This window comes from Mucilaginibacter sp. FW306-07-L, from assembly GCF_058782065.1.
The window spans coordinates 402409-517112 of record NZ_JBYSXI010000001.1 but is presented as its reverse complement, the minus strand read 5'-3'; the positions used below and the strand labels follow the sequence as shown (position 1 = coordinate 517112).

Below are 114704 nucleotides of genomic sequence, written 5' to 3'. Positions count from 1 at the left end.
TAAAAAAATAACAGATACGGTTTATAAACAACAGTACAGCTATATTGAGGCACGGGTAATTAACAACTCGGTAAATAAACGCATGAATTATATCACCCTTAACAAAGGCAGCCTTAACGGTATCGCCAAAGGCATGGGTGTAATTGCCGATGGCGGTGTTGTAGGCATTGTTATGCAGGCTTCGCCCCATTTTTCGGTAGTGCGTTCGCTGTTGCATAAGGATACACGCATAAGCGCCATGCTAGCAAAATCAAAAGAGGGCGGCTCGTTTATGTGGGCCGAGGATATGGACCCGCACAAAGGCTTGCTATATGATGTAGCCAACAGCGCGCAACCTCACCTTGGCGATACCGTGGTTACCGATCAGCATTCGCTTTTCCCTATCGGGGTACAGTTGGGCCGGGTAAGTAACCTTAAACCAAAAGCAGGCGGGTTCTTTCTTAATATGGAAGTTAAGCTATCAGTTGATTTTAGTAAGCTGGAATACGTTTACGTGATCAACAATAAATTCGCGCAGGAGCAGCAGGGACTGGAGGCCCTACAGAAATCAGATGAGTAGGGTAATATTTGCAAACTTCATTCGCTTTGTGGTGCTGGTATTTATCCAGGCATTTCTGTTAAAAAATGTCACGGTTTATGACCTATCTACGCCCTACCCGTACATCCTGTTCGTGATGCTGCTACCGTTTGAAATTCCTAACATCCTGCTTTTTCCATTAGCTTTTTTAATGGGTTTAAGCATTGATGCTTTTTATGATACACCCGGATTACACGCCGCCGCTACGGTATTACTTGCCCTGGTACGGGTGTTGTTCATCAGCATAACGGTACAAAAAGATGGCTTTGATAACGAGCCTGAACCTACATTGAGCAATATGGGTTTCAGATGGTTTTTTACCTATTCGGTGATCCTTACATTTGTACATCATTTCCTGTTATTCAATCTCGAAGTTTTCAGGTTATCGGAGTTGGAGTACACACTAAGCCGCTTTTTATTGAGTTCTGTATTTACCGTATTTTTGATGTTAATTACAGGTTTATTATTTTTTAGGAAGAAAAGGGCGTAAATGAATAATTTTTTTGAGCGCAGGTATGTAGTAGCGGCCATATTTATAACCTTTATGGTTATACTGCTCGGCCGTTTATTTTATATACAGATTGTTGATGACCGCTACCTGTATTTCGCTAATAAAAACGTATTGCGCCGTAAGGTGCTTTTCCCTGCCCGCGGGCCTATACTTGACCGTAATGGCCATATCTTAGTACAAAACGAACCGGTGTATGATTTGATGGTGGTGCCTAAACAGGTTCAACCTTTTGATACCGTTGAGTTTTGCAAACTGCTGGGGATAGATATGGCAGGTTTCCGTAAAAGATTCGATAAAGCCAAAAGCTACTCATTATACCTGGCCTCGCCGTTTGAAAAGCAAATGTCGGTTGCCCTGTACCGCTCGCTACAGGAGCGCCTTTCTGATTTTCCGGGTTTTTATGGCCTGCCACGTTCGGTACGCCGTTATCCCGATTCAGTTGCCGCGCAATTTTTAGGCTACACGGGTGAGGTACGCGATAAGGATATTGAAAAATCAGCAGGCTATTACCGCCTTGGCGACTATATTGGCGTAACCGGTGTTGAAAAAGCTTATGAGGATGTGTTGCGTGGCCAGCGCGGCGTAATTAATGAACTGGTTGATTCGCGCAATGTACCTAAAGGCAGTTATGCCAATGGCGCTTATGACACCGCCGCTGTCGCGGGCGAAAGGCTCATATCATCATTAGATATAGATATTCAGAAACTCGGCGAAAAGCTGATGCGCAATAAGGTGGGCAGCATTGTGGCCATTGAGCCATCAACCGGCGAGATACTGGCTTTTGTGAGCAGCCCTACTTACGACCCTAACATGATGGTAGGCCGTGAGCGTGGCAATAATATGGCACGCATGTACCAGGATCCGTACAATCCGTTGCTGATACGCCCGATACAGGCCTACTATCCCCCTGGCTCATCATTTAAACCTCTGGATGGTTTGATTGCCTTGCAGGAAGGCATTATCAATCCCCAAACCACCTTTTTTTGCCCGCACTATTATATGGCCGGCAACCACCGTGTGGGTTGCGAACACTTTGACGGCGTTACCGATTTGCGCAAGGCGATAGCCATGTCATGCAATACTTATTTTTGTAACGTGTTCGACAGGCTGATCAGCCGGAACGGTGCCAAGCGTACCCGCCAGACATTTATAGACTGGAAAGCCAAGGTGAACAAGTTTGGTTTTGGTGTAAGGCTGGATGTTGACCTACCCAACGAAAAGAAAGGCAACGTACCCGCCCCAGAGCGTTACGACAAGATATTCGGTGAAAACCGCTGGCGTTCAAGCTCTATTATATCATTGGCTATTGGCCAGGGTGAGTTGTTAGCCACGCCCTTGCAATTGGCAAACATTGAGTGCACTATTGCCAACCGCGGCTATTATTATCGCCCGCATCTGATTAAGGCAATTGGTGATAAGGATATCACTAAAAAAGAATACACTGAACGCAATTACGTTGGCGTTGACGAGCAATATTTTGAACCGGTGATAGACGGCATGCAACAGGTGGTTGAGCATGGCACGGCCGCGGCCGCGCGTATACCGGGTATTGTGATGTGCGGTAAAACAGGTACAGTGCAAAATCCGCATGGTAAAAACCACTCTATCTTTGTGGCTTTCGCGCCAAGGGATACACCCAAGATAGCTATTGCCGTGGTTGTAGAAAATGCCGGTTTCGGTTCATCATGGGCGGCACCTATTGCCAGCTACATGGTTGAACAATATTTGCGCGATACCATCACTAAGCCAAAGGCTCAGGTTGAATATATTGTGAACGCTAACCTTTTGCCCCCGCCAAAAGGCAGCAAGGTAAAGGATGCCAAACCCACTAAAGCAGACAGCCTGAAAAAAGGTAAACCTGATACAGCCGGCAAACCACAGCCTGTTTTAAAGGCGGCCAAGCGCAAAGCCAAAAAGCAGACACCGGCGGTTTATTATGCCAACCAACCCATAGCAAGGAGGAATGATGAGCAGTAATGAACGCGGCTTTTTTCAGAATATTGACTGGATAACCATACTGCTTTACCTGTGCCTGTGTACCATAGGCTGGTTTAATATACACGCCGCTGTTTATGATGAAGACCACCGCAGCATGGTTGACCTAAGCACCAACTATGGCAAGCAATTCATCTTCATCATGGTGTCGCTGGTAATGGCCATGATCATTTTACTGCTTGATTACCGCTTTTTCAGCGCGCTGGCACCGCCTATTTATATTGTTACGGTGCTCCTTCTCATATTGGTACTGGTTATCGGCCGTAACGTGGGTGGCAACCAGGCCTGGATACCGCTTGGCGGCGGCTTCCGGCTACAGCCGTCGGAGTTTGCTAAACTGGCTACCGTATTGGTACTGGCCAAATACCTGAGCGGCACTAATATTAAAATTACCGATACCGAATCATTTTTTATATCGGCAGGGATCATCCTGTTACCAATGGCACTGATTATGCTGCAGCCCGATACCGGATCGACTCTGGTATTTTGCTCGTTGATTTTTGTATTATACCGCGAAGGTTTATCGCCTTATTTTCTTATTCTGATCGGGCTAACCATTACGCTCTTTATCCTTTCGCTGCTGGTAAACCAATGGCTGATGGTGGCCGGCATAGCGGTAGTAGGCGCTTTACTGGTGTTTTTTAACCTGCGTAACCGCAAGTTCATATTTGGATTGCTGGTTTGGATAATAGGCTCGCTGGGCTTTGTGTTAGCGGTAAAACCACTTTACAGCAACGTACTGCAAGATCACCAACGCGCCCGTATTGACGAACTGTTGGGCATAACCTTTGACCCGCGCGGGGCTGGCTACAACGTAAATCAATCAAAAATAGCTATCGGATCGGGGCAGTTATGGGGTAAGGGCTATTTGCAGGGTACGCAAACCAAATACTCCTTTGTGCCTGAACAAAGTACCGACTTTATTTTTTGTACCGTTGGCGAGGAATGGGGGTTTGTGGGCTCATTAGTAGTGATCGGGCTGTACCTGTTCCTGCTGCTGCGCATCATCCATATAGCTGAGCGGCAGCACATGGCCTTTTCGCGCATATATGGTTATGGGGTGGCTTCTATTATCTTCTTCCACGTGGTGATCAATATCGCCATGACCATCGGTATAATGCCCGTTATCGGTATACCGCTGCCATTTATCAGTTACGGCGGTTCATCCTTAATAAGCTTTACTGCGCTGCTGTTTATTTTGCTGAAGCTGGATTCAAACAGAACAGGGTATACTTATTAAATCAGCCTATTTATTAAAACCAGCTTTTGAGTTTACCGGTCATTTTATCCTCAACTTCAGGTTCAGGTTCATCTGCTTTGCCTGATGTTAGCTTGTCAATCCCGTTTGCAATATTTGTTGCAACATTAGCGTGCCGTAAATAACTAATAACCCAGTTAGCACCGCACAACCATAAAAACGCTATAATACCAAACCACCAGGGCCCATCATTAAAAAACATAAAGCCGGCAATGAATAATGACATTAATGATGAGACAATAAAAAGTTGCCTCAAGTTGATCTGGTAATGGAGATACCAGGCATTGTACTTGTAAATCAAGCTGAACTTGCCACTGTCAACACTGCCATACAGCGATCCTCTCCAGTTAGATGTTGACCCATTGTAACTAACCGTGATATCATCTACAGCTATGTTATCGGCTTTATCTTCAAGTATGCTCTTCTTAATGTAACCTAATACACTCTCCGTGTTATTGTCGGTAATTACTGACTTTAAACGCCGATCATAAATTACATCAAAAGGGAAGGGCATGCAAAACTTACTTCAAGCTATAAATATCCTCGCTTTTAATATAATCCTTACGGCTTATGGAGTATAGAATATTACCGTTTTCGGCCATAATCAGCCCAATACTTTCATCACTTGCAACCGGAAAATGAATTTGATAGCCCCGTCCATCGTCTAACTTTATGCCATACGTTTCAACCCCGTTTTTCGTGCTCACGGAATTTTGCGTATAGTTATATGTTTTAGGTTTATTGGTGCTATCAGTAACTGTAAACTTTTTAGGCTCAAAGGTGATCTGTACTTTATCACCGACAGGACTCATACCTTTCCACTTACCCCGGTAAGTGTCTGATCCGCTGCAGCCGATCAGTACAATGGTGATAATTCCGAATAAAAACAGGGCGATGTTTTTCATTATTTTGTTATGGGTTTGGGAATATTTATGCGATACTATTTTACGAAAAAAGGCATTTGAAAACTACTTAATTTCTGCTTTTTTAAAAATGCCGTTGTTGGAAAGTCTATTCGCATATATGCGTTTCTTGGGATGCAAAAAGTAAGATACGTTTCCTATTATAGGCCGATTATGAACAATCTCGAACGGCGACTTAGGATAGTAAACATCTCCTCTTTTAATAACAAACTCCTTGATCGAAATATACTCAATTGATTTATCATCCCGCTCAACAACCTTGATATTACCCTTTAAAAAAGCTTGCCTACCGGGTTTTACCTTTACACCATCATCTTCTATATCTGTAAATATTAAACTATCGGCGGTTTCCGAAACGTCAACAAAGTTATAGTCTCGTCCGTGAAGCTCAAGTGGCGCTCCGAATGTTTTGCGATAGGTTGTTATTTTTAATTGAATATCACCAATCTTCTTAATGTCTGTACTTAGAGGCGTTAATAATAAACTGTCCTTATCAGATAAATCATTGTTAGATAAATCTACCATCTCAATATTAGATGAGGTAGGCCGCTTTATAAATGTTCCTAAAGAAAAAGAATTCTCTAAATCTATTGTTTCGTTTGAATCAGCAATTATCAAAGACTCCTGAATACCTGCGGGGGGTATTCCGCCAAAGTCATAACTTATAATGGATATAACTATGTTGCTGTTAGGTATGGTCTGCGTATACTTTTCAATGATCTCTTGTTGATCGCATGATTGTATAACAAATACCAACATGATTAGAAAAGCATTCCTTATGACGCTGTACGTTTTAAATTTCATTGCAGTTTAGGTTATCTTAAAACACCCTAAACTACAATAAAAAACTTTACACATAACGCCTTTTCAGCAGCGCGTAAAACTTGTCAGCAGTGGCGGGTTTATTTTGCCAGTTGTTTTTAGTAACGTAGTTGGTTGTTAAAAAGCGTTCGGCTTCGGCAAAGCTGGTAAAGCGGTTCAATATATCAATTGCTTCGCTATAGGCCAGGCTGTAACCGTTAAACAGATCCTGCACGTAAAGCAGCTTATCATTCAGCGTAATGGCGGCTTTCAGGTCGCTCACAGGGGCGGCAACCGGCGTGCCCTTATCAGCCATTTGCACCGATATCCGTTGATTAATGGTAAACACCTGGTCATCCTTTTTATCATCAACCGCTACTACCGTTTGGGTAATAACAACAGGCGGCGTTTCTATAGTTACGGGTTTTGCGGCCTCTAATTCTACCGTTACCGGTTTTGCGGGTGGCTCAGGTATAAACACCGGTGTTTCAGGCTCGGGCTCAATGGCAGCAACCTCAATCACCTCATTTTGCTCCAACAGTTCCGGTTCCTCTTCAACCGGCTGTTCTTCTTCATCCCAAGCATCATCCGTATCATCAATTACCAGTTCGTGGCGTATGGTGCCATCGGCATCAATGGTAGTATGTTCGTCAGGGCGGGTTGGCTCTTCCTCTTCTTCCGTATATTCAACAGGCTTCGGCGTATCTTTCAGTTCGTTGGTAACCACGGGCCTTAACTGCTGCACTACCGGCTCAAAAAACTTTTGCTCGTGCACCTCTGCTTGCTTAGTCGCAACCGGTGTTTCAAATTCAGGCTCAACGTGTTCGGATTCATTTTCCCATTCTATAGCAGGCTCCGGCTCACCAACTACAGGTTCTGTAATTCCAGGTTCTTCTACTGGCGCGGGTGTATCAGGCAAATACTCATAAGCCTTGGGCTGCTCAACCTTTTCAAAAGCGGGCACACTGGCTTCCGGGGTTATGTCAGTAGGCAGGGTAAAAACCGGGGGTTCTGGCACTTCAACCTGGTGCTCTATGTTTACCTTAAACGTTTCGGGTTGTGGCAAAGCCGGTTTTGAGGCAACGGCCTGGGCGTTTATTTTACGTAGAATATCGGCATGGTCCATCAAAAAATGGGCGTTAGCCACAAACAGCTCCAGTTCAAGCTCATTAAGTTGTGAAGGGTCTTTTTTCAGGTAATCGTATTGTTCAGTAAGTTCATTTAATATGGCGCCTATCTTGTTAAATACATCCTGTTGCTTCATAGCTTGTTATAATATTATCTATCAAAAATAACATTAAATACTGATATTAGTTTCCAAATTAACTGTCAAAAAGCGTGTTTAACGAGGAAATATTCAAACGTAAGAACGAAACCGGGGGTAGTATTGAGGTGATCTGCGGGTCAATGTTTTCGGGTAAAACCGAGGAATTGATGCGCCGGCTTAACCGCGCACGCATTGCCAAACTCAGCGTACAAATATTTAAACCCAAAACAGATACCCGGTATGATGACAACGCCGTAGTATCGCATAACATGCAAAGTTTCCCTTGTGTAGCTATTGATAACTCGGCCTCCATTTTGCTTTTTTATAATAACGAACAGGTGGTGGCTATTGATGAGGCACAGTTTTTTGATGCTGACCTGGTTGAGGTGTGCAACACACTGGCTAACCGTGGCGTACGTGTAATTATAGCCGGTTTGGATATGGATTTTAAGGGCCGCCCTTTTGGCCCTATCCCCGCGCTGATAGCCGTGGCCGAATCAGTTACCAAGCTGCATGCGGTTTGTGTAAAATGCGGTAACCCCGCCCTGTACTCCTATCGTCTGGCATCAAACGAAGAAAAAATACTGCTTGGCGAAACTGACCATTACGAGCCGCGCTGCCGCAATTGCTATTTTAAGTAAGCCGATAGTTTTGTAAGTGATTATTAAAACAAAAAGCCCCCTATTAATTGTTATAAGTTTTTACGTAAACATTGTTGAGTAATGTTTAACGTGTATTAACATTAATTGAGGTATTACAGCTTTGAACCATGGCTAAAAAGGTATTTGTGATTGAGGACGACCGCGACATACGCGAAACTATTGTTTATGTACTTGAAGAAGAGGGCTTTGAAGTGCTTGCTTCGGCAAGTTCAAAACTTTTGAAATCAGTTGATACCGAAAAACCCGATATTATATTGCTTGATAACTGGCTTACCGAGTGGAAAAGCGATGCCAGCGGCCAGCAATTAAGTAAGGATATTAAAAGCAACCCGGCTACAAGCCATATACCGGTAATTATCATATCAGCAGTAAGCAATGTAAAGGAAATTGCCGAAGCAGGCATGGCTGATGGTTTTTTGATGAAACCCTTTGATGTGAGCGAGCTGGTAAGTATGGTAAATAAATTTATTGCCTGATAGCGCTTTAGGTTAATTCGGGCCGATACATCAGCGTAGCTGGTGTAAAATGTATATATTTAACCGTACCATTACTATTGACCGATGAACAGCGAACAACTGCTGGAAATACTCTCATTATCTGACAACGCTACTGCAATTTATACTTCTGAGGATATTATAATTGAGTTTGCCAACAACGCCATGATCAAGGCTTGGGGTAAAGACAGTTCTGTAATAGGCAAACCCATGATCGAGGCTATACCCGAACTGCGCGGGCAGCCTTTTTTAGATATCTTACGCAATGTCTGGCTATCCGGAACTACCTATACCGATACGGATGCCTATGCTGAGTTAGAGATAGATGGTTCGCTGAAAGGTAGTTATTTTGATTTTGAATATCGTGCTGTTAAACATCCATCTGGAGAGATGCGCTGCATATTGCATACGGCTTTTGATGTTACCCAAAGGGTGCTTGGCCAGCAAGAGATACAAAAAGGCAAACTGCGCGAAAAAGACCTGAACGAAGAGCTTGCCGCCATAAACGAAGAACTCTCCTCCTCAAATGAGGAGTTGATGGCTACAAATGAAGAACTAAAAGAATCGTATGATAACCTGCGGGTTTTAAACCAGTCGCTAAGCGAAAGCGAGGCCTGGTTCAGGGAAATGGTAAACCAGGCGCCGGTTGCCATAGCCGTGCTTGATAAACGCGAACTTATTATAGATACCGCCAATTCATTCATCCTTGAAGTATGGGGCAAAGGGCCAGAAATAATTGGTGAGCCGCTGCACATTGCCTTGCCCGAACTTCAGGGGCAGCCATTTTTACAGATACTGGATGATGTTTATACCAGCGGCGAGGCATTTGTTGGCAGCGAGGTAAAAGCATCCCTGGTGCGTAACGGTATTCTTGAAGATTCATACTTTAATTTTGTTTACCAACCACTTAAAGATGCCCATGGCAATACCGTAAGCATTATTGTGGTAGCTACTGAGGTTACCGACCAGATAAACGCGCGCCGTCGCGTTGAGCACAGCGAGCACCGCCTCAACCGCATGGTAATGACCTCCCCTATCGGCATGACCATTTTGAAGGGGCGGCAGTTAATTATCGAGATCGCTAATGAAAATATGCTCACCATCTGGAACCGGGGTACCGATGAGGTGCTCGGTAAACGCCTGCTCGAGATCTTTCCGGAACTTACCGGGCAGCCTTTTCCGGATATGCTGCAAAATGTGTTTGATACAGGGCAGTCCTTTGGCATGGATGAAACCACGGCTGATGTGGCCATGCCCGATGGATCAATAGTACAATATCATCTTGATTTTAGTTACGATCCTTTATTTGATGCCAATGGCAAAGTAGAAGCTATACTGGCTACGGTAAACAATATTACCGACAGGGTTGAGGCACGCAAGCAAATGCTGCACGAGCAGGAACGTAACCGGATGGCTGTTGAGGCCGCGCTACTGGGTACCTTTGATATGGATGTAATTAAAGACACGCTTAACTGGGACGAACGCTGCCGTACGCTGTTCGGCGTATCGCATAATAACCCGGTAACCTACGAGTATGATTTTTTGCTGGGTTTACACCCGGATGACCGTGCGCGGGTAACGGAAGTTATTAACCACTCCTTTAACAAGGCGGCAAGCAACGGCAATTATGATATTGAGTACCGCACCATCGGCTTTGAAGATAAAAAACTGCGTTGGGTAAGTGCCAAGGGCAAGGTATTTTTTAATGACCACGATGTACCGGTACGCTTTGTTGGTATTGTGCTGGATATCACTGATAAAAAGGAAGACGAGCAACGTAAGAATGATTTTATAGCCATGGTTAGCCATGAACTTAAAACGCCGCTCACCTCATTAAAAGCATACATACAGGTATTACAGGCCAAGGCCACGAAATCCGAAGATAACTTCACCGGCGGCGCACTTGATAAATCACTGTTGCAGGTAAATAAAATGAATACCCTTATCAAGGGCTTTTTGGATGTAGCGCGGCTTGAATCGGGCAGAATACACCTGGACATTGAACCGTTTAGCCTGAACACTTTGATTAAAGAGGCGGTTGAAGAAGCCACCATCACCATGGACTCGCACCAAGTTACTTTTGATGAGCAAAGCCTTATCGAAATAAATGCCGACCGCGAAAAAATTGGCCAGGTGCTTAATAACCTGATCAGCAATGCTACCAAATACTCGCCCCGCGGCAGCACCATTGAAATTACATGCAGCAAAACCCTCGATCATGTAAAGGTATCTGTTAAGGATGAGGGCATCGGCATAAAAGCTGCTGATATTGACAGGCTCTTTGATCGTTTTTACCGGGTAAATACCGCGCATACAAAAACCATATCAGGTTTTGGCATCGGGCTTTACCTGTGTGCCGAAATTGTAAGATACCACAAGGGCCGCATTTGGGTTGATAGCGAAGCCGGGCAGGGTGCTACCTTTAGTTTTGAGCTGCCGTTAAATTAAGCGGAGCCTGCAAATTCCGCTTTTTAAAATAGAGCAGCACATTACGCAGGCTGTCCAGCTTTTCGGGCTCCATATTTTTTACGGGAATAGCCAATACGGATGCCATGCTGTCAACATCGCCGCCCTTACAGTCGTTATAGGTTTGCACGATGATATCATCATTATCCGTGCGCAGTTTAATCGTTCCGTTGGTTACCGTACCCAGGTAGTCCATATCATTAAGGCGCTGTAACTGGAATGAAAAATATTCCTGCTTACCGTTTTGATAAGTGCGCCTCATGCGGATAAAGGCATCAGCGGTAAGTACCACTTCCCACTTTTTTAACTTGCCCAATGCGTCGCTGTCAAAACATTGGGTTAAGCAACGGTTGCTCCAGCCCAGCATTTTAAGTTCGGATGCATCAGCCTTAAAACCATAATTTACATGGCTTGCCAGCATAAGCAGCACGGTAAATATATACTTTACAGGGCGGGTTAGATGTGGTTTTAACATGACAACAAAATCCCTTATCTAATTTAACAATTAATAACTTTGCACATGCAGTTTTTAGAAAATTTAAGAGTGTGGATATACCAGTCGAACAGACAATTATCTGCACTTGAAACGATTGACATACAAAAAAGTTTAAATGAATTTACTAACATTTGGACAGCCCATAATAACCAGCTAAAAGCCACGGCCGAAGTGCGTTATAACCGTTTCTTGATATTGATAGTGGATGAAGAACAAGCCGGTGCCAGCGGGTGCTCAATTGATAAATCGGTGCGTTTTATGCAACAGTTGGAGCAACAATACAATATTAACCTCTTCGACCGCTTTAATATGGCTTACCGCAGCGGCGACGACATATTATCAGCCAACCGTACTGAATTTGAGGATCTGATACAAAAAGGCATTGTTACACCTGATACCATCGTGTTTAACAACTTGGCCAAAAACCTTGACGAGCTAAACACCAAGTGGGAAGTACCATTTAAAGAAAGCTGGCATGCAAGGGTGTTTGCGTGATTGGAGTGGTCATTAGAGCTTAGTCATTAGTTAGAGGTTGTGTTACTATTATTATGCTTTAACTATCTATTTATTACTTTTATATAGTGAATAAAAATGACCAACACCTAATGACGATTGACCAATGAGTAATTACGATCCTCGCACTGATACCTATATTGATAAAGCTGCCGATTTTGCCAAACCCATATTGCTGCACTTGCGCGACCTGATCCATCGCACAGAGCCCGGTATTAATGAAACCACTAAATGGGGAATGCCCTTTTTTGAATTTAATGGCCCGGTTTGTTACATAGCCGCGTTTAAAAACCACTGCGCTTTTGGTTTCTGGAAAAGCAGCCGTTTAAGCGATCCGCACGAAGTGCTACAGGAAGAGGAAGGCAGCGGCGCGGGTAGCTTTGGCAAAATAACCAGCCTGGCCGATCTTCCGGCTGATGAAATACTGGTTGAATATATCGCCGAAATGATCACCATTAACGCGCATGAGGTAAAGAAACCGGCAGCCAAAAAAGCTGTATTAGCCAAAGCCCCCACCCCAGTTGAAACACCATCCTATTTTATAGAATTGCTTATTAAAAATCCGCAGGCTATGTCCGTGTTCGACAAGTTTAGCGCGTCGGCCAAGAAAGAATATATCACCTGGTTTACCGAAGCCAAAACTGAAGCTACCCTGCAAAAACGTTTAGAGCAAGCTATGGAATGGATAAGCGAGGGCAAGCAACGTAACTGGAAGTATAAATAATAGCCATCACATTACGGTGGATCACAGAACAGACAGATTGACAAGCGGCCATACCACTTGCTTAATAAACGCCTGGTGAAAAAGCAGTGGCATAGGTGCAACTAAACCAATAAACAGCCACACTTTGCACACTATGGTATTCTTAGATAGATTAAAGCCGTTACTGGTCAATACCTTTTCGATGGAGATTAATATGGCCTGGATAAAAAAGTAAAGCATGGGCAAGCCGTAACCACCTTTTACGGGGAGGCTCAAAGCAAGTTCATGCAGTAAGCCGGAGAATGCAAAGGCTAAAATTAAGGCTGTATTGGCCCCTACTTTTGTCTTTAAGGGCCTGAATATGGTAATGGCGGTCATCTCACTAAAGGCTAAATTCCAACGTTTGCTCCAAAATTCTGTCAGGCTTTTTGCTGCTGCCGGTTGCCTGAATAAGGCATAAGTGTTAGCGCCTTGCAACCGCCACATACCGGCACTGATATTCAATAAACCAAAATGCAATATCAAGCTAAGCCCAACAAGCAGCAATGCGTTGGTGAGCACGTATACCCACGGCAAATTCAGGCCAAGCTTCGCTAACTGATGGGCGAAAAAAATAGCGGCTCCCCCGAATAAGATCCGGCTCGATCCAAACCTGATGAATGGCCGGGCGTTGGGTAACGCTGCCTGCCCAAGGGTTTCAAATGGCTGTGGCCGCATGCCTGCCCAACCCACGACGAATAACACCCACTGGTAAAAAGTTAGCCCCAATGGCTTGTCTCTATAAGTTTCGGTAACAGTAATAACCTTCATACCGGTAAAGGTGGTTGCTATTAAACCCAGCATACGCATGAGCGGATGTTCGGCATCAAAAATAAAATTGATCAATACTACACTCAGCACGGATAATAACCATGCCGGCCAAACCAATTTATTTTTGATAATTAAATAGCCTGATATAATGATACCCAGGTTCAGCAATATAAAATACAGTATATGCTGATAGGTTAATTCCCTTATCATAGCTGGGTGTAATTATGGTAAAATGCCCAGCCATAAGTTATACTTAAAAATATAAACAAGGTAACCAACAGCGTTTCACCCGCTGTATGCCACTTACTTACCGGAAAATGCTCCCGCTTAAAATAAAAAAACTGGATAGACACCCTTGATACCCAATACACGCATATAAAACCCGTAACCAACAGGGCCAACTTTGAGCCGTTCACCAAATCATTAGCGGCAAATACCGATAAAAGGCCAAAAGATAGATTCATGGTTAAAATATACACAGCGTAGACCCAGAATATCTGTGCTATTAAGGGCTGAACTTTTAACAACTCCTGCCGCCATTTAAGTATAAAGGGTATAGTAACGCTACCTATTGCAATGCCTATCTGCGCCATACCGGCTACAAATACTACGTTTTGAATGTTTATATACATGGCTTATGGTTTAAAATTATATACAAATATAACAAAATATCAGAACTTTCAATTTATATTGAAAATATAATATAAATCAACTTACTTAAACTAAGTCGTAAATAAACCTGGTGGCATTTATCAAACATTACAAAAAACTGTACTTTCGCACATGGCATTCGGACGAAATACTTTTCACTTTACCTCTGATCTATCCATAGCCGATGTAAAGAAAAGGCTTGCGGCAAATACGGTTGAAAAGAAGAACCGTACGCATGAAAAAGCTGGAAAGACTTTTACCGGAACAATAGAAGATAAAGGGTTTAATATAACATCGTCAGCAACCCTTGGCTTTGCCTGTATTTTGCAGGGGCAGTTAGCCAGGGGCAATGGCAAAAACAATACACATATTGATATTGAAACACGCACGCAACGGATATTTATTTGGCTGCTGGTGATATGGATGGTAGTGGTTACTCCGGCAGCCATTCTGCCGGAATTCTTTAAATCGGCCTATGTATTTTCACCCTTTCCCTTTTTGCTGCTGATATTTGGTGCCGTAGCCTTCCGGCTGTTTATACATGGCTTGTATATTATAGCTCGCAACAAGGCCATCAATCAATTTAAACAGGTGCTTACTGCTTAAAAACTCAACGGCCCCAGCCTGCGCATGTTTTTACGGATCAGAAACTGGCGGTGCCTCACATACCTGCTCGGCTTGGTGGCTGACCATTTCAGCGGACTTGGAAATATGGAGGCTATAGCCGCTGCCTGCCTTTGGGTGAGTTTTGATGCCGGTTTGTTAAAGTAAGCCTGCGCGGCAGCTTCGGCACCGTAAATGCCATCGCCCATTTCAATTACGTTGAGGTAAACCTCCATTATGCGCTCCTTACTCCAAAAGGCTTCTATTAATATAGTAAACCAGGCTTCGAGCCCTTTGCGTAATAACGAACGGCCTTGCCATAAAAACACATTTTTGGCGGTTTGCTGGGTAATGGTACTACCGCCCATCAGCTTTTTGCTGTGCATGTTTTTATTGATGGCATTTTCAATGGCATGAAAATCAAAGCCATGATGCTCTAAAAACAACTGATCTTCGGCAGCCACGGCGGCACGCTTCATATTGTCGGAGATCTCGTCAAAGTCCTTCCAGTCCTTATCCATCTTCCATTCCTTGCCGGCGGCTTTACGTTCAAAGCCACGCTCGATCATCAGCCAGGTAAATGGCGGATTGATGAATTTGAACAGCAGCACACCAAACAGGCTTGCCCCCACAAAAAATATCAGTGCCAGCTTAACTACCCGCAACAGTAGCCGTACAATACTATTTTTAACTATCCGTTTACGCTTCATAAAAAAGCAAATTACAAAACAAAGGGTGCCCGGTAAAATACCAAACACCCTTTATGTATCAATTTATTAAGTATCCCTTTAAAAGCCCTCTCCTTTAGGGGAGGGTTGGGTGGGGTACTTATTCAGCTACTACTTCAAAAGGAACTTTAACTTTAACCTCTTTGTGCAGGTTAACATTGGCTATGTATTCGCCAATCACTTTAGGCTCCTGATCGAAAGTGATACGACGACGGTCAACTTCAAAACCTTCTTTTTTCAATGCATCAGCAATTTGGATAGTGTTGATGGCACCGAAAATTTTACCGGTTTCGCCTGCTTTAGCACCGATGGTAAGTTTTACACTTTCCAACCTTGCAGCAATCGCGTCAGCATCTTTGCGTATTTTTTCTTGTTTAAACTGTGCCTGTTTCAGGTTTTCAGCTAAAACCTTACGTGCAGATACAGTTGCTAATATAGCATAACCCTTTGGGATAAGGTAGTTACGGCCATAACCCGGCTTAACGCTTACTACGTCGTCTTTATCGCCAAGGTTTTTTACATCTTGTTTTAAAATAAGTTCCATTACTCTACCTCCTGATTATTTTAATGAATCTGTAACGTACGGTAACAAACCGATGTGGCGCGCACGCTTAACAGCCTGGGCAACTTTACGCTGAAACTTTAATGAAGTACCTGTTAAACGGCGAGGTAATACTTTACCCTGATCGTTAATAAACTTTAAAAGGAAGTTAGCATCCTTGTAATCAATATACTTGATACCGTTCTTTTTAAAGCGGCAGTATTTTTTACGGTTATCCTCCACCTTTGGAGCGGTAACGTATTTAATCTGATCGTTTGCCATTAGCCTGCTGCCTCCTCTGTTTTAGTTTTCTTTTGGTTGAAAGCACCGCTACGTTTCTTCTCGTTGTAAGCAATGGCATGTTTGTCCAATGCAATGGTTAGAAAACGCATAATGCGCTCATCACGCCTGAATTCAATTTCCAATTTATTGATTAAATCACCCGGAGCCTTGTATTCAGTTAAGTGATAATACCCTGTTGTTTTCTTTTGAATAGGGTACGCTAATTTTTTCAAACCCCAATTATCCTCCTGGACAATTTCGGCTCCGCCGTCAGTTAAGATCTTCGTGAATTTGGCAATCGCCTCTTTCGCTACTTCTTCTGACAGCAACGGGGTAAGAATTACTACGGTTTCGTACTGTTGCATTTGTTTGTTATTTTGTTATTTACCCGCTATTAACGGGGCTGCAAAAGTAATAAGTTTTTTTTAATTGGTCAAATATTCAATATGTTAATAATCAGTTATCATACTAAAGATTATATTTGCCGTATTAGTAAGTAATATTACAACCTGAACTAAAATCATAATGAAAAGAATTTTACCCCTGTTACTGTTAATAATAACAGCCTTCGCCTTTACGGCATCTGCACAAACCACACCCCCAAGCGAAACCCAACGCATACTTACTGATAGTATCTGCAACAGCGTTGCAAGGCTTGATATGAGTAAGATAAATACCAAGCAACAAGCCGTACAAGAATATACCGGCTGCATTGGGCAGCATTTACAATTACTCCAAAAAGTAGCCGAAGAGAAGGGCTATGAGATGAACAATCTCGAACAGATGAAATCACTTGGTGTTGAAATAGCACAGAACCTGATGAAGCAAAAATGTGAAGGCTTTATAAAACTATCTGCTTTACTTGCCGATAAGGTAGCTAAAGACCAAATATCAGGTGGAATAACAACCGGTGTATTTAAACGCTTTGACGTGAAGGGCTTTTATTATGTTGTATTAAGTGAAAACGGAAGTGAAAAATCATTTATCTGGTACAAACAGTTCCCCGGGTCAGAAGAGTTAATGAAGCCTGCATCAGCACTTGTGGGTAAAAAAATATCCTTGAATTGGATTGATGTGGAAGTTTACCTGCCGGCCGCAAAAGGATATTATAAAGTAAAAGAGATAACAGGCATTTCAATCAAATAAAAATACAATTGTGAGATACTTATTATTACTACCCTTATTTGCATTGCTAATAACAGCCGGTAATGCCAGGGCTCAAAAAAAGATCGGGCCAAAACAACAAAACATGCTTGACTCCTTGTGCAATTGCCTTACTAAACTTGATTACTCCAAAATAACAAACAGCCAGCAAGCCAATAAAGCTTTTATGGATTGCTTTACGAGCCATGCCGATCAGTTAATTGACGTTGCAGAAGAGGAAGGTGTTGAATTTACCAACACCGAGGCCAGTAATGCTTTAGGTGAGATGATCGGCAAGAACCTGATGTTGCAAAAATGCGGCTCTTTTATGAAGCTCGCTGTGCTAATGGCTGATGATGACCATGAAGTTCCGCAACAAAAAACTACCGGCATATTTAAACGTATAGATAATAAAGGCTTCAATTATATTGTGATAACAGAGAAAGGTGGCGAAAAATCATTTATCTGGCTTGAGCAATTCCCTGATTCTGAAAAATTTATGAATCCGGGCTCCTTGCCAACAGGCAAAAAACTATCAATAACCTGGCAGGAGAAGGAAGTTTACCTGCCCGCGGCAAAAGGTTATTATAAAGTAAAAGAAATAAAAGGTATTGAAGTACTTTAAAATATTAGATAGCAATTTTGCATGTTTGTAGTACAGACAAAAAACATGCGAATACAGCCATATAACAACGAAAATACACTGCCGCTTACCGGCATCATTATTAACACCCTGTTATTTACTCCCGGCGAAGATGATGACCTGGAAGGCGATTGGGATGATGAAGAAGATGAGGACTTTGATGACGTAATGGCCACAGAAACCGACCTAAGCCGTATACGCCAGGAGAACGACTGGGATGAAATTGATGAGGACGACGATGACCACCTGCCGGATGATGACCTGCAATAGAACAGCATTGCGCCACGATGTAATAAATTAGCAACAGGCATAAAGTAATGACATAACCGCAGGCAGATCAGGGTCGATAACCAGCAAATACCGACGGGAGAATTTCATGAGTACCAATAGGTAACCAAACTTAACCCCCTCTCCTCCGGAGAGGGCCGGGGTGAGGTATTAAGGTTAATTAACGGCTACTAACAGCTAATTTAAGCAACAAAACTGCCTGCCTCATTAACTACATTGGTCGGTTTAAACTTAGCTTGATTTATATATGCCGCGTAGCGCCTGCCTGTTGCTGATACTGATGTTATTTGGTTATCCATTATTCGCGCAGCCTAATGCCGCGCAGCGGCCAGGTAACGGCAACCCGATCATCCCCGGCTACTTTGCCGACCCGACCGTTAAAAAATTTGGCGACACCTATTACATTTACGCCACTACCGATGGCAATGGCGGCGGCCATGGCCCGTCGCAGGTATGGACATCAAAGGATTTTGTGAACTGGACCATGCACGACATGAACTGGCCCTCCACCAAATTCATTTGGGCGCCCGATGTTACTTTGGGTAATGATGGTAAATATTACATGTACTACTGCCAGCCGGTTGAAATTTTTGGAGCATGGAGTAATACCCCTGTTGGCCCCTGGACACCATTGAACGCGGACAATAAATCCATCGTATCAAACTTAATGGTACCCAATGTAATCACGCTGGACGGGCAAACCTTCAGGGATGACGACGGGCAGTTTTACATGCACTGGGGTACCTGGGGCATATACCCCAACAGTGGTGCGGGCGTTGGCAGACTTAATGCCGATATGAAAACCTTTTCGGTACTGGACAAGGTACCGAACACCATCGCTAAAGATTTTTTTGAAGCGCCGTTCATGTTCAAACGCAAGGGCATTTATTACCTCACCTATTCTTCCGGTTATTGCGAAAACGAAACTTACCGGGTGCAATATGTAACCAGTAAAAAAGGGCCGATGGGGCCTTTCTCTTTTGGTAAAAACAACCCGATATTGAGCACCAATGCCGATGGTACGGTGCACGGGCCGGGCCATCAATCTGTTATTGAGGTTAATGGCGAGTATTATATGGTTTACCACCGGCATAACAACCCGCATTCGGGCGGCGGCTTTCACCGGCAGGTATGTGCGGATAAACTGGTGTTTGATAAGGACGGCAATATTGAAAAGGTAATTCCGACACATATTGGCATCGGCTTTTTGGCTAAAAATACCATCACGGCTACTGACCTGGCCTGCCAAAAACCGGTTACTGCCTCTTCATTTTACAGTGATGATTTTAAGCCGGAATTTGCCCTCGATAACAACAACGGCACCCTATGGAAATCAGGCGATAATCAATCTCCCGCCTGGTTACAGATTGATCTGGGTAAAACCCAAACGGTGAAAACCGTACTCACCCAGTTTGAATATCCTACCTGGTATTATCAATATTTAATTGAATACTCTGCCGATGGCAAACAATGGCAAACCTTTGCCGATAGAACTAATAACCTGCAACATGGCAGCCCCATGGTTGATAAAGCGAATGTTAAAGCCCGATACATCCGGATCACCATTAATAACACCGAATACCCCGGCCTGTACAAATCGATATGGAATGTAAAGATTTATGGCACCGATCTCGCGCTGCCTGAAAGCGACATCTTAGCCTCAGCCAAACAACCAGATGTGCAGCATCAAGGTTTATTAGTAGATGTGAATGCTGATAAACTGATGCCGGGCGAAGCGGTTAAACAGTGGGCAAACCAGGGCAAACAGGGTGGCAGCTTTACCACGGGAAGCAACGCCCCGGTAGCAGACATGGTAGCCGGTCGCAAAGCGCTGGTATTTACCGGGAGTGAACGACTGGCATCTGATTTTAAGGTACCCTTATCATTAACCGGCAACAGCAGCTATACCGCATCTGCCTGGATCTGTAACCCGGCCATCCAGCCGGAAGAACCTTATCTTACCTGGACCAATGGTGATTATGATCTGCGCAACGCCATATTCGGTTACGGCAGCAGTAAGGATTTTGGCGCGGTGCAGCACTGGGGCTGGGGCGATATCGCTTATACAAATATGCCCGAAGCAGCTAAATGGCACCACATAGCCGTTACCTTTAATGGCAGCATCGAAAAAATATTTATTGATGGCAAGCCGGATAACAGCGAAAGCAAGATGCTTTTTTTACGCCCGGCCAAAAACATGCTAATCGGTGGGTTGGATGATAGCCGTACCGGGTTTAGCGGGGCGATATCAGCTTTGCAGGTGTATGACCATGCCCTTATGGATTCGGCGGTAACAGCCTTGGCATCTGCTGTTACTAAAGAGCCTATCGGCTACTACTTCGACGCGTCTAAACTAAATTATGGCCAACTCAACCAATGGGTAAATGAAGGTGCCGCGGGCGGGCAATTCTCCGGGAATGCTGACCTTGAAGTTAAAGATGTAGCCGGACGGATGGCTGTTGCAAACATTAAAAGCATCCACCTAAAAACCGGGCAACTTTTGCCAAACTACACGTTGGGTATGGCAATTTACGGAGAAATAAAGGGCGTTGAAGGATGGCATTACCTCACCACTGCGGTAAATGTCAGCAATGCTAAATCATTTCTGGATGGTAAAGAGGTTGCCGCTGGTTCTCCCCTTACTAAAAATAATGATGGATATACCCTTTCATCCGATATAGATATAAATGGCAAGCGTGTCCCTGTTAATAGCATTGCCGAACTAATTATATTCAACGAAACACTTAGTGATAACGAACTGCAATCGCTTAGCACAGCATGGCAAAATAAATTAAAGGCACTATCCAAAGCGCCATTGATGGCTCAAATCGCGACAGCGCTAAGTCCGGACATGATTGCCATGCAGGCCGATACCACCGGCAACAGCGGCAGGCAATATTACTTTACCGAAACATCAGGCCATGCCGGTGGGCGCTCAAGCGGGTGGACGGACGAACCCTATTTTGTGAACGATGGCCTGCAGCCCAACACCAGTTACAGCTACACCTTAAAAACGCGCGATGCAGCGGGCAATATATCCGCAAGTACCAAAGCGTTCAAGGTAACTACATCGGCCAAAAACTTTATCACGCTGCGCGATGATTTTAACAAGCCGCACAACTATTTAACCACCGGCACAAAAGGCACGGTTTGGGCGGATTTCATCGGCAAAGGCAGCCAGCAAACGGCTGATCAAATAGCCGTTGATACCGGCGGCTTACAGTTATCATCAACCGACTCGAAATGGGATGGCAACAAACCTTATGGCCCGTTCGTCTACAAAGCCATAACCGGCGATTTTGTTGCCGAAACGCAGGTTACTGATGTAAGCGGCTTGCGTGAGAAAAAAGTATCAGGATCAAACGAAGCGGGTATTATGGTTAGGCTGGCGACAGATAGCTCAGGCAAAACCGAGGAATTAGTACAGAACGGCATTTTTACCGCATGGAGTGTGGGCAACCTGGTTACCAACCTGCAAAATGGTAACCGGATGCAAAGCAATAACCAATCGGGATTTGATTTTTACCCGCACTTGCAGATCCAGCGCAGCGGCAACCTGTTTTACCTGCGCGGCAGTAAAGATGGTAAGCGTTGGAATAACCTGCCCAGCAGCCCGGTACTGCGCCCTGACCTGGATGGCAAACCGCTACAGATCGGTTTGTACCAGGCCATTTACGGTGGGCGCTGTGCTTATGGCAGGTTTAAATACTTTAAACTGGTACAGCCTAAAACAACAACTGCCAGGTAAAACCCGGCAGTTGTTGTTTTATTAAATCCCTTCGCTACCCCTAACCGGCGGTTCGGTTTTGAGCAGGTGTTTGATAAAGAAATTCTTTTTACTGCGCCTGCCGTATACACCGCCATCGCTATGGCCCATGCCCGGTATAACCAGCAACTCAAAATCCTTATTAGCCTTTATCAACTCATCCGCGAAACGCAGGGTTGATTCAGGTGGAACATTCTCATCGGCCTCCCCTACTATCAGCATTAAGTTGCCTTGCAGTTTGGCCGCATTGGTGATGTTTGATTGCGCGCCATAATGCGGGCCAACCGGGTAACCCATCCACTGCTCGTTCCACCATTGCTTATCAATACGGTTATCATGGCAGCCACAGGCGGCTACGCCCACCTTATAAAATTCAGGGTGAAACAGCAGGCCGCCCGCGGCATTTTGTCCGCCGGCTGAGGTACCATATAAACCTACCCTGCTTACATCAACCTGCGGATATTTAGCGGCAAGCGCTTTCATCCACAAAATACGATCATCAAAACCGGCATCGGCCAGGTTTTTCCAGCATACATCATGAAATGCCTTTGAGCGGTTTGCCGTACCCATGCCATCTATCTGTACCACAATAAAACCCAGTTGGGCAATGCTCTGCATCTCGTTAACAGCCGCGAAATTCTTGGGTACAAATGAGTCCTGCGGGCCGGCATAGATGTTTTCAATAACCGGGTAGGCCTTATTAGCATCCATATTGGCCGGGCGATAAACCACACCCCAGATATCCGTTTTACCATCACGCGCCTTAGCCACAAAAACCTCGGGCAGTTTAAGGCCGGTAGCCAATAATTTCGACAGATCACCCGTTTCTAAATCGGCTATCTTTTTACCTGTGGCGGTATTGCGCAAAGCCACTACCGGTGCTACATTAACCTGCGAGTAAGCATCTATCATGTACTTTCTATCCGGCGAATAAGTTACCTGGTGGTTGCCTTTTTCGGGGGTAAGGTCAATCAATCCCTTGCCGTTAAAACCGATGCGGTAGTAATGTATAAAGTAAGGGTCCTCACCGGCGTTCATGCCGCTGCCTTTAAACCATAATTGCCTTTTTTGTACGTCAACACTATCAATATCGCGCAGCACCCAGTTGCCTTTGGTTATAAGTTGTTGCTTGCCGGTAAGTGTATTTACCAGGTAAGCGTGCCTCCAGCCATCTTGCTCGGTTACCCATACCGCTTCGTTGGTTTTGGGCAAATAATAGGTAAATATCCGCTGCTCATAAATAAACATTTTTGTACGTTCATCAATAACATTACGTGTTTTGCCGGTTTGGCAATCCACCTCTATCAGCCTGAAACGCTGGTGCCCGCGGTCAACCTTTTCAAACGTAAAGTAGCGGCTGTTACCTTCACGAAAGTGCAATTCGGGCGCGCCAAAAAAGTCTATCTTATCGGCCTCAACCTTTAGTTGTTTCTTTGTTTTTACGTTGAAGATAAAAGGCTCATAACTGGTAAAATCATCTCCGGGCTGGGCGTATTCGCGTGTACGCAACTGGCCGCGGGTGGTACCCGGTACCGAACTCAGCACATAGTAAACATCCTTTGTTTTTTTATAGTTGATTTTATAACCCACGATATATTGCCCATCCGGCGACCAGGCGAACTCGCCATACGGCACATCCGATGTGCCATCAGTGCTTAAAATGGTTTCGGCGCCGGTTTTCGTATTTTTTATAACCAGGTTACCTTTCTTTTGCATAGCCGCCCATTGCTTATCCGGCGATACCGAATCGGTATTAAAGCCACCCCAGCGGTAACGGCGGCGCTGCAGCGGTCGGTTAGGGTTATAAGCTTGCTGCTCAGGTTTGGTTGCTTTTTCGGCTTTATAATTTTTGAGGTCGCATTTTAACCAGTCGTTACCTGTTTTAAAGGTTATGCTGCTTTTATCATCGCTATAAAACAGCTCATTGATCCATAGTTTTTGCGCATCGGCCTTTTTATCCGTTACTTTAGCAATGGCTTTGGCCAGGCGTTCATGATCAAAAGCCAACTGTTTTTTGCCGGTGGCGGCATCTACCAGATAATACACGGCCTCGCGGTTATCAAGCGCCTTGCGGTACCAAAAGCTGTTACCATCAGGTTGCCAGTTAGGGTTTATGCCGGTAACTACGGCTATGCTTTTAAGGGCGGTATCTAACTCATTTGCTTTTTTGAATGATTGGAGCACCTCCTGCTGCGTGGGTAAATAAGGCGTAACTTTTGGTTGCTGGGCAAATGCGCCCTGTATAAAAAGGGAGGCTGCCGCTATGCAGGGTATAACTAAGCGTATGTTCATGATGTTTAAATCCAATTAACGGGGATATTTGACGGTAAAATACAACACCTGGTAGTAAAAACACAGCCCGCAGGCATATCGGTTAAAATCTGAAGATCATCAGGTAATATTGTATGTGGCCAGGTTATATTGCTGTTACAAAGCATGGCAAAGCGGCTATATAATTCAACATTATTGCCTTATTTTAGCCGGATGGACAATGCAGATTTCAGGCCGGAGCTGCGTACCGTAAATGTTACCCGTTACGTTACACCGCTGCGCGAGGGAGGCTCGCTACCGGCCATTGCCGAGGCCGATGATAATTTTTTATATGTGCTCAAATTTCGGGGTGCCGGGCAGGGTGTTAAGGCATTGATTGCCGAGCTGATAGGCTGCGAAATGGCCCGCCTGCTGGGTTTCAGGGTGCCCGAGCTGGTATTCGCCAACCTGGATACCGCCTTTGGCCGCTCAGAACCCGATGAGGAGATACAGGATTTGCTGAAAGCAAGTGTTGGCCTTAACCTGGCCTTGCATTACCTGTCTGGCGCTATCACGTTCGACCCGGTGGTTACCCGGCTGGATGAGCAACTAGCTTCACGCATTGTATGGCTGGATGCTCTACTGACCAACGTTGACCGAACCCCGCGCAACACCAATATGCTGGTTTGGCATAAGGAGCTGTGGCTGATAGATCATGGCGCATCGTTATACTTCCACCACTCGTGGGATAACTGGCAGGAGATGGCACTGCGCCCCTTCACGCAGATCAAAGATCATGTGCTGCTGCCATTGGCTACGCAAATTGAGCAGGCCGATGTCGATTTTAAGGCCATCCTGACCAATGAGCGCATCCGCAGCATAGTTAACCTGATACCGCTTAGCTGGCTTGGCGATGAAGAGCCTAAAGCACGCAGGGATGTTTATTATGAATTTTTGATCCGCCGCATTGCCGCGTCGGAAGTTTTTGTAAAGGAGGTACAGCATGCCCGAGCCGCAACTGTTTGAGTATGCCGTAGTGCGCGTTGTACCCAGGGTAGAGCGCGAGGAATTTATAAACGTAGGAGTTATTCTGTACTGCCCGAAGCAAAAGTACCTTGGCTTTGAGTACAAGCTGGATGCCGACCGGCTGAAAGCCCTGTACAGTGAACTGGATATTGAGGAGTTGAAACATCACTTTGCCGCCTTTGAGCAGATCAGCCTGGGCAGTAAAGCCGGGGGGCCGATTGGTACGCTGGATGTAGCCTCTCGTTTCAGGTGGTTAACGGCTACCCGCAGCACGGTGGTACAATCATCAAAAACCCATCCCGGTTTATGCGATGGCGACCCGGCGCAAAAGTTAAAGCTATTGTTTGAGAAATTGGTTTTGTAAATAATTATAACATGCACACCACTAACTATTACGATACCTTTATCCAGGTAGCTGAGGATTGCCCGGTTAAAGTAGCCGAAGTTCCGCCGGTAAAGGGTGATCATAAAACCATCGCCAATATTCAGTTTGATATGATGGCGCACCACCCTTATGAGTTTACTTCGGATGATGTGGTATTTGAGGCTTACGCGTTGAAGAATAACATAAGCGGAGCGGAAAAGAAGGCTGCCTGCGAGCAATATTTTTCAAAAGGACAAGCCTGCCTGCGCTCATCAACCCTGGCAAAGCGTTACGGCTGGGGTATACACAGCAATGCCGATGGCAATGTAGCTATTTATGGTTTAGGCAGCGAGGAGTATGAGCAATACAGCCATGATAAGCAGCTTAAACAGTTAAAGGCCATGCGCTCGAAAAAAGCCTAAGGCATATCATCCCATGAAACAAATTATAGAATGCGTACCCAACTTTAGCGAGGGCATTAATACTGAAACCATTGCCGCTATCGCCAAGGCCATCAGTAGTGTTGAGGGTGTACATCTGCTTAATGTTGACCCGGGGCATGATGCCAACCGCACCGTGATCACCTTTGTTGGCGAGCCGCAGGCCGTGGTTGATGCCGCCTTCGCCGCCATTAAAACCGCCGGTGAACTGATCGACATGCGTACGCAAAAAGGCGAGCACCCCCGCATGGGTGCCACCGATGTTTGTCCGCTGGTGCCGGTAAGGGGCATTAGCATGGATGAAGTGGTTGAGTATGCCGGTCAGTTAGCTCGCCGTGTTGGCGAGGAGTTGCAGATACCGGTTTACCTTTACGAAAATTCACAGCCCGATAAGCGCCGCAGCAACCTCTCCATTATCCGCTCCGGTGAGTACGAAGGATTTTTTAATAAGATACACCAACCCGGCTGGCAGCCCGACTACGGCCCTACCGAAATGGATGCCAAACGCGGGGCAACGGTAATCGGCGCGCGTAATTACCTGGTGGCTTATAATATTACGCTTGATACTACATCTGTAGAAACCGCCAAAAAAATCGCTTATGCCGTGCGCGAAAGCGGTTATAAAGGCATGCCCGGCAGCCTTAAATTTTTAAAAGCCATTGGCTGGTATATGGATGAGTACCATGCCGCCCAGGTATCCATGAACCTCACCAATATGGAGCGCACACCGGTACACATTGTGTTTGAAGAGGTAAAACGGCAGGCACAAAAACTTGGCGCGGAAGTTACCGGCAGTGAATTGATCGGTCTGATACCGCTTACCTGTTTGATTGAAGCGGGTAAATATTTTTCAGCCCGCCACGGTATCGATCAGCAGGAAAATGAAGATGATCTGGTACAAACAGCCGTTAGTGAATTAAAACTTGATGCCCTGACCGGTTTCAACGTTAAAAAAAGAGTGATTGAATACCTTTTAGATATTAATTAAAACCTTATTTTTTTCCTCATTCGTAAACAGTACTTGAATATTATTTTGAATTAATAATTGTTTGTTTTACATTCGGTTTAATATCTCCTAATTATTAATGAGGCTGAAAACAATACAAATAGCGCGATTTATTTTGCCATCCGTATTATTTGTTATTGTCATAACAGCCACAGCCCAGGTAAAACCTAAAAAACAGCCGTCAAAACTTAAAACCACTACACAATACGCTGTTTTTGACAGCATCGTAACCCGTGCGAATGTAACTTTTAAAACCCCCGAGGGTTTTAAAGAACTTACGGCACTTAACAATGAGGATTTTACTTTTGATTATGCCATGGCTATACCCGGCCGCGAGTTTGAGGTATGGTACCAGGTACGCTCACAAAAGGAGAACTGGGCCAGTTACGAGCGAGTTAAAGCTAACGAGCAATTAAAACTGGCCAATCCCGACTCCGTCTACAAGGAGATCGCCCAGGCCCACGCTATCGCTTTTACGGGGCAGCGCAATTCGTTTGTACGTGTGTTACCCGCAACGGCGCTTAAACGCTACAATGCCGATGCAGGCCGGTCGTACATGCTCTCGTTAGAGGACATGCCCGAAACCAAGCATTACCAGTACGCGCTGCTTATCGCCCTGCAAAAATTTCATACCGGCACAATATTGATGGTTTGCTTTACCAACCAGAAAGATCCCGAATTTTATAAGAATGTTGAACGTGCCGGCAGCAGCCTCAAATTCAAACCAATAGCTCAAAATGTTAGTAAGTTAGCAGATTAAGGGCTGACTAACGCTGCTAAAAACTTTATTTTTGCTTTAACCGGGTGTATTTTTGCACCCAACAAACAACGTTTGCATATATGGCTGAACCAAATTATAGTGAAGATAGCATCCGCTCGCTCGATTGGAAAGAGCACATACGCCTTCGCCCCGGCATGTACATTGGTAAACTGGGTGACGGCTCGGCGTATGATGATGGCATTTATGTGTTGCTGAAAGAGATCGTAGATAACTCGATAGATGAGTTTGTGATGGGTAGTGGCCGCACCATTGAGGTGAACATGAGCGATCATAAAGTAAGCGTACGCGATTATGGCCGTGGCATTCCGCTGGGCAAGGTGATCGACTGTGTTTCCAAAATAAATACCGGCGGTAAATATGATAGTAAAGCCTTCCAGAAATCGGTAGGTTTAAATGGTGTGGGTACCAAGGCAGTAAACGCTTTGTCTACCGCGTTCACCGTACAATCCTACCGTGACGGGCGCACCAAGATAGCGGAGTTTGCCAAAGGCGAGATCATCAGGGATGAGCCGGAGAAGGAAACCAGCCAGCGCAATGGTACCGCCATTAACTTTATGCCTGATGATACCATTTTCAGGCATTACCGCTTTATACCGGAGTTTGTGGAGAACATGATATGGAATTATGTTTACCTTAACTCAGGGCTTACCATCAACTTTAACGGGCAAAAATATTTTTCGGAGCGTGGCCTGCATGATCTGCTTAGCCGCCATACCAATCCGGACACCATACGCTACCCAATCATTCACCTGAAGGGTGAGGACATAGAAATAGCCATGACGCATGGGCAGCAATACGGTGAGGAATATTATTCGTTTGTTAACGGACAGCATACCACGCAGGGCGGCACACACCAGGCAGCTTTCCGTGAGGCGGTGGTTAAAACCATCCGCGAATACTATAAAAAAGAGTTTGACGCGGCTGATGTGCGTGCATCCATTGTGGCGGCAATAGCCATTAAGGTGCAGGAGCCGGTGTTTGAATCGCAAACTAAAACCAAACTGGGCTCGCAAAACATCGCGCCGGATGGACCTACCGTGCGCGGCTTTATTAATGATTTTGTTAAAAAGGAGCTCGACAACTACCTACATAAAAACCAGGCAGTTGCTGATGAGTTGCAAAAACGCATCCTGCAATCAGAGCGTGAGCGTAAGGATATTGCCGGCATTAAAAAACTGGCTAACGAGCGTGCCAAAAAAGCATCGCTGCATAACCGTAAGCTGCGCGATTGCAAACTGCATTTTGATGATAACCACGAACGCAAACAGGAAACTACGCTATTCATCACCGAAGGTGACTCAGCCAGCGGATCGATCACCAAATCGCGCGATGTAATGACCCAGGCCGTATTCAGCCTGAAAGGTAAGCCGCTTAACTGTTTCGGTTTGACCAAAAAGGTAGTTTATGAAAATGAAGAGTTTAACCTGTTACAACACGCCCTTAATATTGAGGACGGTATTGATAACCTGCGTTACAACAATATTGTGATAGCTACTGATGCCGATGTGGATGGCATGCACATCCGCCTGTTGTTAATGACGTTCTTTTTGCAGTTCTTCCCTGACTTGGTTAAGGCCGGGCACGTATCTATATTGCAAACCCCGCTTTTCAGGGTGCGTAATAAAAAGGAAACCATTTATTGCTATAGCGATGAAGAGCGCCGAAACGCCATTGCCAAACTGGGTAACAAACCCGAAATAACCCGCTTTAAGGGCTTAGGTGAGATATCGCCCGATGAATTTGGCTTGTTTATAGGCAAGGACATACGCCTTGACCCGGTATTTTTAAAGGATGCCAACATTAAAGGTTTGTTAGAGTACTTTATGGGCAAAAATACCCCTGCCCGCCAACAGCACATTGTACAAAACCTGCGTGTTGAAAAGGATGACGAAACCATTAACCCACTGGTAGCTGCAGCAGAACTGGCTGTAGCTATTTAATACCAACAACAATAAACAACAAAGCCTGCTTAAATTTAAGCAGGCTTTGTTGTTTATACTAATCGTCGCACTTTGGTTTCAGGCGTTATCTTCAAATTATCAAGCCCCGTTATCAGGTTTAGTCCGGGTGCTTTGCCCGGCATCAGCGACCCATATTTATTATCGATCTCTAAAAACTCAGCGCCGTTAATGGTGGCCCAATTTAGCAGCTTTTCAATACCTATTTGCGGAAAATGCTCCTGAATAGTAGCCATTTCGCCTAATATGCTTAGTCCGCTATTGGAGGCCAGGCTGTCTGTACCCAGGGTAATGTTAAAACCCTGATCAATAAACAGGTTAATTTTAGGCAAACGCTTCTCAATATATAAGTTGGCATTGGGGCAAAAGCACCAGTTAACCCGCTTATCAAAGCGCCGTACAAAATAAATATCCTTTAAATTAGTGCAGGTGTTATGCACCAGCAGTATTTCCTGGTTATTGCTTAGCAATGGCACAATGGACTGTATGGAATTACGTGCCTGCGGTTTAAAATAATTAATGTCTATCTCTAAAAACTTATACAAATCGTTAAACTCACCGAGCTTATAGCGGTAAAACTTATTTTCGTCCTCACACTCCTGGTTATGTATGCTGATGAGGTTTTTGCCGTTATCGCTGTATTTTTTTATCAGCCTGAATAATTCCTTTGATACTGAGTAAGGTGCATGCGGGGTAAGGGAAACAGACAGCGGTTTAAAGCTTTGCAGTGTTTCGAGCGCGCTGTCAAAAACAGCCTGCGCACGTTCGGGCACAAAGCTCATGGCCTCAACAAACGTATGGTAATAAATTTTACTTTCTTTTTTTACCGGGGCGGTAACATCCGTATTTGATATATCACCAACGGCCACAATACCATTATCATACATCAGTTGGTCGGCGGCTTTGGCGGCCTGTTCAACTTCCTGCTCATTGGCAACAACCGTACGGCGCATGGTAATCACATCTTTAACAAAATTAACCAAACCGTTACCGGCGGCTATTTTATCTTTCATGTGCGAAAGCTCTAAATGGCAGTGGGTGTTTACAAAGCCGGGGCAAATAATGCCGCTTAATTGCTCTATGGGGCCGGTTATGGTGTCGGGGTCGTCTGTAACTGCTATGATCTTACCGTCATCATCAACGGTAACGATACCATTCTTTATCGGATCGGCATAAATTGGAAAAACGTAATCGGCTCTAAAATTTTTCATCGGTATCTGTTAGCATCTTCTCAAACTTCCTTCCCAAATATGCCCATAATTAATACAATTAACTTATAGTTGTTGTTTTTTAATCAAATAAAAAGAAATGATTTTACAAAAACACATAAACTTTTAAATTTAAGTACTTTTGTACCGTGAACACTGCAACTGTTAAAACAGACATCCGAAGCTTAACCCTCAACGCTTTACAGGATCAATTTACCCAAATGGGCGAAAAGGGCTTCAGAGCTAAACAAGTATACGAGTGGCTTTGGAAAAAATCCTGCTTTTCATTTGACGAAATGAGCAATATTTCGAAAGAACTACGTACAAAGCTCGAGCAGAATTTCACTATAAATAATGTTAAAATTCATACCTCACAGCTAAGTGGTGATAAAACTATAAAAAATTCTTTTATTTTACACGACAACCATTTAATTGAGGGTGTATTGATACCTACACCCGAGCGAATTACCGCCTGCGTATCATCACAAGTGGGCTGCAGCCTTACCTGCAAATTTTGTGCTACCGGCTATATGGAGCGTAAACGCAACCTTAACCCTGATGAGATTTACGACCAGGTGGTACTGATTGATAAACAAGCCCGCGAAAATTATAACCAGCCGCTTACCAATATTGTATACATGGGTATGGGTGAGCCCTTGCTTAACTATGCCAACGTAATGAAATCCATCGAAAAGATCACCTCTGAAGATGGGTTAAATATGGCGGCCAAACGCATTACGGTGTCAACCGCGGGGATTGCCAAAATGATCAAAAAACTGGGCGATGATCAGGTTAAGTTTAACCTGGCGCTATCGCTCCATGCCGCTAATGACGAGAAGCGCAATACCATTATGCCTATTAACGAGCAAAACTCGCTTAAAGCATTAGCCGACGCATTAAAGTACTACTACGCCAAAACCAAAAACCCGGTAACCTACGAGTATATTATTTTTGACGGCGTTAATGATAATATACAGGATGCTATTGAGCTTGCCCGCTTTTGCAAGCACCTGCCCTGCAAGGTTAATATTATTGAGTACAACCCTATTGCTTTTGCAAGCTACATAAATGCCGGCGAGGATAAGGTTGAGGCCTTTGCCGCTTACCTGCGCAAACAAGGCATTATCACCAACCTGCGCCGCAGCCGTGGTAAAGATATTGATGCCGCCTGCGGACAGCTTGCCATTAAAGAAAAGGAAAAAGCCGTTTAATTACATGTGGCTGCGCAATACTTACCTAGTCGACTTTATTGCGCTCATTTTTCCTGACCTTTGCGCCGCCTGTAACAAGCAACTTATAAAAGGTGAACAGGTTATTTGTACCGACTGCCGGTTTGATTTACCCTATACCAACTTCCACCAGCAAAAAGACAATATTGTTGCACGCCAGTTTTGGGGTAAATTAAAAGTGGAGCAGGCTTATGCCCTGCTGTATTTTACCAAGGGCGGCAAAGTGCAAAACCTTATTCACCGTTTTAAGTATGATGGCGAGAAACAGATAGGCATTATGTTAGGCCAAATGGCAGGCGAAAAATTGCAAGCCATAAATCAACCGGCTCCATTTGATTTTATTATACCCGTGCCGCTGCACAAAAGTAAGCTGCGCAAGCGTGGTTATAACCAAAGCCAGTTATTTGCCGAGGGCTTGTCGCAAAAACTGAATGTAAGTATTGAATTAAATAATTTGATACGCACTGTGGCTACCGAAACACAAACCCGTAAATCGCGCTTTGCCAGGTTTGAAAATATGCAGCAGGTTTTTGCCGTAGCAGATGAGGGCAGACTGGCTAACAAGCATATTTTGCTTGTTGATGATATTGTAACCACAGGCTCCACACTGGAAGCCTGCGGTATAGAATTGCTTAAAGTACCCGGCCTGAAGCTAAGCATCGCTACTATTGCTTACGCCGAGTAGGTATTGCTGTTAATCCTCGTCAGGGTCGGTATCGTCGCCAAAATCAAGCACGTATGAACTTTCAGAAGCATCATAAGCTTGCTGCGCATTGCTGGTTTCATCAATTTCGCCAATATCCTCAACGGTATCATCAAAACCGTTTGAATGCAGATCCTGCTGGCTGGCTTGTTCGTCATTTTGGCTTAACTGGTCGTCTTGCTGTAACTGATCGTCTTCTGGCTCTATCATAATTATAAAATTAGTGTTTATGTATAACCCTGTTATTACTTTGATGTTTTAAAAATACATAAAGCAGGATAAACCTTGTTATAAAGCCATCCGTTTATTTATCACAACAGATCCTCATCCGCAAAGCTCAGGTAACCTTTGTCGGTAATAATTAAATGATCGAGCACATTAATATCCAGCATTTTACCGGCGTTCACTACCTTTTTGGTCAGGTCAATATCCAACTGGCTTGGTTTAAGGTTGCCTGATGGATGATTGTGGATCAATACGATGGCACTGGCCTGCTGCTGCAGGGCCATATAAAATATGATCTTCGGATCGGCTACCGTGCCTGATATACCGCCCCGGCTCACCAATTCCTTTGATAATACTTTTGACGACCGGCTGAGCAGCACGATCCAAAACTCCTCGTGGTTCAGATCCATCAGGTGGCGGCGCATCAGCTTAAAAACATCATTGCTGCCTTTTACCTCTTCGGGCGGCTTGCTCTCCGTTTCGTTACGGCGGCGGCCAACCTCAAGCGCGGCTATAATAGAGATCGCCTTGGCCTCACCTACGCCCTTAAACCGGCATAATTCACTGATGGATGCCTTGCCCAATTTGTTCAGGTCATTCTCATAATGGTGCAAAATGCGCTTGCTCAACTCAACGGCTGATTCATCACGGCTACCCGAACCAATGAGTATGGCTATCAGTTCGGCATCGGTAAGTGAACGGCGGCCCTGTCCGCTCAACTTTTCGCGCGGGCGGTCTTCCTCGGCCCAGGCCTTTATGCTGATATGGTTTTGGTAATTGCTCATCAGTACCCGAATGTATGGAATTTTGTGTGAACCTGAATTTCGTCTGAACCTGAATTTTTCAGAATTTTAGGATGAACAAAATTTAGTTTAATTAATTCTGAAAATCACAGTTCAAACATCCTGCTCATTCTATAATACTGAAAATCCTGATCGAGAATATTAACCAACCAAAAAAGGGATAATGCAATGCACTATCCCTTCAATATGATTTAATAAATAAAGCTTATGCTAAACCGTTAACGAATTTAGTAAGTTTTGATTTATTGTTTGACGCTTTGTTTTTATGAATAACGTTCTTTTTAGCTAAACGATCAAGCATTGATATTACTTTACCTAATAACTCTGACCCTTCAGCCTTAGTTGTTGAACCCCTTAACTTTTTGATAGCATTACGGGTTGTTTTAGCCTGATACCTGTTACGCAGACGCTTCGCAGCGTTTGATCTGATTCTCTTTAATGATGATTTATGATTTGCCATCTTATAGCTTGTTATCCTTTTATTTCTTGAATTTTAAGAGTGCAAATATAGATTGATTTTTTTAATTATACAAAGCCTTTTTAAAATTCGTTTTATTTTGGATGTTAAAGTTAATCAGCATATTTGAATATGAAAATAACGGCGCGCAGCGCGGTTGCCATCCTGAGCCTGTTCATACTGTCGTCATGGGGTTATTTCGCCCATCAGCGCATCAACCGGATGGCTGTATATGCCCTGCCTAAAGGCATGGCACCTTTTTATAAGGCTAATATTAATTTTATCACCGAGCACGCCATCACTGCCGATAAACGCCGGTATGTTGACTCGGCCGAGATACCCCGCCACTTTTTTAATGCCGACCGCTATGGCAAAACGCCATTCAGAACCATCCCACGAAAGTGGAAGGATTTTGAGAAACGCTACACGCACGATACTCTACTCAAACACGGCATCCTGCCCTGGACCATTCAACAACGCTATTACTGGCTGGTGAAGGCTTTTAAAGAGCACGACACCACTTCTATCCTGCGTAACTCGGCCGACCTGGCACATTACGTAGCCGATGCCCATGTGCCCCTGCATTTGGTACTGAACCATGACGGGCAGCTAAGCGGACAGGATGGCATACACGCCCTGTGGGAAAGCCGCCTGCCGGAATTATTTGCCAGCAAGTACCGTTACCCTATCAACAAAGCCAAATACATTGACAACCCGCTAACAGAGGCTTTTTTGATCTGCCAGCGATCATTCGGCAAAGCGGATAGTGTGCTGCGGTTGGAGCGGCTGCTTAATAAACGCTTTCCGGCTGATAAGAAATACACCATGGAGAAGCGTGGACAGCGCAAGGTAAAAGTATACGCGCCCGAATATTGCAAGGCCTATCATACCCTACTCAAAGGCATGGTTGAACGCCAAATGCGCTCGTCCATGTATGAGGCTGCGAGTTATTGGTTTTCGGCCTGGGTTGATGCCGGGCAGCCTGATTTGAATAAACTAATCGCCAAGCCCGCTGCTATCCCGAAAAATTAAATAGTTTTTTTACGAGAACGGCTTTTAACCGCGGCCCATATCGGTGGCACTATAGAGAACAGTATGATGGCGAATACTACCAGCGTAAAGTTCTCTTTTACTACTGGGATGTTACCAAAAAAGAACCCCAGGAATAAAAAGCTGATCACCCAGGCAAAGCCTCCGGTGATGTTATACAAGCTATACCTGCCAAAAGGCATACTGCCCACACCGGCCACAAATGGCGCAATGGTACGTATAATAGGTAAAAACCGGCTGAATATTACCGCCTTACCCCCATGCTTATCAAAAAAAGCCTTGGTTTGCAGGTAATAATCAAGCTTGAGTATTTTGTTATCTTCTTTAAAAACTTTAGGGCCGAGGTAATTGCCTAACAGGTAATTAACGGTATTACCAACAAAGGCAGCAACCACCAGCAACAGAGCCAGCAGGTAAATGTTCAACCCGGTTTGATCGCCGGCTATTAACGCGCCTGCGGCAAACAGTAATGAATCGCCGGGAAGAAATGGGGTTACTACAAAGCCGGTTTCAGCAAAAATGATCAAAAAGAGTATCAGGTAAGTCCAACCCTGGTAATCGTGCGATATTTGGGCAAGGTGCTTATCAATATGCAGTATAAAATCAATGATGCTCTTTATTACTTCCACAGCGGTAAATTTTGCCGTAAAAATATAAATAAAATCGACTATCTGTTAGTTATAATACCGGCACCAAAAGCGGTTGAATCGGTAAATGAGGCGCGGCCATAGGCATATATGGTATACAACCGGCCATCCTGAATGGTGGTACTCGGTATTTCTTCCAGCGTTTGCGTGGGCGAGCCATAGGGCTTTATCTTAAAATCATATACACCTGCGGGTAGCTCGATATATTCGCTTGCCGAATTAAATTGCTGCTGTTTAAAGGCCTCTGTATCATTCGCAGTGAGCACAAGGCCATTATTAGCCCCGGTTACCCGTGGCGCGGCGTTCACAAAACGTATTTTACCACGGCCTACGCGTGGAATTGTACTGGTATCAACCAAAAAAATGTAATCTAACGTATTTTGAGCACGTGAGCCGGTAATAAACAACGAATACTTAGTTTCACGGGACAATTTGGTATCACTACTATCAATTTTGAGTAGGTTAACCACACTGCCTGTAGCGGCCGAACGTATTTGAAAAGGCGTATCAATAGTGGTTAACCCAAAATAACCCGATGGCGTAGGGTACCTGAACACGCTGGTATTTTGCCGCAACAACTTAACATATAAATTAAGTGGCAAGGCATCATAGCTCAGGTTAATTACCTGGTACTCAATTTTGGCTTCGGTTGGGTTTATGTTACCGTTTTTGGTACATGATGATATAAGCGGGAAAAACATAACGCCCGCAACAAGCAAGGTAAGCGTTAACAGCAAGTTACTTTTATGGTTGTTCATCGTTTAAGCCTTGTTAATTTTGAATGATGCCCGCGCTAAATCCGCCGTCGCCGGTTATGGCCGGGTCGCCTTTACTATATATGGTATACGCATTACCGCGGGTAAAGGTAACACTATCGCTAACTGTTATACCTCCTCCGGTAACAGCAAGCTTTTTAAGGCCCGGCGTAATCCGGATGAGCGCAGACACCGAGCGGTAAGCCGCGCCGGTTACCTTTGCCGTATCATTAAGTGAAAGCGTGGCCGGGTTTACCTTGGGCGAGGCATTCACAAAACGCACTATAGCCACATTACCTGTATCAACATCCAGATCATCATTAACCAATATGTAATTGACCGTGTCAAGCGCGGCGGCAAACAAGGTGTAGCTTTTGGCGGAATCAAGCGAGAGCGGCAAGCTAAGCGCCACATCTGCCGAACCGTCATTTTTAAACTGATAGTTTTGCTGCCCTGAGTAAACCTCCAGGTAGCCGGAAACGCCATCCGGATAAATGGTTGATGTATTGTTAAGCCTGTTGCCGTTCATAAAAAAGTTAAAACTGCGCGCGCTTACATTAACCACATTTATGGCAGCAGACGGCGGTACGGCAGGCGGTGTGTCCTCCTTTTGGCACGCGGCCAGTACGGCAGCAACAGCTAAAACAATTGCAAAAACCTTCAATTTCATGGCACTAATATATAACTGATGTTTGTGATGTTTGTTATATGTGATGGCAAAAAGTTAAACTTATTACGCATCGTTACTCTGCGAAATCAACCTTCTGCCCCTTATAAACAGAAACACTGCCAATACCAAGAGCACACCAAATAACAGCAAACCATTTAAATCCAAAGCAAATCCCAGTGTTTCGCCGGAGCCCGATTCGCCGGTGAATTTTTGATAGGAAATCCTATCTGCGATAGCGAATACTATTATTATACAGCTTAATATGATCAAAATAACTCCCGATGTTTTGCGCATAGCCTGGTATTAAAAAAAGCCGGTCACAAGTGCCCGGCTTTTGGTTGGATTTATAATTTAAGTTTACAACTTATGCATAACTGTTAAGCATTACCGGCATTACCAGCATCAGCACATCTTCGTTCTCATCTCCGCCTTGTGGCAATAATAATCCGGCACGATTAGGGGTCGACATTTCCAATACCACCTCTTCGCTGCCCAGGTTTTTCAGCATCTCTATCAAAAAGCGCGCGTTAAAACCTATTTCAATATCCTCGCCCTCGTACTGGCAGCTTAAACGTTCGTGTGCTTCGTTAGCAAAGTCAATATCTTCTGATGAGATGTGCAGCTCACTGCCATTGATCTTCAGCCTTACCTGATGCGTGGTTTTGTTGGCATAAATAGCCACACGGTTAAGTGAGCCCAGGAATGCCAAACGGTCAATATTCAGTTTGTTCGGATTGTTTAACGGTATAACCGCTTCGTAATCCGGGTAGCGCTCATCAATTAAACGGCATACCAGGTTAATGCTGCCAAATTTAAAAAAGGCGCTGGTGTTGTTATATTCTACCGATACGTTAACATCATCAGCCGGTAAGGCCGCCTTTAATAAGGTCAGTGCTTTTTTAGGCAGGATGAATGATGTAGTGCCGGCTGCTTTGGCATCTTTACGGCGGTAGCGAACAAGCTTATGCGCATCGGTAGCTACAAAGGTAAGGTGCTGTGCCGATAGCTGGCAGAATACCCCCGTCATGGCCGGGCGCAGTTCGTCATTACTTACCGCGAATATAGTTTTGTTGATGGCCTCGGCCAATACTGATGCAGGCAGGTTAACTGATGATGCGTTTTCAACCACCGGAATTTTCGGGAAGTCTTCACCGTTTTCACCGCTTAGTTTGTATTTACCGTCGCCCGCGCTTATTTCAATAGCAAAGGTAGTATCATCAACCGAAAAGGCTACAGGTTGCTCCGGTAATGATTTCAGGGTATCAAGCAATATGCGCGAAGGTATAGCAATACGGCCATTCTCCTTTGCCTCTACCGCCAGCGAGGTGGTCATGCTGGTTTGCAGGTCGGTTGCCGATATGGTTAAATTGCCGTCTTTTATCTCGAACAAAAAGTTCTCCAGGATAGGCAAAACCGTGCTGTTGCTCAAGGCACCGCTAACAGCCTGTAACTGTTTAAGCAATGTTGATGTAGAAACGATAAATCGCATATATTTTTCTTAATAATAGTCAACCAAAAGTATAAAATTTAGCGGGTATACTTTAGCCTGCGTACATAATGTTGAAAAATAGCAAATATTAACACTATTGCCAATGGCAGCCCCATATTAATTATTTGCCAGTACAATTTATCGCCCCTAACCAGCGCCCTGTCAAGCAGGCGCAACTGTATCTCCTTGCCGCGTAATTCAATAAGGCCGGAGTCATCTGTCAGGTAATCGGCAATATTGAGCAGCAGATTTTTGTTGCCGTAGGTTTGGCGGCTGTAACGGTCGTAACCCAAAGGGTAAGGTGAACCGTCCGCAGCCACCTGGTTTTTAAACAGGTCGCCATCACTGAATATGATCATCTTGGTGGGCTTGCTTTCGGGCAATACCGTAAAGTGCTCCACCCCTTCGGGCACCGGCCGGTTACGAAAGCCGGATGTAAAACTACCTTCAAGCAAAACGCCTGTAGTTTTTGGTTCGCTGTAAAACTCCTTAGGGTCGGGCTCCTGCTCCAGGGCCTGTAAGGTTAGCATATAGGGCACGGTCAGCTTTTTGGCGTAGGGCGAAGTGCTGAGCAGTATGGTTTTGTTTATGTTTTTTACGGCGATGGTATCAATGGTACTGGCAAACTGGCTGCTGATACCATCTATATTTTTCACTACCGGATGTTTAGATTGCGGGATAAAAACCGAGTAAAACAGCCAGGGCGCAAGCTGGATCTGCGCCTGCCCGCCTACGTTGCCGGCCGCTACAGGTATTTGCGAGCAGCTCATGTCGGCCACCAAATCCGCATTGATGCGGATGCCATAACGAAATAACTGATCGTCCAGATTCAGCTTTTTGGGGAACGCCAGTTGCTCGCCGCCTTTGCCGCGCAGGCTATCCAGTTCGGCGCTTACCTGGTCAATAGCCCACAGCACACGGCCGCCATACATAATATATTGATCGAGCTTGAACTTTTCGGCTTCGGTAAACGGCTCGTCGGGCTTGGGTATAACCAGCAAGCTTAATTTTTTAAGGCTATCAAACGGGATGCTTTTCAGGTCAACCCTGCCAACCAAAAACCCATCAGATAACGACCGCAGCGCATCATTCAATTGCAGGTTGTTTAACTCGTTATGCCCTTCGGTAAAGCCAACGCGCGGTTTGCCGCCGCCAGTTGCTTTTTTTATGGCCGAGGTAAAAGCATACTCCAAATTCTGAATAGAATTATTCAGCACCTCATCCGGCGAGAGGCCGATGCGGGTTTGCAGCAGCTTAACGGGTATCTCCTTTCCACCGGCAGACACCATTGCCGCCGGGAATATCATTTTTTGCGACAGGCCATCATCCGTTTTTACGCTCAAGTTGGTTGGCTCAATACCCCTGTCCTGAAAAGCGGTGATTGCCGTATTTTGTTCTTCGGTATTTAAGCCTTTTAAAGGATCAACAAAATCAAACTCCAGTTTGCCGTGGCTGTAGGATTGCAGATCGCTCAGCATATCCTTAGTGGCACGCTGCAAACGCTTAAAGCCGCCCGGAAAATTATCGCCCTCTAAAAAAACGGTGACCTTTACCGGCGATGCCAGGCTATCCATCAAATTTTCGCTTACCGGCGACAGGGTGAAGCGCTTCTCTTTCGTAAAATCAAAACGGGTAAAGGCGATGCCTGATAGGATGCCGATAGCAAATAACACACCCAGCACACTTATCATTATGGTACCGCGCACGCATTTTTGCTGTTGCCTGATGAGCATAAAAATGGTGAGCCAGATAAACAGCGCTGCAAGCAGCACAAAATAAGCGAGGTCGCGGGTATCAAGCACGCCGCGGCTTACCGACTCGTAATGATCCATAATGCCCAGGCGCTGTACATCCGTATTTTGCAGAGACAACAAACGGCTGAGTGAATCAAATCCACTAAAAAAAAAGTAACAGAGAAATACCGAAATGGTAAAAGCGATGATCTGATTTTTGCTGATGGAAGAGGCGAACATGCCGATAGCCACAAAAACGCCGCCTAACAAAAACAAACCGATGTAGGAGCCTATAACCGCCCCGGTATCAATATTACCTTCGGGCGCGCCGAGTGTATAAACTGAATAGTAATAAACCAATGTTGGCACCAGCGCGAACAGCACCAGCGACAGGCAGGCCAGGTATTTGCCCGCTACTATTTGCAGGTGGGTTAACGGTCGGGTAAGCAGCAATTCGAACGTTCCCTCACGGCGCTCCTCGGCCAGCGAACGCATGGTGATGGCCGGTATTAAAAACATGAACAAAAATGGCGCGGTGTTGAAAAAGTTCTCCAAACTCGCGTAACCATATTCCAGGATGCTCGAATCAGGGAATACCCATAAAAACAAGCCCATCACCAGCAAAAAAACGCCGATGGTGATGTAGGCTACCAATGAACTTAAATAGGCGGAAATTTCTTTTTTAAAAACCGGGTACACGCTGTAATTGCTTAATGGCCGAAATTACAATATTAAAGTACCAAAGCAAAGCAGGCAACGGTTTATAACAAGAATGCCCGACTATGCCGGGCATTGAGCAAGCGTTTTAAAATAACATGCTAAAATTTGTAAGCAACGCGAAGCGCCAATTGATGTATAGTGCCATTTTTAGACCAAGCCTCGTATCTAAAACTTGTTTCAAACTTTTTGCTGAATGAATAACCTACACCTGGAGAGTAAGCAAAGAAACTGGTTACTCCATCCCTCACATCAAGAGCGACACCTATTTGCGCCTCAGCAAATAAGCCTGAACATATATAATATTTTGCACCTGCTTTGATTGGTACAAAATCCATTCCCGATTTATCTAAATTTTGCTGAAATATATCCCGGTAAAATAAACGTGTGAAACCAGCCGATGCAGTAACAAATAGCTTTTTTGCAACCGGATATTCATACTTGAGGGAGCCGCCGAGGCCATACTGACTTAAGTGGCGAACACCTCCAATAGGCAACACTGCTTCGACACCAATGTTGAAATGCCCTTTGTCAGGTTCTGTTTGTGCCAAAGCACTTACAGAAATACTTAAAAGGATCAAAAAGAGAATGTTTTTTTTCATATTAAAATTTGTTTAATAATTACCAATTGTCATTAGTTCAGCCTTAAACGATGCATGGCATAAAACATTATCAATCAGTTAAATATTTCTAATTAATTAACAACTTTTAACACAATAGCTATTTAATAATTCTAAACAATAAAGCTCCGCAGAGGCCATCTGCGAAGCTTTTTTATTATTAAGTATTGTTTTTTTAGAAAGCGTAACCAACAGATATGGTGAAAGCACGGGTTTTTAATGAACCGTTACCATCAGTATTAGCAATGTTGGTTAAACCTAAATCGTAACCAACATTTAGTAAGAAACCGTCTTCCAGTTTGTAGCCTGCTAAAGCGCCAACGCCAACGTTAACTCTTTTAAGGCCATTGTCGCCAAAATCAATATCTGCACTTCCATTAGCCTCACCTGCACCGCTTACTTTGTATTTAGCTGACAGGCCATAACCTAAAAATGGACCAGCACCTATGAAAAATTTACCGGTACCTGTAGGAGCACTGTAGATAGCGTTTACGGGTAATTGTAAATAATTAATAGTGGTTTTAGCTGAAGCATCACCTTCGGATTCTTTTGAACCTAATTGAGTGAATAACAAAGCTGGCTGAACCGAAAACGTTTCTGATACGGCAACATCAGCAAATAAACCTGCATGGAAAGAGGTTAATGTACCGGTTGACATGGATTCACCACCACCTGAAGCAGTAAGTTTTGACAGGTTTAAACCGCCTTTAATACCAAAAGAAACCGGTTTGCTTGTTTGTGCGAATGAGCTGAATGCAGCTCCTGTTAGTACTACTAACGCGAGTAATGTTTTTTTCATTGTAGTTGAATGTTTTAAAATTTAAGTTGTTTCTCGGAGTCAAAAGTAGGATTATTTTTAAATATCAAATCTGCCTGTTTCTTTATAAGCAACCCGGGCCGGCAAATTGATACTTTATGATAACCTTTATTTTTAACTCAGGAACATAGACATCGCTCAAGGCAAAAGGTTACATCCAACTACATAATAAAAATCCAACTCGTTAAAAATCAGCTACAAAATTTGAATTAGTTAGCTTGATAAATACATCTTCGAGTGAGGCTTGGCTGTTTTTCTCTTTCAGACTTTGTAAATTATCATTAGCTACAATTTTGCCTTTATTGATAATAATCACCTTATCGCACACGGCCTCAACCTCCTGCATAATATGCGTGGACAGAATAATGGTTTTGCTTTTACCCAAATCAGTGATCAATTGCCTGATGCCGATAAGTTGAAGAGGATCAAGGCCCGAGGTTGGCTCGTCCAAAATCAGGACTTTAGGGTTGTGCAATATAGCCTGCGCCAAGCCCACACGCTGGCGGTAACCTTTGGATAGTTGGCTGATCTTTTTATGCTGCTCAATACCTAACCCCGTTTGCTCAATTACCTCATTAATCCGTTTTTGCGGTGACGCTATTTTATGGATGCCGGCAATAAAACCCAGCGACTCCTTTATATACATATCCAGGTATAGCGGGTTATTTTCGGGCAGGTAGCCGATGTGCCGCCTAACTTCAAGCGATTGTTTGGCCACATCAAACCCGCAAACCTCGGCCGTGCCTGATGTTTGCGGTATAAACCCGGTAAGTATCTTCATGGTGGTTGATTTACCCGCGCCATTAGGCCCCAAAAAACCCAGCACGCCCCTACCAGCCGAAAACGAAATGCCATCAACCGCCTTCTGGCTGCCATAAACTTTGCTAAGTGCTGATACCCGTATACTCATGATGGCGGTAAAGATACGAGTTAAGGGGAAAGGAGAAAGGCTAAAGCTGAAAGAGGCATAATAGGTTAAAGGGGAAAGGTTAAAGCTAAAAGGTTAAAGGGGAAACTCACTCAATTCTTTTCTAAAGCAGAGGGATTAAAAAAGCACAAACCGCCAATAACCTGAATTTTCGGCATCAGTAATGCCCGGGGCAGCAGAAGCCTTGCCCAAGCACAACCTTTCACCGGGCAGGACGTAGCCGGCGATTTTTGTTTCTTTTGATCGCTCAAAAGAAATTGATGATAGGTAATGAAGATGCTTTTATGAACTATATTACGATGATCAAGGTTTCTGTTTTGTGGTAACGTCAGCCTGCTCTTGGGCGCAGGGCCCAGTCACTTTGTCTTAGACACAAAGTAACCAAAAGTCAAGGCAGAAAAAACCTTCAGCCGCACATGGCCATACTCCCGACCCGGTTTTCTGCCAGGCCAGCGTTCTTTAACTCGCCCGATTTATTCACGAAAAGAAAATATTGTTTTTAAGTACAATACGATCATAAACTAATCCTCCGGCCATTTAATTTTCGGATAGCAGGTGGATGCACTACCTTTCACAGAAAATTAAACAGCCGGCGACTTTTGCTTCTTTTGTTCGCACAAAAGAAGTTTAGGACAGCAAGTAAACTATTGAAACCATACCTTTTGCCTTTCACCTTAAATTGTATCTTTGCCGTGTTATGAGTAAAGCAACCGACGAACTTTTTAAGAACGTAATATCACATGCTAAGGAGTACGGTTTCGTATTCCAGTCGAGCGAAATATATGATGGCCTAAGCGCTGTTTATGACTATGGGCAAAATGGCTCGGAGTTAAAAAACAACATTAAAACTTACTGGTGGAAAGCCATGGTGCAAATGCACGAAAATATTGTAGGCATTGATGCCGCCATATTTATGCACCCCACCACCTGGAAAGCCAGCGGACACGTTGACGGTTTTAGCGACCCGATGATCGATAACAAGGATTCAAAGAAACGCTACCGTGCCGATCAGTTGCTGGAAGACCGTATTGCCAAATACGAAAATGAAGGCAAAACCGACAAGGCCGCTGCTTTACAAACCGCGATGGACGATGCCTTAAAAGCTGAAGATCTGCCCCGCCTTAAAGAGCTGATTATTGAGCAGGAAATTGCCTGCCCGGTAAGCGGCACCCGTAACTGGACGGACGTACGCCAATTCAACCTGATGTTCAGCACGCAAGTTGGCGCTATTGCTGATGAGTCGGACACGATATATTTACGCCCCGAAACCGCGCAGGGTATTTTTGTGAACTACCTTAACGTGCAGAAATCAGGCCGGATGAAGATACCTTTCGGTATCGCGCAAATTGGGAAGGCTTTCCGTAACGAGGTGATTGCGCGCCAGTTCATTATCCGGATGCGTGAGTTTGAGCAAATGGAGATGCAGTTTTTTGTTCGCCCCGGCACACAAAAAGAGTGGTTTAACCAATGGAAAGAGGCCCGCCTTAAATGGCACCTTGCCCTGGGTACGCCCGCCGAAAAATACCGTTACCATGAGCATACCAAATTAGCGCATTATGCTGATGCTGCTTATGATATTGAATACAATTTTCCGTTCGGTTTTAAAGAAGTGGAAGGCATACACAGCCGTACCGACTTTGACCTGAGCCAGCACCAAAAGTTCTCCGGCAAAAAAATGCAGTATTTTGACCCGGAGGTTGACCCTGAAACAGGCAAGCCTTTTGGTAACTATATCCCTTACGTTATTGAAACCTCAATAGGTTTGGACAGGATGTTCCTGCTTACGCTGATCAACGCCTACGAGGAAGAAGACCTGAGTACCGACGAGAAACAGGATAGCCGCACCGTATTGCGCCTGCCGCCTGTACTGGCACCGGTTAAGGCAGCTATTTTCCCGCTTACCAAAAAAGACGGCCTGCCTGAAAAAGCCCGTGAAATTATGGATACGCTGAAGTTGGATTTCAATGTTCAGTATGAAGAAAAAGACGCGATCGGCAAACGCTACCGCCGTCAGGATGCTATTGGTACACCATTCTGTATCACGGTTGACCACCAGACACTGGAAGACAACACTGTAACCATTCGCTACCGCGATACCATGCAACAGGAACGCGTAGCCGCCGATCAGTTAGAAAAGATCATCGGCGATATGGTGAGCTGGAAAACGGTACTGAAGTAGTTAACCCTCCTAAATCCTCCCCCAAGGGGAGGACTTTAATACTAAAGCGTCATTGCGAGGTACGAAGCAATCTCTTTAGACTTTCTGATGTGATTGGCTTGAAGAGATTGCTTCGTACCTCGCAATGACGGATACACTAAAACAGAGAAACGCCGGACAGTAAATTACTATCCGGCGTTTCTGTTTATAAAATGTTAGTATTTAAAACCCTAAACCTAAGCTAAATGCTTTATAGTTACCTGTAAGCGTTGCGCCTGCTGTTGCAGCGCCGGTAGTAAGGTTAATGCCGTAAACTTTGGTGTTGCCGCCAACATTTAATAATGCATAAGCGGTACCGCTGGTGCTGCCAATATCAAAGCCGTTGGTAGCAGTTGCGGTTACACCCAATGTTCCAACGCTAACCAACGTACCATTGTTCGGTGGATCTTGTTTATATAAAGTATTGTTTTGTGTGTCGATATCAAAAAGCACGGTTGACGTTGCACCTGCAAAGTTATTGGTATAAGCCGCGGCTGTAACTGACGGAGTGCCCGGAGATAACTGACCATCAACAAAAGCAACAGCGCCTGTTTCCGGGTGCAAACGCAGGTTTTGGCCGGTGTTACTCACCACGCGTATTCTGTCAACCGTAGGATTAAAATCAAACCCGAACTGTGTACCTGAAAGTAAGGTAGTAAACGGTGCAGTGCCCACCACTGTCGCTGCTCCAGATGATAAATTGATTGTATACAATCTGTTTGAACTTCCCAAAGCGTACAACTGTCCATTTACCGGACGAAAATCAATACCCAGAATATTCTCGCCACCTGCTATGCCTGAAATGGCTTTAGCAACCGGGCTCGGGTTCATCGGGTTAAATATTACCAGTTCGTTGGCTTCATTCACCGCGTAAGCAACCGGTTCGGTAGGTATGGCCAGGCCGGTAACCGCTCCCGCAAAATCATTTTGTATTTTGGTTGCTTTGCCTGTAGTTACATTAATACTATATAAACTTGTTTTACCACCCACGGTTAGTGCGGCCAAAGCGGCTTTACCATCCGGGCTGATATCAAAACCACCGGCTTGTTCAACGTTAATACCTAAGCTGCCTATTTCATTCAGCTTACCTTCATTTGGCGGGTCTTGCTTGTATAGCTTATCGTTAGCTACATCTATTACAAAAAGTTCTGTATTAGTTGCGCCCGCTTTATTTTGTGTATAGGCTGCGGCGGTTACATTTACATTGGCTGCACCATTAAGCACACCATCAGTAAAAGCGACGGCGCCAGTTTCAGGGTGCAGGCGCAGATTTTGCCCGCTTGAAGTAACCAGGCGAATCCTGTCAACCGTCGGGTTAAAATCAAACCCTACAGCGGCACCGTTTATACCTGGTGTAAACGCTGCTGCACCTATGGCACGCGCGGCACCGCTTTGCGTATTGATCACATAAATGCGGCTGGTACTACCCACGCCATAAAGTTCGCCGGTAGCAGGCCTGAAATCGATACCTAAAATAGTTTCGTTGTTTTGCAAACCGGTTATATTGGTTGTTTTGGTGGCTGATGATGCATTTTTAGCGTTAAAACTTATTAAGGTATTGTTTGATGTTAAGGCATATACTGCCATATCGGGGCCCGTTATTGAGCCCTCTACAGAATTATCAATATCGTTATCTTTTGAGCACGACGAAGTGATCAGTAAAATTGCGGCAGCACATACCGTGGCCACCCTTTGTAAAGAAAGGTTAAATGTTTTCATTTTTTTTGAAAGATAGATTATAAAAAATAGATGCAGTGCGGCACCTTGCCGCGGTTAAGAAGTTTAGCCGTTTATGCTGATGCCATCCGGAGGCGGTATGGCTATTTTTTGGTAATGCGTAGCTTTGTAATTGCCTTTATAAATAGTACAATGTTCAATGGACTTATCAAAAAGCATACTATTTACGGTATGATATAAGGGGCGGATGAATTCCTTTTCAGGTGAGGCGTTGCTTTCAGATTTTTTATCGCTATCGTCATCGGCATTTGAGGCAAGCTCTTTATCAGCCGAAGCAGATGCTATAAATGCGGGCGCTATCATCTTAAATCCTATTAAAAGGATGAAAAGTATGCCTGCGGCTATACGCAAATATGTTTTGCTATGGATTAATGCTGCTCTCACGTTAATGTTAACAACCGGTAGATCGTTACTTCAATTACGTGCAGTGTACAGCATCAGTTTTTAAGAAAATTCGATTAGAGCAGATGAGAGTAAGGATTTTTTAAAAACATAAATTTTTACCCTTACTTATTAGAAAGTCATTAGAAATGAGGCTGTTTTGGGTAACAGCCTCATTTTATTAAATTACTTCAGGCTCCTGCTGGCTCAGGCAATGGAAGCTGCCTAAACCCCAGATAATGTCAGTTGAATCGACACCCACTACTTTTCGATCCGGGAAGCATTGGGTCAATATATCCAATGCCTTATCGTCATTGGCGCAACGGTAGGTTGGCACTACTACGGCGGCATTGCCTATATAAAAATTAGCGTACGATGCCGGTAAACGCTGGTCGTCATAAATCACCGGGTCAGGCATGGGCAGTTCAACAATGTTTAACTGTTTGCCGTTGATGAGGCGCATGGTTTTAAGTGCTTGCAGGTTTTCCTGCAAAATATGATAGTTCTCGTCATTCTTATTCTCTTCAACAGCGGTAACTACGGTATCTTCGTTCACAAAACGGGTAATATCATCAATATGTCCGTCTGTATCATCACCAATAATACCATCGCCCAGCCAAAGCACCTGCTCAACGCCGTAATAGTTTTGCAGATAGCCCTCAATTTGCTGTTGGTTTAAATGCGGGTTACGGTTTTTATTAAGTAAACAAGCTGTGGTAGTAAGCACAGTGCCCTTACCATTAAAATCAACCGAGCCACCTTCCATTATAATACCCGGATGGTATACAGGAAGATCATAGTATTCGGCAATGCGGGTAGGTATAACATCATCCAGATCGTACGGAGGATACTTATCGCCCCAGGCATTGTAACCCCAGTCAACCACCACCTTTTGTTTGGTTTCAGGATTGATCAAAAACGCCGGACCATGATCTCGGCACCAGGCATCATTAGTAGGAAATTCAAAGAATTCGATCTTGCTCAAATCAGCATCCACCAAAGTAAGCTGCTGCTGCGCAAAGGCTTCCATCTCCTTATTTGCTACGTTGATGCGCACTATCTCCCCTACCGCTATCTCCTTAATGAATTCGCAGTAGCGGCGGTATATCATCTGTATCTTACCCGGCCATGAGGCCTCCTTGTGCGGCCAGCTAAGCCAGGTAGCCACATGCGGTGCCCATTCAGCGGGGAAGGAAAAGCCGGAGGCTTTTAAGTCGATAGTCGATAGTCGATAGTCCATAGTGTTATAATGTTTTTCTTAATGAAGATATCATTTTACAGAGTGATTGATATTCGTCATACAATCTGTCAAAATCATCCTTTGATATTAAATCTCTTTTCTTAGCAATAAACAAGCACGATACAACCTCAATAGCTGAGCGTAGCGCGTAACTTAAAAAGTTTTTAAACACGGCATTAGTCTGGCCTGTGCATCCTTCAGCAATATTGAGTACCACAGAATCAGCCGCCCGTTTAATTTGTGAGGTTAATATAAAAAGTTCTTCTTTAGGAAACCGTTTAGTTAAACTATCAATTTCCACAGTAAGGTCAAGCGCTCTTTGCCAAACCTGTAAACTCTCAAACTTAAACGGCATACTATGGTCTATTGACTATGGTCCATGGACTAATTAATCTTCGTCAATAAGCCTTTTCGTTATCGGCTGATAGGTTTCAATTCTCCTATCGCGCAGGAAAGGCCAGTGGCTGCGATAGTAGTCTGATTGATCAAGGTCGAGTTCATGCACCGTTACCTCTTCATCATGGTGTGATGCCTGATATATCAGTGCCCCAAACGGATTTGATACAAATGAGCCACCCCAAAACTTTAAGCCAGCTTCTTCTCCTACCCTGTTAACGCTAACTACGTGTACACCGTTGGCTACCGAGTGCGAACGCTGAATAGTTTGCCAGGCATTATATTGATCGGTATTGGTAGCTTCGTCCTGTGTGGATGCCCAGCCGATGGCAGTTGGATAGAACAATATTTCGGCACCCATTAACGCGGTGATACGGGCTGCTTCCGGGTACCACTGATCCCAGCAGATCAGCACACCTATTTTGGCATATTTTGTATTGAATACCTTGTAACCCAGGTCACCCGGCGTAAAGTAGAATTTTTCGTAAAAACCTGGGTCATCCGGAATATGCATTTTGCGATATTTACCCAAATAAGCGCCATCGGCATCAATAACTGCGGTAGTATTATGGTAAACACCTTGTGCACGTTTCTCGAAGAGTGAAGCAATAACCACCACGTTCAGTTCGGCGGCAACGGCCGAAATAGCCTCAGTTGATGGGCCGGGAATAGCCTCGGCCAGTTTAAAATTGTCGTAATCCTCTACATCACAAAAATACAGTGATGTAAAAAGCTCCTGTAAACAAACTATCTGGGCACCTTTGGCTGCTGCCTCACGCACTTTTAAAATAGCCTTATCCAGGTTCTGCTGCTTATCGGCAACACAACTCATTTGTACAATACCAACTTTAACTTTGCTCATCCCTTTAAATTTTCCGCAAAAATACTGTTTTAATATTAACCTGCACGTCAAAATTATAAGCCTGCTGCGTACCACTATCTGGAATACCGCAAACAAAATGTACTGATTTTATTAGCTTTGCAGTAATGACAAATACACCCGATGCCCCGGAGCCTAAAACCGGTAAACAAAAATTATGGGATGCCGTAAAGCTGATCTTAAAAATAGCCGTTACCTCCGCGCTGCTGTATTACGTTTTTAGCAAGGTACCTGTTGAAAAGGTAAAGTACCGCCTGCTGCACGCCAACTACTGGTGGATGGCCGTGGCTTTATTAACCTTTTTCGCGTCGATGGTGGTTTCGGCTTGGCGCTTGCTGAGCTTTTTTAAGTCGATAAACCTGCGGTTAGATCCGCGTTTTAATATGCGGTTATACATGCTCGGACTGTTTTATAATTTTTTGCTGCCCGGCGGCATAGGTGGCGATGGCTATAAAATATGGCTGCTGAATAAGCGCTACAAGCTACCGGCAAAAAAAATGTTCTGGGCTATATTGTTCGACAGGTTGAGCGGCCTGTGGGCTATCGGCTTTATTATTTGTACGCTTATCATCTTTATACCGCAGATAGATGTACACCTGGCCATACCGGGCGGTATATTTTTAGCTGGAACGGCTATTTATTATTTTGTGGCCTACAAGTTTTTCCGCGAATACACACGGTATTTTTTCCAGGCACATGGTAAAGCCGTATTGGTGCAGGGGTTACAGGTACTCTGTATTATATTTGTACTTTTAGGGCAAGATTTTGACGGCAAATTCGCGCCATACCTGCTATCATTCCTGGTATCAGCCCTGGCGGCGGTTGTACCTATCACCATAGGCGGTGCAGGCGCACGCGAAACCATTTTTACCCAACTATCAGGTATCTTTAATATGGATGTAGGCCTGGCTGTATTTTTAAGTATATCATTCTATATAATATCCCTATTGGTGGCGCTTACGGGCGTTTACTATGTAATACGCACCAGTCGTTTAGAAGAGGGCTTGCCCAGTATTGAAGAACACGACGAAGCAGAAGAAGCCAAACCAGCAACAAACTAACACCTCATCTACCATGAATATTGTTATAACCGGGGCCAGCAGCGGCGTAGGCTTTGAAGCTGTAATTGAACTCATTACATCAGGCAAGCACAAAGTGATGGCTATTGCCCGCTCGCAGGATAAACTACAGCGTTTGTTCGAGATATCGCGCAGCATAAACCCTGACTGTGTTTTGTACCCGATAGTATTTGACCTGGTTAGTGATGACCCTGCCGCGCTGTTGCAATTCATCGGCACACATATGGATAATAAGATTGATGCCTTGATCAACAATGCCGGGGTACTGATCAATAAACCTTTCAAGGAGCTGGAAGAAATTGATTTTGTAGATATGCTGCAAAGTAATTACCTGAGCCATGTGCGTATTACCCAAGCCTTATTAGGTGTGATGCCTACCGGAAGCCATATTGTAAATATAGGCAGTATGGGCGGTTACCAGGGCAGCGCCAAATTTGCCGGCCTTTCGGCTTATTCAGCAAGCAAGGCCGCATTGCATGTGTTTACTGAATGCCTGGCGCAGGAGCTTGCCGAACAGCAGATCAGCGTTAACTGCCTGGCCCTGGGCTCGGCACAAACCGAGATGCTGGAAAAGGCTTTTCCGGGCTATCAATCGCCGGTTATGGCTTTTGAAATGGGCAAGTACATCGCTGATTTCGCATTGACCGGCCATAAGTTTTTTAACGGGAAGATTTTACCGGTAGCGCTCACTACGCCGTGATTACAGGTTATTAAACTCCTGCCCTTCAGGGATTTTATACTTACGGCTGCCTAACAGCCCAAGGCTCATAATTACACTTGTTGACAGGATAACGATGAACAACAAGCCTGTATCAATTTGCGGTAGCTGGAGTTTTTGCGGCAGGTTATAAAATAGCAGCACGCTGATCAATCCGCGGGGAATTAAAACCAGTTCGGGCATCATATCGGTTTTTGAAACCAGCTTGATATAAAGAAAACGGATCAGGTATATCGAGATAATCACCAGCAAACCTAAAATCAACAAGCCTACATCATTAAGCTGATTAATGTTCATAGTGAAACCAAACAGCACAAAAAAGAAGGTGCGCATTAAAAAGGCACTCTCTGCTGATAGTTGCAGCAATTGCTTCAATTCATGGCCTAAGGTCGGGTACAAAAAATTTCGCCTGAACCATGGAAATTTGATCTGCCCGGCATTATTCAAAAATAATCCAAAGGCCAGCACTACGATCAATGCCGATAAATGGTAGGATTGCCCTACCGCGTACACCAGTATGATGATGGATATGATGAGGAAGAACTTAACGTGATGCTTGATGTTTTTAATGAGGTATAACAGCAGCAGGCACGATACTACCGCGAATACCAGGATCAGCAGCAACTCGCCCCCTAAACTTGTGAATGCCGTAAAGTTGAAATACTTGTTGCCCAGCATAAAGTTAAAAAACACGATGGTCAGGATATCCGAGAATGACGACTCATAGATGATAAACTCCTTTTTATCCTTAGGCAAGCCTGATGCTGAGGGTATGGCAATTGCCGAACTCACTACGCAAAAAGGTATCGCGTTAATAATGCAACGGTAAATACTTGCCCCGGTTATATAATGAAATATGGTGGTAATAATGGCGGTGGTACCCAGCAAAATGCACAATGCCGACAGGAAAGACCGTTTGATAACCTTATTTTTCTCCGGCGCGTACTTGAGTTCGAGCGCGCCTTCAAATACGATCAAAATTAAACCCAGTGTACCCAGGGCAGGCAGTATCTTGTTAAAATCGGGGGTTATCCAATTAAAATATATAACCACCTGCCTGATGCCCATCCCCAAAAAAAGCAGCAGCAGTACTGATGGCAGCTTGGTTTTTCCGGCTATCAGATCGAACAGGTACGAAAATATCACCAGTCCGCATAAAATTATCAAGGTAGTATATGTACTCAAAAGCCTGAATTTTATTAAATGTAAACAAACCAAACCGCATTGGGCACAAAATGTTCGGTGCGCTGAGGCATGGCAATGTAAGTTTTGTAACGATAACGCAAAAATTACCCCGCTAAACTACTGATGTTTTTAAAACTTTGTATGTTTGGCATTCCATCACCCTTATATATTATATATATCCAATGAAGCGTTTTTACCTGCTGACAGCCGCCCTGTTCATCGCAGCCGTTTTTACTGCTGCTACTAATGAGGATTTTTTATTAGCCGAAAACTTTTTTTTAAAAAAGGGCGATAAGCTGAGCGTGCGAATGTTTAAGGCCGACGTATCAACAACCGACGATGATTATGAAAGCCCCGAGGCAAAGGATGCCAAATTCGCTTTGTACGAGGGATCGAAAAAAATACCGCTAACCACCGTAGCTAATGATACGGTAGTTACCATAAAAGATTATGAAGTAGCCAATAGCGGCCTTGCCCTGTTGCAATTAAGCCAGGCTGCCACGCAGGAAATTGACCGCGAAACATTTTTAAAACACCTGGAAGCCGACGGCAACGAGGAATCTGTTAAGCAGGCCAAGAGCTTTCATACCATGAATGTGCGCGAAAAATACAACCGCTCCATGAAAACACTGGTTATGGTTGATAAGCCATCAGGCGGCGCGTATGAAAAATTGGTGGGCGATGAGTTTGAGATCGTACTGAAAACAAACCCTTACAAATTGAATTATGGCGATGATATAACCGCTGTGATCTATTTTCAAAATAAGCCGCTGGAATCAGCACCGTTAAAGTTGTATGTAAAAACACCGAAGGGCACCATCTACCCGGAAAACCTGTCATCAGATGCTAAAGGGCAGGTATTTTTTAAACTGAGCCGGGAAGGTATTTATATGCTGCGCGCAACACGTACCAATGTGGCGGCAACGGGCAAAGATGCCGATTTTGAAACCTGGTGGACATCATACACCTTTGCCTTTAGCAGCGCGAACGAACTGCCGAACACCTACAAGGAGTTTGGCTTCGGCAATAAGCACTAAGCTTTACTCCGGCAGCATATCCATATCAAACCTGGGTTTGATGAAATAGGTTAACTGTACCAAGCCGGTGTCGTAAGCCGCGCTGTCCAGTAGGTTTAGTTCCAGCCTTTCCGTAAGATCCTTAAATAAAGGCGTGCCCGAACCCAGTACCACCGGGTGTATAGATAAAACCAGTTCATTAACATAATTTATGCTGATGAGTTGCGAAAGCAGGTTGGCACCGCCAAACAGCCAGATATCTTTCCCTTCTGCATGGCGAATAGCATCAATCCGGTCAATATATCCCTGTGAACGGATGATCTCGGCATTGCCTTCGGCACTTGTTAGGGTATCTGAAAATATATACAGCATTTTATCCGGCCATGGGTTACCGTACTCCTGCAAAACCTCGTAACTTTTTCGGCCGATAAATACCGCATCTGTTTGGGCGGTAAATGCCTCCATGCTATAATCCTGATCGGTAAAGCACCAATCATATTCGCCGTTAGGCCCTTCAATAAAACCGTCCAGACTAACAGCTACGTTTAAAATAATTTTGCGCATGGGTGTATATTAGTTGAGGTCGCTCTTGTCCCGCTCCTGCCATTGCTTGCTGAATGATTTTTCGGCTACATGCGGCATATCGCGGTAGTGCCCCCAGCTTTTTTTGAACAGCAGTTTTATGAAACGGTTTTTTATACCGCCACCAAAAAAATCAACCAATTTACGGCTGAGGATACCTTTCTTCCAAAGCATCCACCCCCACTTTTCTATTTTGGTTACCTTTTCATCCCTAACCGCGTCGCGCCGGTTTAACAACAGCATTTTATGGATATCTATTTTAACCGGGCATACCTCGGTACACTTGCCGCAAAGGCTTGAGGCATAGCTCAGGTGCTTAAAATCCTCCATCCCCTTAGTATGCGGCGTAATTACCGAACCTATAGGGCCGCTGTAAGTGGTTTGATAGCTATGGCCGCCAATGTTTTTATATACCGGGCAGGCGTTTAAGCAAGCCCCGCAGCGTATACAATACAGGCCTTGCCGCTGATCCTTTTGCGCGAGCAGGTTGGTGCGGCCGTTGTCCAGCAATACAACATACATTTCCTCTGGGCCGTCCGTTTCATCGGGTTGGCGGGGGCCGCTTAGTATGGTGTTATATACGGTAAGATTTTGGCCGGTGCCGTGGGTAGCCAGCATAGGCCAAAACAGGTCAAGATCAACCAGCGACGGAATGATCTTCTCGATACCCACAACCGCTATATGTATTTTGGGGAATGAGGTGCTTAACCGGGCATTACCCTCGTTTTCGCTAAGGGCGATGCTCCCGCTATCGGCAATCAAAAAGTTACCGCCTGTTATGCCGGCATCGGCCTGTAAATATTTATCGCGCAGCAACTCGCGCGCCTTTTGGGTAAGCTGTTCGGGAGTGGCGTCAACGGGGGTACCAAAGTGCTTATTAAATAGCTGAGCAATATCCTCTTTGGAGAGGTGCATAGCCGGGGTAACAATATGATAAGGCGGCTGGCCAAGCAGTTGAACAATATATTCGCCCAGATCAGTCTCTAGGCTCTCGATCTGATTTTGCTCCAGAAACTCGTTCAGGTGGATCTCCTCCGTAACCATTGATTTTGATTTTACAATGGTTTTGGCACCTGCCTTTTGCAGTATGTTCAGTATCTCACGGTTGGCTTCTTCGGCATCATTAGCCCATATTACCTTGCCGCCCCTGCGCTGAAAGTTGGCCTCAAACTCCGGCAAGAGTTTATCAAGCGTTTCCATGGCCTTCCATTTTATTAAATGGCCCTTCTTTTTCGCTACATCTAGGTTAGCCAAGCGCGACAAGCCACGATCTACCGCGGCATCATACTTACCAATATTATAGTTTATTATATTACGATGGGCTGCATCAAACGCCTTATCCTCAGCAGCAATCAAAAATTCATCGGCAGTGTTACCCATAAAAGCTAAAGTAGTGTTTTTTATAAAAACGAAAAGGGATGAGTTTTAATCATCCCTTTTCAATTTATTAACAATGGCTGATAGCCCTATTAACTATTTTACACCCTGTTCTGTTTTAACATCAACTACAGGACGCTCGGCACGGTTGGCCAATTCCCAGGCAGTGTAGTAAACCAGGTGGCTGCGTTTTACCAGCAGCGGGAAGTTGATCTTGCTCACCTCGTCGCCCGGTTGGTGATAATCGGCATGTACGCCATTAAAGTAAAATATGATCGGCACGTTATAACGCGCGAAGTTATAATGATCTGAACGGTAGTAAAAACGGTTCGGATCATTCGGATCATCATACTTGTAATCCAGTTTCATTTGGGTATAAGTGTTGTTTGCTTCCTCGCCAATTTTATGCAGCGTGGTGCTTAACATGTTCGAACCAATTGAATAAACGTAGTTAGCTGAATCAGCTTTACCGGCATACTCTTCACCTACACGGCCTATCATATCAATATTCAGGTCGGCAATGGTGTTAGCCAGCGGGAATACAGGATGATCAGTATAATATTCAGAACCTAACAAACCTTTCTCTTCGCCCACATTTCCCAGGAACAGGATGCTGCGTTTAGGGCCTTTACCTGCTTTTTTAGCCATGCTGAACGCACGTGCCAATTCAAGCATACCGGTAGTACCTGAACCATCATCATCTGCACCGTTGTTTATTTTATCGGTTTTGGTGCTGCCTTCCGGCTCTATACCAATATGGTCATAGTGGGCAGAGATCACTAATACTTCATTTTTTAATTTAGCGTCTGATCCCGGCAGGTAGCCTAATACATCAACCGCTTTTACTGGTTTTTCTTCGGTGCTGTAGCTTACTTCAACAGGTGTTTTAACAACCTGTGTTTTTGCCGCGCCGGTAGAGTCGATCTCCGCTTTTAACTGCGTGTACGTTTTGCCTGTGCTTTTAAGTAGCTGGTTAGCTACGTCAGCCGTGATGTTAATTATCACCGGGCCATTAACCGCAGCTTGTGCAGCACCCTCTTTTTTGATAGTCATACGGGGCTCAAGGATGCTTGTACCGTAACGTTGCAGGTTTGTGGCAACCAGCGGACTAACTGAAAAAATCAGAGCCGGCTTTTTAGCTTGTAATGCAGTTAAACGTTTACCACGGCTAACACTCCACTGTGAGCGTGTAGCAGTACCGGTAATTAACGATACACCGTTTTTCATCGGCTCGCCATCGTTTACTACCAATATTACTTTACCGGCTATGTCCGTACCTTTGAGATCGTCATACTTTTCGTCGGTTATACCGTAACCTACAAATAAAATTTCGCTGGCTTTAACTGTGTTGGCCGGGGCCGGAGTTAGTGAATAAAAGTTTTTACCGTTGGTGAAGGTGGTACCTCCTATAACTATCGGGTTTACCTTGAATGAATTTTCGGTAAGGGGCACATCTAAAAAGTATGAACCTTTTACCGGCGCTTGCAGGCCTAACTTTTTAAACTCGTTGGCAATGTAATTCGCGGCTTTGTCGGCACCGGCTTTACCGGTTTCGCGGCCCTCATACTCGTCAGACGCGAGTATGGATAGGTGTTTGGTGGCATCCTCAACGGTAATGTATTTGGCAAACTTTACCGCGTTGGGGTCTTTTTGCGCATAGCTGCATGATGCTGCCGCCAAAGCTAAGAATAATAAGGGTACTCTTTTCATTAAAAATGGTCAGTTAAAAAAATTCGTAGTATAAAAAAATCCCGGCCTAACGCCAGGACTTATCATGAGGTTATCTATTAGCAGGAGATCTTATCCACACGGGTAGCGTGGCGGCCGCCTTCAAACTCAACAGTGAAAAATACGTTTACAATTTCGCGTGCTTCCTCAACGGTTACATGCCTTGCTGGTATACATAATACATTAGCGTTGTTATGGCTGCGGGCAGGCTCGGCTACTTCGGGTTTCCAGCACAATGCTGCGCGGATGCCTTGATGCTTGTTTGCCGTCATGGCTACGCCGTTGGCTGATCCGCAGATCAGGATGCCGTAATCGGCCTCACCTTTTTCAACCGCCGATGCCACCAGGTGGGCAAAGTCAGGATAATCAACAGATCCGGGGGCGTAAGTACCAAAGTCTTTCACTTCGATGCCTTCAATACCATCCAATAAAACTTCCTTTAATTCAAAGCCGGCATGATCTGCGCCTATAGCTATTTTAAGCCCTTGTTTCATGGGTTCTAAAATATCAATAATATTTTAAATGAGAAGTAACGTTGTTATGCTTTTACAGCTTCGTCGCGCTCGCGTTTAAGCCTGCGCCTTTCAACTGTACCGGCTACCAAAATACCAACCTCATATAACAGGAACAGCGGTATGGTAACCACCATCATGGTCAATATATCAGGTGTTGGGGTAATAACAGCCGCTACTATCAATATACCTACTATAGCATATCGCCGGCCCTGCTGCATATTTTTAGCAGAAAGTATACCTATGTTTGATAATACATAAACCAGTATAGGCAACTCAAATACAATACCCGTAGCCAGCGTGAGCGTTGATACCGACGACAGATAGGAATCAATAGTGAACGTATTTTCAATAACCTTACTTACCTGGTAACCCGCTAAAAAGGAGATAGACTCCGGAGTAACTACGTAGTAACCGAACAAAATACCCAGGATAAACAGCATGGAAGCGTAAAACACAAAGCCGCTGGCTGCCTTGCGCTCATTCTCGTGCAGAGCTGGCTTAACAAAGCGCCATATTTCAAACAAAAGGTACGGAAAGCCCAGGGTAATGCCGATAAGTAATGCCGAATTGATCTGCAAGGTAAACTGCCCTGCCATTTCGGTATTGATGATCTTACCGGGTATCTTATCTATACAAAAACCGGGGCGGTTAAGGTAATCACCCAGTTTACATAACATGCGATAGGTAAAAAATTGCGGGTCCATTGGCCCCATAATTACCGTATCAAAAACAAAATCGTAAAAAACAAAGGCCAGTATGGTAAACAAAACTATGGCTATTGACGCGCGGATCAAATGCCAGCGCAATGCCTCCAAATGGTCAAAGAATGACATTTCGGCTTCAATATTTTTGCCTTTATCCTTTATCGCCTTTATAAGTTTGTTATCGCTCATCTATGTAAATAAAATACCCCTGCTGTTACTAACAAGGGTATTTACGTTTTATTTTATCAGGATAGTTTTAATTATCGTTTATTTCGAAAGTTTCCATAAACTTGGTGGTAAAGTTACCGGCCCGGAAGTTAGGGTCTTTCAGTAATTTAAGATGGAATGGTATGGTTGTTTTGATACCTTCTATCACAAATTCGCTTAATGCACGCTCCATGGTGCTCAGGGCTTCATCGCGGGTTTGAGCCACGCAAATTACCTTGGCTATCATTGAATCGTAATTCGGCGGAATAGAATAGCCTGAATACACATGCGTATCAACCCGTACACCATGGCCACCTGGTGAGTGGAAATTAGTGATCTTTCCTGGTGATGGCCTGAAATTGTTATATGGGTCTTCGGCGTTAATACGGCACTCAATGGCGTGCATGGTTGGCTCGTAGTTTTTACCAGAGATAGGTATACCGGCCGCAACCTTGATCTGCTCTTTGATCAGATCAAAATTGATAACCTCTTCGGTAACCGGGTGCTCAACCTGGATACGGGTGTTCATCTCCATAAAGTAGAAGTTGCGGTTTTTGTCAACCAGAAACTCTATGGTGCCGGCACCTTCGTATCTAACGGCCTTTGCGCCTTTAACAGCGGCATCGCCCATTTTTTTACGCAGCTTTTCGGTCATGAACGGAGACGGAGATTCTTCAACCAGTTTCTGGTGACGGCGCTGTATAGAACAGTCACGTTCAGAAAGGTGAGAAACCTTACCGTATTGGTCGCCTACGATCTGTATCTCAATGTGGCGCGGATCTTCAACAAATTTTTCGAGGTAGATACCATCGTTACCGAAGGCAGCACCTGATTCGGCACGGGCTGAATCCCAGGCCGGTTCAAACTCTTCGTCGTTCCAAACCACACGCATACCACGGCCACCGCCACCGGCAGTTGCCTTTAATATTACGGGATAGCCTATTTTACGGGCAATAGCAATACCTTCTTTTACATTAGCTACCAAACCATCCGATCCCGGAATGGTAGGTACGCCTGCTTTTTTCATGGTTTCTTTAGCCGAAGCCTTATCGCCCATCGCGTTGATCTGGTCAGCAGTAGCACCAATAAATTTGATACCGTACTCGGCACAGATGGCTGAGAATTTAGCATTCTCTGACAAAAAGCCATAACCAGGGTGTATAGCATCGGCATTGGTTAATTCGGCAGCCGAAATGATGTTGGGTATATTTAAGTAGGAATCTCTGCTTGGGGGGGGGCCGATACATACGGCCTCATCAGCAAAACGTACGTGAAGGCTTTCGCGATCAGCAGTTGAATATACAGCTACCGTTTTTATGCCCATCTCCTTACAAGTACGGATAATGCGCAGGGCTATTTCGCCACGGTTTGCTATTAGTATTTTTTTAAACATAATTTTTATTTTAGGATGACACCGATCTATAAGGGCATGATCACACTGATTAATATTTGATGCCGGTTAGTCGCTTAAAATAAAACGGCCAAACATCGGTGAAATCACACCATAATCTGTGAAATCAAAAATCACTAAATAGGTTCAACCAAAAACAAAGGCTGATCGTACTCTACCGGTGATGAATTATCAACCAGTACTTTAACAATACGGCCTGAAACTTCAGACTCGATCTCGTTAAACAATTTCATAGCCTCGATGATACATACTACTGTACCGGCTTTTATTTCATCGCCAACGTTAGCAAACAACGGCTTATCAGGCCCTGCCGAACGGTAAAAAGTACCGATCATTGGTGATTTTATGGTAATATAGTTTGATGTGTCGGCAGCGGCGGTAACTGCTGCGGCCGCGGCGGCAACAGGCTCGGCAACGCTGGCAGCAGCAACCGGTATTGGTGCAGCCGCAACAGCCGGTTGGGCGGTTGGTATGGTTGCGTTAACTATGGTTGGCGCCTGGTTAGTTTTAATTGTAATCTTGAAATTCTCCTGCTCAATTGAAACTTCGTTTACGCCTGCTTTTGAAACAAAGCGGATCAGATCCTGTATTTGTTTAATATCCATATCGGGGTGTTAATAGGTTTTCTTTTGGATAAATTTATATTATCAAAATTATTTACGCCGTTGCGTAAATGCAAATATGCAGATATGCAGGCATTAATGCTTAACAAATCAGATAAAATAATGTTCGGCACTATTAACAGCCTTTGCGGACATTAACGGTACTTTTTACTTTTAGCCGATCAATAAGCCCATCTTAAATACGCCGAGCCCCAGGTAAAGCCACCGCCAAAGGCTGCCAAAATAATATTGTCGCCTTTTTTGAATTTGCTTTCCCACTCCCACAAACACAGCGGGATGGTAGCGTTGGTTGTATTTCCGTAACGGTCAATGTTAATCACTACTTTGTCCGCCGGTACACCGGTACGGCTTGCAGTGGCATCAATTATGCGTTTGTTGGCCTGGTGTGGTACCAGCCATGCAATATCATCAGCGGTAAGATTGTTGCGCTCCATTACTTCGGCAGCAACGTTGGCCATATTGGTAACCGCGAATTTAAACACTGCCTGCCCTTCCTGGTAAGCGTAGTGCTGGCGGGCATCAATGGTAGCATGTGTGGCAGGGCGTAATGAGCCGCCTGCTTTTTGGTGCAGGTAAGGTATACCCGCGCCATCACTTTTAAGTATAGAGTCGATCACGCCGTAGCCTTCATAATCCGGCTCAAGCAGGGCAGCGCCGCAGCCATCACCAAATAATATACAGGTAGCACGATCAGTATAATCAACCATAGCCGACATTTTATCGGCACCTACTACCAGTACTTTTTTATGCTTGCCCGATTCAATAAACTGGGCACCGGTGGTTAAACCGAACACAAAGCCGGAGCAGGCAGCCTGCAAATCCCAACCCCAGGCGTTTTTAGCGCCTATTTTATCAGCAAAAAGATTGGCTGTTGCCGGGAAAGGATAATCGGGCGTGGTGGTACAAAAAATGATCAGGTCAATTTCATCAGCGCCGATGCCGCGTTTTTCAAGCAGTTGCTTTACAGCCGGCACGGCGAGGTCTGATGTGGCTAAACCTTCACCTTTTAATATTCTGCGCTCTTTGATACCTGTACGTGAGGTTATCCACTCATCATTGGTATCAACCATGGTTTCAAGCTCCTTGTTGGTTAATACATAATCGGGTACATATCCGCCAACCGCTGTTATCGCAGCATGAATCTTGCTCATTTTATGTAAATAAATTTAATGAAATGCTTGCTTAATTTTTTCGATCAGGTTGCTTTCAACCATATTTTTTGAGAGGAGTATCATATTTTTTATGGCTACAGGGCTTGAGATACCGTGCCCTACAACAACCGGCGCGTTCAATCCTAAAATAGGGCTGCCACCAATCTGTTCGTAGTTAAACCGGTCAAAAAACTCGTCTTTAAACCCTTTTTTGAGCGTAATTACGTAGAAAGACTCGGCCAGTTTAAGGATAACATTACCGGTAAAACCATCGCAAACGGCAACATCAAATTTGTCTCCAAAAAGGTCGCGCCCCTCAATATTACCCGCAAAGTTAAACATGTTGGTATCCTTCATCACGGGGTAGGTTGCCTGGTAAAGCATGTTACCCTTCTCTTCCTCTTCACCAATATTCATCAGCGCCACACGCGGATTTTCAATGCCGTAAACACTTTCGGCAAGCAAACTTCCAAGTACGCCAAACTGCAACAGATTATCAGGCTTGCAATCGGCGTTGGCACCTACATCCAACAAAATACCCAAACCGCCTTTCAGTTTGGGTACAATGGATGTCATGGCCGGGCGTACAACACCCGGAATAGTTTTTACGCTAAACATGCCTCCTACCAGCATAGCACCTGTATTGCCTGCTGATGAGAAAGCCGCTATTTGTCCTTCCTTTAGCATTTTAAAACCAAGGCTAATGCTCGCGTTCGGCTTTTGCACAATGGCTTTAGTAGGATGCTCACCCATACCGATCACGTCGGTAGTGTGTACAAACTCAAAAAGGTCGGCACTGACGTTGTTTTGCTGCAAAATCTCCTTCGCCACATTTTCATCGCCGATAAGTACCAGCGTTTGTTCGGGCGATAGGGATTTACGGGCTTCAATAGCTCCTAAAACAGTTGCTTTAGGGGCGTAATCACCGCCCATAATATCTAAGCCAATCTTCATCAGATGTGAAAATTAAGCTTAAGCTACTGCTGTTTTCTCGATCAGTAATTTACCGTTGTAGTAAACGTTACCATCAACAGTGTAAGCTCTGTGTGGCAGGTGAACAGCGCCTGTAGTTTGGCAAGTTGTTAATGTTGGCGCTTCGGCTTTGTAATGCGTTCTGCGTTTATCTCTTCTTGATTTCGAGAGTTTTCTTTTTGGATTTGGCATAACTTCCTAAATAATTATTACTTAATGTTTTTGAGTGCGTCCCAACGTGGGTCAGGCGCCTCGTTCTTATCATCATCACTACCTGATAGCGCGTTAAGCTTATCAAGCATTTCTTTATTACATTTATCAGCGCTTCCGTCACCACTGCACGATGCTATAAAAGGCACGGCAACAGTAACATATTCATAGATCAAACCTGAAACATCGATCTCATGATCGTTTTTTCCCAGTGTCAGTATCTCATCATCCCCGCCTATCTCTTCCTCACTAAACTTGGCTATCTGCTGTTCGCGGACATGCAAAGGGTGCTGGTATTCGGTCAAACACCTGTCGCAGGTAAGCCCTATCCAACCATCAATCTCAAAGTTCAGGATCAACATGGTCTCCTGCTTATCAAGTTCAACATTGCATACAAGCTTCGCCTTTTTAACCAGTGAATATTCAAATTCCTCAAAAAAGGAATCCTCAACATCAAAGTCAAAACGATGCTTGCCCAGCTTTAAGCCGGAAAATGGTATCGAATATTTTTTGAGCGGTTTCAACGAGCAACAATTAGCCCGCAAATGTAGGGATTTTTCCCAAATCTGGAAAGTGTTTTTTTATTTATAGGCAGGCTATAAATCAGTGGTTAGTTAAATAGAGATTAATAGCCGCTATTTTAAGCTTATTCAGCTTAAATGCCATCTTCAAAACGGATCACTAATCACCATTCACCAATTAATCCCTATCCCTCGTCAGCTTATGATGCGTTAGCGGGTTTTCAGTAAGCTCAGCATTTTCGCGGCGGTTGCGGATGATGTGCAGCGCGGCAAACAACGCCTCACGGAACGAGCGCTCCGATGCCTGATTTTTTCCGGCAATATCATACGCCGTTCCATGGTCTGGCGAGGTACGTACAAAGTTAAGGCCGGCCGTAAAATTAACCCCGTCCTCAAAAGCGATCTGCTTAAAGGGGATCAAACCCTGATCGTGATACATGGCCAGTACGGCATCAAACTGCTTATAAGCACCGCTGGCAAAAAAACCATCGGCCGCGTAAGGACCAAATGCTAATATGCCGTTATCGCGCGCTTCCTGAATAGCAGGGGTAATTATCTGTTGCTCTTCATCCCCTATCAGTCCGTTATCGCTGGCATGCGGATTTAGGCCAAGCACAGCTATTTTGGGTTTACGCACCCAAAAATCGTTACGCAGGCTGGCATCCATCAGCTTTACTTTATTCAATATTTTTTGGGAGGTAAGGCTTGGCGATACCTGTGAAATAGGTATATGCCCAGTTACCACCCCTACCCTGATGTTATCACTTATTAAAAACATCAGCGAATCGGCCGCGTTATCACGCTGCTGCAAATACTCGGTATGCCCCGGAAAATGGAAGGTTTCGCTCTGAATGTTCTCTTTATTGATCGGCGCGGTAACTAACACGTCTATGTGGCCGGCCAGCAGATCATTGGTAGCACGCTCTAACGATATAAGCGCGTATTTACCGCCGGTGGCATTAATAACACCCGGCTCCAGCTTTACATCCTCCTCCCAGCAATTGATCATATTGGGTTTACGGTGCTGCGCCTGGGAGGCATCATTAATTACATTAAAAACAAACTCGCTGGCATTGCTTAAACGACGGTAAAACGAAGCCACTTTGGTATGGCCATACACTATAGGGGTACAATAATCATACACCTTACTTTCGGACAGGGTTTTGATAATTACCTCTAAACCAATACCATTAACATCTCCTATGCTGATACCTACTTTTATTTTACCGCTCATTATTATCTATGATTTTTAGCCGATGATAATTGCTGATCTCATCGATTTTTAATTGCTTGCTGAGCCGAAAACCTGTAAAACAAGCCATCGTAACATAAAGCAATAATCACGCAAATTAAATATTTTTAGGATTACACTGCCTGATAAAAGCACAAATATGCCTTAATTTGCCAAATAATTGTTCACTATGTCATTAGTAAGGGCTAAAAAGCACCTCGGCCAACACTTTCTTACCGATAAAAATATCGCCTTAAAAATTGTTGACGCACTGCGCCCGCAACAAGGTTACCAACAGGTGCTGGAGGTTGGCCCGGGTATGGGTATCCTGTCTGACTTTTTGTTGCAGAAAACGGATTACGAAACCTACCTGATTGATATTGACACGGAATCGTACGAGTTTTTGCAAAAAAAATACCCGCAACTGGGCAGCAGGCTGATAAATGCCGATTTTTTGGAGTTGGATTTCGCGACTAATTTTAACGGCCCACTGGCTGTGATCGGTAACTTTCCATACAATATATCATCGCAGATACTATTTAAGATATTGGATAACCGCCAGCAAGTGCCCGAAGTGGTAGGCATGTTCCAGAAAGAAGTTGCTGAGCGATGCAATGCCAAAGCCGGTAGCAAGGAGTATGGTATACTGAGTGTTTTTTTACAGGCCTATTATAAAGTAGAATACTTGTTTACAGTAAAAGCCGGGGTATTCAATCCGCCGCCAAAAGTGTTATCGGCCGTTATACGGATGACGCGTAATGAGGTAGAGCAACTTGGCTGCGACGAAAAACTGTTTTGGCAGGTAGTTAAAGCCGGGTTTAACCAACGTAGAAAAACTTTGCGTAATGCTCTGTCTTCACTCATTAATAAAGAAAAGCTAACTGACGAGCCCATGTTAGAACTGCGCGCCGAAAGATTAACAGTTAGTGATTTTATCGCGCTGACGAATAGGATAACAGAAACGAGGTAATTAAATCTTAATCACCTCGTTCTTACCCTGCAATTCCTTTACCGATTCGGCCATTTTTTTGATAAACAGATAATTGGCTGTACCGCCGATTACCGCACCTACAACCGGCACTAAGCGCTGGGCGGCGCGTGCGCCAAGTTTAAGTATCAGTTTTTCGGCTACCGCTTCCAATACATTTTTGGTGAGGGCTATGCTGGCCTCTACTTTTAACGATGCCGCAACAATCTTCATAAATTCATCAAAGCTGATTTTATAGCTACCCTTTTTGTAGTAATTTATAGCCATAGTAATGCGGAATTGCTGCGTAATGAGGTTTACCACATCAAACGGAATACCCAGGGCCATGGTAACTACACCACCCGTACCCGACAGCACACCGCTACCGGCTGCCAAATAAGCGCATTGATTAATAAAGCCTTCGAGGCCGAGTTTATCAACCCCTTTTTTGATGTTGAACTGGTCTATACGGTCAAATATCTGCCTGAAGCCGCGTTGTGCCAATGTGTCAGCCTGACGTTTCAGGCCGGTCTTAATTTCTTTGAATGATCTCATCAGGTATTATTAGCAAGCAGGCTTTAAATAACCCTGCTCACCAATGGTATACGTACCAAAAGCAGTGCCAAAGCAAAACTGCCCACGACACCCAGCGGAGCTACCAGCAACGCTTTTACAGCCGGATCAATGCCCAAAGGCCTGAATAACATAGATAACACGATAAGCACCAGCGGATGAAAAATGTACGTAGCAAATGCCGCCCGCGACAAAGCACCAAGCATAGCCGACCTACCATCCCAACGATATTTGGCTATACCTGTTATTGCCACGCATATAGCAAAACCGGTAAGCTGCTCCCAAACGGAATACAGTAACGAGATATAATTAAAACCACCGCTAAACCACTCGATCGGTACATTAAATATAACTTTAATGGCATAGATGGCTAACAAGCCTAAGCCGCCGATGCTGATGGCTATACGCCGCATACGGCGTGCCTGCTCAAGGCTGATCTGCTCAAGCCAGTTATTGTTAGATGCTATTATACCCAGCGTAAATAAAGCTATGTATTGCGTAAAATGCCCCAACTGAAAGCCCAGCGGTTTAAGCACCCAGCCTACAGGAAAAATCATCCGTACAGCAAAGCTTATTACCCCTACTCCTGTTGCAAAAAGCAGGATGCGTTTGTTAGATGGCAGATTGATCCTGGTAGTTATGGTGCTTTTTGATACAAGCCTGATAACCGCGTAGCATACAGTAAACAACAGCAAGGCAACCACAAACCACATTACGCCAAAGCTCACCCAATCATCATACCCGCTTAAATACTGGCCGAAGGAGATATGATGTTCACCGGCATAGTAATAAACCAGGTAATTCATAAACGGTGATAATATGAACGAGTAAAATAACAACGGAATACCCAGGCGCAGCAACCTATCGGTAATAAAACGGCCGGCACCTTTTTTATCATAGGATGATGGCACAAACAGCGCCGACAGAAAGAAAAAATAACCCATAAAAAACGACTGGTTGATGGAAACTACAATAGTCATGGGGATGATAGCGCCTGCAAGGCTCGTTTTTTCGGAATAATACCAGCCGCCCGGCGCGCCGTAAGTAACCAGCACGTGGTGTATAATAACGAGGGCGGTAAGCAGTACTTTTACATTATTGATATAACTAAGCTTGCTTTTAGGGGCATCAGTGGCGGGCACTGGTTGATTGATTGTCATAACTGTAACCGGTGCGGATTTATGAGCGATAATAATTTGTAATTTGGCGGCCGAATATAACAGTTTGGCTTTGAAAAATAATATTTTAATAGTTGACGACCTGCATCCGTCGTACATGGAAATAGCCCAATCAAAGGGCTACACCTGCGATTATCATCCTGATTTTAAACTGGCCGATGCGCTTGCCGTTATCTCCAATTACGAGGGCTTGGCCATCCGCTCAAAATTTGAGGTTGATAAGGCCTTTATGGATGCCGCCCCTAACCTGCGTTTTATTACCCGTGCCGGTGCCGGTATTGATAATATTGATGGTGATTACGCCGCCCAAAAAGGCATCGACATATATAATGCCCCCGAGGGAAACTCCGATGCCGTAGGCGAACATGCCGTAGGTATGCTGTTAGCTTTAATGAACAAGTTTAACATTGGCAACCTGGAGGTACGTGATGGCAAATGGCTGCGCGAAGAAAACCGTGGTTACGAATTGAAAGGCCGCACCGTGGGCATTATTGGTTACGGCCACATGGGCCAGAGCTTCGCCCGCAAGCTATCCGGCTTTGAGGTTAACGTGATTGCTTATGATAAGTATAAAACCGGCTTTAGCGACCGCTATACCCGCGAGGTAAGCATGGAAGAAATTGTTAAGCACAGCGATATACTCAGCCTGCACGTTCCGCTTACTGCCGAAACGCAATACCTGGCTAATGATGAATATTTTTTCCACTTTAAAAAGCCGATATTTTTCATCAATACATCGCGCGGTAAAACGGCAAAGGTACGTTCGGTACTGAACGCCATTGAGCAGGGCAAAATAATAGGTGCCGCGCTGGATGTGCTTGAGGTTGAAAAATTCCCGGCCCTGGGCGAGCAGGAATGGTATGCCGATCTGTGCAAAACCAACAAGGTGATCCTCACCCCGCACGTAGCCGGCTGGACATTTGAATCGTACCGGAAAATAAGTGAGGTGCTGGCGGGGAAGTTGCCTTTGGTGGTCGATAGTCAATAGACCATAGTCCATGGTTTGAGAAGTATTAATACTATAGACTATCGACCATGGTCTATGGACTATCAAGTTTCTACTTGATAAAAAATTTGGAGATTAAAATTTAAATCCTTTATCTTCGTTTTATATCAAAGCAAGACTATGCGGGCCGAAGGGTTTACATAGTCTTGTTTGTTTTTTAAAAGAGTCGCGTCCTTCTTTTGTGATGAAAAGGAAGGGCGGTTTTTTTTTGACATTAACCGAAAACATTAACAGTTTAAATTTAATTAGTGCGTTATGGCAGAGGTATCATACTATACCAAAGAAGGTTTAGAGAAATTAAAAGAAGAATTACAGTATTTAAAAACTACAGGCCGTGCTAACATAGCCAAAGCTATTGCCGAAGCACGCGATAAAGGCGACCTTTCAGAAAACGCTGAATATGATGCCGCTAAAGAAGCACAAGGACTACATGAAGGTAAGATAGCCAAACTTGAAGGGGTGCTATCCAGCGCACGCTTGCTTGATGAATCAAAACTGGATAATTCAAAAGTATTAGCGCTTTCTATCGTAAAGATCAAGAATCTGAAAAATGGTGCTACCATGAGCTATCAGTTGGTATCAGAAACAGAGGCTGATCTCAAGGCGGGTAAAATATCGGTAAGCTCACCTATTGCCCAGGGCTTATTAGGTAAATCAGTAGGCGAAAAAATTGAGATAACCGTACCGGCCGGTAAAATTGAATTTGAGGTGCTTGAGATAAGCAGGTAAAAATTATTTATTGATTTATCGAATTACTGAAGGATTGAATTAAATACAAGTATGGTTAATTGAATTAGTGAATTATTGAGTTTTAAAAAACAATTCACTAATTCAATCCTTCAATAATTCGATAATTAAAAGATAAATAATCAATAATTCAATCCCTCAATAAATCAATAATTACATCGATGTCAAGTATATTTTCAAAAATAGTAGCGGGCGAAATACCGGCCCATGTAGTTGCCGAAAGCAATGATTTTTTAGCCTTTTTAGATATATCTCCCCTGGCTGAAGGCCATGTGCTGGTTATCCCTAAACAAGAGATTGACTATATTTTTGACCTTGACGACGAAACTTATACCGGCCTGCATATTTTTGCTAAAATAATAGCCAAAGGTATTGAAAAGGCTATCCCCTGCCAGCGTATTGGCGTAGCCGTTATAGGCCTTGAAGTGCCACATGTGCATATCCACCTTATTCCGGTTAACCATGTGGACGATATCAACTTTTCGCGCCCCAAACTAAGCTTTACCGATGAGCAGTTGGAAGCTACCAAAGACAAAATAAAAGAGGCCCTGCGCCAAAACTCCGAAGATATTTAATCTGCCAGCGGCACAAACTTCATTGATACTGAATTTACGCAATGGCGTGTGTTTTTGGCGGTAAAACCCTCGCCCAAAAACACGTGCCCTAAGTGTGCCCCGCAATTGGCGCAGAGGATTTCGGTGCGGCTGCCATCGGCATCGGTTTCGCGGCGTACAGCGCCCGGTATTTCATCATCAAAGCTCGGCCAGCCGCAAAAGCTCTCAAACTTAGCGTCAGACTGGTACAGCGGCGCATCGCAACGCTTGCACACGTACACACCCTGGGCTTTGTTGTTTAACAGCGTGCCTGTAAACGGACGCTCAGTGCCTTTGTATAATATTACCCTTTCTTCTTCGGGTGTCAATTCGTTATATTTCATAGTAATAGGATTACACATTAGGTTATGATTTCACCGATCATTTCGGTGATTTACCTGATGTATAAATATACTTAATTATGGGCAGAATGGTTTTAACCGGCACGTTGTTTACATGGCGCTGACATCAGCCTGAAAACAAAAAAATCCCGGTCTTTCAACCAGGATTTCTCATATTATAATAGCTTTTGGCTTTCGCCTTTATGCTTTCAGCCTTACGCTAATTTAGCCAGTTCCTCAGCCATAGCAGCACCAATTTCAGCAGGTGACTCTACCACGCGGATACCACACTCAGCCATGATCTTCATTTTGGCTGCAGCAGTATCGTCGGCACCGCCAACAATAGCACCGGCGTGGCCCATACGGCGGCCCGGAGGCGCTGTTTGGCCGGCAATAAAGCCTACTACCGGTTTAGTGCCATGCTCTTTGATCCAGCGGGCAGCTTCAGCTTCCATTCCACCGCCAATTTCACCGATCATGATGATGCCATGCGTTTCAGGATCGTTCATTAACAGTTCAACCGCTTCTTTGGTTGGTGTACCGATAATCGGGTCGCCACCAATGCCGATAGCGGTAGTGATACCTAAACCTGCTTTAACTACCTGGTCAACCGCCTCATAAGTTAAGGTACCTGATTTTGAAACCACACCTACGTTACCTTTTTTGAAGATAAAGCCCGGCATAATACCGATTTTAGCCTCATCAGCAGTGATGATACCCGGACAGTTAGGACCGATTAAACGGGTATTCTTATCAGTTAAATATTCTTTCACCTGGATCATATCCTTTGTAGGGATACCCTCAGTAATACAAACAATAACTTTAATGCCTGCCTCAGCAGCTTCCATAATAGCATCAGCCGCGAAAGCCGGGGGTACAAATATGATAGAAACATCAGCACCAGTAGTATCAACAGCATCTTTAACGGTGTTGAAAACCGGACGATCTAGATGGGTTTGGCCGCCTTTGCCGGGGGTTACACCACCTACAAGCTGCGTGCCGTACTCAATCATTTGCGAGGCATGATAAGTGCCCTCGTTACCGGTAAAACCCTGAACTATTACTTTGGAATCTTTATTTACAAGAACACTCATTGGCTTTTTTTTTATTCAATGCAAAGCTAAAATTATTTTATTAACTAAGATACCTTAACACCTTAAAGGCTGTGTTTTTTTACAATCTAACATTTAAATGATGCTCTTCGCACCATCACTCCGGTTATGTATGTTATAAAAAAGTTTTTGTTGTGGCTACAGGATGCTATTGATATCTTTCGGAACTATAAAAAACACACCTTTACCATGAAAAAATTAATTTTTGCAATAATTACCTGCATTGCCATTACACAACCCGGCTATGCACAGTTAGGCGGATTGCTAAAAAAAGGCACTGATATGCTGAGCGGCACTGGCCTGAGCCTTAATAAGATCATTAAACAACCGGCCGCTATTACCACTAATTTTAAGGATGATGCCATAACCAAGGGCGCACAACCACCAACTTTTCAGGAAGGTATCGCGGCTCAACCTCTGTACCTGCTGCCCAAAGCTACCGGCGGTGGCTACATTTTATGTGCCGGACTATACGAAATGACCAATAAAAGCTATTGCCTGCACGCCGGCACCCGCGGCCCAAGCACGGGCGATGGCTATATGCTTGCACCGGTTGAAGGACCTAAGAAAAACGTAGTGATCAACATTTTAAAGAGTGCCGAAAAGCATCCGGAGGTTAAACAACGCAACATACAGGTGTTGCTTTGGGCCATTATTGCCCGTACCAAACTGGCCGATTTTAGTACCGAGATAAAAGCGACCGCGGCTGTGCTGCTTACGCCGGAACAACTCTTAACCCTGGAAGGCGGCGCACTGGGTATTTTACCCAACAACGTGATGGAAAGCGCCAAAAGCAAATTACCTGCGCCGGTACAAGCCGTGTTTGAAGCCGAGAACAACATCAGGCGGTTAGCCGCATCAGGCAGCGCGAGTTATGAGGAAATGGAAAAATACGCGATACTGGCCGGTATTGCGCCTAATAATAACAGCGAATACCCATCAGGCACATGGTCATTACATCCGGACGGGTACTACATCCGCTATATTCCGCAAGGCTATTCTATAACCAAAGTACAAATTTTTGTGCCGAAAGAATTGATTGATAAGGCTGGTAAAGACCCTATAATTTACGATGCACCTTACGGCATAGCCTGCCCCGCAAACGTAGGTGCCCAACGCCTGGCCCAAACCAACGAGCCGCTTGAACCCGACTATACCAAAAAGCTCACTACCATTTGCGATCCGAAAAAATAAACAGAACGGGCGTTACAAATTGATGTAACGCCCGTTTTGTTTAGCCCGATTTTCCTTTAGGTACCTTAGTAAGCCACTGTAAAACGTTGGCGTATGTGTTTCGGGTTTTCCAACTCGTCAACAATAGCGGTAGCCATATCCTCTACTGAAATAATGCTGCGGTGGTTCTCATCAAATACAGGCTCATCCAGTCCTACACGGTAGGTACCTTTAATAATGCCGGCGGTGCCCTGGTGCATTTCAATAGCCGGACTCAGGAATGTCCAGTCGAGCTCAGTTTCGTTTTTGATGTAATTCAAATAATCACGGGCGGCGGTAGCACCTTCCTTGTATTCGGCGGGGAAGGTTGGCGTATCAACCAATTGCACGCCGGGGGCAACATATAAGCTGCCGCCACCACCAACTGTAAAAAATCTTTTAACGCCTGCTTTTTTAGTACCTGCCTGGATAGCTTTTGAGCCGCGCAAAAAATCGTCATAAATATTGGGGTTAGTCCAGCCGGCGTTAAAGGTATTTACAACGGCATCAGCGCCTTTAACGGCAGCAACAACTTCATCCTCGTTATAAACATCAGCCTTAACCGGGGTGATCTGTTCACCGGCTTTCAGTTTATCAATGCTACGGGCAATGGCTATTACTTCATGGCCACGTTTCCCCAGTTCGTTTAATACCGCTGTGCCTACAAAGCCTGTGGCACCAATTAATGCTACTTTCATGTTTTTGCTTTTATTTAAGTTGTTATTGACATAACTGTAATTTATTTAGTTACAGTATTGATTAAAAAAATTATTTTATCGGTTTACAAAAAGCCTCAAGCGTAACTGCGGCCAACCGGCTCACCATCACTTCTTCGGCCTTGTTATACAAAATTTCCAGTTCGGTATTGATCTGCCTGCCAACTGGACAAGCCGGGTTAGGTACATTTTTTTTTCCTAACGGGGATGCTTGCCTTACGGCATTATATACCTCGGACAGGCGAATCTCCTTAGCCGGTTTGGCAAGCATAGTGCCTCCCCCCTTGCCCTCCTTAGTGGTAATTAACCCATATTTACGCAGGTTACTGGTTTCTTTACGTACAATGGCGGCATTCACGTTCATGCTGCCTGCTACAAAGTCCGAAGTAAGCATTTCATCCTTCATGTAATAATGAAGGGTTAAAATATGAAGCGCTGTTGAAAACCGTACGTTATTCATTAACTGTAATGTTTTTTATTACAGTACAAATGTAAGGTAATTGCTGGCTGTGTCAATACCCAACCCATTGTAATTACAAAACAATGACTTTAGGATTATTTACAGCTTTGAATAAGCTCACTAACAAATACAGTGTCCGTATATAGCTGATCATACAGCTTTTCGTCAAGCACTTTTTTGCTGATGAGTTTGCTGCCCATACCTACAGCGCATACCCCTGCCCTAAACCAGGCTAATATACTCTCTTTGGTAGTATCAACCCCACCGGTAGGGATAAACAACTGCCCCGGGAATAGCTCTTTTATAGCGCTTAAAAAATCCGGCTTTAAAGTTCCGGCCGGGAAAAGCTTGATCAGGCCTGCATCGTGCTGCTGTGCGGTGTAGATCTCGGTCGGTGTCATACATCCGGGTACCCACAATAATTTATGCTTTTGGGCAACTCGGGCAACCTCGGGGTTAATTATGGGCGATACGATAAAATCGGCCCCGGCGCTGATAAATATCTCAGCCTCTTCAACAGATTTAATAGTGCCTATTCCGAGGTGCAGATCGGGCCATTCTATTTGTTGTATCTTTTTTAATTCACGGTAATTATCCAAGGCCTGCGGGCCGCGGTTGGTATATTCAAACACCCGCACCCCTGCCCTGTATAACGTACGGGTAACCTCAATACTTACCTGCGCGTCATCATAATAAAACAGCGGCAGCATACCCTGCGTTACAATGCTGTCAAATACCTGTTCCTTTTTATTCATTACTTATAGCGTTTTGTATTTCGTTAACGGTTTTGTTGGTGGTATCGCTCTCCACAAATAATTTGGTAAAGGCGGCAGCCGTGGCATATTCCAGCACCTGCGCTGCTGCCCAATTATTATACAAGCCGTAAATAAGCCCGGCCATAAAGCAATCACCACTGCCCACCTTATCAACAATTTGGTTTGATGAGTACTCTTTTGAGCTGATGAATTGCCCGTCGGTATATAAGGCGGTGTAATAATTGATCTCATTGTTGTTACCAAACCTGAAGGTGTTGGCTACCGTTTTACACTTAGGGAAACGTTTAACAATCTCTTCGGATGTATTAAGCGCTTCTTTAAGGTAGATACTTTTTTGGCCGCTCTCGTGAATATCAGGTACAACCGCGATGCCGAGCATCGCTTCGGCGGCCCATACGTTACCCATCACCACATCACAATAAGACAGTAATTGTTCCATTATTTCAATGGGTGATTTGCCATACTTCCATAACTTGGCACGGTAATTCAGATCGACCGATACCGTAATACCTTTGGCCGAAGCCGCCTTAACCGCCTCCAGGCAAACATCAGCCGCGCTTTGGCTTACCGCCGGCGATATGGCACTGAAATGAAACCAGCTCACATCAGCCAGCACCTCATCCCAATTGATCATGCCCGGCTTTAGTTCAGCAAAGGATGAATGCGCACGGTCATATATCAGTGCATCGTGCTTTACATCCTGCCCTTTGGTTAGGTAATACAATCCGATACGATCTCCACTAAACTGCACCTTATCAGTATTAATACCTTTTTGCTGTAAGTGGCTAAGTAGTTGTTTAGAGAGGTAATTACCGGGCAAAGCCGTGCAATATTGTACCGGCAGTTGCCATAAAGCAAGTGCGGTAGCTACATTTAGCTCAGCCCCACCTATAAAAAATGGGAGGTTGTTTTTAGCCAGCCATTCTCCTGATGCGTCCGGCGTAATACGCAACAGTAATTCACCAAAGCAAAGAATATATTTCATATACAATAAAAATAACAGACACGAGCAGATGAAGCTTTAAATCCAAATAACGCTTTTTTTAAGTCAATAAGCAAGTTTTAAGCATTTGCCTTTTTGATGTTACGAGTATTCGAGAATACTTAAAGAGGCACCTATTATGGAGCTAATAATAAACTATTGGTTCTGTTAAAAGCCTTATTTAATAGCTGAAACAAGGCTTCCTGAAAAAAATTAAAAAAATAATATTACCGTAACCTATAGACTACTAAATAATTACATTACAAAGGATATAAATTAGATCTGTCAACCTTAGATTTTTTAAAAAACCTCTTGCAGAATAGAAAATCGTGCCTATATTTGCATCACCAAAAACGGAGTGGTAGTTCAGCTGGTTAGAATACATGCCTGTCACGCATGGGGTCGCGGGTTCGAGTCCCGTCCATTCCGCTTAGAGAGTTTCAAAACTTACCGAAACCGCTTAATTCAACGAATTAAGCGGTTTTTTTATGTCAAAACCACTCGTTTCAAATCATCTAAAATGCCATCCTCGGTTAACAGTTCGGTTAACAAGGAAGGTCTGCTATATTTGTTAACCGAATAAGCTTTTAATTAATTGATTTATAGAGTTTTAGAGCGAATAAAATCAATCTAAAACGAACCAAAAGGCATCAATTAATTCAATTACAAAAGGCTTAAAAGGAGCAACAAATGAAGAATGCAGGCAATTTATCAGTTTTAGTATGGGCTAACAGGGCAAGAAAGTCACCGGATAATTTGGTTCCCCTCTACGTCAGACTTACTTATTTAGGAAAACGGGCTGAAATCTCAACAAATCTAAGAGTGGAGTTGAATAACTGGAGTGCGAGTTATGGTTTGATGATGGATGGAAGCGCTTCGTCAAAGAAGATCAACACCGAAATTGGCGTTATTAAAAAAGAGATCGAACGGACTTTTGATCGACTTATTAATGCGGACGTAAATGTTTCGGCAGAACTTATTAAAATAAAATATCTTGGTAAAGACAAGCAAGTAGATGCGCGACGGAAATTGCTCGAGGTGTCGAAGAGCATAACTCAAAGATGTACGAATTGATCGGCAAGGGGGTGGTCAAGGCGACGCATACGAAATATGAGACCATCAAGGTCAAAGTCGCTGAATTCCTGAAATACCAATACAAAGTCCCGGACATGTACCTTGATGCGTTGAAGTATTCGTTTATAACTGATTTTGAACATTATTTAAAAGCACATGATAATATCAGTCACAACGTAACGATGAGTTACATCAAACGGGTAAAGCGGATCGTCAATATCACTTGCCAAAATAAATGGATCACCCACAATCCATTTGAAGCATTCGTCTGCACTATCCATAAGGTTGCCCGTACCGAGCTTGAGGCGGAAGAGTTACAAATTCTTGAATCCAAAAACTTCACTACTGACCGTCTGAAAGAAGTTGCTGATTGTTATTTATTCTCTTGCTACACAGGATATGCCTTTGTCGGTGCCTGTAAACTGACGCCCCAGCACGTCGTTCGTAAAACAGACGGTGAACTTTGGATCATTACAGAACGCACCAAGTCAAAAATTGAAGCAAACGTACCATTGCTGCCCAAAGCTATTGCGATCATCGATAAATACCAAGATCACCCTAAATGTGTCACAAGAAACAAATTGTTGCCCATGCGAAGCAATCAGAAAATGAATGAGTACTTACAGGAAATAGCGGAATTATGTGGCATCAATAAAAAGCTAACTACCCACACTGCCAGGCATACCTTTGCTACAACAGTAACTTTAGAAAATGGGATACCAATGGAAACAGTTAGCAAGATGCTGAGGCATACCAAGATCACCACGACGCAAATTTACTCTAGGGTTAAAGACAAAAAAGTGAGTAATGATATGAAAGCACTGCCATATGCCTTAGATGCAAAACCTAGCCATGTCTTACGATCAGGGCAGGTTGATATGGCGAACGCGCCTTTCAATGTAACCGAAGTGCGAAATAACGCATATGAAGATACCATAGCTTTTATTGCACCTATTCTCCGGGAGTTGGATGATTTAAAAGGCTTGAAGGTTTCAATCAGCTGGGTTTCCTACCGCGAATATCTAAAATACCGGCAGAACAATTTGCTCACATGGGATAGCCAACTAGATAGCGAACCTGCCTTTGCGCTAATAATTAACTATTTCGGCCCGTCTGAAAAACTTGGTAATGCTGAACAAACACTTAATTCATCCTTTTACTTTTTAGAAAGGAATTTAAAAGCAAAACTGGTTTTAAATCCGACAGACGATGTTTTGCATCGATGGGTTTTAATTTGATGCTTACCTATGTGGTCATATTAGTGCATTTATAAAATTTCATAAAGTAAATCTTTCTAAGGGCATTGATGTGGTCATTATTAGGACTCAAAGACAATACTAAGATTCTATTCGCCTTTAACATATCGTGACCGACATAGTAATGAAATGATAACCATTCAAACCTTTGCACTTTAACCCAATTGAATTTTATCTAAATAATATGTACATTTAAATTAGTAACTTATACTATGTTAGACTAACATTAGACCTAAACTTATATGAAATCTACCGAACCTCATTTTGCTTCTAGGATCGTGGTGTTGATACCTTGTTTCAATGAAGAAAAAAACATTCCTTCGCTTGCACGAGAATTGTCTAATCTCCTTAGCGGTTATACCTTTAAAATAATTTTCATTGATGACGGAAGTACAGATAATTCGCTTACGGTACTAAAAGTCTTAAGCGCTACAAATACTAATATATTTTTTTTAAGTCTGTCAAGGAATTTTGGCCATCAAATCGCTTTAAAGGCTGGATACGACTCGGTAGTAGAAGCTGATTGCGTTATATGCATAGATGCAGATTTTCAGCAACCCCCTATATCGATACTTGATCTTATTAGGAAATGGAATGAGGGGTATGATATTGTTAACGCTGTCAGAAGAACAAATTCGTCTATTCCATTTTTGAAAAGAATATTTTCTAGTCTTTTTTACTATACGATTAACTCTTTTTCAAAGGACAAAATATTGACAAATGGACCGGATTTTAGATTGATCGATAAAAAAGTATTGGAAGTCGTAAAATCGATCAAAGAGCAAAATATCTTTTTTAGAGAATTAATATCATGGGTCGGATTTAAACAGACTACGATTGAATTTGAAGTAGCGAAACGTCTGTGGGGTCAGCCGAAATATACATGGCGAAAAATGTTCGCACTATGTAAAGTTGGAATGTTTGCATATGGTATAAGTCCATTGCGATTGTCTATTAGCATTGGCCTAATGTTTTCTTTCCTATCTTTTATTTATGGTTTTTATGCAGTTTATAGTTATCTGACGAATTCAGGAACAGTACCAGGTTGGACTTCCATCATTGCTAGTTTCTTATTTATTTCCGGATTTCAATATGTACTTATGGGAATAATTGGAAAATATATAGGCAAAACCTACTTGGAATCGCGTAATCGCCCAGTTTATGTTGTTAGTGATTCAAATATTCAAAAAGAGACGTTTAAGCTTCCTTCTATTACAAAGCAAATATGAAAAGTGTTATAATAATTGGCGCGGGGCCTGCTGGATTAACAGCGGCCTACGAATTTCTAACCAAAACAACGATAAAGCCGATTATTCTTGAGACAGAGTCTCAGGTTGGGGGGTTATCAAAAACTGTTGATTATAACGGCAATCTAATTGACATCGGGGGCCATCGCTTCTTTTCAAAAAGTGACAAGATTATAGAATGGTGGTTAAAGTTTATGCCATTAGAACAAGTTGAAATGGATGGAGATGAAGCTAAATATCAAGATCATACATCCAAACAAAATAGTTGTGACGTTGACGACAGGACCCCCAAAATGCTTCTCCGGCAGCGAAAATCCCGAATTTACTTTGACAAAAAATTTTATGATTATCCCTTAAAATTCAACCTTAAGACATTAAAAAATATAGGAATAGTTGAAATCGGTAAGATTATAGCCTCATACGGTTGGGCGAAGGTTAACCCAATTACACCGGAAAATAGTTTAGCCGACTTTTTTATCAACCGCTTCGGTAATGTTCTTTATAAAAGATTTTTCGCCGATTATACAAAGAAAGTCTGGGGTAGGTCATGTGACGAGATCCCTGCCAGTTGGGGACATCAACGTATAAAAGATCTGAATTTTTTCAAAACAATTACAGATTCAATACGATCAATATGGATAAAAGACAGGTCGCTTTCGCAAACGACAAAAGAAACGAGCCTTATTGAGCAGTTCATGTATCCTCAGCTAGGACCGGGGCAACTTTGGGAAGAAGTCGCCCAAAAAATAATAGAATTAGGCGGAGAAATTAGACTGAATAGTTCGGTGACCCAGCTTCTTTTCAATGCAGAAAACTCACTACGATCATGTTTCGTTAAAGACAAATTAAAAGAATATGAATACGAATTACCAGCCGATCTATTCGTTTCGACAATGCCCTTAAAAGATCTTATTTATAAAAGCAAAAATTTAAATATTCCTGCAAACATCAGGAGCATTGCAGAAGGTCTATTATATCGTGACTTTATTATTGTTGGTATATTGTTGACCGGTTTTGCTAATTCAGAAATACAAAAGGAACTTGTTGATAATTGGATATATATTCAAGACAAAGGTGTTACAGCGGGAAGAATGCAAATATTTAATAATTGGAGTCCCTTTATGAGCAAATATAAAGAAAATACATGGATAGGAATCGAATATTTTACCAACGAATCTGAGTATTTATGGAACTGCAGTGATCAGGAGATAACTGCTTTTTCGATTAACGAAATCGTGAATATAGGCTTAATCACCAATAACGCTGTATTAGATACCACTGTTATTAGAGTCAAAAAAGCTTATCCTTCTTATAATGGTACATATAGCGGCTTTCCAGAGCTTCAAGAATTTTTAGATACCCTTCCAAACCTCTATGTCATCGGGCGTAATGGGATGCACAGGTATAACAATAGCGATCATAGCATGTTGACCGCGATGGAAATGGTTGCAAACATAAAAGAGCACCGCTCAGATAGATCCAATATCTGGTCGGTTAATACAGAAAAACAATATCATGAAGAAAAATAGCTGATTAAGACAAGATGGTCGAAACATTTTTTACCCAGGCTATAAATAATAAGCAACTTTTCAAACGCTTCCATATTTACACACTGATAATTATAGGCATAATTTCATACTTGCCTATTTTAAACCATCACTATTTCACCGGTGCGGAGGATGATCGTTGGGTACTCTTCGAAAACGTGCAAGTTACGAGCCTCAACTTGGATCATATGAAGGATTACTTTGGAAGTTTCTACGAAGGGCAATACTCGCCACTTAATACATTAGTATATTCTATAATATATTATTTTGTACAAGATGACCCCCTTTACTATCACTTGCTGTGCTTGTCAACACATATTATGAATTCCTGTTTAGTATATTACGTAATTAAACGTTTGGTCAAAAACGTTGGAAATTTACCACACAAAGGTGCTACCGATCGAATTGATTCAATTGCATTCATAACGGCGCTTATTTTCTTGATTAATCCGATGCAGGTACAATCAGTAGCGTGGATAGCTGCATCAAAAATCCTATTGTATTCCCTCTTTTCGCTGCTATCAATACTGTGTTATATATATTATTATGAGTACAGATATTGGCATTTTTATTTTAGTTCAATAGTTTTTTTCGTTCTTTCATTTGGTTTTAAAGAGCAGACAATCGTTTTGCCGTTATCACTACTTTCAATTGATTTTGTGCTTAATAGAAACCAAGAAGTTATAAAGTGCATTGTTGAAAAATTACCATTTTTTACCTTGTCTTTATTGTTTGCGATTATAAGTATAAAAGCTCAAGAAAGCGTATTTAAGGATAGATTAATTAACGACTATTATCCCCTAAGCCAGCGCATTGTACTGGGGTTGCAGGCCTTAAACGTGTATATATTCAGAACCGTCCTGCCGCATCGGCTTGGTTTCTACACAGATTTCCCTATTAAGCCAGGTGAGACATTACCAATCACCTTTTATGCTCTTGCATTTATTCCAATCATTCTTGGAATATTTGGACTTCTCCGTTTTAATTTAAAAAAACACTTTATCGGAATATGGTGTGCTTTGTTTTTTTTTATCAACATTTGTTTAACTCTTCATATAATTCCGATGTCCAGGTATTATATATCAGATCGCTATGTTTATATGAGCATGATTGGAAGCTCCTTGGCTATTGCACTGTGGATCAACAAAATGATTACCAACAAGTTAACTTTTTTTAAAGCTTTATTTATTCAAGGAGCCTTCATAGTTTATATTGGCTATTTTATTGTCTATACTTATTTGTATAGTTCCACATATTGATTTTTTTAATTAGGACATCATGCATATATGAAAGTAGTAACAATGCTCAGCAACCTTTGCAGTAAATAGTAGTTTTAACTTTATACAATCAACCCATCCAATGACTTTGATGTCTTAGTTATTTATTTTTTCCACCGGTAATAATAATATATCTTCAAAATATCTATCGGCAACAACAATATCTCTAATAATTTGATTCGACTATCGCCAGGGTCTCGCCAAATCAACAATGGTTTCTCACAAATACACTCACTAAGTTTCCTATTCAAAGGCCCATGAATTTTCTTTAGCCGGGCGAATATCTCTACATCAAATAACCACTTTGTTTGGAATCTTTCGAAAAAAACTAACTGTGCAAGATCAGCTTTGAAGATTTTGAGTCCACACTGGGTATCATATATTATTTCATCGAGAATTATACTTATTATTGTTGCAATCATCCTTCCAGAGTAATGCCGAAAAGCAGATCTTTTAATTGACATACCTAATAAGGCTACTCGAGAACCAAAAATGCCATCTATACTGTTACTGTTGCTTACCAGATTATCGAGCATTATTTCTAACTCCGTTAAAGGTGCGGCCAAATCGGCGTCAATAAAGCCAACGTATTCACAGTTGAAATTTGCTAGCATATAAAGAGATCCCTGTCTTACGGCTTCAGCTTTTCCAACATTCTCTACAAGGTTGATCACAATGACATCATTACACAGCTGCGATATGTAAGTCAGAATTTCTTGTGTCCGATCAGTACTTCCGTCATTAACAAAACAGAATTTTATGTCTTTCCTAAATTCTATAAAATCCTTGAAAATTTGAACATCTAGCCTAGTTGATTCGTTATAGCAAGGCACTATAACGCTTAAAGTGATTTGTTTCTTCATAAATAATGTAATTCACCAAAATAGATGATTTCAGTTATTTGCAATAGCAGTTTCGAAGTTATTGTAACGACGAAATTCATGAGGTTCACACGTCAGGAGGCGACGCTATTCTTTTGGTTAGTTTGATAACATTCATGTTATATTTTGAATTTAAACAACATTTTAGACCGTAAAAATAAATCTCTGATCGTGATAGCAATGACAACATATCCGATCAGCATAAATGGCATGTACCAGACTATAAAATCTATATGTGTATGTATGTATGCATGACCTTTAAAGATTACAAACCAGGATAAGGGACTTGACAGAGAGAACCATAACATTGCAATAAGTGACCGATCTAAGAGACGCTCTGAAATTGAACGGCTTTTTGTTTCAAAAAACATTCTATATGAACTGATTGCAACGAGTAAGATTATTAATGAGTAAAATGTACAGAGATCGTTTAACACCTGTAAGAATGTGTTTTGGCAGTTAGGCAGAAAATGGCCCTCTAAGTAAGTGTTGATAACGTCGAACGAATTACTATGAACGCTATCTAAATAAGGCAAATCCATTTTATTGCTCTCTATAAATGTTCTTTTACTAAAAGAGTAAATTATATAGCTAAAAGCATAGCTTACATTTTTAAATTGATGTGTTAATTGCCCCAAAAGAAGCACAAGTGAGATTGTAGTTCCAAACATCATCCCTCGTAAGGCTATAGATACCTTTTCAAATGTCACTTTTAAAACTTCTTTATTTAAAACATGATAAAAAACAAGGGGACACAATCCTGATATAATTGTTGTTGTTATAAATTCGAAACCGGTAAATAGGAATTTGATAAATATCAAAAGAAAAAAAAACCAAAATGTCGATTTATTTATGTTTTTTTTATTATTTACAATGAGTGGAAAAATAACAAGACTTAAAATGAAAGGTGCAAAAAAGAAGAACGGAACCCAATATATCGTGTGCGAAAATATGACTAACCAAGGCGAAAAAAAAATAAACAAATAGGTCAAAATCATAGTTGTGCCGCCCCATTTCTTTTCCACCCAATTGCAGAATAGTAATAAGACTCCGGCTGTAGCTAAGGAGTTGAGCAGCTGACAGATACGAAATACATCCCATGTTGACATTGGTAGGGTTTCGGCAATACAACTATACAACAACGATTGAAAACCCGGTTGGGAATAGTACGGCTCATAGCCGTCATCACCTTTGGCATTTTCTTTATTATAATAGGCGTTAAAGTCTCGCAAATCGGGATCATACAACAACAATCTTCCTTGAAAACATGAATATGAAGTTAAACCATCTTTCTTGCTCTTGACAATTCGCCCAACAGCCAATGCTTCGCTATCAAATTGAAATGTCGAAAATTGATCTTTGTTTACAACGGGGATAAAATCGGTAAAGAACTGGATAGTTAAGAGAATCAATAATCCAAGGTACGCGATCTTTTTAAATGGTCTCCTACACATTCAAATGATTTAAATATTTCCTTTAAAGTAATTCTTACAAAATGGTTAAAATCGAATTGCTAGCTTAACGAAACTGTACACCTTAACTTAAACGCTTTGTATGGGTAATCCATATCAGAAATGTTCTGTTAAATTATAATACATCAGTAATTAAGTTATTACACAGCCAAATCGGAAATGAATTAATATTATTAGCAAGCTAATCGAATAAACCCTTCTAGTATGCCAGTATTTATTGGCAACGTCATTTTCTTATGAAAAGCGAATTTAAGAAATGATAACCCAAAATTGTCCAGGTAATAATTGATCGGATATGGTAACATCACTGGCCTTACCGTGCTAAAGCCTTCGAGCTTTTCTTGTTGCATTAATCTATGAATTAATGCCTGGAGCCCACGGGTTGAAGGAATAGATAAATGCTCACCCCATATTAGGTAGGGCCAGAATTTATTTAGATATCTTGCAGCGACGCTACCCATATCTGGACAAGTCACGTACATTGTGCCTCCAGTTTTATTTGTTATATCTATTAGGTTCTTTATGAATGCCTCTGGAAACAGCACATGCTCAAGCACTGTAATTGACAGCACCAGATCAAATGTCGTAGACTTAAAATGTTTTGAAAATTCCTCATTCAAATCTATCTTTATCCAATCAATATTTTTATGTGTAATTTTTGCTGGCCTATCATGAAAATCAACCGCAACACCTTTTGACGCGGGGAATCGCTCGGCTAAAAGAGCTGAAATTTCCCCATTCCCGGCTCCGACATCTATCCAGCTAAAGCTGGCCTTATCTTCAAAATTACATTCCGATACCAGTATCGCATTGTCAACACACTGATTATACCATTTGACTAAAGGGTTATTTTCCCTAACATTTCTCGTGAAGCTATTCATACCCCCGTCAAAAGAATTGTATAGATCTCGTAACTGGTCCGGTGAAGGTAGTGGGTATGTCTGACCTGATCTGCAAACATCACATATCCCAAAATTAAATGGACCGTGCTCCTTCTTATATTTGTGATATTTATTAATGTATCTGACTCTTACTTTGGTTGCCTTGCAATAACTGCATTTATTTTCATCCATAATAAATAATAAGGTTTATAGTTCCAAGGATAGCAAATAAATAGCAGTTAACCAATCCACAGATTATTTAAAAAAGCAGAAAAGAGTCTAACTTGAAAAGAGATATTTATTAAAATCATTAATATAATCAAATACTGATATTTACTATCTTTCTTAATTAACCATGGGGATAAAATTGTAAACATTACTAAAATCGCTTGAAGTGGAATTTTATATATATCAGTAATAAAGAATGGCAGACTTATTAGTATAAGCAGGACGATGTTATCTGAAGTTCGTATGAATCTTCTTTTATATAACCAAAAACAAAAATTTAAAGCAAAAGGGGAACAGAGGATGTGTCGGTTGATGCTCCAAATATTTCCGGAACCTCTCAAATTATGTGTGAAGAAAACATCGAGGATTGTCATCCCCGATAAGCAAAAAATGGAAAATAATACTGAAGCGTTCAAGCTTAATACGCTCAATGGAGACCCACCCTTGAAAATTATTACAACTACCTTGCAAGAGAAGAAGATCGCTACTAGGCCTAAAACAAGTGCTAATACGTCAGGAGCAAGTGCGTAATCTATATTCAGTGTGGTCATTGGGATGCCTGGTATTAACCATGATCTTCTCCAATACCTTTGAACAGATAAAAAGTAGAAAATTTTATCGGTCTGAATATATTGAATTAATGCAGTTATGAGTATGCCCAAAATAGCCGCACCCCAGTATACTATTTTCTTAGTAACAGATCCTGTTTTATTTGAAAATGGGTATATGCCGAATATAGCCAAAACAATTAAGGCTGGTAGAAATAATATTGATGTAGAGCGAATTAATGAGCATGTTATCAATCCTATGTAAAATAGCATTTCATTCTTCTTGTCCAACCCATACAACATCGCAAAACCGGCAGCAAAAAAAAAAGCCTCTGAATAGGGAACGGCAAAGAAGAAGAAACTGGGTGTAGATAATGTTAGTAACGCCAGCAATATTCCTGGGTTTGATTTACTAAACACGAAGATGAAGGTTATAGCAAAAACAACGGCGTTAAAAATGCTAATGCCAACTGCTGACAATCCCAATAAACGCCACGTATATGGGAACAAAGGAAAAAATGCTAAATTACATATTTGTTCTGGTAGAAACTGGTATCCGTTATCCCTAATTGTTGCAAACCATTGGGCGTCCCATGAAACCAAAGTTGATTCAACAACAATACAGTCTATCAAGCCATACTTCCTAGCGATTTCAAAAAAGGTTACCGAAATCAAGAAAAATGACAAAACTGCGACGACATATCTAAAGTCAAAATAAGGTGATAGGGGATTATACTTCATTTACAGAGGTTGAGATATGCTAATTTAATAATTGATTTCACAGAAACATTTTCTTAATTACTATTTTTAGTTCGCACTCTAATAAGCACAGATTTTTCATTAGCTTGACGTTAAAGTGAATTCTATATATTACATTTAAGGTTTTGATTTAGCCGAAATGTATGATGGGATTTATACTTTTATAACAGTTCATATAGAAGCATCATATTTACAAATAAATATGTATGATTTTAAACAATTCTCGCATAACGAGCTTCGTCCTATTTGTAGGTTTTAACTGTAGGTTCGTACTCTAAATCAATTTTATCGAACGCTTCCGTAATTCCATCAATTTACTATAATTGATCAACCAAACTTTCACAACCATAATGACGGTTTGTTTTGACATACTACTTAACTACTAAATTTTGTTATAACAAATAAAGCTCAACTAAGTGAATCGGATAAAACGCTTGTAGTTATAAATAAAAAAAATTACATTAGCTTAATAGTACTATTCTAATTAAAACCTAAACGTTATTATGTCATCGGAATAACCAAGATTACCAATAGACGAATATCATGTGTAGTAATAAACGTCTAAATTCAATACATTTTTTAACTAGTCGTTTCTTGTCGCTATCAAGCGTTAATATCTAAGATAAATATTAATAAATAATCAGCCCTTACATCTTTTATGTATTCATTAATTATTAAATCATTAATTTTCGGTGGTATCTATGTCATATCGGTCTTCTTACTATTACCTAAAATGGCAAAGGCTCAAAAGCAAGAACCCAAGATTGCAAAAGTAGAAAAGTTATATATAAACCCCAATTACGCAAGAGGAAGCGTTGACAGCCAAATTTTTAAAAGCGTAGTCTTTATCCCTCTTGAAACGACGGAAAAAAGCATTTTTGGAAAAATTAAAAAGATGGAAGTTACGGGTAGTTACTTCATTGTTTCTGACCTTAGTACAAATTCAATCCTACTATTCAAAAGGGATGGCAAATTTTATAACAAGATCGACAAGAATGATGCTCAGGGCGGAGTAATAAATGAAAACTTTACAGTCGATCGGAAAAATAACGAAATCATTACAAGTGTTCAAAAAGATGGTAGGAAGCATCTAACATGGTTTAATTTTCAAGGTAAAATAGTTAAACAAATCCCACTCACAGAGTTTTATGCATCTATCGAATATTATAATGATCAGATATTATACAGTCCGCTCCCTTTATTAAGCAATAAGGTAAGTACAGATAGCATAAATTATTTTATAAAATACTTTGGAAACAATGGCGTGAATAAAAAATTGCTACCTTTTAAATCATCGGAATTCGGGTTTCCTGCTCATTTTTCGATTTCTGACATTCCTAAACCGTTTCAACTTTATTATTCCGGTGAAAATGAAAACTTATTATATGTAAGCAATTACACTTTTAATGTTTATGCACTCAACAATGAGGGTATTCAATTGATATATAATATCATTCTGCCTCAAGATCTTTCATTATCATCAGATTCGTTGTCACATCTTCAAACCGTTTTGGAGAAAGAAAAATATGTAAGGGCAAATAAAAACAGGATTTATTCCTTTAGAGATGTGTATCAGGTTAAAGATAATTTATTTTTTGAAACTGTAACTGGTAGCCATGCAAATCCCAACAGATACTTAGCCTACAACTTGAAAAAGCGGGTTCTTATCTCACTTGAAAAAATTTCAAGCAATAAGATGTCGTATTTTCTACCAATGTTATCTTATTATGGAAGCATTATTGGTTGTGACGGCGAGGCTATATATTCTTCGGTGTCATCGCTTGAAATGTTCGAGGCAAAAGATGCTACAGCTGACAAACAACGGGAACTTCCGCAGTACCTCGAGTCATATTTTAAAAAAGAGAACCGTAAAAGTAACCCGGTAATTGTAGTTCTTCAAATGAAGTAAGATTTATCAGGATGAGAATAGCCCTAAAATTATTTGCTATTTTGCATATGATAGTGGTCTGCAATTATTCTTTTGCGCAAGAAAAGCCTTCGCCTCTCAGAGGCAGTGTGCACGGTATAGCCCAAGACTCTGATTATAATATTAAATTACAATCCGCTACGGTTGCCATTTACAAAACTAAAGACAGCTCGTTAGTGAGTTATCAATTAACTGATGATTTAGGCGAATTTTCTTTTAAAAACATTCCAGTTGATAGCGCATTACAGATCGTAATAAGCTATGTCGGTTATAAGACCACAGGTAGGAAGTTTGTCATACCTTCAACTAGTGGCCGGATAGAACTCGGTGAATTAAATCTGCGGCGAAATGATGATAATAGATTAGAAGAGGTAGTTATTAAAGCTACCCCGCCTGTCCAAATGAATGGAGATACGCTCGAGTTTAATGCTGATGCTTTTACACTTGATAAAAACGCTGTAGCAGAGGATTTGATACGAAAGTTACCCGGGATTACCGTATGGAGTGACGGTTCGATCACTTATAATGGAAGACAAATAAATCAAGTATTAGTTGGTGGGAAACCATTTTTTGGTGGCGATCCGCGTATCGCTACTCAGAACTTGCCGAAGGAGTCCATTGATAAAATTCAATTATATCGTAAAGAGATAGATGTTAATAATTCTTTCGACTCTGTTATGAATTTGAATATCAAGCTGAAGAAAGATAGGAATTTTGGTTATTTCGGTAAACTTGGTAGCGGTGCCGGGTCAGAAAGACATTATGAAGTAGACGGTAATATTAATTTTTTTAACAACCGGACACAAGCAGGCATTGCAGTAGCCGCAAATGATGTAAATAAATTAGCGCTAGATGTCTATACACTTATGAGGAATAGTACATTCAAAGGTAACAGTGCATCTATAGACTATCAATCTGATTTCAGAATGCAAGGGCTTAACCAAACGAAAGCAGGAGGAATTAATTTGCAACATGACTTTTCTCCAGCTTCAGAGAACGACGAAATTGATCAACTTACCGCTAATTACTTTGTCAGCAGAAACAAAATTGATTTTTCTCAAGAATTGGAATCTTTAAACAAGCTTATAGGTGACACCACTTTATTACAGCTTGAAAATAAATCAAAACGTTCATCGGTAGTTCGACAAACATTTGATATCAGATACGATAAAAAAAAACGTTTTTATAATTTTTATGCTTCGGGTGACGGTGGATTAAGTACAGAAAGTAATGACATAGCTTATCATTCTACCACAAATGTTGCCTCTAGCCCACGCAGCCTTAACAAAATAGCCAACACAAATTCGCGGCAAAGTAAGCACATGAATATTGGTTTGGGATTTCGCCGGTTCGGATCATCTGATGGAATGACAGGCCCTTTCAATCAGTTTGATATTAACTATGCACTAAATACTAACGGTAACAACGATGACAAATCATTATTAACCGAATTTATATCATTTGATGATTCCATACAAAATAAATCATTTAACCGCAAATACTTTAATGAATTAAATAGGATTAACCAACACTTAGATTTTAATTTTAATAACTTATTAAACGGGCGTGTTCGAGGATTTAGTTTAGGTATTGGAAATACAATTGATCTATCGGCAAATAGTGAACATAATGAGACTTGGGATAAGGATTCCAACTCACAGATATATTTACCTAACATGAACCTTACTAATAGAATGAGGACCACAATCCTCAACGAACGGCCTCATCTAACTTTAGAAAAATCATTTAGCAAGTCGTTAGCTAATCGTTATCTAAAATCAACTCAGATTAAGCTAACTGCGGAGGAACAATTCTTTAAGCAAGTAAATCATTCGACTCTACCCTTTCAAGAACTAAACAAATTTTACAAATACTTCATCCCGAAAGCAGGTATCATATATAGAAACAACCAATTTGGAGAGTACGACGACAACTTTGCATTAAACTTTTCTAAAAGCGTAAATTACCCTACCATTCAACAATTACGCCCACTTGTAGATAGTTCCAATCAATATGTTATTATACAAGGTAATCCATTTTTGCGAGCTGAGAAAAACAATTCATTGTCGTTTAGTTTCAAGCACTCAAGCCTAAAAGCAAAAAACACTTTCAGTTATGACTTAAACATCACAGGTACTAAAACAAATAGCGCATTTGCCGATAGTGTAATAACCGACACTCTTGGAAGAAGTACATATTATGTCACAAATGCAAGTAACAGGGAAAGCCTTGATATCACCGCTAATATATCTAAGGGTATAAAATTCAATCAAAACCAATTACAATTGAAACTTACCAGCAACCTTAATTGGTCAAAACTGCCTAGTTACATAAATGATACATTTCTTCACTCCAATAACTTCTATTGCAGCTATTTGGCTGATGTACATTATAGTTATAAAGCTTGGCTAACAATTAATATTGTACAGGGGTATACGTATTTTAGATCTGACCAACAAGGTGAAAAAAGTATTACATCATTTACCAATAGTTATATTCCAACATCTATTAGTTCAAGCATTAACATCAGTAAGAGATTAACTTTAAATAGTAATATAAGTCATAACCGTACTATTTCTACAGGTACAGTTCCTATCAACTTTACGATATGGAATGTATCGGGGACTTTTAGATTTTTAGAGGGTAACAATTTAGAACTGAAGTTTGCTGCTTTAGATCTTTTGCGACAAAACAACAGCGTGGTCAACAATGTTCGCAACAACATCCTTACACGAGAAACTACTAATGTACTACGGCAATATGGAATGATCACCATCTCTTATTTTCCAAGAAAGATTGGAAAATCAAATAAAAACTGACCAAGACATTTAAGGTATTAGACCTAAAAGTTGTCGACATATTATGGTAATTTATTAAAAATAACATTTTTTAAGAAGTCACATGAGTATTGAAACTGTCCTTGCTAAATATCAACGTTCAATTCTGATTTTCTTTTCCGGGATAATATTTTGTATTTATTCACCAATGTTATCCATTGGCTTTGCAAAAGTTGATGACCAATGGATGCTACTTGGCGAATCACTAGTAAGTTCGCCGGTCTTTGACTTATCAGTCCTTAAAAATATTTTCTTACATGTTAACAGCTTGCAATACTCGCCTTTAAACACCTTGTACTATTATGCTATTTATCAAATCAACGGTTTTGATCCATATTATTATCATATAGTTTCCCTTTTATTGCATATTGTCAACTTCACATTGATTTATACTATCAGTAAGATTCTTTTAACCAGATTTAAATTGCCAAATGTCGTAACTATAAGTTTATTTTCCGTAACTATCTGGGCAGTCTTGCCGTTTAATGTGGAATCTGTTGTTTGGATTTCCGCTTCGAAGACTTTACTTTATACCTTTTTGGGTAATATCTCATTCTTATGTTTCATTCAATCTTATTTTCGGTCGAGCAAAGCACTATATCTGCTAAGCATTATTTTTTTCATTCTTTCTTTTTTAGCGAAAGAACAAGCGGTATTATATGCATTTATGATGTTAATATTTGTATACACATATCAAATGCGGCATTTGAAGAAAAACACTAATTTGCTCCTCCGATTTAGTTTCCCTTTTTTAGTTCTTGCGTTAACTTTAGGCTTAGTAACAACTTACATCGGCATCTATGGCGATGGTATTCATGAAGTAGATCGCTATCCGTTTAACCAGCGTTTCATTTTGTCGTTTTATTGTATCTTCTTTTATTTTACAAATTGTTTCGCGCCAAGCCATCTTCACTATCATTATCCCTTCCCAATGAGGTTAGGTGAATCGCTGCCAACCATTTATTATGTAATTGCGATTATGCTTTGCGTAATGAGTTATTATGTTTATAAAATATTGAAACAGAGTAAAAACAAGGCTTTTTACCTGTTTTGCTTTGGCGTCTTTTTCTCGCACCTCTTGTTAACGATTCAAATAGTGCCTTTAGCAAGAGCGGCTATGCTTGCTGATCGATATATGTACATACCGTCCTGGGGTTTATTAATGGGTGCTTTCACTGCACTTAGTGAACGGTCGAACTACTTTATTAACTTACGTAAAAACAAGGAGATCATTGTAATTGGCTCCTTTATGATATATCTCCTTCTATTATGCACATACAGTTGTATGCTGGTTACAAACTGGAAAGGAATGGAACTTTAACCACGATGTGGACGTTTTTTAATTATTGTTCCGCGATGATCGAATTCTTTTAGAAGATTCTGTACACACTTTTAATAAATTTGCAAAAAACATTCTAATCTATTACATTGGCTATGATCGGCATGTTTACTTATTTTTTGACAATTGCTTTAAATGTTAGTGTATGGGGAACAGTATCCCCGTTAGTATAAACAGTAATTACTTGCATTATAGGCCCCGGAATTTGTGGGCGAAATATTACGCTAATCGCTGAAGAATCGCCATGCAAAACAGGCTGTTTATTCCAGTTGACGAATGAACATTTGCAATCTGCCTCAACATTATCTATAACTAGTTGTTTTTTTCCCCTATTATAGTATTTGAATGATATTTTCTTGGATGTATGTAAACGGACTTGTCCGACATTTTGACTTTCATCGCAAAAATATATATCAGGAGCATCCTGTTTTTTATTCTTTTCATTAATGTCGAATGAACATGATAATGTGGAATTGAGCAATAATAAGCCACAGAACGTTTGCTTTACAGTTTTTAACATCATTTAATATTAAATGTAATTAAAATAGGATTGTCGGAAATTCGAATTTCATGAATTAGCTTCGCAAGATTTGGATAGTGCTTCAATGAATTAATGCTAAAGTCCTTGTCTTTATTCATAATCAGAACTTCCGGAGAGATTGCGCTAATCAATTCATTATTATCCTTTAATCCGACTATTTCTGAAGACGGATACTCAAGCTCAAATTGCAATTTTGTTTTTGAATCTGAAAACATGGTCCGTATAACATTCTTGTCTTGAATTTCAAATATAAAACCCTTGTTTAATTCCAAAAAATGCTTTCTAAGAAACGTATACTTACTTAATCCAGGACGAACCCCTTTGTTATAAGAATTTAACGATTTTGGAATACTAGTTTTACCAAAATCAAAGATATATTTAGGGTACATCTTTTCCGGTGTGATTTGATAGACGGTATCATTAAATGTGTCATTAAATAGTGTTCCTAATTTATTTCTGTTCAGAAACCCCGAAAAATCTATTGCGATATCATCTGCATTGGGAAATGAAAAATACTGCCCGTTTATCTTTCCGGCTAAATCAGTGGTGACAAGATTATATTGACCCGTGGACGCATTGACGTTCTTATTTATGAAAAGGTAATATCCATTTTTTTCAATTTCAAGATCCATCGCCCAAAACCCTAATCTAATATCTTTGACGAAAGTACCGTTAAGGTTGTATTCTAATATTTTCTGTGAATTGTTACTTAACAGGTAGACAGAACTTGTATCACGACCGAATTCGATATCGTCAACACTCTGGTATTGGCCTTTGCTGTAACCTATGCTGCCGATATTATTTAAATAACGTCCATTCTCGTCGAATATGTAAACAGCTTTAAATTTATCATCAAAAACATAATACTTCCCTTTAGCATATAAAACTTTTGCAATTTTAGCAATTGCACAGTGGTCATTCGTCTCCAATTTGATTATCCGTGGATTCTCTATCTTTTGTTGAGCTTGAAGAGACACCTTATCATCCTTTAATTTTACATAAATGATTTCTTTTTTTAGAAAGCGTCGAGGCAGAGAAACTTTTTGTTTGCTGGACCAATTACAACCTGTTAAAAAAACAAGAATTAATAGCGTCTTAAATAAGCTAAGTAGTGTGACAGGTTTTAGTTTGATGTACGAAATCATTATTAACCAAGTGTGAGGTAAATGTTTAGGAAATAGCCAGCACCGAGAATTGATTTCGATGCCAGCTATGTAAATTGTAATTAAACCATTCGTTAAAGGCCACAATCAGGAACGTCCACCTCGCAAACCACACCACCCTCTTTGCAATCATTGCCCTCATCGGTTATAACCACATGACCGCTACTGTAGTCAAAGCACTGAATTAGTACAAATAACTTTTTCGGTTTGACTGTGCCTGTACCTGTACCAGTACCCGTACCCGTACCTGTACCTGTGCCTGTGCCTGTGCCTGTGCCTGTGCCTGCATAGAATCCTAAACTATGCTTTCCGAAACTTGAATACTGGAATCCGAAATTAATAAGTAACGCAAGTAAGATAAGTATTCCTACTTTCTTTTCTGTTTTTATAGATTTCATTTTTATAATTTTTAGTTAACGAAGTTAGTTGCTGATAACAATATCATTAAGCCAAGTCTATAGTGTCCCTTTCGGGACTACCAAAACTGTAGTTTAGATAGTTGATTGGGTTTTGACTTATAAGCAACCGTTGGTTGTAGACTTTGAATAAGAACCCGGTATTTATTACAGAAATGCAAGTTCTGAACGAACATAAGGCTAATTTAGGTTTTCAAGACCTACTAAGTTATGATAATACATAACATATAGTAGGTCTAAGTTTACAAATGTAAACTTAAAGATAAAAGATAGTTTTGAAATTTTAAAACTATTTTTTGCTGGCATGTGTGGCATTAATAAAAAATTAATCCCCCACACACACAGCCAGACATACGTTTGCGACAACCGTAACGTTAGAGAACGACATACCATAGAGTCTGTCATCAAGATGCTAGGACATACTAAGATCATCATCACACAAATTTATTCCAGAGTTAAAGACAAGAAAGTTAGTAATGATATGAAAGCATTGAGGTCGGTATTGTAAATAATGCCCAGCCAGATTGAGCGAACAAGCCAGACTGATATGGCGAATGCGCCATTCAATGTAATTGATGCACGGAAAAAAGCATTTGAAGATACCATAGAATTTATTGCACCGATTCTTCGGGAGTTGGACGATTTTAAAGGCTTGAAGGTTTCAATCAGCTGGGTTTCCTACCGCGAGTATTTGAAATACCGGCAGGAGAATTTGATCGCATGGGATAGCCAACTAGATAGCGGATCCCCTTTTGCGCTAATAATTAACTATCTCGGTCCGTCGGAGAAACTTGGGTATGCCGCGCAAACATTGGATTCATCCTTTTACTTTTTAGAGAGAAATCTGAAAGCAAAATTGATGTTAAATCCGACAGACGATGATTTGCATAGATGGGTCTTAATTTGATATGTACTGACATAGCCAACCGCTTTTTCAAATTCTCACCATTGAAAAACTAGCGCCCACGCCCTCTTCGTGGAGGGTCAATCGCAGCGGCTATATCCTCTTTAATAAAAACCCACTCATTATTAGTCAAAGCGACAGGGTCAAAGTCATTATCCGCCAATGAAAAGTCAATGAAATTTCGTTTTATCAACTCGCTGTTATGCGTCCATTCGTAGCGCTGTTGATGCAAACTTATCATTTGGTCAATCGTATAAATCCGCATGGCCTGATGTAAATCCCAAAAGTCCTTTTTTCCTTCCCCCTCGTTGAACAACATCAACTTTCATCGCAATTATCTCCTCCACTGTTGCCATTCGTACCCCTTCCACCATATTGGATGGCCATAAAAAAGGATCCATAGAATAGTAAACATCCAACTTGATCAGCTCATTTTCTTTGTCACCAATCAGGTAAGATTTACCGATAGCCGGGTTGGCACCGAAATCGCCTTGAACAAACCGAAAGGTCTGGCTCAGATAAGCTTCAATTGAAGCAAAGTCAACGCTGCCATATTGTGCATCGGTACATAAATCTATATCGATTGACATCCGATGTCCCCAATATAAACTTAGCGCAGTGCCACCAACCAATCGAAATTCATCAAATGGTTGTCCCTTCATGATTGTAAGGAGATTGTTTTTTAAAGCCGGCGACACGGTATTCCAGTAAAGCATATCAATCAGGTTGTGTGTGAGCCATAATTTTTAAAGAATTGCCATCTATATTGGCCCTTCCTGTCACTTCCAGGATTTTATCTTTACCATAATAATCTAAAGCGGTTTGTTTTTCGTCTTCATTACCCCTCTCGAATACCCGTTGTATAACCGCTTTATATTGTTTCGACCAGTCGATCTTTTTCATGTCAGTATCCCAAAACAACTCCTTGCGGAATGCGGGCGCATCCTGCTTATTTAATTTTTTCTGAGCCTGTTCAATATCATAGTGCGCTTGTAACAGATAAAAAGCGCCATTCTCCAATCCTAGCGCCTGATCGATCTTAAGCGAAAGCATCGGCGATAAACCGCGCCTCGCTTTTGTTACCTCGTTTATCACCTGCGGATATTCACCAATGGATATGGCAAAAGGGCCTTTTTTTAAGTGCCTTTTCTTCAGCTCCCTTTCCAATACTCTTCCCGGATGTATCCCGTAATAACTTTCAAAAGTGTTTCGCATACTCTAAAATAAACAATTTTGTTTATCTAAAAAAGTTTATCTTAATTAATCTTCCTTTTTTATCAACGTCAACTCCTGCCGGGCAAACTTTTTCTTCAGGGGCTTCATATCCTGGCTGACCTTGGTATCGGTCACACGTGCATAGATCTGCGTAGACCGGATATTCTTATGGCCAAGCATTTGTCCGACGGTTTCAATGGGAACGCCGTTAGTCAACGTAACCGTTGTCGCAAAGGTATGTCTGGCGCAATGGAAGGTGAGCCACTTCGTCCAGCCCATTTCTTTCATGATTTCTTTTAAGTAATAGTTCGCCCTCGCATTACTGATCTTCGGCAGCAGAAAATCCTCGTCCAAGATGCGCGGATAGTTTTTATAATGCTCGATCAGACGGAGCGCTGGCGACAGCAGGGGCACACGCACGCGGTTGTTGTTCTTGATCCGGTGCGTTTCTAGCCAGATGCCGCCGTCCTCTCCTTTGCGGATATCCTCCGCTTTCAAGCTGACGATATCGGAGTAAGACAGGCCGGTGTAACAGCTGAAAAGAAAAAGATCACGCGTTAACACCAGCCGCTTTTTCAGGTTTTTTACCGCCAGGTCGTTAAGTTCCAAATTGGTCAGAAATTCCCGGTGGACTTCTTCCTTTTTTGCCCGGTAGGCGGCAAAGGGGTTGCGTTTAGCCCAGCCGATCTCGTTGGCAAGCTTCATCACCGTCCTTAGCTTTTTTACCATCTGCACGGCGGTGTTGATTTTTACCTTATGTTCCGTTTTAAGGTAATAATCGAAATCCCTGACTAACTGGAAGTCGATATCATCCAGTTTGATATCGTCCTGCTTGTTCCGCATCAAAAGGAACTTTCGCAGGATTCGGAACACCGACCTGTACTTTTGCAAAGTTGCCGGTGTGTAGCCTTTGCCCAGCAGGCCCGCGATCTGGTTGGTATGGTAGTTCCAGACGTCCGACAGCATTTTCGGTGGTTCCAGCTCTTCCCCCTGCATCATTTTGCGGATGTGCTGTGGGGTGAAACGCTTACCCGCGAGATAGAGTTCCTGCCTGCAGGCGTGCGCCCGGGAGTATAATACATCCAGCCAGCTGTTGACGGAGCGGGCCTGTTCTTTGGTGCCACGTACCCGTTTGGTATGCTTGTCCCAGTCTGCCGGGTCACAATGTCGCCCGGTCGACCATTCTGTACGTAGGCCGTCTACGGTAATACGCATGTAAATAGGACGCTGCGGCTTTACCTGTCCCGGCCTTGACTTTGGATAAAAAAGAACACTAAAAGGGACACCTCTTTTAACCTCGATCAGCTCTTCGGGCTTTTTTTTTCAGCCTTGTTCAGTTCCTTGTCGATATCCTCTGTGCTGTAAAAATAAATACTCCCCATTTTGCGGGCAGCCAACGCGCCGGTGACGCGTAGATGGTGTAGCGTACCGTTGGAGATATTTAACAACTCACGGACATCCTTGCTGCGCAGCCATTTGTGTGTGCTAACTTGTTTTGAATCTGTTAACGGTTTGAGCAGGTCAAACAGTTCCTTTTTGAATTTTTCTAAATCCTGTTTTGTAAGTAGATCGTTCGGGGTCACAATGAATTGTTTTCGGCGAACATACTGGCTGGCGTCAGGATAAAAAAATCGGCAGCGTTCTAATTTATTCCGGTATATGATCGATTTTAACTTTTTCGTACTACCGAACAACTACCGAAAAAATTGGCCGTTTCCGCTTTTCTCATCCATTTAAGCTCGAATTACATTCAAAACACCCCATTTATACCCTTTTGAGGTCAAAAAATAAATCGTTCGGTAGTACGAAGAACTACCGAATAATAAATTCTGACACGCTTTAGCTTTGAAAAAAATTAAAACTATGGCAACAGAAATCATCACCAAAGACGACCTGGAAGCATTCGAGCAGCGGCTTTTCCAGAAGATAGAACAAGTGTTGGGCGGCAACACGCCGGAGCCCAAGAAATGGCTTAAAAGCTATCAGGTTAAGAACATGCTCAGGATATCGCCCGGTACCCTGCAAACCCTGCGTGTGAACGGCACCCTGTCTTATACAAAGATCGGCGGCATCCTTTACTATAAACAAGAAGACATATTGAAGCTACTGGAGGGAAGGCAAAAGGGAAAGCAGTAATCATAAAATCGGCCAGGGCAAGCCTGCATCATTACCAAGCTATATCTACCAGTTGTCCATACAACGAGGCATTACAACGCTTAAACAACCGGAAGCGTAAGCAGGTAACTTGTCAAGGGTCTTTAAATTTGTCATTAGTTAAAAGTAACTATCTTGTTGATAAGGATCAGGGTGAACTCAGTCAAGGGCTAGGTTAATGACCTATGCGCCGTATTAGTCTCTGCTCCAAATCACAGGATCATGTCGTGACCAGTTAGAATAGTAGACATTAAGGTCTTATAAAGGCATTAGTCACCGGCATATCTTTTAATTGGATTTTTTACTCTCAAACTGACGAACTATGAACTTCACAAATTTTGTAGGCGTAGATGTTTCTAAGCTGACCATTGATGTACATTTACGGGGAAGCAATGCTTTCAAGACCTTTGCTAATAATACCAAGGGCTTTACAGCGCTGCTGCTATGGACTAAAAAGCTACTTCCAGGCGTTGATCAAGACAGTATTATTGTATGCTTTGAACATACCGGTATGTATAGCGTAGGGCTTGCTATTCATTTGCAGGAAGCGAATATTTCATTCGCAATGATTTCTCCACTTGAGATAAAGAAGTCACTGGGTATGCACCGGGGTAAAAGCGATTTTATTGATGCTAAACGCATTGCTAATTATGCTTGGCTGCACCGGGACGATATCAAACCATCCGTATTGCCAGCCAAAGTTATACTCAAACTTCAAACGCTGCTGACCTTGCGCGACCGCCTGGTACGTGACAGGGGCGGCTTTGAAGCAACCTGTAAAGAACAGCGTTTGTTATTAGGGATAGCCGAAAATGCAGAGATGTTCGAGGTCTATCAAAACATGATCGGTCACTTGACCACACAAATCAAAAACTTAGATGCGCAGATATTAAGGGTTATTGATAGTGATGTTGCTTTAAAGAAGACATATGACCTGCTAACCAGTATGAAAGGTATTGGCCCTGTCATTGCAGCGAATATGATTACCAGTACGCACAACTTTACCCGCTTTACAAACTGGCGAAAGTTCGCTTGTTATATTGGAACGGCTCCTTTCGAACATACATCCGGTACAAGCGTCAGAGGAAAAACGCAGGTTAGCCATTTGGCTAATAAACAGCTTAAAAAGCTGCTTCACTTAGCTGCGATCAGTGCTATTATTCACAACAAAGAGTTAAGGGCTTATTATTTAAGAAGGGTTAGCGAGGGCAAAAGCAAGATGAGTACGATAAATGTTCTTCATAATAAGATTCTCGCCCGCATGTTCGCTCTTATTAACCGGCAATCTGGATATGTTGAATTGGCGAAATATGCAGCTTAGACGGGGTAGCATCTTAACGCTTAAACACCGCAGCAGCTTCCAGGCAGGTTCTGTAAAGGGCAGCGAAGGTAGCGTAGCGGACGACGCTGTTTATATACCCTTTACAGGTTCTGAATGGAACTGAACTTTGTGGTTGCGCTAAGATGCAGCAGTTATTTATTTATAACTATTCCCCATAAAGATGTAAATTGTGATTTCAACTCTAATTATGAGGCCTTATTTTTTAATTATCTTAACCCTGATGACGATTTGTTCATGCCAAAGAACAAGTAAAAGGAATCGCAATACGGAGGATGGAAAGCGTCGGATCAGGATCACGTGGAAGCAACAACTTGCTGAAGCAGAGAAAGATCACACAATTCACAGTGCCTTTGATGTGTCCCAAGACACCATTATTTTACTCAGACGTTCATTAGGAATTGAGTTAAGCCCCGACAGAGGTAAGTCTTGGATCTGGCTTGCAAAGAATATATTTCGGTTCGATGAATTCAGCATAGACGATAAAGGGGTAATGTGGGGATTAGAGCGGTGGAAAGGTATTCACGAGCCGAGCTATTGCAGGATGCACTCGTCACGGGATATGGGAAAGACATGGATAAGTTATGAACTTAATACAAGCAAATTCTTTCCATATCACATCTGTTCGATGCCACACTCTCCGCTAGAAGTAAGTGACTTTTGGGACAAGAAGCTCTATCGGCTTGAGGGGAGCAATCCGCTTGCCCAATGGCGTTTCATCAAACAATTGCCTAATCATGATAATGACATAACCGACCTTTCGGTTGGGCCTTATTCGATTAGTAGGGAGAACGACAGTAATAAATTGTATGTTAAACGAGAAAATGGCTTAACAGACACGCTAATGCGTTTCACAAAAGCGTATAACATCTATAACCTAGAAATCAGCAAAGACCATATTTATGTCGCTGGGCCCTCAACCAATGATCAAGGTTCCTACTTTGCCGTTATTCGGAATGAGCGCCTTTTGAAGGATTTTATAATACCTGGCTTTGACTTAAACTTAACCAGAACACCGCTTGGCCGCATCTATTTAACCAACAGTGAAGGAGCATTCTTATACACAAATAATACATTAGTTCATTTGTTTAAATAAAAGAAAGCAGATGCACCGAACTGTTTTCTTATAAATAAACTTGGAATAATCTTAGAATACGGCGCAGCGGAAGGCAACAGTCCGATCTGCGCCATTCATACACCCTTTATGAGTTTCCTGCGTTGCTAATTTTGTAAAAGTGATGGAACGCAAGTTACCTACCAGTAACTTATAGAAGACCAAGTAAAAATCAGGTCAGTGTTAACGCGAGAAACCTTTAAATCTTTTCCTTGGAATATCCAGGGCGTCGATCAGCCGGTTGCGGATATAGTTGGCATCGACGCCCCCGTGACCGCCCGACAAATGCGAGAACAATCCTTCTTCAAAATCATCCCGGTCAAGCAGCGGCGCGAAAGCGTCCCGCAGGCACAGACTCAGGTGCCGTGGCGATGCTTTTAACTGAATTTCCAAATCATCCGCATTTTCAAACACGTACACCAGATCTTCGAAATCGGTACTGGTACGGTAGTCCCTTCCTCTTCCTTTAAAAGCTTCCCACTTCGATGCAATAAAATAAGGCAGAGAAAATATTTGGACGCTTGTCCCGTCGTCCAGGCGGCGACGAACCGCGTGTTGAAATCCCTCCGGATACCAGCGGTTACTGAAACCGATGGCTTCAGGCTGCGTCGGCATCACGTCAACAGTGATACCTTGAATCTTATAACGGCAGATTACGCCCGATTGGATATCATTACAAAACCCGATCTCCCGTAAACGGGCGTCCAGCGCGGCGTAGCCGCCGTAACCGGCCAACTCAACGATCACATCCACATCGTCCGTTGGCCGAACGGCTTCGGCGATCTCCGGCGAGGTCGCGTATAAAGCAACCGTAGCCCCGCCGACAAATACAAATTCATGCTCTAGGCCTTGCAACACCTGGTTTACCGCTTTTATCCTTAAAAGATTTTCATGCATAATCAGTTTCAAATGAAAGTTTTAATAATTCCAGCGCTTTATGCTGCTCCCGTACCTTACCAACGCGTATAGCGTCGATCAAGGCAAGGCCGGCATACAGCCGCTCGTCCTTCAGTGCGGCCAGCACTTGATTGGGGTATAGCGGAACTATCAGCTGCCCCCTGACCTTACCCTCCAAGCTCGGCCATACATAATGTTCTTCGGAAATGAAAAAGTCCTTCAATACCGGTGCGCTATGCGCAGTCGGCATGCCTTTAACAATCGGACCCGGCTCCGCAGGGAAAACATACTTCAGCCCATGTTCTAAAAAGTGATAGAACGAAGTTTTAAACACCTTCCGCTTGTCCGGGCTGATCAGCCTGGCAATCATCGAACGGTTTAGCGATTCGCTAATCTCCGAATTGCTGATATACAGGCTCGATGCCAAGTCTTTATTTAAAACTGGTTCCTCTGACAAAGCTATCTTCAATAAAACAACAATATCATGCGGACGCATACCATTATGTGCTTTCATACCCGAAGATACTCAAAATATTTTCAATTCGCAAATCGCAAATTGAATACAAGCATTGGCTTTACTCTTCACAAAATTATCTAAACATTTTATGCGTCCCACTCTACAAGGTTGTAATATATAACGACCATGTATAGGATTTGTCACCAAAGCGATTCTGTGAAACGTCAATACTCTCACTAATCGTAACTCTACGGTTTTATGCGGCTGCGATGTGCCTACAGTCAAAATATACCGCAAATCTGTGAAGCCTGTTAACAGAGAACAGAATAACGATGTAACTGACAAAGCAGTTATATGGAGCGGTATGAACCGTATTACTGCAAAGGCGGTGACGCTGGCTACGGCTGGCCTGCGCTGGTGCGCATGGGCAGCCGTTGCTTACCGCAATCGCCAGCCTTTCCAACTCGAAACATTTTTGCTACAAGTCATTTGTCAACAGATATTTGCCATACATGCGCTTGGTGAGCGCAATAAGCTGCTGAACTTTTCCTTTTACCGCTGCTGCTGTTTCATAGTGAGCAGAGTAGTTGTCCCTGTACCGGACATCGATATAAGCGTTCTTTAAGACTTGAAACAGTTCCTTGTTATACGCATCATCAAGATTGAATACCCCAATAAAATCTGTAGTAAACATTTCCGTTATCGACAAAAGCCTTGATAGGTTATGATTATTGATCTCGTAGCCAAGCACAACCCGGATTATAGCTACCAATAAACATTCTGTCGATTGGTGCAAAAGGAACAGTGCAGCATTAGCCGATTTTTGCCGGATGCACCACTCGGCGGTATCATAGAATTGTTTGCCCTGCTCATACCAGCGGTGCCAGTAGTCGGCCTGATTTAAGCCGTCCTGAGAACAATCGGCAACGGAGTGTACTGGCAACAGCAATCCACCCGACAAATAGATTACAGGGCAGGCTAATGCCTGGCGAAAGAAAGAATTGCCTTTGGCAACGGCAGATTTAAAAGCTCCTGCATAATGCACCAACACAGTCACCTTCGCGATTGCTTCACAACTTTGTTCGATGTTGCCGTTGAGATGCTGTGCCTGCCGCTGCTCATCGTCCGAAGCCAACACCAAAAGGAATATCTTATCAGCCAAATCCGGCCTTACGCCAAGATAGATAATGGCTTGAACGGTCGACATCTTTTCCCGAATAACGTTAACTAAATCTTTAAGTATGTCGTTATAAATGGATGGAATCACAGTGCTCAGCCGATATAGAGATATTTCACTCGGTTGTTCTTTTGTTATTTCGTTAGCTTGCTCACCCATCACGTTCGGTTGCTCACCGGTTACAGCGGTGGTTTGTGTGTCGCTTACCTCACTATCGTCTTTACTCTTTAGGTGTGGTGTCGCCTTGCTTCGCTGGTAGATCAGCCACGATGCCGAATAGAGCTTTTGCAGGTTCTCAAAAACGGCAATAAAATCAGCAGTAACCACCCAACCTTCGCCGCTGATACGTGACAGTCCATGTTCCAGCCATTCGTATAGCTGAACCCGGTAATCCGGTAGGCTGTATTTGCTAAAAAGTTGCACGATAACCGCAAACGGGTCACACAGTTCCGCTTCGCTCAGGTTGTGCGGATAATCCCGCCAAGTATCACGTTCGCCTGGAATAAGGTCTGCGATTATTGCTCCGACAGTCTTGCCGCGTTTCCACAGCACCCACGCGGCTTCTATCAAACTGATATTGGATTCATGGAAACTCAACAGGCTGCCTGGATTGTCGTTCCTGCCGGTGTAATAGGTCTTACTGAATATCGCGTTCCGCCATGTCCCTAAACGGGCCAACTGATCGGGCAACCAGTCGTCGTCGAAGAATGCGTCCATAGCTATCACCGGATTGCCGATCTCATTCAGGGTAAGGGATTTGATGGGGCTACCCCATTCGCTTTGCTTATCTGCTTGCATTGTATCTGAGTTAAATGCCTGTCTGTATTGGCAAGCCTATCAAATTTCAAAAGCAGGTGATTTCTAAACTATTCCTGAATGCTCTATCGAAGAATTGCACCGGGATAAATTAGTTTTGCGATAGTCCTTTAAGCCGCAATAGGCATAAAGGGCATTTTTTATTATATTTGTTTAAGCCTTACATTTATACCCAATGAGTACAACAGCAGAAAAACCCAACCAAATCCACCATGGCCGCAACGTGAAACGCTTTCGCGAAATGCTGGGTCTGAAGCAGGAAGCACTGGCTTTCCAGTTGGGCGGGGATTGGAGCCAAAAAAGGGTTTCCCTGCTGGAAGCAAAGGAAACCATCGAGGAAGAATTACTGGCGCAAGTAGCAGCTATCTTGAAAGTGCCTGTTGAAGCTATAAAAAACTTCGACGAGGAAAAGGCAGTTTACAATATTCAAAATAATTACGACAACGCGGCGCATAACATCAATTACAATTTCAATCCTATTGAGAAAATTGTAGAACTTTATGATGAAAAAGTGGCTCTTTTAGAGCGACTTCTCGCTAGTGAAAAGGAAAAAGTAGAGCTTCTCAAAGGCAAATAGACTTAATCCAGTACCGAAACATTTTTAACCATTTTTGGCATTTATACCTTTTTTCTAACAGCTAGAACAATAAAACTTTCATTAGCATATTCCGGTGTATCTAGGGTTAGGTTATCCCTTATATTTCCGTACCTGCAATAATATCTTTTCCTGAGAGCTTGTATTAATTGATATACAATTCATAGTTGTAGAATTGGATCACGATGCTCTCAATTTGCAGGCTTATGACTGGTCAATCGTGTTTATCAAATATAAGTTTAATCGGCTTAAAAATAAAGCCCCCAATCCACTCGCTGCCCCGGGCCTTTAACCTGCACCTTATCACCATTATTTGATGTAACGTCATGAAAGCGGAAACCATAAAACTTTTCTTGTTGTGAGGCACAAAACCCATGATTCGGTAGACAGTCCGGGTTGTCCTTACAAACCTTTTTTCTTGATGCTCTGGCGACCCTACATATATTTATTAGTGTAGAATCAACTTTAAATTCCTCCGTGGGTTTATTCATCTCTATGTTAATGAACTCACATAGTTTTTCGATATCATCTTTAAGCCGTCTACGCCTGTCGTTGTATTGCCTACGACTTAATAATCCTCCAAAGCTTTTTTTCATTATTTTGGATAATAAGAAGTTTTCACTTTTATAGCCTTCTATTGCTGCAATGATATTAGGGCTATAACATCGAGGTCTGTAAATTTGGTTTGGGATACGGGTTTAACTTGGTTATAAGCAGGGCATGTCCTCGCTTAAAATTTTCATTAGTATGTGTTGAACTTTATTAAAATTTGCTTTTAAATAATGCACCCGACAGCGGTTGTCAATTGGGTTAATGCCGGTATAATCCATATGATATATTCCAAGTTTTTTGTGACATGAATGAGGAACGTGGATATCATAAATAACTGGAGCTTAACCATTAATTGAAATAATCGCCCTCATAGACAACTAATTAACTATTAGTCCTGATTTTTTAATAATTTTTTTTTAGATAAAGTTTGTGAATATATTGCATCATAAACCTTATCTAAAATGTTCATAAACAATGATTCAGACTCGGAGAACGTAACAGTTCTGGGCACTTACCATCCGTATAGAGTTTTAGGTGCGAGAAATCCTAAATTTGATGCTTATAGCAGTAGCATATTAAATGTTAAAAATCTTATTGATTTAGATATTCAACGATTTTATACCCGAATCAACGCATTAGTCACAACGGGCATTCCAATCTGTTATGTACCTTCATGTGATTCAAGTAAGTCGGATAGTGGAATTAGGCGATTAGCAATAAAACTAGCTCAATCGAATCGCATTGACGCAACTGGATGCTTAATTAGACATACTACTATTCCCAAACTTGCGAGAGGAGGAAACAGGAATATACGTGTTCATCTTGATTCAATTAGAGTTGAAAGCCCATCTTTTATTAAAGGCAAAAGAGTTTTATTGATTGATGATGTTACAACAACTCACAACTCACTGACCGCATGCAAGCAATTATTACTTGAAGCCGGAGCTTCTGAAGTTTATTGTTTAGCTTTAGGTCAAACAGCATTAGATTAATATTTTTGTAAATGCCATTATCTAAGGAATACATATTAACGCTTTTAAAGACACCGAAAATAGGTCCAGCATCGATAAAGACCATCAATCGATTTTCCAATTTTAAAGTAACGTCAGTAGACGATTTGCTAGATGTTATAGTGGATGCAAAAAAAGCTCACCCAAGGATAATATTGCCTAGTAAAGAAGATTTATTAGCTGCAAATCTGTACGCCCAAAGGATATTTGATTCTTGCAGTAATATTGGTGTTACTCCAATCTCATTTAACGATGAAAACTATCCAATTAAGCTTATGCGGCTGGATGATTATCCCGTTATGATATATACCAAAGGCGCAATATCAGCAATAAATTCTCAATATTCTGTTGGCGTAATCGGTACACGTGAACCAAGTTCTTATGGAATTAAGGCTGGTAGACGTATCTCGAATATAATAGCACGACATGGTTTTTCAATTATTAGTGGTCTAGCAATTGGATGTGATACGGTCGGGCACCTTGGGGCTTTAGATGCCAATGCCCCAACGGTAGCTGTTTTAGCAAGTGGGGTTGATATAATCTACCCGAAAGAAAACCAGTATTTAGCAGACAGAATTATCGAGCAAGGTGGTGCATTATTCTCAGAATATGAAGTTGGATTCAGACCTCAAAAATCATCATTTGTTGAAAGAGATAGACTGCAAACGGGTTTAAGCGATGGATTAGTTGTTATTGAAACCGATATGCAAGGGGGGACTATGCATGCTGTTAAAGCCGCACAAAAACTGAACGTCCCGCTAGGATGCATATCTGGACATCCTGAATCTTTACAGGATTTTGCCAAAACTCGAGGTACAAAATATCTGATAGAAAACGGAGCCGCTTCTCTAGGTAATGTAGACCAAATTTTTTCTTTCATACAAAAACTCAACCCCAATATCACCGAGTTTATTCCGGAAGATAAATCAAAAGAAGTAAATGTCAATAAAGTTACGATTCCAGCACCTCAGATAAAAAATATAACTGACCCAATACCTGATATAGTTGGAGTTACATATGATGCTCATGCGAAGGCAGATGCTATTAATGTTCCTGCTTATACTGGACCAGTAGGAAGTGCGAGGTTTTTTGGTGGTGGCGATGCTACTAAAACCCAACATAAAGCTGACTCCTATATCGATTTGTTCGAAAAAATAGCTGAGTTAACTGACATTATGGCCCAAATGCTTGTACAACAGGAATCAATGGCTAAGATGTTAGCAAATATCCTTGAACAACAATCAACTTCTAAAGAAAAAGCGATTAAACAAAAAAGACCTAAAAAAGAAGAAAATCACCCTAAACTATTGTGAAAAAAGCAGTAATATTTGACCTAGACCAAACTTTATTAGATACTGATAGTGTTAAGCATTTAAGAGATGCAAGAAACTGGTCTGAAATTTATAAGCTAATACCAACCTTATCAGCTTACGAAGGAATTGACCAAATAATGCAATTTCTTTATGAAAATGATATAAGTATCGTGGTAATAACAACTAGCCCCGGTTCTTATTGCACCAAAATAATAAATCATTGCGGATGGAAAGTAACGGGACAAATATGTTATCACGATGTGTCAAGAAGAAAACCAGACCCAGAATCCTTTATAAAAGCAATAAACGATTATAGATTGGATATTAAACAAACTATTTCTGTGGGAGATAGAGACATCGACATTCAAGCTTCTAATGCTGTTGGAATACCATCTATTGCATGTCTTTGGGCAAGTCCAAATAAAAATGCCTTGTTAAAAGCTAAACCAACTTATACAGCAGACGATACAGCCGAACTATACCAATTAATTAAAGCTTTTTTTCAACCACGCATCCAATAATATGAGTTTCCCTGTAGCCGATTGGGAGGCAATCCCATTGGAAACTTACAAGGCTTTGTTGATTGAAGTCAAAGAACGATTCAGTTCAACTACTGAAGAAGTAGTAAGCTGCACTGATAAATCAATCAAGTGCTTATTGGCTTTTGTGACTTTTGTATTTGGAGTGGGGGTATTTCTATTAACGAATAATTACGATTTACATTGGTTATGCTATGTGTTAATTATAGGCTTTTCGGCTTACAACGTGTATTTAGGTTACAGAACTATTCGATTAAGACCATCTCACACAGTTGGACTTTTACCTGACAATGTATTATCAGTAGATTTCAACCTCAATACTGGCTTTTCGCATGAGGAAAAGGAAAAGCTATTTTATTATAACGCCATACTTACCTATACCACGAAAATAACAGAGGGTACAAGCGACAATGCAAAGAGAGCCAAAAAATATGATAACTTCTTTGCATTGACACTCTTGTTAGTATTGGTTATAACAATATTAGTTTTCTACGCTATTTCTTACCACCCCTCGTCTGTAGGGTCTTAATAGGCAGCTTAGTTTGTGTTGTTGCTTTAGCCATTATTATTTCTTGTCACCTTTCGTTGAAGTGGTTCTAACGGGAGATGTTACCTGTGTTGTATCTTTTGCCATACCTTTCGAATTTGTATCTGAAAATGTACCCACTACTTTAATTGGTGGTGTGGTTTGCGTTGTTTTCTTCGCCATTCGCTTTAATATCAATATCTGTTACGCCAGTTGTAACAACAATTTTTACTGGAGGAGCGGTGACTGTAGTGTCTTTTGCCATGATTTATAATTTGATTAAATATGAGTCGCTTATATTCAAAATTAGCTATCACTAATCAAGTTAGTATAATTACTTTTCAACAACGACGGTCTACAACTACGTTATAACTTGCAAATTAGACAAAGTAATATATATTTTAAATAGAAGATTGAATAAAGTATTTTAAATTACTTAGTTTTTCAATTAAGCCAACTGGTAAAATTTATGGAACTTACCGTCTGTTCATTCTTGCCTTCTTCTGCCTATGCCGATCTCTTCCATAAATTGCTTCATCATCCACATCGTCGCTAATACTGATGTTCAAAGCAGTATCCAGCCTATCAGATTCAGGATGGCTGTCAGCACTATGAAGTAAATCAGCACCCGGTGATTGGCTTTGCTTTTTTTCAATTCCCATTCTATCGATTCCTGCCGCTGTATGATCTGCCGCAAAAACGGCTGGTTGATAGCCGTCTTTTCGGTCAGTTCCTTTATCGTTTGTAGGAAGTCCTTCAATGCGGTGTCCATTGCCAACGGTTGCTGCGGGTTTCCACTGTTCGTATTTTCCTCTTGTCCTATCGTTTGCTGCGCTAATCGTCGCGCCGTCTCTGCTTTGTTCATAGTCGATGTGTTTTAATATCTCGTTCCATTTGAAGCGGTTACCTAATGCCTGTCCGCGTATCTTGAAATCATTGTGGAAATAGGTAATGCCGCTTACCCTGCCTGTCGATGCCTGGTTAAAAAGTAAAGAAATGCCATGCCGCTCGCAACGCTCGATAAACTTCTGTATGCTGACGCGGTGGGATGGCAGTAAAAGTGATAGCTTCTCCTGGAGTAAAAGCTTTTCAGAAGCCTGGCCCGTTCGGTTTATCATTTCCAGCTCATCCTTGGTCGGTGCGCGCTTCGCTGTTAAGTTGCTTTTTTCGAGAGGTAGCTTGTTAATCCGGTCTATTGTTTCAACGTTATTGCCGTCCGTTGTTAGGTGTCTGTTGGGTTCAATAGTTATATGATTATCGCGATGCCCAGTCCGCGTGTTACTGTGATTGCTTGTTGTAGAGTTATGCAAATTTTTGAGGTTATTGCTATGCCGCTCATTGGTTACACGATGCGCTGATTCTACCGTTATCAGGTTATATTGTTCTTCCAGCTTCCTGATTATTGCCTCACTTTTCCGGTAGTTATTGCTATCTGAAACAACGCTGCCATCGAAGCGAACGCGATTAACTAACAGGTGTAAGTGTGGGTGATCAGCATCAAAATGGCGGTAGATCATATACTGGTTATCGTCGAAGCCGTTTGCTAACAGGTATTCGTGCGCGATCGTCAATAGCGTTTCGTTGTCAAGTCGGTCATCTTTATGAAAATTCAGGCTGGTATGGTAAACATAACGATTAACCGACGGCCGCAGGCTTCTGACCATTTCCACTTCCTGCTTAATTCCCCAATGATCAATAGCCGTAAAATTACTGTCCAGCAGTATCGCCCGCTTGCTTATATCCGGGTCAAGCGCTTTCTTTTCATTATATCGAAAAGCCCCCATGAAGCTCCTACCGATCTTTTGGCTCGCTATCATACAGTAGAAGTTTTAAGATGAGTTGCTGCTGCTCACGGAGCTGCAATAGCGATGATCGTACGTCCAGCGGAAACTTTCCAGAATTGGCGTGTTTCGCAAGCTGGTTGATATTGTTCCCGATCCGCTTCAGTTCGATGTAAACTCCGATATCTGTTTTTGCAATCTTCGGTTCGGGAAATTTGCCTTTTAATAATTTATCACGTACAAGCCGGTAGGTAGATATGCCGCAATTTTTGGACGCCTCCTCAATGCGAAGCCGTTCCCGGCTGTTTAGCCGGATAGTTATCTTATATGCTCGTTTGTTCTCGTCGGGTACCTTTGGTCTTGCCATATTCACTTGATGCTATCGCTGCGACATTACCAACAACATCGCTGCAATAATTAAGCGTAACAGGCAGCCCATTTGTTACAAGCTAAAAAGCGGTTTGAATAGTATTGTACAGTTTTGATATGCGGAACGAAGTGAGGTATATCGGGTCCGGGTACCCCGGCAAGACGTTTTGGGCTGCCCTAAACATGGCTTGCTTGCTTCGCTTACTTCACCTAACGATAATGTTAAGTTATCCTTTATTAAAAGGAGAGGATGTATAGTTTGACACTTTAACGATATCAATTATTATCATGTGAAACTTGCATGGTGAAATGGACTCCATAGCCGAAGATGATCCGGTCATTATTGAGCGTATCCAATCAGTTAGGCAACTAGCACGGACAATAATTTTAAATTGGATAATGAAGAAAAGATTTGAAATATCAATTAAATCCGGATCCCTGTAACCCTGAATAGGAATGGTTTTATGAACTGCCGGGCGACACCTAAGAACGGTTCTTTAGGACTTAAAAAAGCTTTTAATTTCACTAACTCTTGCTGGAGCATATCGTCTACAAGCGGATTGACCCCGATTCCGATGGAGTTTTGTAAAGTAATACAGTTTTGGACAGTCCGCATTTGGGATTTGATCTTCGTAATTAAAAGTGCCCGATCTTCCACCAAATCTTTGCGTTGCAGCGCGCAAATATCAATTGTATGAATGCCTTTTTGATTTGAAGTGCCTTTAATTTTTTTTGATTTAATAATGCCATTAGGTTTAAAATAAAGAAATACCATGGGGTCTTCTGCACATGGGTCTATGAGATAGCGAACCTTTTCTTCTGCAGCAAAATTACATGTTGGGTTAGTTAGTCGATTTTGATCATCAGCTAAAGGAAATTGATTCATTTTTCCCGTAACGCGGTTTCCTACACCGGCTAATTCAAACGTGTTTTTCCGGTTACAGTTTGGGCATGACAGCAATAAGTTTTCCCATTTTGCGGCTAGCCAATAATAACCTGGTTTAATAACATTTCCATCGGGACCAATCCCTCCTTTAGGCCTGAAATGCTCGATATCGCCGGTTGTTACCGTAACTAGGCGCGCCTCGCAATAGGCGCATTTGCCGTTGAAGAGCTTTTTAATTTGCTTTTTAACGTCTTTAGCTTTGTATGCGGCGTAATTAAATGGCTGACTCGCATTAAGCGCGCTTTTATAAAATATAATTGCCCGAACGGTTTCTTTCCTAGCAGAACCTCCTTTTTGTTTTAGAGAAGCGGGCACGGATACCTGAGTTCGGTCAATATAAATCATAGCTTAAATTATTCCAGCATCCTCCCAAATACGTTTTACGTTCTCGATAATTGCATCACTAAGATTTGACCGGTCGATTATTCTTTCGCTATCATAAGCTTTTGCTAATAGCGCGTCTATTACTCTATACATCATGTCTTCCCGCAATGTGTTTCCAAAGTGCTTCAGCTCCTTAAGTTTCAAGGTGAGTATCTTTAGGGTATTGTTTTCTTCTTCTGTCAGTTTTTCTTTAGCTAGCAATTTATAATATTGATCAAATAACACCTCAGTGGCAGGATCGTTCGTACTGAAAAGCCCAAAAAACTCGGAGGTCAGCAATTGATCAACTCTAAAACCTTCGGGCGATGGAAGATCATTGAGGTATAAAATCTCTTTGGTATCCTCGTCTCTTTTCAAAACGATTGTTTCATCCTGCTTTAAGCCCCTCAGACAAAGTGGATCGTGGCTAGTAACAATGAATTGTACCCTTGGAAAGATATCGCGCAACTGTTCAACGATTCGCATTTTCCATCTAGGGTGTAGATGGGTCTCCAATTCATCA

Annotated in this window: 119 protein-coding genes and 1 tRNA gene (2 of these 120 only partly in view); 51 read left to right on the top strand and 69 right to left on the bottom strand. The window is 42.4% G+C overall.

The genetic code is table 11. The features are described 5' to 3' along the window. The 4 genes in view from mreC to rodA are tightly spaced (each overlapping or abutting the next) and all read left to right on the top strand, a layout consistent with a single transcriptional unit that may run on beyond the window. Nucleotides 1–559, top strand: the 3' portion of a protein-coding gene (gene mreC, locus AC3WJC_RS02340) for a rod shape-determining protein MreC (RefSeq protein WP_492397461.1). It extends 275 nt beyond the left edge of the window; 559 of the gene's 834 nt are visible here — the last part of the coding sequence; the start codon falls outside the window, past its left edge; it ends in the stop codon at nt 557–559. Further along, nucleotides 552–1067: a rod shape-determining protein MreD gene (locus AC3WJC_RS02335; protein WP_492397460.1), complete on the top strand. Its 516-nt coding sequence runs from the start codon at nt 552–554 to the stop codon at nt 1065–1067. The genes mreC and AC3WJC_RS02335 overlap by 8 nt, the downstream gene beginning before the upstream one ends. Continuing rightward, the gene (mrdA, locus tag AC3WJC_RS02330; RefSeq protein ID WP_492397459.1) at nt 1068–3065 is read left to right on the top strand and encodes a penicillin-binding protein 2; all 1998 of its coding nucleotides are present in this window, start codon (nt 1068–1070) and stop codon (nt 3063–3065) included. It abuts the gene before it with no gap. Next, the gene (rodA, locus tag AC3WJC_RS02325; RefSeq protein ID WP_492397458.1) at nt 3052–4323 is read left to right on the top strand and encodes a rod shape-determining protein RodA; all 1272 of its coding nucleotides are present in this window, start codon (nt 3052–3054) and stop codon (nt 4321–4323) included. Before mrdA ends, rodA begins: the two co-directional genes overlap by 14 nt. Before the next feature lie 13 nt (nt 4324–4336). On the opposite strand, the gene AC3WJC_RS02320 is transcribed toward rodA, so the two are convergent. The 4 genes from AC3WJC_RS02320 to AC3WJC_RS02305 all read right to left on the bottom strand — a co-directional run bounded on the left by AC3WJC_RS02320 (nt 4337) and on the right by AC3WJC_RS02305 (nt 7329). Continuing rightward, the gene (locus AC3WJC_RS02320; RefSeq protein ID WP_492397457.1) at nt 4337–4855 is read right to left on the bottom strand and encodes a hypothetical protein; all 519 of its coding nucleotides are present in this window, start codon (nt 4853–4855) and stop codon (nt 4337–4339) included. A 7-nt stretch (nt 4856–4862) separates the two neighbouring features. Then, nucleotides 4863–5246, bottom strand: a complete 384-nt coding sequence (locus AC3WJC_RS02315; protein ID WP_492397456.1) for a hypothetical protein — start codon at nt 5244–5246, stop codon at nt 4863–4865. A 63-nt stretch (nt 5247–5309) separates the two neighbouring features. Continuing rightward, entirely contained in the window at nt 5310–6068 is a 759-nt protein-coding gene (locus tag AC3WJC_RS02310) for a hypothetical protein (RefSeq protein WP_492397455.1), read from the bottom strand. 46 nt (nt 6069–6114) lie between these two features. Beyond that, on the bottom strand, nt 6115–7329 hold the full coding sequence (locus AC3WJC_RS02305; protein ID WP_492397454.1) for a DUF8457 domain-containing protein: 1215 nt from the start codon (nt 7327–7329) through the stop codon (nt 6115–6117). 74 nt (nt 7330–7403) lie between these two features. On the opposite strand from AC3WJC_RS02305, the gene AC3WJC_RS02300 reads away from it, so the two are divergent. The 3 genes from AC3WJC_RS02300 (at nt 7404) to AC3WJC_RS02290 (ending at nt 10936) form a co-directional block, all read left to right on the top strand. Then, nucleotides 7404–7973 (top strand): thymidine kinase, encoded by a 570-nt coding sequence (locus tag AC3WJC_RS02300; protein ID WP_492397453.1) that lies wholly within the window; start codon nt 7404–7406, stop codon nt 7971–7973. 128 nt (nt 7974–8101) lie between these two features. Then, on the top strand, nt 8102–8470 hold the full coding sequence (locus AC3WJC_RS02295; RefSeq protein ID WP_492397452.1) for a response regulator transcription factor: 369 nt from the start codon (nt 8102–8104) through the stop codon (nt 8468–8470). Nucleotides 8471–8554: 84 nt separating this feature from the next. Beyond that, nucleotides 8555–10936: an ATP-binding protein gene (locus AC3WJC_RS02290; protein ID WP_492397451.1), complete on the top strand. Its 2382-nt coding sequence runs from the start codon at nt 8555–8557 to the stop codon at nt 10934–10936. Here the strand turns inward: AC3WJC_RS02290 and AC3WJC_RS02285 are convergent. Beyond that, on the bottom strand, nt 10911–11429 hold the full coding sequence (locus AC3WJC_RS02285) for a hypothetical protein (protein ID WP_492397450.1): 519 nt from the start codon (nt 11427–11429) through the stop codon (nt 10911–10913). The two genes, AC3WJC_RS02290 and AC3WJC_RS02285, sit on opposite strands and share 26 nt — an antisense overlap. A gap of 45 nt (nt 11430–11474) precedes the next feature. On the opposite strand from AC3WJC_RS02285, the gene AC3WJC_RS02280 reads away from it, so the two are divergent. After that, on the top strand, nt 11475–11945 hold the full coding sequence (locus tag AC3WJC_RS02280; RefSeq protein WP_492397449.1) for an ABC transporter ATPase: 471 nt from the start codon (nt 11475–11477) through the stop codon (nt 11943–11945). A 124-nt stretch (nt 11946–12069) separates the two neighbouring features. Continuing rightward, nucleotides 12070–12687, top strand: coding sequence for a DUF1801 domain-containing protein (locus tag AC3WJC_RS02275; RefSeq protein WP_492397448.1), 618 nt, complete (start codon nt 12070–12072; stop codon nt 12685–12687). 21 nt (nt 12688–12708) lie between these two features. On the opposite strand, the gene AC3WJC_RS02270 is transcribed toward AC3WJC_RS02275, so the two are convergent. Both AC3WJC_RS02270 and AC3WJC_RS02265 read right to left on the bottom strand, forming a co-directional pair. Beyond that, nucleotides 12709–13686 (bottom strand): wax synthase family protein, encoded by a 978-nt coding sequence (locus tag AC3WJC_RS02270; protein ID WP_492397447.1) that lies wholly within the window; start codon nt 13684–13686, stop codon nt 12709–12711. Further along, a complete protein-coding gene (locus AC3WJC_RS02265) occupies nt 13683–14108 on the bottom strand; it encodes a hypothetical protein (protein ID WP_492397446.1) in 426 nt (141 codons plus the stop codon). The genes AC3WJC_RS02270 and AC3WJC_RS02265 overlap by 4 nt, the downstream gene beginning before the upstream one ends. A 151-nt stretch (nt 14109–14259) precedes the next feature. On the opposite strand from AC3WJC_RS02265, the gene AC3WJC_RS02260 reads away from it, so the two are divergent. After that, nucleotides 14260–14733, top strand: coding sequence for a hypothetical protein (locus AC3WJC_RS02260; protein ID WP_492397445.1), 474 nt, complete (start codon nt 14260–14262; stop codon nt 14731–14733). Here the strand turns inward: AC3WJC_RS02260 and mtgA are convergent. The 4 genes from mtgA to rpsF form a co-directional block, all read right to left on the bottom strand. After that, nucleotides 14730–15440 (bottom strand): monofunctional biosynthetic peptidoglycan transglycosylase, encoded by a 711-nt coding sequence (gene mtgA, locus AC3WJC_RS02255; RefSeq protein WP_492397444.1) that lies wholly within the window; start codon nt 15438–15440, stop codon nt 14730–14732. The genes AC3WJC_RS02260 and mtgA overlap by 4 nt on opposite strands. 118 nt (nt 15441–15558) lie before the next feature. Further along, nucleotides 15559–16002, bottom strand: a complete 444-nt coding sequence (gene rplI / locus AC3WJC_RS02250; RefSeq protein WP_492397443.1) for a 50S ribosomal protein L9 — start codon at nt 16000–16002, stop codon at nt 15559–15561. A 15-nt stretch (nt 16003–16017) separates the two neighbouring features. Beyond that, nucleotides 16018–16281 (bottom strand): 30S ribosomal protein S18, encoded by a 264-nt coding sequence (gene rpsR / locus AC3WJC_RS02245; protein WP_067054791.1) that lies wholly within the window; start codon nt 16279–16281, stop codon nt 16018–16020. Then, on the bottom strand, nt 16281–16646 hold the full coding sequence (rpsF, locus tag AC3WJC_RS02240) for a 30S ribosomal protein S6 (RefSeq protein ID WP_492397442.1): 366 nt from the start codon (nt 16644–16646) through the stop codon (nt 16281–16283). The genes rpsR and rpsF overlap by 1 nt, the downstream gene beginning before the upstream one ends. A 160-nt stretch (nt 16647–16806) precedes the next feature. Between rpsF and AC3WJC_RS02235 the strand changes: the two genes are divergently transcribed. From AC3WJC_RS02235 to AC3WJC_RS02220, 4 genes are all read left to right on the top strand, one after another. Then, nucleotides 16807–17427, top strand: a complete 621-nt coding sequence (locus tag AC3WJC_RS02235; RefSeq protein ID WP_492397441.1) for a hypothetical protein — start codon at nt 16807–16809, stop codon at nt 17425–17427. Nucleotides 17428–17437: 10 nt separating this feature from the next. After that, a complete protein-coding gene (locus AC3WJC_RS02230; protein WP_492397440.1) occupies nt 17438–18049 on the top strand; it encodes a hypothetical protein in 612 nt (203 codons plus the stop codon). A 45-nt stretch (nt 18050–18094) separates the two neighbouring features. Beyond that, nucleotides 18095–18337, top strand: coding sequence for a hypothetical protein (locus AC3WJC_RS02225; RefSeq protein WP_492397439.1), 243 nt, complete (start codon nt 18095–18097; stop codon nt 18335–18337). A 265-nt stretch (nt 18338–18602) separates the two neighbouring features. Beyond that, a complete protein-coding gene (locus tag AC3WJC_RS02220) occupies nt 18603–22103 on the top strand; it encodes a family 43 glycosylhydrolase (RefSeq protein WP_492397438.1) in 3501 nt (1166 codons plus the stop codon). Between the two features lie 21 nt (nt 22104–22124). On the opposite strand, the gene AC3WJC_RS02215 is transcribed toward AC3WJC_RS02220, so the two are convergent. Beyond that, entirely contained in the window at nt 22125–24413 is a 2289-nt protein-coding gene (locus AC3WJC_RS02215) for a S9 family peptidase (protein ID WP_492397437.1), read from the bottom strand. 192 nt (nt 24414–24605) lie between these two features. Here AC3WJC_RS02215 and AC3WJC_RS02210 point away from each other — a divergent pair, with 192 nt between their 5' ends. The 6 genes from AC3WJC_RS02210 (at nt 24606) to AC3WJC_RS02185 (ending at nt 29928) form a co-directional block, all read left to right on the top strand. Continuing rightward, a complete protein-coding gene (locus tag AC3WJC_RS02210; RefSeq protein WP_492398980.1) occupies nt 24606–25397 on the top strand; it encodes a HipA family kinase in 792 nt (263 codons plus the stop codon). Next, nucleotides 25375–25761 (top strand): DUF3037 domain-containing protein, encoded by a 387-nt coding sequence (locus AC3WJC_RS02205; RefSeq protein WP_492397436.1) that lies wholly within the window; start codon nt 25375–25377, stop codon nt 25759–25761. The genes AC3WJC_RS02210 and AC3WJC_RS02205 overlap by 23 nt, the downstream gene beginning before the upstream one ends. 11 nt (nt 25762–25772) lie before the next feature. Beyond that, a complete protein-coding gene (locus tag AC3WJC_RS02200) occupies nt 25773–26183 on the top strand; it encodes a DUF6157 family protein (protein WP_492397435.1) in 411 nt (136 codons plus the stop codon). Nucleotides 26184–26196: 13 nt separating this feature from the next. Beyond that, entirely contained in the window at nt 26197–27189 is a 993-nt protein-coding gene (ftcD, locus tag AC3WJC_RS02195) for a glutamate formimidoyltransferase (RefSeq protein WP_492397434.1), read from the top strand. Nucleotides 27190–27286: 97 nt separating this feature from the next. Continuing rightward, nucleotides 27287–27967 (top strand): hypothetical protein, encoded by a 681-nt coding sequence (locus AC3WJC_RS02190; protein WP_492397433.1) that lies wholly within the window; start codon nt 27287–27289, stop codon nt 27965–27967. A gap of 80 nt (nt 27968–28047) precedes the next feature. Then, a complete protein-coding gene (locus AC3WJC_RS02185) occupies nt 28048–29928 on the top strand; it encodes a DNA topoisomerase IV subunit B (protein ID WP_492397432.1) in 1881 nt (626 codons plus the stop codon). A 53-nt stretch (nt 29929–29981) separates the two neighbouring features. Here AC3WJC_RS02185 and AC3WJC_RS02180 read toward each other — a convergent pair whose 3' ends face one another. After that, the gene (locus AC3WJC_RS02180; protein WP_492397431.1) at nt 29982–31157 is read right to left on the bottom strand and encodes an amidohydrolase family protein; all 1176 of its coding nucleotides are present in this window, start codon (nt 31155–31157) and stop codon (nt 29982–29984) included. Between the two features lie 146 nt (nt 31158–31303). Here AC3WJC_RS02180 and rlmN point away from each other — a divergent pair, with 146 nt between their 5' ends. Both rlmN and AC3WJC_RS02170 read left to right on the top strand, forming a co-directional pair. Continuing rightward, entirely contained in the window at nt 31304–32365 is a 1062-nt protein-coding gene (gene rlmN, locus AC3WJC_RS02175; protein WP_492397430.1) for a dual-specificity RNA methyltransferase RlmN, read from the top strand. Then, nucleotides 32301–33068, top strand: coding sequence for a ComF family protein (locus tag AC3WJC_RS02170; protein ID WP_492397429.1), 768 nt, complete (start codon nt 32301–32303; stop codon nt 33066–33068). Before rlmN ends, AC3WJC_RS02170 begins: the two co-directional genes overlap by 65 nt. 9 nt (nt 33069–33077) lie before the next feature. On the opposite strand, the gene AC3WJC_RS02165 is transcribed toward AC3WJC_RS02170, so the two are convergent. The 3 genes from AC3WJC_RS02165 to rpsT form a co-directional block, all read right to left on the bottom strand. After that, nucleotides 33078–33296 carry a hypothetical protein gene (locus AC3WJC_RS02165; RefSeq protein ID WP_492397428.1) on the bottom strand — a complete coding sequence of 73 codons (219 nt, stop codon included), beginning with the start codon at nt 33294–33296 and terminating at the stop codon, nt 33078–33080. A gap of 101 nt (nt 33297–33397) precedes the next feature. Continuing rightward, nucleotides 33398–34096: a RadC family protein gene (gene radC / locus AC3WJC_RS02160; protein WP_492397427.1), complete on the bottom strand. Its 699-nt coding sequence runs from the start codon at nt 34094–34096 to the stop codon at nt 33398–33400. Nucleotides 34097–34319: 223 nt separating this feature from the next. Further along, complete coding sequence (gene rpsT, locus AC3WJC_RS02155) at nt 34320–34574, bottom strand: 30S ribosomal protein S20 (protein ID WP_492397426.1); 255 nt, start codon at nt 34572–34574, stop codon at nt 34320–34322. 129 nt (nt 34575–34703) lie between these two features. Between rpsT and AC3WJC_RS02150 the strand changes: the two genes are divergently transcribed. Then, nucleotides 34704–35603 (top strand): zinc dependent phospholipase C family protein, encoded by a 900-nt coding sequence (locus AC3WJC_RS02150; protein WP_492397425.1) that lies wholly within the window; start codon nt 34704–34706, stop codon nt 35601–35603. Here the strand turns inward: AC3WJC_RS02150 and AC3WJC_RS02145 are convergent. The 8 genes from AC3WJC_RS02145 to AC3WJC_RS02110 all read right to left on the bottom strand — a co-directional run bounded on the left by AC3WJC_RS02145 (nt 35600) and on the right by AC3WJC_RS02110 (nt 43979). Continuing rightward, a complete protein-coding gene (locus AC3WJC_RS02145) occupies nt 35600–36250 on the bottom strand; it encodes a DedA family protein (RefSeq protein ID WP_492397424.1) in 651 nt (216 codons plus the stop codon). The two genes, AC3WJC_RS02150 and AC3WJC_RS02145, sit on opposite strands and share 4 nt — an antisense overlap. A 38-nt stretch (nt 36251–36288) precedes the next feature. Then, on the bottom strand, nt 36289–37026 hold the full coding sequence (locus AC3WJC_RS02140; RefSeq protein WP_492397423.1) for a DUF4397 domain-containing protein: 738 nt from the start codon (nt 37024–37026) through the stop codon (nt 36289–36291). 13 nt (nt 37027–37039) lie between these two features. Continuing rightward, nucleotides 37040–37693 carry a DUF4397 domain-containing protein gene (locus AC3WJC_RS02135; protein WP_492397422.1) on the bottom strand — a complete coding sequence of 218 codons (654 nt, stop codon included), beginning with the start codon at nt 37691–37693 and terminating at the stop codon, nt 37040–37042. Nucleotides 37694–38057: 364 nt separating this feature from the next. Next, nucleotides 38058–39182: a DNA polymerase III subunit beta gene (gene dnaN, locus AC3WJC_RS02130; protein ID WP_492397421.1), complete on the bottom strand. Its 1125-nt coding sequence runs from the start codon at nt 39180–39182 to the stop codon at nt 38058–38060. A gap of 38 nt (nt 39183–39220) precedes the next feature. Then, entirely contained in the window at nt 39221–41614 is a 2394-nt protein-coding gene (gene gldG / locus AC3WJC_RS02125) for a gliding motility-associated ABC transporter substrate-binding protein GldG (RefSeq protein WP_492397420.1), read from the bottom strand. Nucleotides 41615–41733: 119 nt separating this feature from the next. After that, a complete protein-coding gene (locus AC3WJC_RS02120) occupies nt 41734–42234 on the bottom strand; it encodes an outer membrane beta-barrel protein (protein ID WP_492397419.1) in 501 nt (166 codons plus the stop codon). A gap of 193 nt (nt 42235–42427) precedes the next feature. Beyond that, nucleotides 42428–43051 carry a porin family protein gene (locus AC3WJC_RS02115; RefSeq protein ID WP_492397418.1) on the bottom strand — a complete coding sequence of 208 codons (624 nt, stop codon included), beginning with the start codon at nt 43049–43051 and terminating at the stop codon, nt 42428–42430. A gap of 202 nt (nt 43052–43253) precedes the next feature. Further along, the gene (locus tag AC3WJC_RS02110) at nt 43254–43979 is read right to left on the bottom strand and encodes an ATP-binding cassette domain-containing protein (protein WP_492397417.1); all 726 of its coding nucleotides are present in this window, start codon (nt 43977–43979) and stop codon (nt 43254–43256) included. 715 nt (nt 43980–44694) lie between these two features. On the opposite strand from AC3WJC_RS02110, the gene AC3WJC_RS02105 reads away from it, so the two are divergent. Then, nucleotides 44695–46176, top strand: a complete 1482-nt coding sequence (locus AC3WJC_RS02105; RefSeq protein ID WP_492397416.1) for a glycine--tRNA ligase — start codon at nt 44695–44697, stop codon at nt 46174–46176. 201 nt (nt 46177–46377) lie between these two features. On the opposite strand, the gene AC3WJC_RS02100 is transcribed toward AC3WJC_RS02105, so the two are convergent. The 5 genes from AC3WJC_RS02100 to AC3WJC_RS02080 form a co-directional block, all read right to left on the bottom strand. Further along, the gene (locus tag AC3WJC_RS02100) at nt 46378–47913 is read right to left on the bottom strand and encodes a DUF4394 domain-containing protein (RefSeq protein WP_492397415.1); all 1536 of its coding nucleotides are present in this window, start codon (nt 47911–47913) and stop codon (nt 46378–46380) included. A gap of 63 nt (nt 47914–47976) precedes the next feature. Next, the gene (locus tag AC3WJC_RS02095) at nt 47977–48315 is read right to left on the bottom strand and encodes a hypothetical protein (protein WP_492397414.1); all 339 of its coding nucleotides are present in this window, start codon (nt 48313–48315) and stop codon (nt 47977–47979) included. A 178-nt stretch (nt 48316–48493) separates the two neighbouring features. Next, the gene (locus tag AC3WJC_RS02090; protein ID WP_492397413.1) at nt 48494–49552 is read right to left on the bottom strand and encodes an agmatine deiminase family protein; all 1059 of its coding nucleotides are present in this window, start codon (nt 49550–49552) and stop codon (nt 48494–48496) included. A 4-nt stretch (nt 49553–49556) separates the two neighbouring features. Beyond that, nucleotides 49557–49907 carry a four helix bundle protein gene (locus AC3WJC_RS02085; protein WP_492397412.1) on the bottom strand — a complete coding sequence of 117 codons (351 nt, stop codon included), beginning with the start codon at nt 49905–49907 and terminating at the stop codon, nt 49557–49559. A 33-nt stretch (nt 49908–49940) separates the two neighbouring features. Continuing rightward, nucleotides 49941–50810: a carbon-nitrogen hydrolase gene (locus AC3WJC_RS02080; protein ID WP_492397411.1), complete on the bottom strand. Its 870-nt coding sequence runs from the start codon at nt 50808–50810 to the stop codon at nt 49941–49943. A 125-nt stretch (nt 50811–50935) separates the two neighbouring features. Between AC3WJC_RS02080 and AC3WJC_RS02075 the strand changes: the two genes are divergently transcribed. Further along, nucleotides 50936–51889 (top strand): lysylphosphatidylglycerol synthase transmembrane domain-containing protein, encoded by a 954-nt coding sequence (locus tag AC3WJC_RS02075; protein ID WP_492397410.1) that lies wholly within the window; start codon nt 50936–50938, stop codon nt 51887–51889. Nucleotides 51890–51902: 13 nt separating this feature from the next. Beyond that, a complete protein-coding gene (locus AC3WJC_RS02070) occupies nt 51903–52607 on the top strand; it encodes an SDR family NAD(P)-dependent oxidoreductase (protein ID WP_492397409.1) in 705 nt (234 codons plus the stop codon). Here AC3WJC_RS02070 and AC3WJC_RS02065 read toward each other — a convergent pair whose 3' ends face one another. Next, nucleotides 52608–53810, bottom strand: a complete 1203-nt coding sequence (locus tag AC3WJC_RS02065) for a cation:proton antiporter domain-containing protein (protein ID WP_492397408.1) — start codon at nt 53808–53810, stop codon at nt 52608–52610. 182 nt (nt 53811–53992) lie between these two features. Between AC3WJC_RS02065 and AC3WJC_RS02060 the strand changes: the two genes are divergently transcribed. Further along, nucleotides 53993–54847 carry a DUF4198 domain-containing protein gene (locus AC3WJC_RS02060; protein WP_492397407.1) on the top strand — a complete coding sequence of 285 codons (855 nt, stop codon included), beginning with the start codon at nt 53993–53995 and terminating at the stop codon, nt 54845–54847. A 3-nt stretch (nt 54848–54850) separates the two neighbouring features. On the opposite strand, the gene AC3WJC_RS02055 is transcribed toward AC3WJC_RS02060, so the two are convergent. The 12 genes from AC3WJC_RS02055 to pdxA all read right to left on the bottom strand — a co-directional run bounded on the left by AC3WJC_RS02055 (nt 54851) and on the right by pdxA (nt 66061). After that, nucleotides 54851–55390 carry a dihydrofolate reductase family protein gene (locus AC3WJC_RS02055; protein ID WP_492397406.1) on the bottom strand — a complete coding sequence of 180 codons (540 nt, stop codon included), beginning with the start codon at nt 55388–55390 and terminating at the stop codon, nt 54851–54853. Nucleotides 55391–55399: 9 nt separating this feature from the next. Then, nucleotides 55400–56788, bottom strand: a complete 1389-nt coding sequence (locus AC3WJC_RS02050) for a LutB/LldF family L-lactate oxidation iron-sulfur protein (protein WP_492397405.1) — start codon at nt 56786–56788, stop codon at nt 55400–55402. A gap of 93 nt (nt 56789–56881) precedes the next feature. Beyond that, the gene (locus AC3WJC_RS02045; protein ID WP_492397404.1) at nt 56882–58495 is read right to left on the bottom strand and encodes a M28 family peptidase; all 1614 of its coding nucleotides are present in this window, start codon (nt 58493–58495) and stop codon (nt 56882–56884) included. A gap of 77 nt (nt 58496–58572) precedes the next feature. Continuing rightward, entirely contained in the window at nt 58573–59007 is a 435-nt protein-coding gene (gene rpiB, locus AC3WJC_RS02040; protein WP_492397403.1) for a ribose 5-phosphate isomerase B, read from the bottom strand. Between the two features lie 44 nt (nt 59008–59051). Continuing rightward, nucleotides 59052–59921, bottom strand: a complete 870-nt coding sequence (gene tatC / locus AC3WJC_RS02035; protein ID WP_492397402.1) for a twin-arginine translocase subunit TatC — start codon at nt 59919–59921, stop codon at nt 59052–59054. A 67-nt stretch (nt 59922–59988) separates the two neighbouring features. Further along, the gene (gene accC / locus AC3WJC_RS02030) at nt 59989–61332 is read right to left on the bottom strand and encodes an acetyl-CoA carboxylase biotin carboxylase subunit (protein WP_492397401.1); all 1344 of its coding nucleotides are present in this window, start codon (nt 61330–61332) and stop codon (nt 59989–59991) included. A gap of 134 nt (nt 61333–61466) precedes the next feature. Beyond that, entirely contained in the window at nt 61467–61955 is a 489-nt protein-coding gene (accB, locus tag AC3WJC_RS02025; protein ID WP_492397400.1) for an acetyl-CoA carboxylase biotin carboxyl carrier protein, read from the bottom strand. Between the two features lie 179 nt (nt 61956–62134). Then, nucleotides 62135–63124, bottom strand: a complete 990-nt coding sequence (locus AC3WJC_RS02020) for a beta-ketoacyl-ACP synthase III (RefSeq protein WP_492397399.1) — start codon at nt 63122–63124, stop codon at nt 62135–62137. Between the two features lie 15 nt (nt 63125–63139). After that, complete coding sequence (plsX, locus tag AC3WJC_RS02015; protein WP_492397398.1) at nt 63140–64078, bottom strand: phosphate acyltransferase PlsX; 939 nt, start codon at nt 64076–64078, stop codon at nt 63140–63142. Between the two features lie 18 nt (nt 64079–64096). Next, entirely contained in the window at nt 64097–64288 is a 192-nt protein-coding gene (rpmF, locus tag AC3WJC_RS02010) for a 50S ribosomal protein L32 (protein ID WP_194102421.1), read from the bottom strand. Nucleotides 64289–64305: 17 nt separating this feature from the next. After that, nucleotides 64306–64830: a YceD family protein gene (locus AC3WJC_RS02005; RefSeq protein ID WP_492397397.1), complete on the bottom strand. Its 525-nt coding sequence runs from the start codon at nt 64828–64830 to the stop codon at nt 64306–64308. A 175-nt stretch (nt 64831–65005) separates the two neighbouring features. Continuing rightward, nucleotides 65006–66061, bottom strand: a complete 1056-nt coding sequence (gene pdxA, locus AC3WJC_RS02000; protein ID WP_492397396.1) for a 4-hydroxythreonine-4-phosphate dehydrogenase PdxA — start codon at nt 66059–66061, stop codon at nt 65006–65008. Nucleotides 66062–66248: 187 nt separating this feature from the next. Here pdxA and rsmA point away from each other — a divergent pair, with 187 nt between their 5' ends. Next, nucleotides 66249–67028 carry a 16S rRNA (adenine(1518)-N(6)/adenine(1519)-N(6))-dimethyltransferase RsmA gene (rsmA, locus tag AC3WJC_RS01995; RefSeq protein ID WP_492397395.1) on the top strand — a complete coding sequence of 260 codons (780 nt, stop codon included), beginning with the start codon at nt 66249–66251 and terminating at the stop codon, nt 67026–67028. On the opposite strand, the gene AC3WJC_RS01990 is transcribed toward rsmA, so the two are convergent. Both AC3WJC_RS01990 and AC3WJC_RS01985 read right to left on the bottom strand, forming a co-directional pair. Further along, nucleotides 67029–67580: a hypothetical protein gene (locus tag AC3WJC_RS01990; RefSeq protein ID WP_492397394.1), complete on the bottom strand. Its 552-nt coding sequence runs from the start codon at nt 67578–67580 to the stop codon at nt 67029–67031. It abuts the gene before it with no gap. Between the two features lie 23 nt (nt 67581–67603). Beyond that, entirely contained in the window at nt 67604–68758 is a 1155-nt protein-coding gene (locus tag AC3WJC_RS01985) for an acyltransferase family protein (RefSeq protein WP_492397393.1), read from the bottom strand. Nucleotides 68759–68828: 70 nt separating this feature from the next. Here AC3WJC_RS01985 and AC3WJC_RS01980 point away from each other — a divergent pair, with 70 nt between their 5' ends. The 3 genes from AC3WJC_RS01980 (at nt 68829) to AC3WJC_RS01970 (ending at nt 71104) form a co-directional block, all read left to right on the top strand. Next, complete coding sequence (locus AC3WJC_RS01980; RefSeq protein ID WP_492397392.1) at nt 68829–69764, top strand: NAD(P)-dependent oxidoreductase; 936 nt, start codon at nt 68829–68831, stop codon at nt 69762–69764. Nucleotides 69765–70037: 273 nt separating this feature from the next. Next, nucleotides 70038–70511 (top strand): transcription elongation factor GreA, encoded by a 474-nt coding sequence (gene greA, locus AC3WJC_RS01975; RefSeq protein WP_492397391.1) that lies wholly within the window; start codon nt 70038–70040, stop codon nt 70509–70511. 179 nt (nt 70512–70690) lie between these two features. Then, entirely contained in the window at nt 70691–71104 is a 414-nt protein-coding gene (locus tag AC3WJC_RS01970; RefSeq protein WP_492397390.1) for an HIT family protein, read from the top strand. Here AC3WJC_RS01970 and AC3WJC_RS01965 read toward each other — a convergent pair. Next, the gene (locus AC3WJC_RS01965) at nt 71101–71466 is read right to left on the bottom strand and encodes a methionine-R-sulfoxide reductase (RefSeq protein ID WP_492397389.1); all 366 of its coding nucleotides are present in this window, start codon (nt 71464–71466) and stop codon (nt 71101–71103) included. The two genes, AC3WJC_RS01970 and AC3WJC_RS01965, sit on opposite strands and share 4 nt — an antisense overlap. Nucleotides 71467–71678: 212 nt before the next feature. After that, nucleotides 71679–72557, bottom strand: a complete 879-nt coding sequence (sucD, locus tag AC3WJC_RS01960) for a succinate--CoA ligase subunit alpha (protein WP_492397388.1) — start codon at nt 72555–72557, stop codon at nt 71679–71681. 207 nt (nt 72558–72764) lie between these two features. Between sucD and AC3WJC_RS01955 the strand changes: the two genes are divergently transcribed. Beyond that, a complete protein-coding gene (locus AC3WJC_RS01955; protein ID WP_492397387.1) occupies nt 72765–73769 on the top strand; it encodes a hypothetical protein in 1005 nt (334 codons plus the stop codon). A gap of 65 nt (nt 73770–73834) precedes the next feature. Here the strand turns inward: AC3WJC_RS01955 and AC3WJC_RS01950 are convergent, their stop codons facing one another. The 4 genes from AC3WJC_RS01950 to AC3WJC_RS01935 form a co-directional block, all read right to left on the bottom strand. Further along, nucleotides 73835–74485, bottom strand: coding sequence for an NAD(P)-dependent oxidoreductase (locus tag AC3WJC_RS01950; protein ID WP_492397386.1), 651 nt, complete (start codon nt 74483–74485; stop codon nt 73835–73837). 70 nt (nt 74486–74555) lie between these two features. Then, nucleotides 74556–74963: an Rrf2 family transcriptional regulator gene (locus tag AC3WJC_RS01945; protein WP_492397385.1), complete on the bottom strand. Its 408-nt coding sequence runs from the start codon at nt 74961–74963 to the stop codon at nt 74556–74558. 95 nt (nt 74964–75058) lie between these two features. After that, a complete protein-coding gene (locus AC3WJC_RS01940) occupies nt 75059–75718 on the bottom strand; it encodes a beta/alpha barrel domain-containing protein (protein ID WP_492397384.1) in 660 nt (219 codons plus the stop codon). Beyond that, on the bottom strand, nt 75711–76724 hold the full coding sequence (locus AC3WJC_RS01935) for a PfkB family carbohydrate kinase (protein ID WP_492397383.1): 1014 nt from the start codon (nt 76722–76724) through the stop codon (nt 75711–75713). Before AC3WJC_RS01935 ends, AC3WJC_RS01940 begins: the two co-directional genes overlap by 8 nt. A 352-nt stretch (nt 76725–77076) precedes the next feature. On the opposite strand from AC3WJC_RS01935, the gene AC3WJC_RS01930 reads away from it, so the two are divergent. The 6 genes from AC3WJC_RS01930 to AC3WJC_RS01905 all read left to right on the top strand — a co-directional run bounded on the left by AC3WJC_RS01930 (nt 77077) and on the right by AC3WJC_RS01905 (nt 83104). Then, nucleotides 77077–77150: transfer RNA gene (locus AC3WJC_RS01930), tRNA-Asp, on the top strand. A 261-nt stretch (nt 77151–77411) separates the two neighbouring features. After that, on the top strand, nt 77412–77795 hold the full coding sequence (locus AC3WJC_RS01925) for an Arm DNA-binding domain-containing protein (protein WP_492397382.1): 384 nt from the start codon (nt 77412–77414) through the stop codon (nt 77793–77795). Beyond that, nucleotides 77783–79033, top strand: a complete 1251-nt coding sequence (locus AC3WJC_RS01920; protein ID WP_492397381.1) for a tyrosine-type recombinase/integrase — start codon at nt 77783–77785, stop codon at nt 79031–79033. The genes AC3WJC_RS01925 and AC3WJC_RS01920 overlap by 13 nt, the downstream gene beginning before the upstream one ends. A gap of 260 nt (nt 79034–79293) precedes the next feature. Beyond that, nucleotides 79294–80280: a glycosyltransferase family 2 protein gene (locus tag AC3WJC_RS01915; protein WP_492397380.1), complete on the top strand. Its 987-nt coding sequence runs from the start codon at nt 79294–79296 to the stop codon at nt 80278–80280. After that, nucleotides 80277–81827 (top strand): NAD(P)/FAD-dependent oxidoreductase, encoded by a 1551-nt coding sequence (locus AC3WJC_RS01910; RefSeq protein WP_492397379.1) that lies wholly within the window; start codon nt 80277–80279, stop codon nt 81825–81827. Before AC3WJC_RS01915 ends, AC3WJC_RS01910 begins: the two co-directional genes overlap by 4 nt. A gap of 14 nt (nt 81828–81841) precedes the next feature. Next, nucleotides 81842–83104 carry a hypothetical protein gene (locus tag AC3WJC_RS01905; RefSeq protein WP_492397378.1) on the top strand — a complete coding sequence of 421 codons (1263 nt, stop codon included), beginning with the start codon at nt 81842–81844 and terminating at the stop codon, nt 83102–83104. 122 nt (nt 83105–83226) lie between these two features. Here AC3WJC_RS01905 and AC3WJC_RS01900 read toward each other — a convergent pair whose 3' ends face one another. The 4 genes from AC3WJC_RS01900 to AC3WJC_RS01885 form a co-directional block, all read right to left on the bottom strand. Then, nucleotides 83227–83985, bottom strand: coding sequence for a glycosyltransferase (locus AC3WJC_RS01900; RefSeq protein ID WP_492397377.1), 759 nt, complete (start codon nt 83983–83985; stop codon nt 83227–83229). A gap of 137 nt (nt 83986–84122) precedes the next feature. Further along, nucleotides 84123–85457 (bottom strand): hypothetical protein, encoded by a 1335-nt coding sequence (locus AC3WJC_RS01895; RefSeq protein ID WP_492397376.1) that lies wholly within the window; start codon nt 85455–85457, stop codon nt 84123–84125. A 191-nt stretch (nt 85458–85648) separates the two neighbouring features. Beyond that, a complete protein-coding gene (locus tag AC3WJC_RS01890; protein ID WP_492397375.1) occupies nt 85649–86548 on the bottom strand; it encodes a class I SAM-dependent methyltransferase in 900 nt (299 codons plus the stop codon). Nucleotides 86549–86595: 47 nt separating this feature from the next. Then, complete coding sequence (locus AC3WJC_RS01885; protein ID WP_492397374.1) at nt 86596–87873, bottom strand: hypothetical protein; 1278 nt, start codon at nt 87871–87873, stop codon at nt 86596–86598. Nucleotides 87874–88624: 751 nt separating this feature from the next. Here AC3WJC_RS01885 and AC3WJC_RS01880 point away from each other — a divergent pair. The 3 genes from AC3WJC_RS01880 to AC3WJC_RS01870 all read left to right on the top strand — a co-directional run bounded on the left by AC3WJC_RS01880 (nt 88625) and on the right by AC3WJC_RS01870 (nt 93976). Next, nucleotides 88625–89800 (top strand): DUF4934 domain-containing protein, encoded by a 1176-nt coding sequence (locus AC3WJC_RS01880; protein WP_492397373.1) that lies wholly within the window; start codon nt 88625–88627, stop codon nt 89798–89800. A gap of 11 nt (nt 89801–89811) precedes the next feature. Further along, nucleotides 89812–92637 carry a peptidase associated/transthyretin-like domain-containing protein gene (locus tag AC3WJC_RS01875; protein ID WP_492397372.1) on the top strand — a complete coding sequence of 942 codons (2826 nt, stop codon included), beginning with the start codon at nt 89812–89814 and terminating at the stop codon, nt 92635–92637. An 82-nt stretch (nt 92638–92719) separates the two neighbouring features. Then, complete coding sequence (locus AC3WJC_RS01870; RefSeq protein ID WP_492397371.1) at nt 92720–93976, top strand: hypothetical protein; 1257 nt, start codon at nt 92720–92722, stop codon at nt 93974–93976. Nucleotides 93977–94106: 130 nt separating this feature from the next. On the opposite strand, the gene AC3WJC_RS01865 is transcribed toward AC3WJC_RS01870, so the two are convergent. From AC3WJC_RS01865 to AC3WJC_RS01855, 3 genes are all read right to left on the bottom strand, one after another. Continuing rightward, complete coding sequence (locus AC3WJC_RS01865; protein ID WP_492397370.1) at nt 94107–94517, bottom strand: DUF1573 domain-containing protein; 411 nt, start codon at nt 94515–94517, stop codon at nt 94107–94109. After that, nucleotides 94514–95680 carry a DUF4934 domain-containing protein gene (locus AC3WJC_RS01860; protein ID WP_492397369.1) on the bottom strand — a complete coding sequence of 389 codons (1167 nt, stop codon included), beginning with the start codon at nt 95678–95680 and terminating at the stop codon, nt 94514–94516. The genes AC3WJC_RS01865 and AC3WJC_RS01860 overlap by 4 nt, the downstream gene beginning before the upstream one ends. A 92-nt stretch (nt 95681–95772) precedes the next feature. Further along, on the bottom strand, nt 95773–96096 hold the full coding sequence (locus tag AC3WJC_RS01855; RefSeq protein ID WP_492397368.1) for a hypothetical protein: 324 nt from the start codon (nt 96094–96096) through the stop codon (nt 95773–95775). 529 nt (nt 96097–96625) lie between these two features. Here AC3WJC_RS01855 and AC3WJC_RS01850 point away from each other — a divergent pair. Then, nucleotides 96626–97021 carry a hypothetical protein gene (locus AC3WJC_RS01850; protein WP_492397367.1) on the top strand — a complete coding sequence of 132 codons (396 nt, stop codon included), beginning with the start codon at nt 96626–96628 and terminating at the stop codon, nt 97019–97021. 242 nt (nt 97022–97263) lie between these two features. Here the strand turns inward: AC3WJC_RS01850 and AC3WJC_RS01845 are convergent, their stop codons facing one another. The 4 genes from AC3WJC_RS01845 to AC3WJC_RS01830 all read right to left on the bottom strand — a co-directional run bounded on the left by AC3WJC_RS01845 (nt 97264) and on the right by AC3WJC_RS01830 (nt 99816). Next, nucleotides 97264–97680 (bottom strand): nucleotidyl transferase AbiEii/AbiGii toxin family protein, encoded by a 417-nt coding sequence (locus tag AC3WJC_RS01845; protein WP_492397366.1) that lies wholly within the window; start codon nt 97678–97680, stop codon nt 97264–97266. Nucleotides 97681–97735: 55 nt separating this feature from the next. Beyond that, the gene (locus AC3WJC_RS01840) at nt 97736–98233 is read right to left on the bottom strand and encodes a helix-turn-helix transcriptional regulator (protein WP_492397365.1); all 498 of its coding nucleotides are present in this window, start codon (nt 98231–98233) and stop codon (nt 97736–97738) included. Between the two features lie 45 nt (nt 98234–98278). Then, nucleotides 98279–99448: a tyrosine-type recombinase/integrase gene (locus tag AC3WJC_RS01835; protein ID WP_492397364.1), complete on the bottom strand. Its 1170-nt coding sequence runs from the start codon at nt 99446–99448 to the stop codon at nt 98279–98281. A gap of 86 nt (nt 99449–99534) precedes the next feature. Continuing rightward, the gene (locus tag AC3WJC_RS01830; protein ID WP_492397363.1) at nt 99535–99816 is read right to left on the bottom strand and encodes a helix-turn-helix domain-containing protein; all 282 of its coding nucleotides are present in this window, start codon (nt 99814–99816) and stop codon (nt 99535–99537) included. A gap of 280 nt (nt 99817–100096) precedes the next feature. Between AC3WJC_RS01830 and AC3WJC_RS01825 the strand changes: the two genes are divergently transcribed. From AC3WJC_RS01825 to AC3WJC_RS01810, 4 genes are all read left to right on the top strand, one after another. Next, a complete protein-coding gene (locus AC3WJC_RS01825; protein WP_492397362.1) occupies nt 100097–100369 on the top strand; it encodes a helix-turn-helix domain-containing protein in 273 nt (90 codons plus the stop codon). A 340-nt stretch (nt 100370–100709) separates the two neighbouring features. Continuing rightward, a complete protein-coding gene (locus AC3WJC_RS01820) occupies nt 100710–101708 on the top strand; it encodes an IS110 family transposase (protein WP_492397361.1) in 999 nt (332 codons plus the stop codon). Further along, the gene (locus AC3WJC_RS01815) at nt 101698–101832 is read left to right on the top strand and encodes a hypothetical protein (protein ID WP_492397360.1); all 135 of its coding nucleotides are present in this window, start codon (nt 101698–101700) and stop codon (nt 101830–101832) included. Before AC3WJC_RS01820 ends, AC3WJC_RS01815 begins: the two co-directional genes overlap by 11 nt. A gap of 117 nt (nt 101833–101949) precedes the next feature. Further along, nucleotides 101950–102822 carry a hypothetical protein gene (locus AC3WJC_RS01810; RefSeq protein ID WP_492397359.1) on the top strand — a complete coding sequence of 291 codons (873 nt, stop codon included), beginning with the start codon at nt 101950–101952 and terminating at the stop codon, nt 102820–102822. A 201-nt stretch (nt 102823–103023) separates the two neighbouring features. Here AC3WJC_RS01810 and AC3WJC_RS01805 read toward each other — a convergent pair whose 3' ends face one another. The 3 genes from AC3WJC_RS01805 to AC3WJC_RS01795 form a co-directional block, all read right to left on the bottom strand. Beyond that, nucleotides 103024–103737 (bottom strand): nucleotidyl transferase AbiEii/AbiGii toxin family protein, encoded by a 714-nt coding sequence (locus AC3WJC_RS01805; protein WP_492397358.1) that lies wholly within the window; start codon nt 103735–103737, stop codon nt 103024–103026. Then, nucleotides 103730–104251, bottom strand: coding sequence for a hypothetical protein (locus AC3WJC_RS01800; protein ID WP_492397357.1), 522 nt, complete (start codon nt 104249–104251; stop codon nt 103730–103732). Before AC3WJC_RS01800 ends, AC3WJC_RS01805 begins: the two co-directional genes overlap by 8 nt. A gap of 421 nt (nt 104252–104672) precedes the next feature. After that, complete coding sequence (locus AC3WJC_RS01795) at nt 104673–106169, bottom strand: HEPN domain-containing protein (RefSeq protein WP_492397356.1); 1497 nt, start codon at nt 106167–106169, stop codon at nt 104673–104675. A gap of 193 nt (nt 106170–106362) precedes the next feature. Here AC3WJC_RS01795 and AC3WJC_RS01790 point away from each other — a divergent pair, with 193 nt between their 5' ends. Then, complete coding sequence (locus tag AC3WJC_RS01790; RefSeq protein WP_492397355.1) at nt 106363–106764, top strand: helix-turn-helix transcriptional regulator; 402 nt, start codon at nt 106363–106365, stop codon at nt 106762–106764. A 266-nt stretch (nt 106765–107030) separates the two neighbouring features. Here the strand turns inward: AC3WJC_RS01790 and AC3WJC_RS01785 are convergent, their stop codons facing one another. Next, nucleotides 107031–107378, bottom strand: coding sequence for a hypothetical protein (locus AC3WJC_RS01785; protein ID WP_492397354.1), 348 nt, complete (start codon nt 107376–107378; stop codon nt 107031–107033). A gap of 417 nt (nt 107379–107795) precedes the next feature. On the opposite strand from AC3WJC_RS01785, the gene AC3WJC_RS01780 reads away from it, so the two are divergent. Genes AC3WJC_RS01780 through AC3WJC_RS01765 form a run of 4 tightly spaced genes read left to right on the top strand, consistent with a single transcriptional unit; the run spans nt 107796 to nt 110725 of the window. Then, entirely contained in the window at nt 107796–108326 is a 531-nt protein-coding gene (locus tag AC3WJC_RS01780) for a ComF family protein (RefSeq protein ID WP_492397353.1), read from the top strand. An 11-nt stretch (nt 108327–108337) separates the two neighbouring features. Then, on the top strand, nt 108338–109657 hold the full coding sequence (locus AC3WJC_RS01775) for a DNA-processing protein DprA (protein WP_492397352.1): 1320 nt from the start codon (nt 108338–108340) through the stop codon (nt 109655–109657). After that, complete coding sequence (locus tag AC3WJC_RS01770; protein ID WP_492397351.1) at nt 109654–110178, top strand: HAD family hydrolase; 525 nt, start codon at nt 109654–109656, stop codon at nt 110176–110178. Before AC3WJC_RS01775 ends, AC3WJC_RS01770 begins: the two co-directional genes overlap by 4 nt. A gap of 1 nt (nt 110179) precedes the next feature. Continuing rightward, a complete protein-coding gene (locus tag AC3WJC_RS01765; RefSeq protein WP_492397350.1) occupies nt 110180–110725 on the top strand; it encodes a hypothetical protein in 546 nt (181 codons plus the stop codon). A 473-nt stretch (nt 110726–111198) separates the two neighbouring features. Here AC3WJC_RS01765 and AC3WJC_RS01760 read toward each other — a convergent pair whose 3' ends face one another. The 4 genes from AC3WJC_RS01760 to AC3WJC_RS01745 form a co-directional block, all read right to left on the bottom strand. Beyond that, complete coding sequence (locus AC3WJC_RS01760) at nt 111199–112539, bottom strand: relaxase/mobilization nuclease domain-containing protein (protein WP_492397349.1); 1341 nt, start codon at nt 112537–112539, stop codon at nt 111199–111201. Continuing rightward, on the bottom strand, nt 112514–112870 hold the full coding sequence (locus AC3WJC_RS01755) for a MobC family plasmid mobilization relaxosome protein (RefSeq protein WP_492397348.1): 357 nt from the start codon (nt 112868–112870) through the stop codon (nt 112514–112516). Before AC3WJC_RS01755 ends, AC3WJC_RS01760 begins: the two co-directional genes overlap by 26 nt. Nucleotides 112871–113296: 426 nt before the next feature. After that, nucleotides 113297–114163 carry a retron system putative HNH endonuclease gene (locus tag AC3WJC_RS01750; protein ID WP_492397347.1) on the bottom strand — a complete coding sequence of 289 codons (867 nt, stop codon included), beginning with the start codon at nt 114161–114163 and terminating at the stop codon, nt 113297–113299. Between the two features lie 3 nt (nt 114164–114166). After that, nucleotides 114167–114704 carry the final stretch of an AAA family ATPase gene (locus AC3WJC_RS01745; protein ID WP_492397346.1) on the bottom strand. Its footprint extends 1643 nt past the window's final position, so only the last 538 of its 2181 coding nucleotides appear in the window; its start codon lies beyond the right edge, outside the window — the gene reads right to left on this strand; it ends in the stop codon at nt 114167–114169.

Bases quoted from the DNA above. Each gene is read 5' to 3' on its own strand.
- AC3WJC_RS02335 (WP_492397460.1), top strand. From the start codon at position 552: ATGAGTAGGGTAATATTTGCAAACTTCATTCGCTTTGTGGTGCTGGTA.
- mrdA (WP_492397459.1), top strand. From the start codon at position 1,068: ATGAATAATTTTTTTGAGCGCAGGTATGTAGTAGCGGCCATATTTATA.
- rodA (WP_492397458.1), top strand. From the start codon at position 3,052: ATGATGAGCAGTAATGAACGCGGCTTTTTTCAGAATATTGACTGGATA.
- AC3WJC_RS02320 (WP_492397457.1), bottom strand. From the start codon at position 4,855: ATGCCCTTCCCTTTTGATGTAATTTATGATCGGCGTTTAAAGTCAGTA.
- AC3WJC_RS02315 (WP_492397456.1), bottom strand. From the start codon at position 5,246: ATGAAAAACATCGCCCTGTTTTTATTCGGAATTATCACCATTGTACTG.
- AC3WJC_RS02310 (WP_492397455.1), bottom strand. From the start codon at position 6,068: ATGAAATTTAAAACGTACAGCGTCATAAGGAATGCTTTTCTAATCATG.
- AC3WJC_RS02305 (WP_492397454.1), bottom strand. From the start codon at position 7,329: ATGAAGCAACAGGATGTATTTAACAAGATAGGCGCCATATTAAATGAA.
- AC3WJC_RS02295 (WP_492397452.1), top strand. From the start codon at position 8,102: ATGGCTAAAAAGGTATTTGTGATTGAGGACGACCGCGACATACGCGAA.
- AC3WJC_RS02290 (WP_492397451.1), top strand. From the start codon at position 8,555: ATGAACAGCGAACAACTGCTGGAAATACTCTCATTATCTGACAACGCT.
- AC3WJC_RS02285 (WP_492397450.1), bottom strand. From the start codon at position 11,429: ATGTTAAAACCACATCTAACCCGCCCTGTAAAGTATATATTTACCGTG.
- AC3WJC_RS02280 (WP_492397449.1), top strand. From the start codon at position 11,475: ATGCAGTTTTTAGAAAATTTAAGAGTGTGGATATACCAGTCGAACAGA.
- AC3WJC_RS02275 (WP_492397448.1), top strand. From the start codon at position 12,070: ATGAGTAATTACGATCCTCGCACTGATACCTATATTGATAAAGCTGCC.
- AC3WJC_RS02270 (WP_492397447.1), bottom strand. From the start codon at position 13,686: ATGATAAGGGAATTAACCTATCAGCATATACTGTATTTTATATTGCTG.
- AC3WJC_RS02265 (WP_492397446.1), bottom strand. From the start codon at position 14,108: ATGTATATAAACATTCAAAACGTAGTATTTGTAGCCGGTATGGCGCAG.
- AC3WJC_RS02260 (WP_492397445.1), top strand. From the start codon at position 14,260: ATGGCATTCGGACGAAATACTTTTCACTTTACCTCTGATCTATCCATA.
- mtgA (WP_492397444.1), bottom strand. From the start codon at position 15,440: ATGAAGCGTAAACGGATAGTTAAAAATAGTATTGTACGGCTACTGTTG.
- rplI (WP_492397443.1), bottom strand. From the start codon at position 16,002: ATGGAACTTATTTTAAAACAAGATGTAAAAAACCTTGGCGATAAAGAC.
- rpsR (WP_067054791.1), bottom strand. From the start codon at position 16,281: ATGGCAAACGATCAGATTAAATACGTTACCGCTCCAAAGGTGGAGGAT.
- rpsF (WP_492397442.1), bottom strand. From the start codon at position 16,646: ATGCAACAGTACGAAACCGTAGTAATTCTTACCCCGTTGCTGTCAGAA.
- AC3WJC_RS02235 (WP_492397441.1), top strand. From the start codon at position 16,807: ATGAAAAGAATTTTACCCCTGTTACTGTTAATAATAACAGCCTTCGCC.
- AC3WJC_RS02225 (WP_492397439.1), top strand. From the start codon at position 18,095: ATGCGAATACAGCCATATAACAACGAAAATACACTGCCGCTTACCGGC.
- AC3WJC_RS02220 (WP_492397438.1), top strand. From the start codon at position 18,603: ATGCCGCGTAGCGCCTGCCTGTTGCTGATACTGATGTTATTTGGTTAT.
- AC3WJC_RS02215 (WP_492397437.1), bottom strand. From the start codon at position 24,413: ATGAACATACGCTTAGTTATACCCTGCATAGCGGCAGCCTCCCTTTTT.
- AC3WJC_RS02210 (WP_492398980.1), top strand. From the start codon at position 24,606: ATGGACAATGCAGATTTCAGGCCGGAGCTGCGTACCGTAAATGTTACC.
- AC3WJC_RS02205 (WP_492397436.1), top strand. From the start codon at position 25,375: ATGCCCGAGCCGCAACTGTTTGAGTATGCCGTAGTGCGCGTTGTACCC.
- AC3WJC_RS02200 (WP_492397435.1), top strand. From the start codon at position 25,773: ATGCACACCACTAACTATTACGATACCTTTATCCAGGTAGCTGAGGAT.
- ftcD (WP_492397434.1), top strand. From the start codon at position 26,197: ATGAAACAAATTATAGAATGCGTACCCAACTTTAGCGAGGGCATTAAT.
- AC3WJC_RS02190 (WP_492397433.1), top strand. From the start codon at position 27,287: ATGAGGCTGAAAACAATACAAATAGCGCGATTTATTTTGCCATCCGTA.
- AC3WJC_RS02185 (WP_492397432.1), top strand. From the start codon at position 28,048: ATGGCTGAACCAAATTATAGTGAAGATAGCATCCGCTCGCTCGATTGG.
- AC3WJC_RS02180 (WP_492397431.1), bottom strand. From the start codon at position 31,157: ATGAAAAATTTTAGAGCCGATTACGTTTTTCCAATTTATGCCGATCCG.
- AC3WJC_RS02165 (WP_492397428.1), bottom strand. From the start codon at position 33,296: ATGATAGAGCCAGAAGACGATCAGTTACAGCAAGACGACCAGTTAAGC.
- radC (WP_492397427.1), bottom strand. From the start codon at position 34,096: ATGAGCAATTACCAAAACCATATCAGCATAAAGGCCTGGGCCGAGGAA.
- rpsT (WP_492397426.1), bottom strand. From the start codon at position 34,574: ATGGCAAATCATAAATCATCATTAAAGAGAATCAGATCAAACGCTGCG.
- AC3WJC_RS02150 (WP_492397425.1), top strand. From the start codon at position 34,704: ATGAAAATAACGGCGCGCAGCGCGGTTGCCATCCTGAGCCTGTTCATA.
- AC3WJC_RS02140 (WP_492397423.1), bottom strand. From the start codon at position 37,026: ATGAACAACCATAAAAGTAACTTGCTGTTAACGCTTACCTTGCTTGTT.
- AC3WJC_RS02135 (WP_492397422.1), bottom strand. From the start codon at position 37,693: ATGAAATTGAAGGTTTTTGCAATTGTTTTAGCTGTTGCTGCCGTACTG.
- dnaN (WP_492397421.1), bottom strand. From the start codon at position 39,182: ATGCGATTTATCGTTTCTACATCAACATTGCTTAAACAGTTACAGGCT.
- AC3WJC_RS02120 (WP_492397419.1), bottom strand. From the start codon at position 42,234: ATGAAAAAAAACATTCTCTTTTTGATCCTTTTAAGTATTTCTGTAAGT.
- AC3WJC_RS02115 (WP_492397418.1), bottom strand. From the start codon at position 43,051: ATGAAAAAAACATTACTCGCGTTAGTAGTACTAACAGGAGCTGCATTC.
- AC3WJC_RS02110 (WP_492397417.1), bottom strand. From the start codon at position 43,979: ATGAGTATACGGGTATCAGCACTTAGCAAAGTTTATGGCAGCCAGAAG.
- AC3WJC_RS02105 (WP_492397416.1), top strand. From the start codon at position 44,695: ATGAGTAAAGCAACCGACGAACTTTTTAAGAACGTAATATCACATGCT.
- AC3WJC_RS02100 (WP_492397415.1), bottom strand. From the start codon at position 47,913: ATGAAAACATTTAACCTTTCTTTACAAAGGGTGGCCACGGTATGTGCT.
- AC3WJC_RS02090 (WP_492397413.1), bottom strand. From the start codon at position 49,552: ATGGACTATCGACTATCGACTATCGACTTAAAAGCCTCCGGCTTTTCC.
- AC3WJC_RS02085 (WP_492397412.1), bottom strand. From the start codon at position 49,907: ATGCCGTTTAAGTTTGAGAGTTTACAGGTTTGGCAAAGAGCGCTTGAC.
- AC3WJC_RS02080 (WP_492397411.1), bottom strand. From the start codon at position 50,810: ATGAGCAAAGTTAAAGTTGGTATTGTACAAATGAGTTGTGTTGCCGAT.
- AC3WJC_RS02075 (WP_492397410.1), top strand. From the start codon at position 50,936: ATGACAAATACACCCGATGCCCCGGAGCCTAAAACCGGTAAACAAAAA.
- AC3WJC_RS02070 (WP_492397409.1), top strand. From the start codon at position 51,903: ATGAATATTGTTATAACCGGGGCCAGCAGCGGCGTAGGCTTTGAAGCT.
- AC3WJC_RS02060 (WP_492397407.1), top strand. From the start codon at position 53,993: ATGAAGCGTTTTTACCTGCTGACAGCCGCCCTGTTCATCGCAGCCGTT.
- AC3WJC_RS02055 (WP_492397406.1), bottom strand. From the start codon at position 55,390: ATGCGCAAAATTATTTTAAACGTAGCTGTTAGTCTGGACGGTTTTATT.
- AC3WJC_RS02050 (WP_492397405.1), bottom strand. From the start codon at position 56,788: ATGGGTAACACTGCCGATGAATTTTTGATTGCTGCTGAGGATAAGGCG.
- AC3WJC_RS02045 (WP_492397404.1), bottom strand. From the start codon at position 58,495: ATGAAAAGAGTACCCTTATTATTCTTAGCTTTGGCGGCAGCATCATGC.
- rpiB (WP_492397403.1), bottom strand. From the start codon at position 59,007: ATGAAACAAGGGCTTAAAATAGCTATAGGCGCAGATCATGCCGGCTTT.
- tatC (WP_492397402.1), bottom strand. From the start codon at position 59,921: ATGAGCGATAACAAACTTATAAAGGCGATAAAGGATAAAGGCAAAAAT.
- accC (WP_492397401.1), bottom strand. From the start codon at position 61,332: ATGTTTAAAAAAATACTAATAGCAAACCGTGGCGAAATAGCCCTGCGC.
- accB (WP_492397400.1), bottom strand. From the start codon at position 61,955: ATGGATATTAAACAAATACAGGATCTGATCCGCTTTGTTTCAAAAGCA.
- AC3WJC_RS02020 (WP_492397399.1), bottom strand. From the start codon at position 63,124: ATGAGCAAGATTCATGCTGCGATAACAGCGGTTGGCGGATATGTACCC.
- plsX (WP_492397398.1), bottom strand. From the start codon at position 64,078: ATGAAGATTGGCTTAGATATTATGGGCGGTGATTACGCCCCTAAAGCA.
- rpmF (WP_194102421.1), bottom strand. From the start codon at position 64,288: ATGCCAAATCCAAAAAGAAAACTCTCGAAATCAAGAAGAGATAAACGC.
- pdxA (WP_492397396.1), bottom strand. From the start codon at position 66,061: ATGAGCGGTAAAATAAAAGTAGGTATCAGCATAGGAGATGTTAATGGT.
- rsmA (WP_492397395.1), top strand. From the start codon at position 66,249: ATGTCATTAGTAAGGGCTAAAAAGCACCTCGGCCAACACTTTCTTACC.
- AC3WJC_RS01990 (WP_492397394.1), bottom strand. From the start codon at position 67,580: ATGAGATCATTCAAAGAAATTAAGACCGGCCTGAAACGTCAGGCTGAC.
- AC3WJC_RS01985 (WP_492397393.1), bottom strand. From the start codon at position 68,758: ATGACAATCAATCAACCAGTGCCCGCCACTGATGCCCCTAAAAGCAAG.
- greA (WP_492397391.1), top strand. From the start codon at position 70,038: ATGGCAGAGGTATCATACTATACCAAAGAAGGTTTAGAGAAATTAAAA.
- AC3WJC_RS01970 (WP_492397390.1), top strand. From the start codon at position 70,691: ATGTCAAGTATATTTTCAAAAATAGTAGCGGGCGAAATACCGGCCCAT.
- AC3WJC_RS01965 (WP_492397389.1), bottom strand. From the start codon at position 71,466: ATGAAATATAACGAATTGACACCCGAAGAAGAAAGGGTAATATTATAC.
- sucD (WP_492397388.1), bottom strand. From the start codon at position 72,557: ATGAGTGTTCTTGTAAATAAAGATTCCAAAGTAATAGTTCAGGGTTTT.
- AC3WJC_RS01955 (WP_492397387.1), top strand. From the start codon at position 72,765: ATGAAAAAATTAATTTTTGCAATAATTACCTGCATTGCCATTACACAA.
- AC3WJC_RS01950 (WP_492397386.1), bottom strand. From the start codon at position 74,485: ATGAAAGTAGCATTAATTGGTGCCACAGGCTTTGTAGGCACAGCGGTA.
- AC3WJC_RS01945 (WP_492397385.1), bottom strand. From the start codon at position 74,963: ATGAATAACGTACGGTTTTCAACAGCGCTTCATATTTTAACCCTTCAT.
- AC3WJC_RS01940 (WP_492397384.1), bottom strand. From the start codon at position 75,718: ATGAATAAAAAGGAACAGGTATTTGACAGCATTGTAACGCAGGGTATG.
- AC3WJC_RS01935 (WP_492397383.1), bottom strand. From the start codon at position 76,724: ATGAAATATATTCTTTGCTTTGGTGAATTACTGTTGCGTATTACGCCG.
- AC3WJC_RS01925 (WP_492397382.1), top strand. From the start codon at position 77,412: ATGAAGAATGCAGGCAATTTATCAGTTTTAGTATGGGCTAACAGGGCA.
- AC3WJC_RS01920 (WP_492397381.1), top strand. From the start codon at position 77,783: ATGTACGAATTGATCGGCAAGGGGGTGGTCAAGGCGACGCATACGAAA.
- AC3WJC_RS01915 (WP_492397380.1), top strand. From the start codon at position 79,294: ATGAAATCTACCGAACCTCATTTTGCTTCTAGGATCGTGGTGTTGATA.
- AC3WJC_RS01910 (WP_492397379.1), top strand. From the start codon at position 80,277: ATGAAAAGTGTTATAATAATTGGCGCGGGGCCTGCTGGATTAACAGCG.
- AC3WJC_RS01905 (WP_492397378.1), top strand. From the start codon at position 81,842: ATGGTCGAAACATTTTTTACCCAGGCTATAAATAATAAGCAACTTTTC.
- AC3WJC_RS01900 (WP_492397377.1), bottom strand. From the start codon at position 83,985: ATGAAGAAACAAATCACTTTAAGCGTTATAGTGCCTTGCTATAACGAA.
- AC3WJC_RS01895 (WP_492397376.1), bottom strand. From the start codon at position 85,457: ATGTGTAGGAGACCATTTAAAAAGATCGCGTACCTTGGATTATTGATT.
- AC3WJC_RS01890 (WP_492397375.1), bottom strand. From the start codon at position 86,548: ATGGATGAAAATAAATGCAGTTATTGCAAGGCAACCAAAGTAAGAGTC.
- AC3WJC_RS01885 (WP_492397374.1), bottom strand. From the start codon at position 87,873: ATGAAGTATAATCCCCTATCACCTTATTTTGACTTTAGATATGTCGTC.
- AC3WJC_RS01880 (WP_492397373.1), top strand. From the start codon at position 88,625: ATGGCAAAGGCTCAAAAGCAAGAACCCAAGATTGCAAAAGTAGAAAAG.
- AC3WJC_RS01875 (WP_492397372.1), top strand. From the start codon at position 89,812: ATGAGAATAGCCCTAAAATTATTTGCTATTTTGCATATGATAGTGGTC.
- AC3WJC_RS01870 (WP_492397371.1), top strand. From the start codon at position 92,720: ATGAGTATTGAAACTGTCCTTGCTAAATATCAACGTTCAATTCTGATT.
- AC3WJC_RS01865 (WP_492397370.1), bottom strand. From the start codon at position 94,517: ATGATGTTAAAAACTGTAAAGCAAACGTTCTGTGGCTTATTATTGCTC.
- AC3WJC_RS01860 (WP_492397369.1), bottom strand. From the start codon at position 95,680: ATGATTTCGTACATCAAACTAAAACCTGTCACACTACTTAGCTTATTT.
- AC3WJC_RS01855 (WP_492397368.1), bottom strand. From the start codon at position 96,096: ATGAAATCTATAAAAACAGAAAAGAAAGTAGGAATACTTATCTTACTT.
- AC3WJC_RS01850 (WP_492397367.1), top strand. From the start codon at position 96,626: ATGCCCAGCCAGATTGAGCGAACAAGCCAGACTGATATGGCGAATGCG.
- AC3WJC_RS01845 (WP_492397366.1), bottom strand. From the start codon at position 97,680: ATGAAGGGACAACCATTTGATGAATTTCGATTGGTTGGTGGCACTGCG.
- AC3WJC_RS01840 (WP_492397365.1), bottom strand. From the start codon at position 98,233: ATGCGAAACACTTTTGAAAGTTATTACGGGATACATCCGGGAAGAGTA.
- AC3WJC_RS01835 (WP_492397364.1), bottom strand. From the start codon at position 99,448: ATGCGTATTACCGTAGACGGCCTACGTACAGAATGGTCGACCGGGCGA.
- AC3WJC_RS01825 (WP_492397362.1), top strand. From the start codon at position 100,097: ATGGCAACAGAAATCATCACCAAAGACGACCTGGAAGCATTCGAGCAG.
- AC3WJC_RS01820 (WP_492397361.1), top strand. From the start codon at position 100,710: ATGAACTTCACAAATTTTGTAGGCGTAGATGTTTCTAAGCTGACCATT.
- AC3WJC_RS01815 (WP_492397360.1), top strand. From the start codon at position 101,698: ATGCAGCTTAGACGGGGTAGCATCTTAACGCTTAAACACCGCAGCAGC.
- AC3WJC_RS01810 (WP_492397359.1), top strand. From the start codon at position 101,950: ATGACGATTTGTTCATGCCAAAGAACAAGTAAAAGGAATCGCAATACG.
- AC3WJC_RS01805 (WP_492397358.1), bottom strand. From the start codon at position 103,737: ATGCATGAAAATCTTTTAAGGATAAAAGCGGTAAACCAGGTGTTGCAA.
- AC3WJC_RS01800 (WP_492397357.1), bottom strand. From the start codon at position 104,251: ATGAAAGCACATAATGGTATGCGTCCGCATGATATTGTTGTTTTATTG.
- AC3WJC_RS01795 (WP_492397356.1), bottom strand. From the start codon at position 106,169: ATGCAAGCAGATAAGCAAAGCGAATGGGGTAGCCCCATCAAATCCCTT.
- AC3WJC_RS01790 (WP_492397355.1), top strand. From the start codon at position 106,363: ATGAGTACAACAGCAGAAAAACCCAACCAAATCCACCATGGCCGCAAC.
- AC3WJC_RS01785 (WP_492397354.1), bottom strand. From the start codon at position 107,378: ATGAAAAAAAGCTTTGGAGGATTATTAAGTCGTAGGCAATACAACGAC.
- AC3WJC_RS01780 (WP_492397353.1), top strand. From the start codon at position 107,796: ATGTTCATAAACAATGATTCAGACTCGGAGAACGTAACAGTTCTGGGC.
- AC3WJC_RS01775 (WP_492397352.1), top strand. From the start codon at position 108,338: ATGCCATTATCTAAGGAATACATATTAACGCTTTTAAAGACACCGAAA.
- AC3WJC_RS01765 (WP_492397350.1), top strand. From the start codon at position 110,180: ATGAGTTTCCCTGTAGCCGATTGGGAGGCAATCCCATTGGAAACTTAC.
- AC3WJC_RS01760 (WP_492397349.1), bottom strand. From the start codon at position 112,539: ATGATAGCGAGCCAAAAGATCGGTAGGAGCTTCATGGGGGCTTTTCGA.
- AC3WJC_RS01755 (WP_492397348.1), bottom strand. From the start codon at position 112,870: ATGGCAAGACCAAAGGTACCCGACGAGAACAAACGAGCATATAAGATA.
- AC3WJC_RS01750 (WP_492397347.1), bottom strand. From the start codon at position 114,163: ATGATTTATATTGACCGAACTCAGGTATCCGTGCCCGCTTCTCTAAAA.